The 100,535-nt window shown below is 50.3% G+C and carries 82 protein-coding genes, 1 other RNA gene and 4 pseudogenes; 36 read left to right on the plus strand and 51 right to left on the minus strand.

Translation table 11 applies throughout. The features are described 5' to 3' along the window. Positions 1 to 281 precede the first annotated feature (281 nt). On the plus strand, positions 282 to 1,541 hold the full coding sequence (locus tag HLG76_RS10320) for an HD-GYP domain-containing protein (RefSeq protein WP_077669140.1): 1,260 nt from the start codon (positions 282 to 284) through the stop codon (positions 1,539 to 1,541). On the opposite strand, the gene panC is transcribed toward HLG76_RS10320, so the two are convergent. From panC to thpR, 8 genes are all read right to left on the minus strand, one after another. Continuing rightward, positions 1,538 to 2,431: a pantoate--beta-alanine ligase gene (gene panC / locus HLG76_RS10325; RefSeq protein WP_077773689.1), complete on the minus strand. Its 894-nt coding sequence runs from the start codon at positions 2,429 to 2,431 to the stop codon at positions 1,538 to 1,540. The genes HLG76_RS10320 and panC overlap by 4 nt on opposite strands. 11 nt (positions 2,432 to 2,442) lie before the next feature. Then, positions 2,443 to 3,237, minus strand: coding sequence for a 3-methyl-2-oxobutanoate hydroxymethyltransferase (gene panB, locus HLG76_RS10330; protein ID WP_021024199.1), 795 nt, complete (start codon positions 3,235 to 3,237; stop codon positions 2,443 to 2,445). Between the two features lie 35 nt (positions 3,238 to 3,272). Next, a complete protein-coding gene (gene folK / locus HLG76_RS10335; protein WP_077459828.1) occupies positions 3,273 to 3,764 on the minus strand; it encodes a 2-amino-4-hydroxy-6-hydroxymethyldihydropteridine diphosphokinase in 492 nt (163 codons plus the stop codon). After that, positions 3,761 to 5,158: a polynucleotide adenylyltransferase PcnB gene (pcnB, locus tag HLG76_RS10340; protein WP_077576185.1), complete on the minus strand. Its 1,398-nt coding sequence runs from the start codon at positions 5,156 to 5,158 to the stop codon at positions 3,761 to 3,763. Before pcnB ends, folK begins: the two co-directional genes overlap by 4 nt. Before the next feature lie 79 nt (positions 5,159 to 5,237). After that, positions 5,238 to 6,122 (minus strand): tRNA glutamyl-Q(34) synthetase GluQRS, encoded by an 885-nt coding sequence (gene gluQRS, locus HLG76_RS10345; protein ID WP_077678574.1) that lies wholly within the window; start codon positions 6,120 to 6,122, stop codon positions 5,238 to 5,240. A 197-nt stretch (positions 6,123 to 6,319) separates the two neighbouring features. Continuing rightward, entirely contained in the window at positions 6,320 to 6,769 is a 450-nt protein-coding gene (gene dksA, locus HLG76_RS10350) for an RNA polymerase-binding protein DksA (RefSeq protein WP_021024195.1), read from the minus strand. Positions 6,770 to 6,892: 123 nt separating this feature from the next. After that, positions 6,893 to 7,615, minus strand: a complete 723-nt coding sequence (gene sfsA, locus HLG76_RS10355) for a DNA/RNA nuclease SfsA (RefSeq protein WP_077678573.1) — start codon at positions 7,613 to 7,615, stop codon at positions 6,893 to 6,895. A gap of 19 nt (positions 7,616 to 7,634) precedes the next feature. Continuing rightward, positions 7,635 to 8,186 (minus strand): RNA 2',3'-cyclic phosphodiesterase, encoded by a 552-nt coding sequence (gene thpR, locus HLG76_RS10360; protein WP_077678572.1) that lies wholly within the window; start codon positions 8,184 to 8,186, stop codon positions 7,635 to 7,637. A gap of 65 nt (positions 8,187 to 8,251) precedes the next feature. Between thpR and hrpB the strand changes: the two genes are divergently transcribed. Further along, positions 8,252 to 10,705: an ATP-dependent helicase HrpB gene (hrpB, locus tag HLG76_RS10365; protein ID WP_077678571.1), complete on the plus strand. Its 2,454-nt coding sequence runs from the start codon at positions 8,252 to 8,254 to the stop codon at positions 10,703 to 10,705. A gap of 8 nt (positions 10,706 to 10,713) precedes the next feature. Next, entirely contained in the window at positions 10,714 to 13,056 is a 2,343-nt protein-coding gene (gene mrcB / locus HLG76_RS10370; protein WP_077676619.1) for a penicillin-binding protein 1B, read from the plus strand. An 84-nt stretch (positions 13,057 to 13,140) separates the two neighbouring features. On the opposite strand, the gene HLG76_RS10375 is transcribed toward mrcB, so the two are convergent. The 3 genes from HLG76_RS10375 to HLG76_RS10385 all read right to left on the minus strand — a co-directional run bounded on the left by HLG76_RS10375 (position 13,141) and on the right by HLG76_RS10385 (position 16,695). Continuing rightward, positions 13,141 to 13,911: an ABC transporter permease gene (locus HLG76_RS10375; protein ID WP_021024190.1), complete on the minus strand. Its 771-nt coding sequence runs from the start codon at positions 13,909 to 13,911 to the stop codon at positions 13,141 to 13,143. Continuing rightward, positions 13,908 to 14,831 carry an ABC transporter ATP-binding protein gene (locus HLG76_RS10380; RefSeq protein WP_021024189.1) on the minus strand — a complete coding sequence of 308 codons (924 nt, stop codon included), beginning with the start codon at positions 14,829 to 14,831 and terminating at the stop codon, positions 13,908 to 13,910. Before HLG76_RS10380 ends, HLG76_RS10375 begins: the two co-directional genes overlap by 4 nt. A gap of 205 nt (positions 14,832 to 15,036) precedes the next feature. After that, positions 15,037 to 16,695, minus strand: coding sequence for a SulP family inorganic anion transporter (locus tag HLG76_RS10385; protein WP_175993610.1), 1,659 nt, complete (start codon positions 16,693 to 16,695; stop codon positions 15,037 to 15,039). 212 nt (positions 16,696 to 16,907) lie between these two features. On the opposite strand from HLG76_RS10385, the gene can reads away from it, so the two are divergent. The 4 genes from can to secF all read left to right on the plus strand — a co-directional run bounded on the left by can (position 16,908) and on the right by secF (position 20,835). Continuing rightward, positions 16,908 to 17,582, plus strand: a complete 675-nt coding sequence (can, locus tag HLG76_RS10390) for a carbonate dehydratase (protein ID WP_077459835.1) — start codon at positions 16,908 to 16,910, stop codon at positions 17,580 to 17,582. Positions 17,583 to 17,639: 57 nt separating this feature from the next. Further along, the gene (locus HLG76_RS10395) at positions 17,640 to 18,047 is read left to right on the plus strand and encodes a hypothetical protein (RefSeq protein ID WP_175993611.1); all 408 of its coding nucleotides are present in this window, start codon (positions 17,640 to 17,642) and stop codon (positions 18,045 to 18,047) included. Positions 18,048 to 18,153: 106 nt separating this feature from the next. Next, positions 18,154 to 19,932 (plus strand): protein translocase subunit SecD, encoded by a 1,779-nt coding sequence (gene secD, locus HLG76_RS10400; protein ID WP_175993612.1) that lies wholly within the window; start codon positions 18,154 to 18,156, stop codon positions 19,930 to 19,932. Between the two features lie 12 nt (positions 19,933 to 19,944). Next, positions 19,945 to 20,835 carry a protein translocase subunit SecF gene (gene secF, locus HLG76_RS10405; RefSeq protein ID WP_175993613.1) on the plus strand — a complete coding sequence of 297 codons (891 nt, stop codon included), beginning with the start codon at positions 19,945 to 19,947 and terminating at the stop codon, positions 20,833 to 20,835. Between the two features lie 141 nt (positions 20,836 to 20,976). On the opposite strand, the gene hpt is transcribed toward secF, so the two are convergent. After that, complete coding sequence (hpt, locus tag HLG76_RS10410) at positions 20,977 to 21,507, minus strand: hypoxanthine phosphoribosyltransferase (protein WP_021024183.1); 531 nt, start codon at positions 21,505 to 21,507, stop codon at positions 20,977 to 20,979. A 347-nt stretch (positions 21,508 to 21,854) separates the two neighbouring features. Here hpt and HLG76_RS10415 point away from each other — a divergent pair, with 347 nt between their 5' ends. Next, positions 21,855 to 22,460 (plus strand): TetR/AcrR family transcriptional regulator, encoded by a 606-nt coding sequence (locus HLG76_RS10415; protein ID WP_077459838.1) that lies wholly within the window; start codon positions 21,855 to 21,857, stop codon positions 22,458 to 22,460. A gap of 61 nt (positions 22,461 to 22,521) precedes the next feature. Here the strand turns inward: HLG76_RS10415 and HLG76_RS10420 are convergent, their stop codons facing one another. The 6 genes from HLG76_RS10420 to HLG76_RS10445 form a co-directional block, all read right to left on the minus strand. Continuing rightward, positions 22,522 to 23,568, minus strand: a complete 1,047-nt coding sequence (locus HLG76_RS10420) for an ABC transporter ATP-binding protein (RefSeq protein ID WP_077676614.1) — start codon at positions 23,566 to 23,568, stop codon at positions 22,522 to 22,524. Next, a complete protein-coding gene (locus tag HLG76_RS10425; RefSeq protein WP_077459840.1) occupies positions 23,565 to 25,196 on the minus strand; it encodes an iron ABC transporter permease in 1,632 nt (543 codons plus the stop codon). Before HLG76_RS10425 ends, HLG76_RS10420 begins: the two co-directional genes overlap by 4 nt. Positions 25,197 to 25,259: 63 nt before the next feature. Further along, on the minus strand, positions 25,260 to 26,276 hold the full coding sequence (locus HLG76_RS10430) for a Fe(3+) ABC transporter substrate-binding protein (RefSeq protein ID WP_021024179.1): 1,017 nt from the start codon (positions 26,274 to 26,276) through the stop codon (positions 25,260 to 25,262). Between the two features lie 164 nt (positions 26,277 to 26,440). Then, on the minus strand, positions 26,441 to 27,670 hold the full coding sequence (locus HLG76_RS10435) for an ammonium transporter (RefSeq protein ID WP_175993614.1): 1,230 nt from the start codon (positions 27,668 to 27,670) through the stop codon (positions 26,441 to 26,443). Between the two features lie 17 nt (positions 27,671 to 27,687). Then, entirely contained in the window at positions 27,688 to 28,026 is a 339-nt protein-coding gene (locus HLG76_RS10440) for a P-II family nitrogen regulator (RefSeq protein WP_025673127.1), read from the minus strand. Between the two features lie 239 nt (positions 28,027 to 28,265). After that, a complete protein-coding gene (locus HLG76_RS10445; protein ID WP_158009957.1) occupies positions 28,266 to 28,649 on the minus strand; it encodes a YacL family protein in 384 nt (127 codons plus the stop codon). A 142-nt stretch (positions 28,650 to 28,791) separates the two neighbouring features. Between HLG76_RS10445 and HLG76_RS10450 the strand changes: the two genes are divergently transcribed. After that, positions 28,792 to 29,928: a glycerate kinase gene (locus tag HLG76_RS10450; protein WP_077660106.1), complete on the plus strand. Its 1,137-nt coding sequence runs from the start codon at positions 28,792 to 28,794 to the stop codon at positions 29,926 to 29,928. A 127-nt stretch (positions 29,929 to 30,055) separates the two neighbouring features. Here HLG76_RS10450 and acnB read toward each other — a convergent pair whose 3' ends face one another. Next, positions 30,056 to 32,653, minus strand: a complete 2,598-nt coding sequence (gene acnB / locus HLG76_RS10455) for a bifunctional aconitate hydratase 2/2-methylisocitrate dehydratase (protein ID WP_175993615.1) — start codon at positions 32,651 to 32,653, stop codon at positions 30,056 to 30,058. A gap of 575 nt (positions 32,654 to 33,228) precedes the next feature. Here acnB and HLG76_RS10460 point away from each other — a divergent pair. Next, positions 33,229 to 35,142, plus strand: a complete 1,914-nt coding sequence (locus HLG76_RS10460; protein WP_025744322.1) for a methyl-accepting chemotaxis protein — start codon at positions 33,229 to 33,231, stop codon at positions 35,140 to 35,142. A 128-nt stretch (positions 35,143 to 35,270) separates the two neighbouring features. Here the strand turns inward: HLG76_RS10460 and lpdA are convergent, their stop codons facing one another. The 7 genes from lpdA to HLG76_RS10495 all read right to left on the minus strand — a co-directional run bounded on the left by lpdA (position 35,271) and on the right by HLG76_RS10495 (position 45,434). Beyond that, positions 35,271 to 36,695, minus strand: coding sequence for a dihydrolipoyl dehydrogenase (lpdA, locus tag HLG76_RS10465; RefSeq protein WP_077660109.1), 1,425 nt, complete (start codon positions 36,693 to 36,695; stop codon positions 35,271 to 35,273). A gap of 183 nt (positions 36,696 to 36,878) precedes the next feature. After that, entirely contained in the window at positions 36,879 to 38,780 is a 1,902-nt protein-coding gene (gene aceF / locus HLG76_RS10470) for a pyruvate dehydrogenase complex dihydrolipoyllysine-residue acetyltransferase (protein WP_175993616.1), read from the minus strand. Between the two features lie 12 nt (positions 38,781 to 38,792). Beyond that, entirely contained in the window at positions 38,793 to 41,459 is a 2,667-nt protein-coding gene (gene aceE / locus HLG76_RS10475; protein ID WP_077773596.1) for a pyruvate dehydrogenase (acetyl-transferring), homodimeric type, read from the minus strand. Positions 41,460 to 41,551: 92 nt separating this feature from the next. Then, positions 41,552 to 42,325, minus strand: a complete 774-nt coding sequence (gene pdhR / locus HLG76_RS10480) for a pyruvate dehydrogenase complex transcriptional repressor PdhR (protein ID WP_021022598.1) — start codon at positions 42,323 to 42,325, stop codon at positions 41,552 to 41,554. Positions 42,326 to 42,553: 228 nt separating this feature from the next. Continuing rightward, positions 42,554 to 43,111, minus strand: coding sequence for a 1,6-anhydro-N-acetylmuramyl-L-alanine amidase AmpD (gene ampD, locus HLG76_RS10485; RefSeq protein ID WP_021022599.1), 558 nt, complete (start codon positions 43,109 to 43,111; stop codon positions 42,554 to 42,556). Between the two features lie 26 nt (positions 43,112 to 43,137). After that, the gene (locus HLG76_RS10490; protein WP_175993617.1) at positions 43,138 to 44,442 is read right to left on the minus strand and encodes a diguanylate cyclase; all 1,305 of its coding nucleotides are present in this window, start codon (positions 44,440 to 44,442) and stop codon (positions 43,138 to 43,140) included. Continuing rightward, on the minus strand, positions 44,439 to 45,434 hold the full coding sequence (locus HLG76_RS10495; protein WP_021022601.1) for an ABC transporter substrate-binding protein: 996 nt from the start codon (positions 45,432 to 45,434) through the stop codon (positions 44,439 to 44,441). Before HLG76_RS10495 ends, HLG76_RS10490 begins: the two co-directional genes overlap by 4 nt. 186 nt (positions 45,435 to 45,620) lie before the next feature. Between HLG76_RS10495 and nadC the strand changes: the two genes are divergently transcribed. The 8 genes from nadC (at position 45,621) to yacG (ending at position 52,712) form a co-directional block, all read left to right on the plus strand. Beyond that, a complete protein-coding gene (gene nadC / locus HLG76_RS10500; protein ID WP_077459851.1) occupies positions 45,621 to 46,523 on the plus strand; it encodes a carboxylating nicotinate-nucleotide diphosphorylase in 903 nt (300 codons plus the stop codon). Positions 46,524 to 46,787: 264 nt separating this feature from the next. After that, positions 46,788 to 47,201, plus strand: a complete 414-nt coding sequence (locus HLG76_RS10505; protein WP_175993618.1) for a pilin — start codon at positions 46,788 to 46,790, stop codon at positions 47,199 to 47,201. Between the two features lie 70 nt (positions 47,202 to 47,271). Then, positions 47,272 to 48,954, plus strand: a complete 1,683-nt coding sequence (locus tag HLG76_RS10510) for a GspE/PulE family protein (RefSeq protein ID WP_175993619.1) — start codon at positions 47,272 to 47,274, stop codon at positions 48,952 to 48,954. Positions 48,955 to 48,963: 9 nt separating this feature from the next. Then, entirely contained in the window at positions 48,964 to 50,181 is a 1,218-nt protein-coding gene (locus HLG76_RS10515) for a type II secretion system F family protein (RefSeq protein WP_108743639.1), read from the plus strand. 72 nt (positions 50,182 to 50,253) lie between these two features. Then, on the plus strand, positions 50,254 to 51,123 hold the full coding sequence (locus HLG76_RS10520; RefSeq protein WP_175993620.1) for an A24 family peptidase: 870 nt from the start codon (positions 50,254 to 50,256) through the stop codon (positions 51,121 to 51,123). Continuing rightward, the gene (gene coaE, locus HLG76_RS10525; protein WP_175993621.1) at positions 51,123 to 51,737 is read left to right on the plus strand and encodes a dephospho-CoA kinase; all 615 of its coding nucleotides are present in this window, start codon (positions 51,123 to 51,125) and stop codon (positions 51,735 to 51,737) included. Before HLG76_RS10520 ends, coaE begins: the two co-directional genes overlap by 1 nt. Before the next feature lie 23 nt (positions 51,738 to 51,760). Further along, positions 51,761 to 52,501 (plus strand): cell division protein ZapD, encoded by a 741-nt coding sequence (zapD, locus tag HLG76_RS10530; RefSeq protein WP_021022609.1) that lies wholly within the window; start codon positions 51,761 to 51,763, stop codon positions 52,499 to 52,501. A 10-nt stretch (positions 52,502 to 52,511) separates the two neighbouring features. Next, entirely contained in the window at positions 52,512 to 52,712 is a 201-nt protein-coding gene (yacG, locus tag HLG76_RS10535; protein ID WP_021022610.1) for a DNA gyrase inhibitor YacG, read from the plus strand. 138 nt (positions 52,713 to 52,850) lie between these two features. Here the strand turns inward: yacG and mutT are convergent, their stop codons facing one another. Beyond that, positions 52,851 to 53,246 carry an 8-oxo-dGTP diphosphatase MutT gene (mutT, locus tag HLG76_RS10540; protein ID WP_021022611.1) on the minus strand — a complete coding sequence of 132 codons (396 nt, stop codon included), beginning with the start codon at positions 53,244 to 53,246 and terminating at the stop codon, positions 52,851 to 52,853. 63 nt (positions 53,247 to 53,309) lie between these two features. Further along, positions 53,310 to 56,042 (minus strand): preprotein translocase subunit SecA, encoded by a 2,733-nt coding sequence (gene secA / locus HLG76_RS10545; protein ID WP_077669158.1) that lies wholly within the window; start codon positions 56,040 to 56,042, stop codon positions 53,310 to 53,312. A gap of 482 nt (positions 56,043 to 56,524) precedes the next feature. Here secA and HLG76_RS10550 point away from each other — a divergent pair, with 482 nt between their 5' ends. Then, a complete protein-coding gene (locus HLG76_RS10550; protein WP_021022613.1) occupies positions 56,525 to 56,983 on the plus strand; it encodes a DUF721 domain-containing protein in 459 nt (152 codons plus the stop codon). Between the two features lie 150 nt (positions 56,984 to 57,133). On the opposite strand, the gene lpxC is transcribed toward HLG76_RS10550, so the two are convergent. The 15 genes and pseudogenes from lpxC to mraZ all read right to left on the minus strand — a co-directional run bounded on the left by lpxC (position 57,134) and on the right by mraZ (position 74,128). Further along, positions 57,134 to 58,051 carry a UDP-3-O-acyl-N-acetylglucosamine deacetylase gene (lpxC, locus tag HLG76_RS10555; protein ID WP_025744297.1) on the minus strand — a complete coding sequence of 306 codons (918 nt, stop codon included), beginning with the start codon at positions 58,049 to 58,051 and terminating at the stop codon, positions 57,134 to 57,136. Positions 58,052 to 58,168: 117 nt separating this feature from the next. After that, on the minus strand, positions 58,169 to 59,341 hold the full coding sequence (gene ftsZ / locus HLG76_RS10560; RefSeq protein WP_021022615.1) for a cell division protein FtsZ: 1,173 nt from the start codon (positions 59,339 to 59,341) through the stop codon (positions 58,169 to 58,171). Positions 59,342 to 59,374: 33 nt separating this feature from the next. Further along, on the minus strand, positions 59,375 to 60,631 hold the full coding sequence (gene ftsA, locus HLG76_RS10565) for a cell division protein FtsA (RefSeq protein ID WP_077459858.1): 1,257 nt from the start codon (positions 60,629 to 60,631) through the stop codon (positions 59,375 to 59,377). A 12-nt stretch (positions 60,632 to 60,643) separates the two neighbouring features. Continuing rightward, complete coding sequence (locus HLG76_RS10570) at positions 60,644 to 61,414, minus strand: cell division protein FtsQ/DivIB (RefSeq protein WP_164837537.1); 771 nt, start codon at positions 61,412 to 61,414, stop codon at positions 60,644 to 60,646. A 224-nt stretch (positions 61,415 to 61,638) separates the two neighbouring features. Next, positions 61,639 to 63,096, minus strand: coding sequence for a UDP-N-acetylmuramate--L-alanine ligase (murC, locus tag HLG76_RS10575; protein ID WP_175993622.1), 1,458 nt, complete (start codon positions 63,094 to 63,096; stop codon positions 61,639 to 61,641). A 10-nt stretch (positions 63,097 to 63,106) separates the two neighbouring features. Continuing rightward, a complete protein-coding gene (murG, locus tag HLG76_RS10580; protein WP_175993623.1) occupies positions 63,107 to 64,168 on the minus strand; it encodes an undecaprenyldiphospho-muramoylpentapeptide beta-N-acetylglucosaminyltransferase in 1,062 nt (353 codons plus the stop codon). Next, positions 64,161 to 65,369, minus strand: a complete 1,209-nt coding sequence (gene ftsW / locus HLG76_RS10585) for a cell division protein FtsW (protein ID WP_077576207.1) — start codon at positions 65,367 to 65,369, stop codon at positions 64,161 to 64,163. Before ftsW ends, murG begins: the two co-directional genes overlap by 8 nt. Further along, on the minus strand, positions 65,366 to 66,700 hold the full coding sequence (murD, locus tag HLG76_RS10590) for a UDP-N-acetylmuramoyl-L-alanine--D-glutamate ligase (protein ID WP_175993624.1): 1,335 nt from the start codon (positions 66,698 to 66,700) through the stop codon (positions 65,366 to 65,368). The genes ftsW and murD overlap by 4 nt, the downstream gene beginning before the upstream one ends. Before the next feature lie 2 nt (positions 66,701 to 66,702). After that, positions 66,703 to 67,785, minus strand: coding sequence for a phospho-N-acetylmuramoyl-pentapeptide-transferase (gene mraY, locus HLG76_RS10595; RefSeq protein ID WP_077669160.1), 1,083 nt, complete (start codon positions 67,783 to 67,785; stop codon positions 66,703 to 66,705). After that, on the minus strand, positions 67,785 to 69,152 hold the full coding sequence (gene murF, locus HLG76_RS10600) for a UDP-N-acetylmuramoyl-tripeptide--D-alanyl-D-alanine ligase (protein ID WP_175993625.1): 1,368 nt from the start codon (positions 69,150 to 69,152) through the stop codon (positions 67,785 to 67,787). The genes mraY and murF overlap by 1 nt, the downstream gene beginning before the upstream one ends. Next, positions 69,149 to 70,614 (minus strand): annotated as a pseudogene (gene murE, locus HLG76_RS10605) (UDP-N-acetylmuramoyl-L-alanyl-D-glutamate--2,6-diaminopimelate ligase). The gene murF and the pseudogene murE overlap by 4 nt, the downstream one beginning before the upstream one ends. Beyond that, complete coding sequence (locus HLG76_RS10610) at positions 70,607 to 72,373, minus strand: penicillin-binding transpeptidase domain-containing protein (RefSeq protein WP_175993626.1); 1,767 nt, start codon at positions 72,371 to 72,373, stop codon at positions 70,607 to 70,609. The pseudogene murE and the gene HLG76_RS10610 overlap by 8 nt, the downstream one beginning before the upstream one ends. Next, a complete protein-coding gene (ftsL, locus tag HLG76_RS10615) occupies positions 72,370 to 72,699 on the minus strand; it encodes a cell division protein FtsL (RefSeq protein ID WP_175993627.1) in 330 nt (109 codons plus the stop codon). Before ftsL ends, HLG76_RS10610 begins: the two co-directional genes overlap by 4 nt. A gap of 3 nt (positions 72,700 to 72,702) precedes the next feature. Beyond that, entirely contained in the window at positions 72,703 to 73,653 is a 951-nt protein-coding gene (gene rsmH / locus HLG76_RS10620; protein WP_175993628.1) for a 16S rRNA (cytosine(1402)-N(4))-methyltransferase RsmH, read from the minus strand. 16 nt (positions 73,654 to 73,669) lie between these two features. Then, positions 73,670 to 74,128 (minus strand): division/cell wall cluster transcriptional repressor MraZ, encoded by a 459-nt coding sequence (mraZ, locus tag HLG76_RS10625; RefSeq protein ID WP_021022628.1) that lies wholly within the window; start codon positions 74,126 to 74,128, stop codon positions 73,670 to 73,672. Here mraZ and HLG76_RS14815 point away from each other — a divergent pair. Further along, complete coding sequence (locus HLG76_RS14815) at positions 74,127 to 74,330, plus strand: hypothetical protein (protein WP_021022629.1); 204 nt, start codon at positions 74,127 to 74,129, stop codon at positions 74,328 to 74,330. The two genes, mraZ and HLG76_RS14815, sit on opposite strands and share 2 nt — an antisense overlap. A 49-nt stretch (positions 74,331 to 74,379) precedes the next feature. Here the strand turns inward: HLG76_RS14815 and rnpB are convergent. Continuing rightward, positions 74,380 to 74,760: RNase P RNA component class A (rnpB, locus tag HLG76_RS10630), an RNA gene on the minus strand. A 54-nt stretch (positions 74,761 to 74,814) separates the two neighbouring features. After that, the gene (gene rsmI / locus HLG76_RS10635; protein ID WP_021022630.1) at positions 74,815 to 75,672 is read right to left on the minus strand and encodes a 16S rRNA (cytidine(1402)-2'-O)-methyltransferase; all 858 of its coding nucleotides are present in this window, start codon (positions 75,670 to 75,672) and stop codon (positions 74,815 to 74,817) included. 61 nt (positions 75,673 to 75,733) lie between these two features. Here rsmI and HLG76_RS10640 point away from each other — a divergent pair, with 61 nt between their 5' ends. The 4 genes and pseudogenes from HLG76_RS10640 (at position 75,734) to HLG76_RS10655 (ending at position 79,085) form a co-directional block, all read left to right on the plus strand. Continuing rightward, positions 75,734 to 77,584 (plus strand): penicillin-binding protein activator, encoded by a 1,851-nt coding sequence (locus HLG76_RS10640; RefSeq protein ID WP_158075499.1) that lies wholly within the window; start codon positions 75,734 to 75,736, stop codon positions 77,582 to 77,584. Further along, on the plus strand, positions 77,581 to 77,946 hold the full coding sequence (locus HLG76_RS10645; protein WP_077576216.1) for a YraN family protein: 366 nt from the start codon (positions 77,581 to 77,583) through the stop codon (positions 77,944 to 77,946). The genes HLG76_RS10640 and HLG76_RS10645 overlap by 4 nt, the downstream gene beginning before the upstream one ends. Positions 77,947 to 77,949: 3 nt before the next feature. Beyond that, positions 77,950 to 78,539, plus strand: a pseudogene (locus tag HLG76_RS10650) (phosphoheptose isomerase). A 3-nt stretch (positions 78,540 to 78,542) separates the two neighbouring features. Next, positions 78,543 to 79,085: a BON domain-containing protein gene (locus HLG76_RS10655; RefSeq protein ID WP_175993629.1), complete on the plus strand. Its 543-nt coding sequence runs from the start codon at positions 78,543 to 78,545 to the stop codon at positions 79,083 to 79,085. Positions 79,086 to 79,151: 66 nt separating this feature from the next. Here the strand turns inward: HLG76_RS10655 and lptG are convergent, their stop codons facing one another. Beyond that, positions 79,152 to 80,225, minus strand: coding sequence for an LPS export ABC transporter permease LptG (gene lptG, locus HLG76_RS10660; protein ID WP_175993630.1), 1,074 nt, complete (start codon positions 80,223 to 80,225; stop codon positions 79,152 to 79,154). After that, positions 80,225 to 81,325 (minus strand): LPS export ABC transporter permease LptF, encoded by a 1,101-nt coding sequence (lptF, locus tag HLG76_RS10665; protein WP_021022636.1) that lies wholly within the window; start codon positions 81,323 to 81,325, stop codon positions 80,225 to 80,227. Before lptF ends, lptG begins: the two co-directional genes overlap by 1 nt. Positions 81,326 to 81,519: 194 nt before the next feature. Between lptF and pepA the strand changes: the two genes are divergently transcribed. The 5 genes from pepA to HLG76_RS10690 all read left to right on the plus strand — a co-directional run bounded on the left by pepA (position 81,520) and on the right by HLG76_RS10690 (position 87,838). After that, positions 81,520 to 83,031 carry a leucyl aminopeptidase gene (pepA, locus tag HLG76_RS10670; RefSeq protein ID WP_021022637.1) on the plus strand — a complete coding sequence of 504 codons (1,512 nt, stop codon included), beginning with the start codon at positions 81,520 to 81,522 and terminating at the stop codon, positions 83,029 to 83,031. 150 nt (positions 83,032 to 83,181) lie between these two features. Further along, complete coding sequence (locus HLG76_RS10675) at positions 83,182 to 83,682, plus strand: DNA polymerase III subunit chi (protein WP_021022638.1); 501 nt, start codon at positions 83,182 to 83,184, stop codon at positions 83,680 to 83,682. An 18-nt stretch (positions 83,683 to 83,700) separates the two neighbouring features. After that, on the plus strand, positions 83,701 to 86,559 hold the full coding sequence (locus HLG76_RS10680) for a valine--tRNA ligase (protein ID WP_175993631.1): 2,859 nt from the start codon (positions 83,701 to 83,703) through the stop codon (positions 86,557 to 86,559). Positions 86,560 to 86,797: 238 nt separating this feature from the next. Further along, positions 86,798 to 87,181: a DUF2061 domain-containing protein gene (locus tag HLG76_RS10685; RefSeq protein WP_021022640.1), complete on the plus strand. Its 384-nt coding sequence runs from the start codon at positions 86,798 to 86,800 to the stop codon at positions 87,179 to 87,181. 126 nt (positions 87,182 to 87,307) lie between these two features. Next, the gene (locus tag HLG76_RS10690; protein WP_077576221.1) at positions 87,308 to 87,838 is read left to right on the plus strand and encodes a GNAT family N-acetyltransferase; all 531 of its coding nucleotides are present in this window, start codon (positions 87,308 to 87,310) and stop codon (positions 87,836 to 87,838) included. Positions 87,839 to 87,903: 65 nt separating this feature from the next. Here the strand turns inward: HLG76_RS10690 and rraB are convergent, their stop codons facing one another. Continuing rightward, positions 87,904 to 88,287 carry a ribonuclease E inhibitor RraB gene (rraB, locus tag HLG76_RS10695; protein ID WP_021022642.1) on the minus strand — a complete coding sequence of 128 codons (384 nt, stop codon included), beginning with the start codon at positions 88,285 to 88,287 and terminating at the stop codon, positions 87,904 to 87,906. 327 nt (positions 88,288 to 88,614) lie between these two features. Between rraB and arcA the strand changes: the two genes are divergently transcribed. From arcA to HLG76_RS10710, 3 genes are all read left to right on the plus strand, one after another. Next, the gene (gene arcA, locus HLG76_RS10700) at positions 88,615 to 89,835 is read left to right on the plus strand and encodes an arginine deiminase (protein ID WP_021022643.1); all 1,221 of its coding nucleotides are present in this window, start codon (positions 88,615 to 88,617) and stop codon (positions 89,833 to 89,835) included. Between the two features lie 399 nt (positions 89,836 to 90,234). Next, on the plus strand, positions 90,235 to 91,383 hold the full coding sequence (locus HLG76_RS10705) for a DUF3103 family protein (RefSeq protein ID WP_175993632.1): 1,149 nt from the start codon (positions 90,235 to 90,237) through the stop codon (positions 91,381 to 91,383). Positions 91,384 to 92,739: 1,356 nt separating this feature from the next. Continuing rightward, entirely contained in the window at positions 92,740 to 93,354 is a 615-nt protein-coding gene (locus tag HLG76_RS10710; protein ID WP_175993633.1) for a Fic family protein, read from the plus strand. 340 nt (positions 93,355 to 93,694) lie between these two features. Here HLG76_RS10710 and HLG76_RS10715 read toward each other — a convergent pair whose 3' ends face one another. Then, complete coding sequence (locus tag HLG76_RS10715) at positions 93,695 to 94,171, minus strand: hypothetical protein (RefSeq protein ID WP_077674145.1); 477 nt, start codon at positions 94,169 to 94,171, stop codon at positions 93,695 to 93,697. 25 nt (positions 94,172 to 94,196) lie between these two features. On the opposite strand from HLG76_RS10715, the gene HLG76_RS10720 reads away from it, so the two are divergent. Together HLG76_RS10720 and HLG76_RS10725 are read left to right on the plus strand one after the other, a co-directional pair. Further along, positions 94,197 to 95,339, plus strand: coding sequence for a hypothetical protein (locus tag HLG76_RS10720; RefSeq protein WP_217706557.1), 1,143 nt, complete (start codon positions 94,197 to 94,199; stop codon positions 95,337 to 95,339). Positions 95,340 to 95,773: 434 nt separating this feature from the next. Continuing rightward, on the plus strand, positions 95,774 to 97,012 hold the full coding sequence (locus tag HLG76_RS10725) for an HNH endonuclease (protein WP_175993634.1): 1,239 nt from the start codon (positions 95,774 to 95,776) through the stop codon (positions 97,010 to 97,012). Between the two features lie 147 nt (positions 97,013 to 97,159). Here the strand turns inward: HLG76_RS10725 and HLG76_RS15205 are convergent. Together HLG76_RS15205 and HLG76_RS10735 are read right to left on the minus strand one after the other, a co-directional pair. Continuing rightward, a pseudogene (locus HLG76_RS15205) lies at positions 97,160 to 97,883 on the minus strand (HipA domain-containing protein); the annotation flags it as partial. A 27-nt stretch (positions 97,884 to 97,910) separates the two neighbouring features. Continuing rightward, complete coding sequence (locus HLG76_RS10735) at positions 97,911 to 98,246, minus strand: helix-turn-helix domain-containing protein (RefSeq protein WP_175993635.1); 336 nt, start codon at positions 98,244 to 98,246, stop codon at positions 97,911 to 97,913. A 578-nt stretch (positions 98,247 to 98,824) separates the two neighbouring features. Between HLG76_RS10735 and HLG76_RS10740 the strand changes: the two genes are divergently transcribed. Together HLG76_RS10740 and HLG76_RS10745 are read left to right on the plus strand one after the other, a co-directional pair. Continuing rightward, positions 98,825 to 100,123: a site-specific integrase gene (locus HLG76_RS10740; protein ID WP_175993636.1), complete on the plus strand. Its 1,299-nt coding sequence runs from the start codon at positions 98,825 to 98,827 to the stop codon at positions 100,121 to 100,123. Between the two features lie 3 nt (positions 100,124 to 100,126). Continuing rightward, positions 100,127 to 100,535, plus strand: a pseudogene (locus tag HLG76_RS10745) (hypothetical protein); the annotation flags it as partial.

Here is a 100,535-nt window from a genome sequence, read left to right on the forward strand (position 1 = left end):
CAGGGGATTGAAAATCCCCGTGTCGGTGGTTCGATTCCGCCTCCGGGCACCATATTTTAGAAATAGCCCTACTCTCTCGAGTGGGGCTTTTTTTATACGTACACCGACACCCGTGCCGGTGACCTTGCAGGCCGCACCTTGCAGGCCGCGATCTATTCCGCCTCCGGGCACCATATTAGAAATAGCCCTACTCTCTCGAGTGGGGCTTTTTTTATGCTAATCTATGTGCTAATTCTTTCTTCTCATGATTTCTCATCTCATGGAACGAGTGCCGTATCCACATGTCAGCTAGCATCAAACTGTCTACAGACAGACTTCAAGCCGGTCTTTATATCAAACTCCCCTTAAAATGGCGTGAGCACCCTTTTATGCTCAACCGCTTTCAAATCGAGAGTGACGCCCAAGCTAAGCTGATACGCTCTCTACCCACGAGCTTTGTTTATTACTATCCAGATAAAAGTACCGCCGTGCCCTTGCCTGCGCTGGCAGAAAAAAAAGAAAATCCAGATGAAATTGACCCAAACGCGGTCAGCCGAGACAAAGAGGCAATGGAGCGAGAAAAACAACAGCGCATAGAAGAACAGCGTCGCTTTCATGCTCGGATCCAAAAAGTACAGAAACACTATCAGCGTTCAATGGCACAACTACGTGCTATCAATATGAAAGCCTCAAACCGCCCTCAGGCAGCCAACGAGGATGTTCGTATGCTGGTTGATAGCATGATGCTATTTGGCAGTGAATCGAATGTCACCTTGCATCTGATGGATGATCCGACATTGGCGGAAGATATGTATGCGCACTCGCTAAACGTTGCCGTCTTAGCTTTAATGGTGGCACGCAGTCATGGCTATAACAACGATCAGATTCGCTCCCTCATGACAGGCGCGATATTGCATGACATTGGGACCAAAAAAGTCCCCTCTGCGATTGTCCGTAAAAAAGAGCGTTTAACCGACCCTGAAATGAACTACTACCGTCAGCACGTGAACTATGGCGCGGAATTAGTAGCAGACATGGACGAATGCACGCCCGAAGTCGAGGCTATCATTGCTCAACATCATGAATTTGCCGATGGTAGTGGGTTTCCAAAAGGTCTGAATGGTGATGAGATTGAGGAGCCTGCGCAGATTGTTGGCATGGTTAACTTTTTCGATCGCTTATGCCGCCCACAGTTTGGTGCGCCAGCTCGTATGCCCTTTGCGGCTTTGTCTCACTTGTTTAAAGAGAATAAAGCGAAGTTTAACCCGCGTCTGCTAGCGTTATTCGTCAAGATGATGGGCGTCTACCCACCCGGTACAGTGGTTAAACTCTCTAATGAGGAAGTCGGTATTATTATTTCGGTTAACAGCACCGCACTGCTCAAACCAAATGTGATGATTTATGATCCCGACATTCCGTCGGATCAAGCGACCATTATTGACATGCGTGATAGTGAACTAGAGATAGACACGGCCGTGCCTATCTCTAAACTCCCTGAGGAGGTGAAAGCGTACTTAAAACCAAGGACACGTATTTCGTACTTTATGGATGCAGACAGTTAGTGATTCGCGGTCTCTGTCTTGTCCGCTTTTTCCGTCGCACGCTGTAAATCGACCATGAAGTTATCAATCAAGCGTGTGGTACCGAGGTAGGCCGCCACCAAAATAACCGCTTGGCGGCTATTATCAGTGATCGTCCCTAGCGAGTCAGAATCGCGGATGTAGAACTCGTCGGGCTGAAGACCCGCAGCACGCAGCTGATCGTGCGCATCCTCAATCAGATCATCCAGATCACGCCGTCCATTACGCATTTGCGCACTCATCCAACGCATCGTTTTTGCGAGCACAGGGGCACGCTGGCGCTCATCCACGGTTAAATTGTTATTGCGAGAGCTCATGGCTAAGCCATCGCTTTCACGCACGGTTGGCACACCAATAATATCAATCGGCATCGCCATATCTGTAACCATTTTGCGGATGACAGCAAGCTGCTGGAAATCTTTTTCCCCAAAACACGCTACATTAGGCTGCACGAGGTTGAATAACTTAGTCACCACGGTCGCGACACCACGAAAATGGCCCGGACGAGACGCGCCCTCTAGCATGGATGAGAGTTTTGGTACCTCAACCGCTGTATGTGCCTCAAGGCCGTGAGGATAGAGGGTATCCGCGCTTGGCGTAAAGACAAGATCGACGCCTTCTTCACGCAACTTGGTTAAGTCATCATCCAAGGTGCGCGGGTAGTTAGCCAGATCGTCAGCGCGATCAAATTGCATGGGATTAACAAATATACTAACCACCACCACATCTCCCTGCTCTCGGGCTTTGCGGACTAAGGTTAAGTGGCCTTGATGTAAGTTTCCCATGGTGGGCACAAACGCAATACGCTTGGCCGCTTTTTGCCACTGGCCGACGTGATCGCGCAGTGGCGCAACCTCAGAAATTATCTGCATACTCGGTCTCTCTATTTAAACGTGTGGGCGGGACCGGGAAATTCGCCGCTCGCCACTTCTTGCACGTACTTGGCCACCGCTTCGCGGGCATCACCTGTTTCTGCCAAATAGTTTTTCGAGAATTTGGGCATATAGTTAGCCGATACGCCAAGCATATCGTGCATGACCAAAATCTGACCATCGGTGTCACTGCCGGCTCCAATACCGATGACAGGTACCGAGACGGTGTCGGTAATCCGCTTGGCGAGTGACGCTGGTACGCACTCAAGTAGGATGATTTGTGCACCTGCCTGCTCTAGTGCAACGGCGTCGGCCACCATCTGTTCGGCTTTTTCATCGTCACGCCCTTGCACGCGAAAGCCGCCGAAGATATTCACCGATTGCGGTGTCAGGCCCAGGTGCGCGCAAACCGGCACCGCACGTTCAGTCAACATTTTTACGGTTGGTGCTAACCAGGCACCGCCCTCAATTTTGACCATGTTGGCGCCCGCTTTCATCAATTCAGCGGCATTCGTACACGCCTGCTCGGGGGTTGTACAGCTCATAAATGGCATATCGGCCATTAACAAGCTATTCGGGCTGCCTGCACGCACGCAACGCGTATGATAGGCCAAATCGGCAACGGATACGGATAAGGTATCGCTTTTCCCTTGTAGCACCATACCTAAGGAGTCGCCCACCAGCAAAACAGGGACATCCTGTTGCTCGAACAGCTGAGCAAAGCTCGCATCATAGGCGGTAAGGGATGCAAACTTTTGTCCTTGTTGCTTCCATGTGATCAGATCAGTAATTGTGATTTTTTTCATTGTGTCTCCCAAAGCCTGAAACTGGGGCCCACCGATTAAGCGTGATCGCAGATACGGGTTAAACCGTTACGATCCACGCGCGTCAGGCACGCGGCGAGCGTACTGCCATCCGGCAAGCACAAGTCGGGGGCGATGTCGGCAAGTGGATAAAGCACGAACTCACGTACTTTCATGCCGTAATGTGGCACCGTCAGTCGTGGATGCTCGATAACACGGTCACCATAAAGCAAAATGTCGAGATCTAAGGTTCTTGGGCCCCAACGTTCTGCTTTGCGTTCCCTGCCATAATCAAGCTCAATCGCTTGCGTGGCATCCAATAGTGTCAGAGGGTCAAGGTAGGTGTCCAGCGCAGCCACTGCATTGACATAATCAGGCTGATCCGCTGGCCCCATTGGCCGACTGGTATAAAGAGAAGACACGGCCACCCAAGAACTTTGCGGCAGTGTTTTTAGTGCCGCAATCGCCTGTTGTGCTTTTTTTATCGGCTCACCTAGGTTGCTGCCAATCGCTATATACACTCGGTTCATGCGTCTGAGTTCGACTGCGGTTTGCGCCGACGCGGCGGCCCTTTACGACGGCGTGATTTAGGAGAGCGCGTGTTGCTAACCTTATTGATCGCACGCACCATTTTTTGACGCCCACCCTGATCGGCGCGTTGAAAGTCTCGCCACCACGCACACAATGCTTCCGTGTCATCACCTTCTACCGCACCGCGCATTTCTAGCAAATCAAACGCCGCGCGGAATTTTTTCTCTTCCAACGTTTTGAATGCGCGCGCTCCCGTACGACGGGTCATGCGCATTTGTAATTGCCAGACTTCTCGCACCATCGCGGTAAAACGGCGAGGGATGGCAACGGTTTTTACTTGTTCGTCAACAATATCACTCGCCGCTACCATAAAAGCATCGTAGTAACTTAAACCACTTTCAAACGCCATTTCTTCAGCACGTGTCACCAAGGGATACCAAAGCATCGCCGCAAATAAGAAAGCGGGATTGATGCGCTGATCGTTAGCAACGCGTTTATCCGTTGAACGTAACACCTGCTCAAGCATTTGTTCAGTTTGACTGGTTTGCGCTTCAGTAAAGTGGGCCGCGACCGCAGGGAAAAGCTGCTGAAATAAGTTGTACTCACGCAGCATTTGGTAGGTTGCAAGCCCCTGCCCCGCTTGCAGCAGCTTTAAGCTTTCTTCAAACATACGTGCCGCGGGAATGTCTTGTAATAAGGGCGCCAACTCAACCATCGGTGCCGCGGTTGCATCATTAATGGTCATGTCCAGCTTCACCGCAAAACGCACGGCTCGAAGCATACGTACCGGATCTTCTCGATAGCGCGTTTCTGGGTCCCCGATCAGGCGAACAATGCGATTGTTTAGATCGTCCAGTCCACCGGCATAATCACGAATAGAGAAGTCAGCAATGTTGTAATACAGTCCATTAATGGTGAAGTCGCGGCGCTGCGCATCTTCATCAATGGTGCCGTAGACATTATCGCGCAGCAGCATACCGTCTTCAGAACGTGCTGTTTGCTTGTCTTTTTTGTCTGGCTCGCTTTTACCGTGATGACCTCGAAAGGTTGCCACTTCAATCACATCTCGTCCAAACAAAATATGGGCAAGGCGAAAACGGCGGCCAATCAGACGACAATTACGGAATAACTTTCGCACCTCATCCGGTGTGGCATTGGTGGCGATATCAAAGTCTTTGGGTTCGCGATCCAATAGCAGATCGCGCACCCCTCCGCCAACGAGGTACGCTTCATAGCCCGCTTTATGCAGGCGATAGAGCACTTTCAGCGCATTTTCGCTGATACCTTTGCGCGAAATGCCGTGTGCTTTGCGGGGGATAACTTCCAACTTAAGATCCTCAATTGCTCGTGTTTTACCATCACGATTCAGAACCTTACGGCAAAAGCTGGTCACTCGATTAAAGATAGCTCACCTCATATTTGATTGTTCGGGCCATGAAACAGCGGCATATAATATATCAGGGTGGGCCATTTTAGAATGCTGTCGTCACTTCCGTTTGTTTGGGTAAGTGCGTCAACGACCACGTATTGACCGCAAGATTTAGTAATTCAGTAGGCGTTGCCACCTTTTCCTCTGCGACTGCGTGTAAACCAAGAAACCGCATCGCTGCACGTAACGCAGGCAGCGGGGCTTGATTATCAATAGCTGGCGCACGATTTTGTTTCGATAGTTTTTGCCCCTCCGCATTTAATGCCAACGGGAGGTGCAGGTAGTACGGCAGTCGCGCGCCTAACAGACGATATAATCCAATATGGCGTCCCGTTGGAACAATTAAATCCGCCCCTCGGACAATGTCTGTGACCCCTTGGTCAATATCGTCTAACACGACGGCAAGATTATACGCATAGAGCCCATCTCGGCGCTTAATGATAAAGTCTTCGTTAGCCAATTGCTGATCAAGAGGCAACGAACCATGCAGTCGATCGTTAAACGCTAACACTTCAACCGGACTTTTTAGCCTCACCGCAGCGTGTTCAGCCGCTTTGTTTTTATCTCGGCACCAACCTGGATAGACGCCACCTGCCTGTTTAATTTGACGCCGTGTACACGTGCAATAATACGCGCGCCCTGACGCGAGCCAAGCATCAATTTGCGCCTGATAGTCACCTAGATGCTGGCTTTGATAACGAACCGCACCATCCCAATATAGGCCGTACGCCTCAAGCGTGCGCAGAATCTCACTGGCCGCGCCCGGCTTTTCTCGTGGCGGATCGATATCTTCAATCCGTACCAGCCATCGGCCATGATGGGCACGAGCATCTAAATAAGAGCCCAGCGCAGCCACCAATGAGCCAAAGTGTAAAGGTCCTGATGGCGACGGCGCAAAACGACCGATATAAGCAGCGTGCGATGTCATGATAAACGAATGAACTCGGGTCTCAGCGCCATGGGCGGATAATGAATAGCGCAAATTGTACGGGGATCTTGCATGAACACAAGCGTCTACAAACACAAAAAGGGAGCCGAAGCTCCCTTTTGTTTTATGGGGTGATTACTATTTTGTGGGATGATAGCCGCCCGCGATATTTTTGCGCGCGACTCCCTCAGTGATGATTATCCCGCCATTTGCTTTTCTTTCAGCTCAGCGAGTGTTTTACAATCAATACATAGCTCGGCGGTTGGACGCGCTTCTAAGCGACGAACGCCAATCTCGATGCCACATGAGTCGCAAAAGCCAAAATCATCGTCTTCGATACGCTGGAGTGTCTTATCAATTTTCTTGATCAGCTTACGCTCACGATCTCGGTTACGTAACTCTAGGTTAAATTCCTCTTCCTGCGCTGCACGATCGACAGGATCGGGGAAATTTGCCGCCTCATCTTTCATATGATTCATGGTGCGGTCGACTTCTTCCCTGAGCTGATTACGCCATGCATTGAGGATTTTACGGAAATGCTCGAGCTGTGGCTCGCCCATATATTCCTCTCCAGGTTTCTCCTGGTATGGCTCTAATCCAGCTAAGGCCAGGATGCCCAGCGATTTCTTTTCTTTGCTTTCTGGCATTCAGCTTCTCCTAAAAAACCTTGACATGACACGTGTCTGTCAAATGAGGGCGCTATCTATAGCAGAAAGCCTTTAGGGTGGCAATCTTTGATTTACGCCCCGCAACGCCCAATGTGAACATGCTTACACTTTTGTTGTGTGAGCAACAAAAGGTACGGAATTAACCAGATTTAGCTCACTCGCTGACACCTGAGCTTGATAGCAAATGACTTCAACCCCCGAGGCCAGCGCATGATTGAGCAGCTGGTTATAATCCGGGTCGATATGGGGGGCTCCTGTGACTTTTTCAATCCCCGAGTGCAAAACAACAAACAATAAAACCGCGCGGTGTCCTTGTTCGACCATCGCAATAAGCTCACGGAGGTGTTTTTGTCCTCGCGTCGATACAGCATCAGGGAATGCGCCCCAACCATCACCCTCTAATAAAGTGACACTCTTCACTTCTATATAGCAGTCGGATTTGTCATCGTCACGTAACAGCAAATCAATACGGCTATTTTCGCTGCCATAGCGTACTTCTGTCTGTAATTGTGCATAACCGGCTAGTTCAGGAATACGGTCAGCTTGCACCGCTTCAACGGCCAAGGTATTGGCACGCGTGGTGTTCACGCAAATCCAATCTCCCTGCTGAGTATGATTGAGCTCCCAACTGTGTGGATACTTACGCTTCGGATTATTTGACGTCGAGTACCACACAGTATCTCCGGGCGTTGCACACCCGGTCATTGCGCCAGTATTGGCACAATGGATGGTCAGGCGCTCGCCATTGTCTAAGGTCACATCGGTCAAAAACCGTTTATAACGACGTACTAAGGTTGCCGACGCTAGTGGTGGGGAAAACTGCATCTGCCGTTCCTGCTGATGATTAACAAAGGCTGAATTGATGCAGGCATTGGTATAACGCCCGCCCCTCATTGTCTCGCGGTATCGATTCATCCGACGCGGAGGAAGACGAAGCATATAAGCCAAAGCGTTGACAGGCAAATATCTGTGTTGGCAAAGGTGGCAGGTGTAAGGCTTGTTGATGCTTAACGCCACGACGCAAGGTAATATGCGGAGTAAACGCATGACTGTCCGCTTTAGCGTGCCAAACAGGCAAGGTTTGTAAGTGATGGGCTAGATCAAACAATTCCGGCGGGGGTTGGTTGAACGTCACACACGCAATTTTCGGCTGCTCCCATACTTCAACATCTGAGGTAGTGAGAGAAAACGCAGGCAGAGCCAGGTTACTTGCCGCGGTTTGGAGCGCAGGGAGCTTAGTATCAGGGACCTCACCCAAAAACGCCAAGGTGAGATGTAAGTTCTGATCGGGCACCGCGCGCGCCTCACCACAAAGATGATGGTTGTAGCGAACAAGTTGCTCCCGAGCGGCTTGATTGGTTTTCTCGTCCAAACCTAATGCGAAAAATAGTCGCATGGGCTCTCCTTTTACACTCAGTCCGTTAAAATAGCGGCTTTGATTCTGACACAAAGGGCAAATTCTTGTCTCAGCTTCCGATTGATACCGTGATTCCTGACCTTATCGCCGGGCTATCAACGCATCCACAGATCATCGTCTCCGCGCCACCGGGGGCCGGGAAGTCAACACGCTTGCCACTCGCGCTGCTTGAGCAGACAACGCGAGAGGGAAAAATCGTGTTGCTGGAGCCGCGTCGGCTTGCGGCGCGCAATATTGCCCGCTTCCTCGCCCATCATTTGAATGAGCCTATCGGCCAAACGGTCGGGTTAAGAATGCGTGGCGAGACAAAAGTCAGTGCTAACACACGATTAGAAGTCGTGACCGAGGGGGTGATGACCCGCTTACTGCAAACTGACCCCATGCTCGACGGTGTGAACCTGATTTTATTCGACGAGTTTCACGAACGCAGTTTACATGCTGATCTTGCCCTCGCATTAAGCTTAGATTGCCAAGCAGGATTACGTGACGATCTGCGCTTGGTCGTCATGTCCGCCACCTTAGATAATCAAGCCTTATGTCAGTATTTGCCCAACGCACTCACACTCGCCACTGAGGGGCGCAGTTTCCCGATTCATTATCAATATCACCCGCTTTCACGGCACACATCGTGGGCAAGTGCTGTTGCCAGTGCGAGCTTGGATTTTATGGCTCAGCACAGCGGCTCGGCACTGCTTTTTCTTCCCGGTATGAGCGCAATTCGACAGGTTCATGAGGCCATTAAAGGGCGCCTTGCTAATGACATGGATCTCCACTTACTCCACGGCAGCCTTGATATTTCAGCCCAGCAAGCGGCTATTTATCCCGCACCGGCTGGCATGCGCAAGTTAGTACTCACCACCAACATTGCTGAGACCAGCTTAACCATTGAAGGGATCCAGCTGGTGATTGATGCGGGGCTTGAGCGCATGATCATGCATCAAGCGCAAACAGGTCTTGATAAGCTGGTGACAAGACAAGTCACGCGCAGTGCTGCGATCCAACGAGCGGGCCGCGCAGGTCGCCTCGCACATGGACACTGCTTACGGCTTTATAGTGAAGAGCAATTTCAGCGCTTACCAGTTGCACCGACTGCACCTATTTTGCGTGAAGATTTAACCGATCTTGCCCTCAATGTGATCCAGTGGGGCTGCGACGTCAAAGATTTACATTGGCTTGACGTACCGCCCACCAAACATTGGCAAGCCGCCTGTCTAAGACTGACACAATTAGGGCTGATTGATGCACGCCACGGATTAACCACCTTGGGGCAACGCGCAAGCCACTTGGCAGCCAGCCCTCGTACTGCCGCCATGTTGGCACGCGTTGAAAAAGCCGATACCTCGACGCTATCCACCGCGTGCTGGCTGGCGGCGTGGGCCGAAAAACCCATGACCTCGCGGGCCTCACTGGCACTTATCGACCAATTGCGCGTAGCGATGTCCTACAAAGACTATCAGCACCGCGCACAGTCACTAGCCCGTAGTGTTGGCATTGCCTTGCAACCTCAGTTCGATGATACCCTGCTGCCGCTACTGGCCGCTAACATTTGGCCAGATAGAATCGCACTGGCACGCGGAAAATCGGGCCGCTTTATGATGGCCAATGGCCACGGCGTCATCTTGGACAGCCAAGACCCACTCAGCCGCGCCGACGCCATCGTCATCTGTGATGTAATGGCCGGTGATCAGGGGGACAGTCGGGCCTATAGTGCGATTGCTATCTCACTGACTGCGCTTCAAGATGCGCGTCCCGATTTATTTAGCCATCGCGATGTGGTCGCATGGGATGATAAACGTGGCACGCTGAAAGCAGAAAAGCAGCAATGTTTGGGCGAATTAGTCCTCGCTTGCGAACCGCTCGACACGCTGAGTGCCGAGCAGCAAACGCAAGGGCTATTGGATGCCGTTCGCCAAAAAGGCATTGATGCATTGAATTGGCAAAGCGCCAGCCAGTCCTTGCTGACGCGTGCACGCTGCGCCCAAGCATGGGGATTGGATATTGCGCTGCCGTCACTCAGCGATGCAGACTTACTCGCTTCGCTCGATACCTGGCTGGCCCCTTTTATTCATGACATGTCACGCTGGCAAGCGCTCCAGCAATTGGATCTCAAACCCGTGTTGGAAGCCTGGTTCGGCTTTGCGGTGACCAAGCAATTAAATGCGGCACTGCCCACACATATAACAGTGCCAACCGGGTCGCGTTATCCACTGCGTTATACCCCGGACAGTGCACCGGTACTGGCCGTGAAAATGCAAGAAATGTATGGACAGGCACAAACTCCAATGCTCGCCAACGGCCACGTTGCCGTGCAAGTTGAGCTGCTCTCACCCGCCGGACGTCCATTACAAATTACCCAAGATCTCGCCGGCTTTTGGCAAGGGAGTTATAAAGAGGTGCAAAAGGAAATGAAAGGGCGCTACCCTAAGCACCTTTGGCCAGATGATCCGGCTAACCATGCGCCAACTCGTCAAACCAAACGCCGTTTTAACCAGAGTTAATCGATTGTATGGCCGATAAAAAAACACGTTCACACGCGAGCAATAAAAAACGTTCATCACCGAAGCGTCAGCCGAACAAAGCCGCCGCTAAACCGAGCTGGAGCAAACGCTTGTTAAGCTTCGGATTGAAGTGCAGCCTGGTGGGGATCGCTGCCGTTGTCATGCTCGGTATTTATCTGGATGGTAAGATACAAGACCGTTTTAGTAGCGGCCAAATTTGGCAGCTTCCGGGCGTGGTATATGGCCGAGTGATTAACCTCTCACCAGGTAGCGATGTATCACTCCTTCAACTGCGTCAGCAATTGGATGCACTGAATTACCAAAAAGTACGCACGCCGAAGCGCCCTGGTGAGTATTCGGCCTCACAAACACGGCTTGAAATCATTCGTCGTCCGTTTGATTTTGAAGATGGCCCGGCGCCCGCACGACATGCGATGCTGAGCTTTGGCGATAATCAAGTCAACCAGATTACTGACGTTAACGCTAACCAATCGCTAGGGCTTTTACGCATCGAGCCGAAATTACTGGGCATGATGGAGTCTGGCATCAATGAGCAACGCCTATTTTTACCCCGAGAGCGTTTCCCAGAGTTTTTAGTCGAGGCGTTACTCACCACAGAAGATCGAGATTTTTATCACCATGAAGGCGTTTCACCCACGGGGATCTTACGCGCACTCGTGGCTAACATTCGCGCCGGTCGTACCGTACAAGGCGGCTCTACCTTAACGCAACAGCTGGCTAAAAACCTCTTTCTCACCCGCGATCGCACCTTGTGGCGAAAAGCGCAAGAAGCCTACATGGCATTGATCCTCGATTTTCGCTACAGCAAGGATAAACTGTTAGAAGCCTACTTTAACGAAGTCTATCTGGGACAAAATCGCGGCGAACCCGTACATGGTTTTCCGTTAGGCGCGCGACTCTATTTTGGACGTCCAATTAGCGAGTTACGGGTAGACCAACTGGCGCTGCTCGTGGGGATGGTAAAAGGGCCTTCCTACTACAACCCGTTCCGCCACCCTGAACGCGCGAAAAGTCGTCGCGATCTGGTGCTACGACTGATGCTAGAGCAAAATCGACTGTCAAGCGCCGATTACCAAGCGGCAGCCAGCCGTCCGCTTGATATTCAAAAAACGCCTACCCTATCGCGTCCTCAACCGGCTTACTTTGATCAACTCAAAGAAGAAATCCGTCATAAAGTCGGTGATAAATATGCCGCTGGCGCTGGGTTACGTATTTTCACCACCCTTGATCCTGTGTCACAGCAAGCGATTGAGCGTGCGGTGACCGAGAAGGTGAAGGCGCTTAAACATCGCGCAGGAAATCAACTAGAAGCCGCCGCCGTGATCGCAGACAGACGAAGTGGCGAGGTCCGTGCCATGGTGGGTGGCGCTCGCCCGGGCTTTGCAGGCTTTAACCGTGCCTTAAATGCGAAACGCGCTATCGGTTCACTCGCCAAACCTGCGGTTTATTTGACTGCATTAAATCAGCCTGAACGCTTTCAGCTCACCAGTAATATTGACGATAAGCCCATTCGTTTAGAAGGCAGTCAAGGGAGCAGTTGGCAACCTCGCAACTATGATCGCCAATACCGCGGCACCGTGTCGTTACTGACCGCCTTGGCAAAATCCTATAACGTGCCAACGGTCAACCTCGGCATGCAACTGGGGTTAGAAAGTGTGGTTAACACCTTTGGTCAATTGGGGGCAAAAACTGACACCATTCCACGCGTTCCCTCTCTGCTTCTGGGGGCATTTAGCATGAGTCCATTTGAGGTCACTCAAGTCTACCAAACACTGGGCAATGCAGGGCAAAGGGCCCCATTAACGGCTCTGAGGGCCGTTACTACCAAAGAAGGTCAAGGTTTGTATCAAAACTGGCCCAAAGCGGAACGTGTTGTGCCTGAGCAAGCCGGTTGGCTGACCTTGTATGCGATGAAGCAGGTGGTGAAACAGGGAACTGGGCGTTTCTTACAGCAACGTCATCGCCATGCAGCACTCGCAGGCAAAACGGGGACAACAGATGATAACCGTGATAGCTGGTTCGTCGGTATCGACGACAAAGAAGTTACCACGGTGTGGTTGGGCCGCGATGATAATCAATCGACAGGGCTCACCGGGGCCTCTGGTGCTTTACGTGTTTATGATGATTATTTAAACCGTCGAGGCGCGACACCCTTGGCACTCCCTTGGCCTGCCGACATCACCACCGTGGCGGTCAGCCAACAAGGTAGCCAATACGCGCTAAATTGTCGCGGTGAGACGTCGCTCCCCGTATGGGACATAAATGGCCAGTTTGCCAAGCGATGTCGCCAGCCGGATCCCGTCGGTTGGCTTAAAGGTTTATTTAATTGACACCTTGTCCACTCGATACGCGTTTGTATACCAAACAGCGAGCAAAAAAACGCCCCAGCCATACTGACTGGGGCGGTGTGGTATTTAGCTACGCAAGCCGGTGCCTTTAGAAATCAAGCGCCAAGCCAGCGCGTATAAGCCGATAATAAACAGTAACAGCACCCCAAATGATGTCATGATCCCCACATCGGATACCCCTAAAAAGCCATAGCGAAACGCGTTAACCATATACACGATAGGGTTCAGCTTAGACACCCCTTGCCAAAACTCAGGCAACAGCGACAGCGAATAAAACACGCCACCGAGATACGTTAGCGGGGTCAGTATAAAGGTCGGGATCAGGCTGATATCGTCAAACGTTTTGGCAAAAATGGCGTTAATCAGGCCACCTAACGCAAACACGGCAGAGGTCAGCGTCACCGTGGTGACCACGATAAATGGATGCGCGATTTGCAAATCCACGAAGAACAAGGACGTCATCGTCACTAAAGCCCCCACCGCTAAGCCACGGCACATGCCTCCGCCAATATAACCGGCAATAATCACATAGTTAGGGATAGGCGCGACTAACAGCTCCTCGATATTATGCTGAAACTTGGCACTAAAAAAAGAAGACGCCACATTGGAGTAGGAGTTAGTGATCACTGACATCATGATTAAGCCAGGAACGATATACTCCATGTAACTGAAGCCTTCCATCTGGCCGATACGCGACCCAATCAAATTACCGAAAATGACAAAGTACAAGCTCATGGTAATCGCGGGCGGGACCAAGGTTTGCACCCAGATCCGAGTAAAACGCGCCACTTCTTTGTGAATGAGGGTACGAAATGCAATCCAATACAAGGCATTCATGCGTGCTCCTCCCCATTTTTCTGAATTAAGGTGACAAACAACTCTTCTAAACGGTTGGCCTTATTACGCATGGATAATACTTGCACTCCCTGTTGTGACAACTGCTCAAAGACCGGGGTTAATCCCATTGACTTGCTGACTTCCACCTCCAAGGTATTGGTGTCAGTGGTCTGCCAGTTCACGCCCTCAAGCGCATTGAGCTGATGCCCAGGTTGGAGGTCGAGAATAAAGGTCTCAGCATCTAACTTCGATAACAACGCCTTCATCGAGGTATCTTCGACCAGCTGCCCCCGATTGATAATGCCAATATTACGGCACAGGGTTTCGGCTTCTTCCAGATAATGGGTGGTGAGAATAATGGTGATCCCTTGACGATTAATCTGGCTTAAAAAGTCCCACATAGAACGGCGCAGCTCAATATCGACGCCTGCGGTTGGCTCGTCCAGAATCAGCAAACGCGGCTCGTGCATCAAGGCACGGGCTATCATCAACCGCCGTTTCATTCCACCCGATAAATTACGCGCGGGCTCATGGCGCTTGTCCCACAAATCCAGTTGTGAGAGATATTTCTTCGCACGCTCTTTGGCTTGCGCTCGCGGCACCCCATAGTAGCCAGCTTGGTTCACCACAATCTGCTGCACTTTCTCAAACTGATTAAAGTTGAACTCTTGTGGCACCAGACCAATTTGCTTTTTCGCCTCCACCTTTTGGGTGTCTAAGTCATAGCCAAAAATACTGACCTGCCCTTGGGTTTTATTGACCAGCGAACTCAGTATGCCAATAGTCGTGGATTTCCCCGCGCCATTTGGCCCGAGTAGCGCATAAAAATCGCCCTCCTCGACCGAGAGCGATACGCCTTTCAATGCCTTCACATTGGACCCGTACGTTTTGACGAGATCCTTGATTTCAATTGCTTTCATAAGCTCCCGTTAAGATAAAATCAGCATCATGCTGTCTGACGCATCAATGTTGCTATGGTAACCGGTATTGGTCTGAGAAACACCGCCACAAAAAAAGGGTTAATCGCACCGAGGGCGGCGATTAACCACGATCCATGCTATCGCGACTTTGCCTTTTGGAAATAAATGCGCGTTGAGAATAAATACGCTTTGGCAGTCGATACGCTTACGCAGGCATGACTTCGACTAATCGATTGGCCGCTTCGAGTGCAGGCTTACGCGAAGCGAAGATGTGCGCGTCACGCACCCAATCGCCAATATGCAGGCGCTGAAGTTGCTCTCGCGTTTCATCATGCGGGCAAAGTAAAAATACCGTGCAATTCGCTTCACGCGCATCTTTGATTGCGTTTTCCAATGCCAGCCCTACCGTCATGTCCAGCATAGGCACATCACTTAAGTCGAGGATCATCACCCGAAACTCACGGATATGAGCGTGCTGACGGGCAATGGCCTTTGAGACACTGAAAATCATCGGGCCAGACAAGTAGAAAAAGAGTACGTGGCCATTACTGGCATCTAAAAGCGAACGCTCTTCATCATTTAACGGCACCTCATCGTCTTCCGCATCACTGATGGCCCGTACCTGTTTTGCCTGCTCGCGACTTAATCGCTCGATCACCAGTAAGTTAGCAATAAAGACACCCAGGCCCACCGCGACAATCAGATCAACAAATACAGTCAACGCCATCACACCGTACATGATACCGGTTTGCTGCAAGCTGATTTTGTGCGCGCGATGTAGAAAGCTCCAATCGAGAATATTAAAACCGACATAAAGCGCAATACCGGCTAGCACAGCCATTGGGATCGGCGCCGTTAATGCCCCCGCCACTAACACGACTGCGGCTAAAATAGCGGCACGGAATATCCCCGATAACGGTGAACGCGCCCCGACTTGCACATTGACCACAGTGCCCATGGTAGCACCGGCCCCCGGCAGTGCGCCAAACAGGCCTGCAATCATATTGGCGACGCCCTGGCCGCGCAATTCACGGTCGGAATTATGTTCTTGGCGAGTCAGCGAGTCGGCAATCACTGCGGTCAGTAAGGTGTCTATGCATCCTAACGTCCCCAGCACCAAAGCATCAATGACCATGGTGGTAAAATGCTCTGCGGTGATATGAGGCACTACTAGCGAGGGTAAACCGGTCGGGATCTCACCAATACGGCGGATGCTCTCGGCATCAAAAAGCAGTACCGACACCAAGGTAATACTGACTAAGGCGACAAGCTGAGCTGGGATAAAACGACGATATTTGGCCGGAAAGTAAAACAAAATACCCAAGGTGAGCGCACCAAGAAAAACTTCTTTAATATCGGCATTGATCACTAAATCCGGTATCGCTGTCAGGGTGCCTAAGACGCCGCCGGACGGTGCCGCTTGCCCTAATAATGGCGCGAGTTGGAGCAAAATCAAGATCACGCCAATCCCCGACATAAAACCGGACACCACGCTATACGGCATCAAGGTTACGTATTTGCCCAGCCGCAAACTGCCAATCAGCACTTGAAACGCGCCCGCCATCATCACCACAGTAAAGCCCATGGCAAGGCCACCTTCGGGATAACGCGACATCATGGCGGTGAGTACCGCGGTCATAATGACTGTCATCGGCCCCGTGGGCTCTGATATCAGCGTCGAAGAGCCACCAAATAGCGACGCGAACAGCCCCACCAAAATCGCTCCCCATAACCCGGCCTCAGCGCCAGCACCGGAGGCAACACCAAAGGCGAGCGCCAGTGGTAATGAGATAATCGCGGTGGTCACCCCGCCGAATAAATCCCCCTTTAATGACAACTGCGCAAATCGTCCTTTATCAAACACGCACTACCTCGACTGCCGTTAAGATTATGATAGAGCGAACAGTATACGAATTTTCTCGTATTAACCTATCCGAGCAGTGGTTGAAAGCGTCACAGCGTGATCCGCTGGACGCGACCGATGTAAAAAAATGTGAATATTGATCTCAGTATATTTCACACCTCAAGAGTGCGGTATAGTGACGATTGATAACTTTGCCAACAGACTGAGTGAGCATGGCCCAGATAAAAGCGTTATTTGCCAACAATAAAGCCTGGTCAAAAGACATTCGTGATACGGATCCCCAGTTTTTTGCCGACCTAGCGAAAGAGCAGCATCCGGAATATTTGTGGATTGGTTGTGCCGATAGCCGTGTGCCTGCTGAGCGACTAACAGGATTAGACTCTGGCGAGCTGTTTGTGCATCGCAATGTCGCCAACCAAGTGATCCACACGGATTTAAACTGCTTGTCGGTAGTGCAATATGCCGTTGATGTGCTGCAAATCAAGCATATTATTGTCTGTGGTCATTACGGATGTGGCGGGGTGCATGCCGCGATTGAAAATCCCGAGCTGGGTCTTATCAATAATTGGCTATTACATATTCGCGACCTTTACCTTAAGCATAAAAGCTATCTGAGCCAATTGCCGCCCCAAGCGCGTGGTAATCGTTTATGTGAAATCAATGTCGCTGAGCAGGTTTATCATTTAGGCAACTCCACCATTTTACGCGCCGCCTGGGAACGAGGCCAAGATGTCAATATCCATGGCTGGTTTTACGACACTACTGACGGGATCTTACGCGATCTCGGTATGACAGCGAACAGCCGTGAATCGTTAGAGATACACTATCAAGCGGCGATGAGCCATTTGGTCCCCGGCGCCGCCACACATCCTCTCTATGAAAATTGACACAATGCTGACGCTATAATGCTTGTGCGCGGTGGTGAATCGTCGTACAACACGACCATGACTCCGATCACGTCTTCATCCCACGCTACGCATCGCTCTCTGCTCCTCTTGTGGCTGATGGCGAGCCTGATGCTGTTTGCGGTGATCGCTAATGCCGTGGCGAAATCTCATGTTTCACCGTGGCAGCCAAATCAGCAAATTCATGCGCTGCAACACACACCGGCCCTACTGTCGACCGCAAGAGCCAGCGTTGCACTGCCAGCCCCTTTATTGGATGAGGATCCCCAACCGCCACATTTAGCCACCCTTTTTCCTCCCACGCACGTTAGCCTTGCTTGGCACCTCATCGCCTTTTTGTGCGTGCTTGGGGTGTATCTCTCCCGCCAATATCTTGCATTTTCGTTCCCCCGCCTCGGAGGCTGGCGAGAACACAATCTGCAATATCGCTTTATTCATTCGCGTTAATCGTTCGCTTTCCTGAAGGCCTGTGCGCCTTAATCCCCCAGTAGCGACATCGAGTTCACACTCGATGTGAGGTTTGCTGTGCACGATGCACAGCCAAGGAGAAAAAATGAATAAAGCAACTCCCGTTAATCGGTATGCGTTGTGGCACTATGCTGTATTGGTGCTGATGCTAATCGTACTCTCCATGCAGGCATTACCGAGCTTTTTTGGCGATCATCCTGTAGTGAGCGTGTCTCATCACTCTCACCACGCGCTGCAAGGCTGGCTAAACGCCCATCCAGAGGCCGTCAGTGAGGTACGTTATGACTCGCAAGGGAATGTCACCTTAATCACGCCCGATATTAGCCAGCAACAGAACGTACAACAGCAATTAAAAGGCGCCCTAGGTGCCGATGCGGAGATCACTCTCGATTATTTATCCGCAGCGCCCGCGTGGCTATCACGCCTAGGCGCCGAGCCGGTTAAGCTAGGGCTAGATCTGCGCGGTGGCGTCCAATTATTACTGTGGGTCGACACCGACCAAGCACTGACCCATCAAGCAGACGCCTTGCTCCAAAGCCTCAATCTTTGGTTAGACAGTCAGCGCTTGCCGCCGACCGCGAGCCTCAACCAGCAGGATAAAACCACGGTGCAATTGCCGATGTTAAATGCCGCTGATCGTACCAAAGTGAGCGGTTGGTTTACTGAGCATTATCCGCAATGGCGCTTTAGCAGTGCCACCCATCGCTGGCAAATGACAGATACCGAGCGTGAGGCCATGCGTCATCAAGCCGTACGTCAGAATATCGATATTCTGCGCAAGCGTATCGACGCGTTAGGCGTGGCCGAAGCCAGTGTGCAGCGTCAAGGCAAAGACTATATTCGTATCGAACTACCTGGCGTGCATGATCCTAAGCAAGCCAAAAGCGTGATTGGTGCCACCGCCTCACTCGCATTCTATGCCCTCGATCCTACCAGCCCTAAACCACTATACGATGCGCAGCACAATGCCGTCCCGCTCGCGCGCCACGCCATTTTAGGCGGTGAACATATTATTGATGCGCGCACCAGTGTCGATGAGATGCGGCGTCCTCAAGTCGACATTCGCCTGGATAAACAAGGTGGCGAGACCATGCTTGCGTTTACTCGTCGGCACTTGGGCGATCCAATGGCGACCATTTATCGCGAGTACCAAACCAATGCGCAGGGCGATCTGGTGGCTCACGAGCGCGTGATCAACGTAGCGACCATCCAAAGTGCGCTCAGTGATCGCTTTCGGATCACGGGGCTATCGAGCCCAGAAGAAGCGCGTAACCTCTCGATGCTATTGCGTGCCGGCGCATTAACCGCCCCCATTAAAATCGTCGAAGAGCGCGCGATTGGTCCCACCTTAGGTGCTGAGAATATTAAAGCAGGCTTTTCCGCACTGGCTGTCGGCATGATCGGCATGGCTATCTTTATGGTGCTTTGGTATCGCCGTTTTGGCTGGGTGGCGATTGTGTCGCTTACTGCCAACCTCATGATGCAAGTCGGTCTTCTCGCGCTACTGCCCGGTGCTGTGCTGACGTTGCCAGGCATCGCGGGCCTTGTACTCACGGTAGGCATGGCGGTCGATACCAATGTGCTTATCTTTGAGCGTATTCGCGATCGCTTGCGAGCGGGCGCAAGCCTAGCCAATGCCATTGATACCGGCTATCGCGCGGCGTTTAGCACAATTTTTGACGCCAATATCACCACCTTGATTTCTGCGGCCTGTTTGTACGCCGTCGGCTCTGGCCCCTTACAAGGGTTTGCCACCACTCTGATTCTGGGGCTGTGCGCCAGCATGATAACCGGCATTATTGGCACCCGAGCCATCATCAATCCGATTTGGGGGCGTGATCGCCGCCGCGCGGTGACCATTTAAGGAATGAATACCATGAACTTAACCCAAGCCCGCTATACCAGCTTCGCTCTCTCCGCGCTGCTAATGACCATGAGCATCTGGGCGATTACTTATTATGGCCTGAACCTAGGCATCGACTTTACCGGCGGTATCGTGATTGACTTCGCGCTACCAAGCTTGGCTGGCAGTGATAAGCTGATCCCAGCCCTGCACAGTCAGTTTGGCGATCTGGCCACGCTCAAGGCAAGTACCACGCAGGGACAGTGGCAGTTAGTGTTGCCCCACACCTCTCAATGGCAAGATCCTCAGCAGGTGATGGTACAAATCAGTACTGCGTTATCGATGCCAGTGAGTTTGATTCAAGCTGACGTAGTCGGCCCTCAGGTCGGTCAGGTCCTGTTTGAACAAGGTGGCTTAGCCCTGCTAGTTGCCTCGTTGGCGATCATGCTTTATTTGGCGATTCGCTTTGAGTGGCGACTCGCCCTAGCAGCCATAGGCGCGCTGGTACACGATGTCACCCTCACCTTGGGGCTACTCGCCATTCTCGCCGTGCCCATGGATCTCAATGTGATTGCCGGGTTGCTAGCTGTAATCGGTTACTCGCTCAATGACTCGATTGTGATCGGTGACCGGCTGCGCGATGTCCTAAGGGCCAAACCGAACCAATGTGTTTATATCAGCACCAATATTGCGGTCTGCGAGACCTTCTCGCGTACCTTGATCACTGCCGGGACGACGCTGTTTACCATCGGATGCTTGTTGATACTGGGTGGCGATGCGCTATATGGCTTTGCCCTAACGCTGTTTGTGGGGGTGCTCACTGGAACTTGGTCATCGGTCGCCGTCGCATCTTGCCTACAAGAAATACTGGGGCTATCGGCTTCGCATTATCAGCGTGCGCCAGAGCATGAGGGGACGTGCTAACCCACCGAACCCGCTATGTTTCCTACAAAAGTCGCTACAAAAAGTGCCTACAAAAAAACCGAGCAAGCGCTCGGTTTTTTCATTTATCGTAATAACCACCGGCCACTCTGTGATGACAGGCGTTACGCGTCGCTGCGGAGATTAATCCAATGGGATCACTTTACCGATATACGGCAAATGGCGATATTTCTGAGCGTAATCAATCCCAACCCCGACAACAAATTCATCCGGGATGGTAAAGCCAAGCCAATCGACTGTCACATTCACTTCGCGGCGCTCGGGTTTATCGAGCAGGGTACAAATACGTACCGAGTTTGGCTCACGCAGCGATAAGATTTCGCAGACTTTACTGAGCGTGTTGCCAGTATCAATGATGTCTTCAACCAAAAGAATGTCTTTTCCTTTGATGTCATCATCCAAATCTTTAAGAATGCGCACGTCACGCGTGCTTTCCATGCTATTGCCATAGCTTGATGCGGTCATAAAGTCGACCGAATGTGGCAAGTCAATCGCGCGACATAAATCAGCCATAAAGACGAACGAGCCACGCAGCAACCCGACCAAAACAAGGTCGTTTGAGTCTTTATAATGCTCATTGATCTCGGCGCCCAGGGCTTTTACTCGCGCCTGTACGTCCTGTTCTGAAATCATCACTTCAACGGTGTGTTTCATATCTGCCCCGATGGTTTGTCCCCACGATCGCGGGGGTCACTAACAAAGGTGGCATAGTCTAGCACTAAATCGATTGCGGATCCCAGTCACGCCGGTTGTCAGCCATTTGCACCCGCACACTAGTTAACTATCACACTGATTGATAAGAAAAAATAATCCATGCCTGTCTTTTTAATAATGAATGACTTTTTTTGCAGACAAAATTACCGTTTTACGGCCCAGATCAGCTTTACGCCCGTTGTCAGACGATAAATAGCTGGTATAAACTCAATATCGCTAATAAGAAAATTGTTAGCACAAACAATAATTAATTTGTACAAACCAAAAATAAGTTGGCAGGTTTTAGGATGGCTCAATCAAATGAAAGAACAAGGACGCGACTGTCGCCGGAAAGACGTAAAGAGCAGTTATTAACTTGTGGTTTAGATGTTTTTGCGAAACGCGGTATTGGCCGCGCTGGGCACGCGGATATCGCAGACATGGCGGACGTTTCCGTCGCGACCGTCTTTAACTACTTTCCCACGCGCGAAGACCTTGTGGAAGAAATCCTTGCACAAACCGAAAAGCACTTTATTGCGTTGATTAATGAGTGTACCGAGCAAGATCAATCGATGCGCGGCGCATTAAACTGTATCACATCACAGATAATTGATACCGCACTCGCCGATAAAGCGTGGATGAAAGTCTGGTTTGAGTGGAGTACGTCGATTCGCGAGGATATTTGGCCACGTTTTGTCAAAGGCAGTCGAGATGCGGTTGATCAGTTCGAGAACGTATTTAAACGTGGCATCGAAAAAGGCGAAATGACAGATCGTCATCAACCCAGAGAGCTCGCCAGCATGCTAGCAGGGGTCTGCTATGTGCTATTTTTACAAGCCCACCAACAGCCCGATAAAGCGGCGCTTAACGCCATGGCCCAGCATTACATTGATGTATTATGCCAGCATGGCTAAACGACATGGCACGATAGAAAGCCAACGTCACGTTGGCTTTTTAATGCGTCATCCATGCGCGTTAGGGATCGATAAAGCTCGGTCCATCATTGAACAAAACGGGCTCATGAGAACGAATATTTAAACGCACTTTTTCTCCGACCGACAGCGGCTCTCGAGCGTGAACCGACAACTTCTGCCCATGAATATCAATGGTGTAGCGGCTGCTATCTCCCATAAACTGCTGTGACAAGACCTGTCCCTCGCCCTGATCGTCTGCCCGAATACTTAAAAATTGTGGCCGGAGTAACCACCAATGCGGGCCGGGATGACAATGTACAGGACGCGGCCAAGGGCCAAGTGGCGTCTGCATTTGCTCTTGCTCAGACACGGTTACAGGAACATAAGACCCTTGACCAAGAAAATCTGCCACAAAGCGGCTTGCAGGCTGATAATAGACCTCTGTGGTATCACCGAACTGTTCAATAAGACCTTGATTCATTACGGCCAATTTATCGGCAAAGGCAAAGGCTTCTTCGCGACTGTGGGTCACCAAAATCGCTGTCACACCCTGTGATTTAAAAATACGCCGGATCTCTTCAATCAAGTCGTGGCGTACCTGGGTGTCAATGTTAGAAAAAGGCTCATCCAGTAATAACAGATCGGGTTCATAGGCAAGCGCACGGGCAATCGCTACCCGTTGCTGTTGACCACCGGATAATTGATGCGGATAACGATCCCCAAGGTCAGTTAAATGGACCAATTTAAGCATGTCAGCCACTTTGCCCGCTCGCGCTTGAGCGGCCAACTGTGAAAGTCCAAACCCGATATTCTCTGCAACGGTTAGGTGCGGAAAAAGCGCATAATCTTGAAAGATCATACCGATATTACGCTGCTCAGGTGGCACAGAGTGATGCTCATTATCCATGACTTTACAGCCAATCGATAGCGTCCCTGCCGATAGCGGCATTAAACCTGCCATTGCTTTTAACAAGGTGGTTTTTCCGCAGCCACTGGCACCGAGTAGGCAAACAATCTCTCCAGGTGCCACTTGCAGCGATAAATCTTTTAAGACAGGCGTGCCGTTATAGCTGCAGGTCAGGTTTTTAATCGACAAGGCGCACTTCATTGATATTTCTGCTCCAATGACCGGTTAATCAAGATAAGCGGAATTAAGCCAACCACTACCAGTAAAATTGCCGGTAATGCGGCGTACTCTAAGTGTTCATCAGAGGTAAAGTTGTACACATAGGTGGCCAGTGTTTCAAAGTTAAATGGACGCAGTAAAATAGCCGCATTAAGCTCTTTCATCGACTCAATAAACACCAGCAACATCGCAATAAGCGTACCACGACGAATTAAAGGCAGGTGCACGCGGCGAATGACCCCTGTGGTTGTGCAGCCCATGGTTCGCGCCGCCATATCGAGCGAAGGGGGGATTTTGGCCATGCTTGATTCGATACTACCAATGGCAACGGCACTAAAGCGCACTACAAATGCTGCCAGCAAAGCGACCATGGTCCCTGACAGTACCAGCCCTGGCCGGCCCCATCCATAGGCGGTGGCAACATCATTAATGACATGATCACCGCGCGTAAGCACCAGCATTACCCCGATAGCGAGCACGGTGCCGGGTACCGCATAGCCCATAGATGCCAGACGCATTGGCGCAACACTAATACCATCACCACGTAAGCGACGATAGACATTCACCGTCCACGCAATAGCCACCGCAATAACAGCTGCCAACGTCGAGGTATAAAAGCTGTTATAGCTAAACGCGGCGAAATCACTGATGGCATTTTTTTCATAGTAGTGCCATGCGTACATCACCAACTGTAAAAGCGGTAAGATAAAAGCCAATGATAATAGGCTCCAGCACCAGACTACTACGCCTACTTTACGCCAGCCTCGCAAAGGCGTTTTCTCGATTGCGTCACTGCTTGAGCTTGGACTAAATTGGGCTTGTTTACGTCGTCCATAACGCTCGGCACTGATTAAAAGAAAAATCGCCACCAGCATTATCGCGGATATTTTAGCTGCTGCCGTTAAGCTTGAATAACTCAACCAAGTATCATAGACCGCCGTGGTCAGTGTGCTAACGGCAAAATAATTGACCGTACCAAAGTCGCCCAACGCCTCCATCGCCACCAGCGACGCGCCAACGGCAATAGCGGGCCGGGCTAGCGGCAAAGAAATTCGGCGAAAACTCTGAAGTGGCGAGCAACCCAACAGGCGGGCAGAATGGGTCAAGGTCACACTTTGCTCCATAAAAGCAGCGCGTGTTAATAAGTAAATATAAGGGTACAGCACCAGCGCTAAGACAAAGCAAGCCCCCGTTAGCGTGCGCATATCGGGGAACCAATAATCGGTCACGCTTTGCCATTCAAAGGCATACCGTAAAGCGCGCTGCAACGGCCCAGCATAATCAAACCAGTCCGTATAGATATAACCGATAATATACCCGGGCATCGCCAGCGGTAGGACCATCGCCCATTGCAATTGTCGGCTGCCAGGTACCTGATACATCGCCAGCATCCACGCTGTCGGGACACCCAGTATCATCGCAATCGCGACCACACCAACCACTAACAGACTGGTATTTAGGGTATAGGTAGGGAGCACGGTCTGGAACAGGTGAGGAAAAATATCACCTGTATCACCAACCGCGGTGTAAAAGATCGCTAAGATCGGCAAAACCAGCAACAGGGCTAGGCCCCAGCTGCTGGTTTTTATAATGGGTAATCTATCTCGCATGGCCTACTACATTAAGGCGTCAGAGAAAGACAACAGGGGCGGTCGTCGCCCCTATGCGATGGTTTACAGGTCGAACTGAACTTCATCCAACAGCTTCACTGATTGGGCATAGTTATCAGCAATCGCCTCTAACGGCATTGGGTCGTGCTTATAATCCCCCCAAGATGCCACTAGCTCAGACTTCTCGACACCCGCTTTCACCGGCTCTTCGAAGTTAACCTCAGCATACATATGCTGCGCTTTGTCTGACGTTAAAAATTCCATAAGTTTAAGCGCGTTTTCTTGGTTCGGTGCGTACTTCGCCATCGCCATACCACTCACATTGACATGTGTCCCATGAGTATTCTGGCCCGGATAATTTAGATAAACCGCTTCCGCCCACGCTGTTTGCTCTTCATCGTTTAGCATCTTACCTAGGTAATAGCTATTCCCTAGCGACACATCACAGAGCCCTTCTTTAATCGCTTTTACTTGCGCGCGATCGTTACCTTGTGGTTTACGCGCGAGGTTGTCTTTAACCCCTTCTAGCCATTCTTTGGCTTTCGCTTCACCATGGTTTTCAATGATAGCGGACACAAGAGAGACATTATAAGGGTGTTTGCCTGAACGGGTACAAATCTTGCCTTTCCATTCGGGTTTTGCCAAGTCAAGATAGTCAAAATCGTCACCTAACTCGCCAACTCGCTCCCGAGAAGAGTATACCGCACGTGCACGCGTTGTCAGCGCTACCCACTTATCTTCACTATCACGAAACTGTTCAGGCACATTGCTATCAATCACATCGCTTTGAACCGCTTGCACCACATCTTGGTTTAACAGCTCTTTAAGGCGTGAAATATCAACCGTAAGAAGGACATCTGCTGGGCTATATTCGCCTTCCTGCTTGACCTTTTCTGCCATGCCTTTTTTAGCAAACTTAACGTTTACCTTGATGCCAGTCTCTTCAGTAAACGCATCAAACATGGGTTCAATCAAAAACGGTTGGCGATACGAGTAGACATTCACTTCTTCAGCCGCGAACGCAGTACTTGTTCCTAGCAGGCTAGCCGTCACAGCCGAGGCAATCAGCAGTTTTTTCATCGTAACAGTCCTTAAATATGATGATAAATGATAACGAATCTCACTTTCGTTAGTATACAGAGAATGACTGAATGCTCAATATCGATAGGATCAAAAAAAAACGAAACCCTACTGTAAAAATGTAAGGTTTCGTTTCAGAGTTTAACGATGTCTTATACGCGTGGCTATTTTACGCTGACAAATTCGGGATACGCATCAATACCGCAATCGTGTAAGTCCATACCCGACATCTCTTCTTCTTCGGTCACGCGAATACCCATGGTTTTCTTCAATATCCACCAAACCACGCAGCTTGCACCGAATACCCAGGCAAAAATAACGGCCGCTCCCAGAAGCTGGGCACCAAAGGTCGCTGCTGTGTTACTTAAAGGCACAACCATGAGGCCAAAGAAACCACACACACCGTGGACGGAAATCGCACCGACAGGATCGTCAATTTTTATCTTGTCGAGACCGATAATACTGAACACGACGATGGCCCCAGATACCACACCAATGATCAGTGCCGCCACTGGTGAGGGTGACAGCGGATCGGCGGTAATTGCCACCAAGCCAGCCAACGCGCCATTTAAGACCATGGTCAAATCCGCTTTCCCCCATAGGGTTTTGCATACCAGTAAGGCTGCAATGGCACCGGCCGCCGCCGCCGCATTCGTGTTGAGGAAGATTTGTCCCACCGCTGTCGCATTCTCAAAATCTGAGACCATCAACTGCGAGCCGCCATTGAAACCAAACCAGCCGAACCAAAGGATAAACGTTCCCAAGGTCGCTAACGGCAAGTTAGAACCAGGAATCGGGTTGATTTTACCGTTTTTGCTGTACTTGCCTTTACGCGCACCTAACAAGAGCACACCGGCTAATGCCGCGGAAGCACCGGCCATGTGAACAATTCCTGAGCCGGCAAAGTCACTGAAACCGGCCTCAGATAGGAAGCCGCCGCCCCAAGTCCAATATCCTTCAACTGGATAGATCACCGCCGTCAAGATGACAGAGAAAACCAGGAACGCCCACAGCTTCATTCGTTCCGCGACGGCACCAGACACCACTGACATAGCGGTAGCAACAAACACGACTTGGAAGAAGAAGTCTGATTCCAATGAATGATCAGCCTCTGCGCCCTGTGTGCCAATCAAGGTGTCAAATGAAGGTATAAAACCCCCACCCGCATTGTCGACATACATGATGTTGTAACCGACCAGTAAATACATGGTGCACGCAATGGCATATAAGCAGATATTTTTGGTCAGGATCTCCGTGGTATTTTTAGATCGCACCAAGCCGGCTTCTAACATCGCAAAGCCCGCGGCCATCCACATCACCAACGCGCCGGATAAAAGAAAGAAAAAGGTGTCGAGCGCGTAGCGCAATTCTGTCACCGTATTAACCAGTTCCATTGTCTATACTCCCTGTATTAAATTGCTTCCAAATCCATTTCACCGGTACGAATACGCACCGCCTGCTGAAGATCGAAGACAAAGATTTTGCCATCGCCGATTTTTCCGGTCTGTGCAGCATTAGAAATCGCTTCAACGACAGAATCCACATTCTCGCTCTGTACCGCGATTTCAAGTTTCACTTTGGGTAAAAAATCGACTTGGTATTCGGCGCCACGATATAATTCTGTGTGCCCTTTTTGGCGGCCAAAGCCTTTGACTTCCGAGACCGTCATGCCATCAATACCGGCATCCGCCAACGCTTCACGAACGTCATCAAGCTTAAATGGCTTGATAATGGCGCTAATCAGTTTCATATCCTTCTCCTGAGTCCTTGTGTTTGCTTCACACTGTAGGTATCAAGAGCCGTGCCAATATTTGATGTCTTTAAAATCATGTAGTTAGAAAACAAGGAGGGGTAATTCGAGGAGTTTGCACTATAAAAGTGCGAGGTATTCACCAAGACAGCGCATCGGCAATGTGTTATTGCTTAACTGCACCATCAGCGATCATCGAAAAAACGCGGGCCGATTCCCCGCTCCGCGTTTATCTCGAGTTATCGTCGACCATAACGGATAATAAAGTCGCGATAGGCCGATAACATTTCCATAAAGTCATCATAGCCACACGCGGCACAGCTTTCTTGATCATAAAACGTCAATGCCTGCGCACTGAGGGTTGCTTGCGCCTCATCCGATGGTGTTTGTAGCATGGCATTCGCCATCACCACCACTTCATCTTTATTGGCTGTTAAGGTAAAAGTATGCCCGCGCCATTGCTGTTCGTTTTCCAGCTGAGCGAGGGCCTCGACATATTGCTCAACGTGGCTAAGCTCAGTGCCTACTTCATCGAACAACCAGCGACCAATCGCTTCATGGCCCATTGAGAACACAATGCGATAACTGTCATCAAAACTATTGCGAGAAAATTCGTAATCCACATCCACCTCCAATCTTCGCGCGGCATTGTCCGGCTTTTGCCACGAATTGCCAAGCCCAAGCTGTTATCAAGGTAGCACTTCGCTCATACTGTTTACTTCAGTTCGACTTAATGGACGACCGTCATATCGCCAAGGACAAGCCATGCATATTGTGATCGCACCGGACTCATTCAAAGAAAGCCTCAGCGCCCCACAAGTCGCTAACGCTATTCAAACAGGCATGGCAGCCGCACTGCCTAATGCCACGTTTTCACTGTTGCCCATGGCAGATGGTGGTGAGGGGTTTGCACAAAGTATGCTCGAACGACTCGGTGGAGAACGTTTTCACTGTGACGTCACGGGGCCAGATTTTCGCCCGGTGACGGCCAGTTTTGTGATTAATCGTGAGCAACGACTGGCCGTGTTGGATGTCGCCAGTGCCTCAGGTTTGCCATTAATGCCAAGCACCGCAAAAAATCCGCTCCATACCACCAGCTTAGGCACCGGTGAGCTGATCCGTGCAGCTCTTGATCATGACATCGATGAAATCATTATTGGTTTAGGTGGCAGTGCCACCAATGACGCGGGTGCCGGGATCCTGACCGCCTTAGGCGCGCGCCTGCTTGACGGTGCAGGCAAACCAATTATTCCGACTGGACACGGATTAGGTGCATTGATGACACTGGATCTCAGCACGCTCGATTCACGCTTGCGCGCTGTCACACTCACCGCGGCCTGTGATGTCGATAACCCGCTATGTGGACCCGATGGCGCTGCTACCGTATTTGGTCCGCAAAAAGGCGCCACGGTCAGCCACATTCGCAGTTTAGAGCAACACCTTCACCGTTTTGCCCGTATTTGTCACTATCAACTTGGCCATGCCATTGCGCACTTTCCAGGCGCAGGCGCAGCAGGCGGAATCGGTGCCGCTTTAGGCGGTTTACTCAATGCCCAGCTCGTACCCGGGGTGGAGTTGCTACTAACACGGACCCACGCGTATTCGACCCTGGCACAAGCAGATTGGATTATTACCGGTGAGGGACGGGTCGATGGTCAAACTCAGCACGGAAAAGTCCCCATGGCGCTCGCCCGGATTGGCCAATCACATCACATTCCCGTGGTGGTGATCGCCGGCAGTGTCGGTGACAACTGTGATACGCTTTATCAACACGGCGTCAAAGCGATTTTCCCCATTCAGCCAGGGCCCTGCTCATTGTCTGAGGCGCTGGTCAACACGGCAAGCAACGTCACGCGCACGGCTGAGAATATTGCGCGATTAATGGATAACCCGATTAATTAATCAACCATAACACGAAGCCAGTTGGCGCTCTCTCACTCGGTCACGCACACGAAAAAAAGCGCCTCCCATAAAGATGGAAGGCGCTTTTCTTGGCGCCATGCCGAACGCTATCGGCCATCAGCGCGTCCTACACTGCGGTTTTAACAATCACATCATTCGCGATGCTGGTGTAGGCATCCATTTGATGGAAGTTAAGATAACGATAAGTATCACTTGCCGTCGCATTGATTTGCTCAGCGTACTCTAGATATTCCTTTTGAGTCGGGATCCGGCCGAGAATCGCACCGACTGCCGACAGCTCAGCCGACGCCAGATACACATTCGCGCCCGTACCGAGACGGTTTGGGAAATTACGTGTCGAGGTCGACAACACAGTCGATTTTTCCGCCACACGCGCTTGGTTACCCATGCACAAGGAACATCCCGGCGTTTCGATCCGTACCCCAGCACGACCGTAGATACCGTAATAACCTTCAGCGGTCAGCTGATCTCTATCCATCTTCGTCGGTGGTGCCACCCACATCCGAGTCGATAAGCTGCCACCGAATTTATCCAGCAATTTACCGGCTGCTCGGAAGTGACCAATGTTGGTCATACAGCTTCCGATAAAGACTTCATCGACACTGTCGCCTGCCACGTCCGACAAGGTACGCGCATCATCCGGATCGTTCGGTGCACACAAGATAGGCTCTTTGATCTCGGCCAGATCGATTTCAAGTACGTGGGCATACTCGGCATCTTTGTCCGCTTCCATCAAACTTGGGCTGTCTAGCCATTGCTGCATCGCTTGAATGCGGCGCTCAATGGTACGGCGGTCGCCATAACCTTCGGCAATCATCCACTTGAGCATCACAATATTCGACTCAAGGTATTCGGCCACTGAGTCTTGTGACAGCTTCACGGTACAACCAGCCGCAGAGCGCTCTGCGGATGCATCTGATAACTCAAACGCCTGTTCAACCGTGAGGTGTTCAACCCCTTCGATTTCGAGAACACGACCGGAAAATTCGTTGATTTTTCCTGATTTCTCAACCGTTAACAGACCTTGTTTGATGCCGAAATACGGAATGGCATGGACTAAGTCACGCAAGGTAACACCGGGCTGCATTTCGCCTTTAAAGCGCACCAAGACCGACTCAGGCATATCCAGCGGCATCACCCCGGTTGCTGCAGCAAAGGCCACCAGACCCGAGCCGGCAGGGAAAGAAATCCCCAGCGGGAAACGCGTATGTGAGTCGCCACCGGTACCCACGGTATCAGGCAGCAGCATACGATTGAGCCAAGAGTGAATCACCCCATCGCCTGGACGCAGTGCCACACCACCACGATTCATGATGAAATCGGGCAAGGTATGGTGTGTTTCCACGTCAACCGGCTTTGGATATGCTGACGTATGACAGAAAGACTGCATGGTCAAATCGGCGGTAAAACCAAGACACGCCAAGTCTTTAAGCTCATCACGGGTCATGGGTCCGGTGGTGTCTTGTGACCCTACCGTGGTCATCTTAGGCTCACAATAGGTATTCGGACGCACACCTTCGACGCCACAGGCTTTACCGACCATTTTTTGTGCCAGCGTAAAGCCTTTGGTGGATTCAGCCACTGGACGGGGACGGCGGAAGACGTCAGATGGCTCAAGGCCGAGACATTCACGGGCTCGATCGGTCAAGCCGCGACCGATAATCAATGGGATGCGGCCACCGGCACGTACTTCATCATACAAAATGTCGGTTTTGAGCTGGAAGGTCGACAGCACGTCATCGGTGCCATGCTTGCACACTTTACCGTCAGCGGGGTACAGGTCAATCACATCGCCCATATTGAGCGAAGTCACATCGAGCTCAATCGGCAATGCGCCCGCGTCTTCCATGGTATTAAAGAAAATAGGGGCAATTTTTCCGCCTAAACAGAAACCGCCGAAGCGCTTATTAGGCACATTCGGAATGTCTTGGCCCATAAACCACAACACCGAGTTGGTCGCTGATTTACGTGACGAGCCAGTGCCAACCACATCACCGACATAAACCAGTGGGTGGCCTTTTTCTTCCAGCGCCTTCATTTGCTCAATGGGGCCAATGTCACCGGGTTTATCCGGTTGAATACCTTCGCGCTCGTTTTTAAGCATCGCAAGGGCATGTAAGGGAATATCTGGACGTGACCATGCATCAGGGGCGGGAGACAAGTCATCGGTGTTGGTTTCACCCGATACTTTGAACACTGTCAGTGTCACTTTTTCAGGAATCTGCGGTTTTTCCAGGTACCAATCTGCGTTGGCCCACGATTCCATCACTTGTTTAGCGTAAGCATTCCCTGCTTTCATTTTGTCTTCCACGTCATAGAAAGCATCAAACATGAGCAGGGTATGTGACAGGGCTTTGGCTGCAATTGGCGCCAGTTTTTCATCCTCTAACAACGCGATCAGAGGCTGGATGTTATAACCGCCTTGCATGGTACCGAGTAGCTCTGTGGCGCGCTCAGGGCTGATTAACGGCGATTGCGCCTCACCATTTGCCAACGCAGCTAAAAAGCCTGCTTTTACATAGGCGGCTTCATCCACGCCGGGTGGAATTCGGTTTTCCAGCAAATAAACAAGGGTTTCTTCTTCGCCAGCGGGCGGGTTTTTCAACAGTTCTATCAGACTGGCGGTTTGCTCAGCGTTCAGCGGTTTAGGCACAATACCCTGAGCGGCACGTTCTTCGACGTGTTTACGGTAGGCTTCAAGCACGACTATTTCCTCTTATCTCGGTCAGGCCCTGTGGCCCAACATCCTTGGAAAGTGTTAGTACTCGTATCACGCTTATCCGGCGAAGTTTATTAAAATTTTCCAGCAAGACGAGGGTTCGAGCACGTAACCGCTGCGTGAGGATAGCATTTTTAACTTAAAATTAAAATCTACCCGTTTTATGAAACATACGACCAAGGTCTTAGTGACGCAGCCCTCTATTTCCTCATTCTCACGATCCAATTAACCGTGATTGTCGCGTTCTGTTTGATTCTATACTGTTTTTTATCACGATACAGTTAGCCATAAAAGATAACGCGATATCGATCAGGCGGTGCGCTCTCCGCCCCTTTTTATCGGTTTGTGTTGAAAGCGCGAGCTAAGTGTCATTTTCATCAATAATTATGGGCAAGGGCTTCAATTTTATCATTTCATCGCCGATACATTAGGAACGGTAAATGTAATTCTGCTAACTTAGACGTTGGTGCCATACACATCGTCACTTTTTTGTCACGCTAACTTGTCAACTTATCGATGATTACAAAATAGCGCGTGATAGACCACATAGAGAGAAAGGCATGAAGCTAAAACAACTCACGATTAAGCAAAAGCTCGTGTTGGCATTTGTCTCAGCCGTGATCGCATCGACCGCGATCGTCAGCTATATGAGCTTAAGCCAAGCGCGCGATATTATGGAAAAGCGCCTGTTAGAGAATGAGCTTCCGACCACCCTCACTCAGTTTAGAGATACCATTGATAGTGAAGTTAACCAGCTGCAATCTGCTGCGCGTCAGCTCGCGTCAAATCCGGTGACACTCGATATTCTCAACCAAGGGATCACCCCGAGCGAAGAAGCCCGCGTGGTCAAGCAGCTTAACGTGTTACGTGACCAATACGATCTCAATGATGCCTCTATCGCTAACCGAGAGACCGGCCAATATTGGAATCAAAACGGATTTTTACGGGTGTTAACGCGTGAAAAAGACAGTTGGTTTTATAACTTTCTCGACAGTGGCAATGCCACCATGGCACAGGTATTCCAAGAGGATAATGGCGAGCTCAAGCTGTTCGTCAACTTTCAACAGCTTAACGGCAAAGGCTTGGCTGGGTTTTCGCGTTCACTCGAAGACATGACCCGCTTTTTGAATCAATTCAAAATCGAACAGTCGGGCTTTGTTTTCTTAGTCAATGCCGATGGTATGGTCCAATTGCACCGTGACACCGATCTCATGGGCGAAAAAACATTGAGTGATGTGTATGGAGCACAGGCACGGAGCTTGCTCCAAAAAGGTGACTTTAACCTCCTCGATACACACATTAATGGCAAGGAAGTCCTGCTCGCCTCAAGTTATGTTCCCTCCATGGACTGGTATGTCATCGCAGATGTTCCAGCAGAAGAAGTCTTTGCACCACTCAATCAAACCCGCAATCAGATCCTAATGGTGTCTGTGGTCGTTGGGTTAGTGTTTATTGTGGTGGCCGTTTGGCTTGCGACGACCATTACCAAACCGATTCAATACGTGGCGAATGTGTTCCGTGAGATCGGCGAGGGTGAAGGCGATTTACGCCAACGAGTCGACATCGATAGCCAAGACGAAATTGGTCAGTTAGCGTCTGGGTTTAATAGCTTTGTCGACAAGATTCATCGCTTAGTCTCAGACGTTGCCAGTACCGGTGGTGAGCTTCGTCATGCTGCAGAGCAAGTCTCGTCACAAGCTAGCGCCACGCAATCTCAGAGTGAGTATCAGCGTGATCGCACCGTACAAGTGGTGACGGCGATTAATGAAATGGGCGCGACGGTGAATGAAATTGCCGGCAATGCCGCTAATGCCGCCAGTGCCGCTAACCAAGCGTCCGATGATGCAGCCAATGGCCAAGGTGTGGTCACCCAAGCGCGAGACACCATCGCCAGCCTTGCCGACGATATGGAGAATATGTCGAAAGTGATCAGTGCGCTGGCTGAAAACACCGACGCAATTGGCGGCATTTTGGATGTAATTCGTGGTATTTCAGAGCAAACCAACCTGCTCGCCTTGAACGCCGCCATTGAAGCGGCACGTGCGGGCGAACAAGGGCGAGGCTTTGCGGTCGTTGCCGACGAGGTGCGTAACCTGGCTAGCCGTACCTCCGATTCAACCGATGAAATCCAGACTATGATCAACCGCCTGCAGCAAGAGGCCCATAATGCTGTCAACGCAATGGAGCAAAGCCGCACCATGACAGCCGAAGGGGTCAACGCATCGGATGAGGCGTCGCTGTCACTGAACGCGATTAATGAGCAGATTATCCAAATCTCAGACATGAATACACAAGTAGCGACCGCGACAGAAGAGCAATCAACGGTGGTCAATGACATCAATCAGAATATTGAAGAGATTAATCACAGCTCGCAACAGACCGCGGATACCGCCAATACCATGGCTGAAGCCAGCGAGTCACTGCGTGATCTGTCTAAACGTCTCGATACCTTGGTGGGCAGCTTTAAGCTTTAAGCGTTAACGCTTGACCATCATACTGACTAAGCGGGCCGAGGCCCGCTTTTTTCTTCTCAATCGATATATCACCGATATAAAAAAGCCCCGCAATGCAGGGCTTAAGAAGAAACATATAAACGCGCAGTTTATTTCTTTTTCTTCGCTTTTGGATTCGGCATATCCGTGATTGAGCCTTCAAACACTTCAGCGGCCAAGCCAACAGACTCATGGAGTGTTGGGTGAGCGTGAACAGTCAACGCGATGTCTTCGGCATCACAGCCCATTTCAATCGCAAGACCGATTTCGCCCAACAGCTCACCACCGTTGGTACCGACAACGGCACCCCCGATGACACGGTGCGTATCTTTATCGAAGATAAGCTTGGTCATACCGTCAGCGCAGTCAGACGCAATCGCACGACCAGAAGCCGCCCATGGGAAGGTAGAGGCTTCGTAGTTGATGCCCTCTTCCTTACATTCTTTCTCGGTTTTACCGACCCATGCTACTTCTGGCTCAGTATAAGCAATCGATGGGATCACTTTCGGATCAAAGTAATGTTTCTTACCAGAAATGACTTCCGCAGCCACATGGCCTTCATGCACACCTTTATGCGCAAGCATTGGCTGACCAACAATATCGCCGATCGCATAGATGTGTGGCACGTTAGTGCGCATTTGCTTATCAACATTGATGAAGCCGCGATCGTCAACTTCAACCCCGGCTTGGCCGGCGTCAAGCAGTTTGCCATTCGGGCTACGGCCAATCGCAACCAATACAGCATCATAACGTACTGGCTCTGCTGGCGCTTTTTTGCCTTCCATCGTCACGTAAATACCATCTTCTTTGGCTTCTACTGCGGTGACTTTGGTTTCCAGCATCAGGTTCATTTTCTTGCTGATACGCTTGGTAAAGACTTTAATCACGTCTTTATCGGCCGCCGGGATCACCTGATCACACATTTCGACCACATCGACCTGTGAGCCCAATGCGTGATAGACAGTACCCATTTCTAGACCAATGATACCACCGCCCATCAGCAGCATTTTCTCTGGTACTTCTTTGAGCTCGAGCGCGTCAGTAGAGTCCCAGATACGTGGATCATCATGCGGGATAAATGGCAGCTCGATAGGACGAGAGCCGGCCGCGATGATCGCGTTGTCAAAATTAATGGTGGTGCTTTCTTCACCCTCGACCAACAGGGTGTTGGCGCCAGTGAAACGGCCGGTACCGTTAACCACGGTCACTTTACGCTGCTTGGCCATGCCACCTAAGCCACCGGTCAACTGACCGATCACCTTGTCTTTCCAAGAGCGAATTTTATCGATATCGGTTTGTGGCTCGCCGAAAACCACGCCATGATCGGCCATCGCTTTGGCTTCTTCGATCACTTTGGCAACGTGTAGTAGGGCTTTAGAAGGAATACAGCCAACGTTTAGACACACACCCCCTAGGGTGTTGTAACGTTCAACCAGCACTGTTTCCAAACCTAGGTCGGCACAGCGGAAAGCGGCGGAGTATCCAGCAGGACCAGCGCCAAGAACGACGACTTGCGCTTTGATTTCTTTACTCATTCTGACCTCGTTGTAGTCTTATTCCCTGACAGGCTAAGAGCGGTAGTTTTTATTGTTGTGGGTGTTTGGTGCCACAGTTTACAGCCATGTTAATGGGCTGAAAAATAAAAACCCATAGCCTGTGAGCTGCACAACAATTCCCAACCGACCCTTCACGGACCGGTTGGGTTGTCGATGTTGCGATTACAGTACCAAACGGCGGATATCGGACATTAGACCGTTGAGGTAGCTGATAAAGCGCGCACCCTCAGCACCGTCAATCACACGGTGGTCATAAGACAGAGACAGTGGCAGCATCAGGCGAGGTTCAAAGTCCTTACCGTTCCATACTGGCTTCATTTCTGACTTAGAGACACCCAAGATTGAGACTTCTGGTGCATTAACGATTGGCGTAAACGCGGTACCGCCCAAACCACCTAGGCTTGAGATGGTAAAGCAACCGCCCTGCATATCAGAAGCAGTGAGCTTGCCCGCACGCGCTTTCTTCGAGACTGCCATCAGCTCTTCAGATAACTCGTAGATGCCTTTTTTGTTCACGTCCTTAAAGACAGGCACAACCAGACCATTTGGCGTATCAACCGCAATGCCGATGTTGACATATTTTTTCATGATCAGGCTTTCACCGTCTTCCGACAGTGATGCGTTGAATGAAGGGAAAGCTTCCAGCGCTTTAGCAGCGGCTTTCATGATGAACACCAATGGGGTGATCTTCATGCCAGACTCTTTCTTCTTCTCAATCGCGTTTTGCTCTTTACGGAACGCTTCCACTTCAGTGATATCAGCGTTATCCCACTGCGTCACGTGCGGGATCATCACCCAGTTACGTGCCAGGTTCGCACCCGAGATCTTCTTAATGCGTGACAGTGGTTTGACTTCAGTTTCACCGAATTTGCTGAAGTCCACTTTAGGCCAAGGGAGCAAGCCAAGTGCACTGCCGTCGCCTGAGCCAGATGCTGCACCCGATTCAAGGCGTTTTAGCGCGTCTTTGACAAAGCTCTGAACGTCTTCTTTCAGTACACGTCCTTTACGACCCGTTCCTTTCACCTTCGCAAGGTTCACGCCAAATTCGCGGGCAAGACGACGAACAACAGGCGACGCATGCGCGTATTCTTTGTTCTCTACAAACTCGTCTTTGCCGGCGTCAGCTTTAGCCGCTGGGGCGTCGGCCTTAGCCGCAGGTGCGGGTGCCGCCTTTTCAGCAGCAGGTGCCGCTGCAGGTGCAGGCGCTGCTGGTGCAGGCGCTGCTGGTGCGCTACCAGCAACCTCGAACACCATGATGTGCGAGCCGGTGGACACTTTATCGCCCGCCGCAATTTTGATCTCTTTGACCGTACCCGCAAACGGTGCCGGTACTTCCATTGACGCTTTGTCGCCTTCAACGGTGATCAGTGACTGCTCTTCTTCAATGGTATCGCCAACGGCAACCATAATGTCAGTCACTTCAACTTCATCGCCACCGATATCAGGGACGTGAACGTCTTTGGCTTGTTCTGCTGCCGGCGCCGCTGGTGCCTCGGCTGCTGCTGGGGCGTCTGCAGCTGGAGCACTGCCACCCACTTCGAACATCATGATCAGTGAGCCAGTTGACACCTTGTCACCCGCCGCGATCTTGATTTCTTTAACGGTACCCGCAAACGGTGCAGGCACTTCCATTGAGGCTTTATCGCCTTCAACAGTGATCAGTGACTGCTCTTCTTCAATGGTATCGCCAACCGCAACCATGATCTCAGTGACTTCAACTTCGTCACCACCGATATCAGGGACGTGCACTTCTTTGGTTTCTGATGCGGCCGCTGGTGCTGTAGCAGGGGCGGCTGGCGCCGCCTCTTGAGCTGGGGCGCTTTGCGCTGGCGCATCGGCTTCGAAGATCATAATCAAAGAGCCAGTGGTGACTTTATCACCCTCGGCAATTTTGATTTCCTTGACCACACCCGCTTGTGACGCAGGGACTTCCATGGATGCTTTATCACCTTCAACGGTGATTAACGACTGTTCTTCTTCTACCTTGTCGCCAACGCTAACAAGGATCTCAGTCACTTCTACTTCATCCGCACCGATGTCAGGTACATTAATCTCGATTGACATTGTTTCAGCCTCTTACGCGAACAGCGGGTTTACTTTGTTGGTATCGATGTCGAATTTCTTAATCGCTTCTGACACGACTTTCTTATCAACATCACCACGCTTAGCCAGCTCGTTCAGTGCCGCAACCACCACATAGCCTGCGTTCACTTCAAAGTGACGACGTAGGTTTTCGCGGCTGTCAGAACGACCAAAGCCGTCTGTACCCAGCACTTTATAAGACTCAGCTGGGATAAACGCACGAACTTGGTCAGCGTAGTTTTTCATGTAATCAGTCGCAGCAATCGCAGGCTCAGATCCCATGACTGTTTGGATATAAGGCACTTTGCTTTCTGCATCTGGGTTCAGCATGTTGAAACGATCCACATCCTGACCGTCACGTGCCAGTTCGTTGAACGAGGTCACGCTGTAAACGTCAGACGCCACGCCGAATTCATCGCTGAGCAGTTTCGCTGCCTTGCGCACTTCGGTCATGATAGTGCCCGAGCCCATTAACTGAACTTTGGCTTTGTCGCCCGTGTAGGTTTCTAGTTTATAGATACCTTTACGGATACCGTCTTCCGCGCCCTCAGGCATGGCTGGCTGATGATAGTTTTCGTTCATCAGCGTCAGGTAGTAGTAGATATTTTCTTGGTCAGGACCGTACATACGACGGATACCGTCTTGCATGATCACCGCCACTTCGTACGCGAAGGTTGGGTCGTAAGACACACAGTTAGGTACAGTGCTTGCCAGAATATGGCTGTGACCGTCTTCGTGTTGCAGACCTTCACCGTTCAGGGTAGTACGACCTGCGGTGGCACCCAATAGGAAACCACGTGCTTGTTGGTCACCCGCCATCCACGCCATGTCGCCAACACGTTGGAAGCCGAACATGGAGTAGTAGATGTAGAATGGGATCATTGGCAGATCATTGGTGCTGTAAGAGGTCGCCGCCGCTACCCACGATGACATCGCGCCTAGCTCGTTGATCCCTTCTTGCAGTACTTGGCCGCCTTGGTCTTCTTTGTAGTAAGACACCACGCCACGATCTTCTGGGGTATAGGTTTGTCCTTGCGGGTTATAGATACCCACCTGACGGAACAGACCTTCCATACCGAAAGTACGGGCTTCGTCAGCAATGATTGGCACTACGTTCTTGCCAATGCTCTTGTCTTTCAGCAATACGTTCAATGAGCGTACAAACGCCATGGTGGTAGAGATATCACGCTTCTGCTCAGACAGCAGAGCAGAGAAATCATCCAGTTTTGGCAGCGTCAGTTCTTCAGTGAACTTAGGTAAGCGCTGCGGAGTGTAACCGTGCAGGGCTTTACGGCGCGCATGCAGGTATTCGTGTTCCGCAGATCCTTCTTCCAGTTTTAGGTAAGTCAGGTTTTGCACATCATCGTCAGACAGCAAGTCTTGTAGGCCAAGACGATCACGCATAGCGTGAACATGGGTCATGTCCATTTTCTTCACTTGGTGCGCGATGTTTTTACCTTCAGCCGCTTCACCCATGCCGTAACCTTTAACGGTTTTCGCCAGGATCACGGTTGGACGGTCGTTGCACTCTTGTGCCGCTTTGAACGCAGCAAACAGTTTTGATGGTTCATGACCACCACGTTTGAGCGCAAAGATTTCTTCGTCGGTCATATCGGCAACCAGGGCTGCAGTTTCAGGATATTTACCGAAGAAGTGTTCACGCACGTAGGCGCCGTCTTTTGATTTGAAGGTTTGGTAATCGCCGTCGATGGTTTCGTTCATCAACTGCAGCAGTTTACCCGTGGTGTCTTTGGCCAGCAGTTTATCCCAGCCAGAGCCCCAAACCACTTTGATCACGTTCCAGCCAGCGCCTTTAAATAGGCCTTCTAGCTCTTGAACGATTTTACCGTTACCCATTACAGGACCATCAAGGCGCTGCAGGTTACAGTTGATCAAAAAGCACAGGTTATCCAGTTTTTCACGAGCGGCAAACGACAGCGCACCACGTGATTCTGGCTCATCCATCTCACCGTCGCCTAAGAACGCGTAAACACGTTGCTCTGAGGTGTCTTTCAAGCCACGACCGTTCAGATACTTAAGGAAACGCGCTTGGTAGATAGACGCAATAGGCCCCAGACCCATAGAAACGGTTGGGAACTGCCAGAACTCAGGCATCAGTTTTGGGTGCGGGTAAGAGGAAATACCGTTACCGTCAACTTCTTGGCGGAAGTTGTCGAGCTGCTCAGCAGTGAGACGACCTTCCACAAACGCACGCGCGTAGATGCCTGGAGAGATATGACCTTGATAATAAACCAGATCGCCACCATCTTTCTCGTTTGGCGCACGGAAGAAGTGGTTAAAGCAAGTTTCATAGAACGCAGCCGATGACTGGAATGAAGCCATGTGGCCACCCAGCTCTAAATCTTTCTTGGACGCGCGCAACACGATCATGATTGCGTTCCAACGAATGATAGAACGGATACGACGCTCCAAGTTCACATCACCTGGATAAGCAGGTTCTTGATCTGCAGGGATGGTATTTACATAGTTGGTGGTCACGCCAGTTGGCATGTCAACACCGTCTAAACGTGCTTGCCCTAAGACTTGCTCCAGAAGGAACTGGGCACGTTCTACACCTTCTTCACGAACGACTGACTCAAGAGCTTGCAACCACTCTTGGGTCTCAAGTGCGTCCACGTCATTTTTCATGACTTCAGACATGGCGATCTATCCTTTCGTTGATTGACTCGTACAAAACAAACGTTGTCGCAGCTGCAGTGGCCCCTCGCCTTTATTTTGGCGGCGAATAGGGATTACTCCAGCTCGTCCTTGCGTTGTTGAATTCGACGTAGAGACCGTTCTCGACGGCTTTCTTCTCGGCCAAGATCCAACAGAGTTTCCTCAATGTAAGCTAAGTGTGCATGCGACGCCTGTCTCGCTTTTTCTGGCTCGCCAGCGGTGATTGCATCCACGATCTCAGCTCGGTGTCGGCTGACATTTTCCACCGTCTCTTGACGGCGATAAAGTAGCTCAAAGTTTTGATAAATATTCTGTTCCAGTAACGGTGCGAGGCTACGCATGATATGCAGTAGTACCACATTGTGCGCCGCTTCCGTTACGGCAACGAGATATTGCATGACGGCGGAAGCTTCTGCCTTTAAGTCCCCATCTTTCTGCGCTTGTCGAATCGCATCATGGCAATCTTCAATCCGAGAAAAATCCTCTTCCGTGCCCCGTAAAGCGGCGAAATAAGAAGAAATACCTTCGAGCGCATGCCGTGATTCCAACAAATCAAGCTGGGTTTCCGGATGGTCCGCCAATAACTCTAGCAGGGGTTCAGAAAATCGCTGCCACAGTCGTTGACTGACAAAGGTGCCGCCACCTTGTTTGCGAGTGAGCAGCTTTTTTACTTCAAGTCGCTGAATCGCCTCACGGACTGATGGACGAGACACATCAAACTGGACCGCTAACTCTCGCTCAGGCGGTAGCTTCTGGCCTGGAGACAAGGTCCCTTCCAGAATTAAACCTTCGAGCTCTTTCTCGATAACATCTGAGAGTTTGGGTTGACGAATTCGCTGATATGCCATTGTATTTATTGACCATCTGCCCCCCAAGCTTGGCGCTTAGCTGCAGAAACTGACTGATTGTAAATTGGTAAGACCAATTACTTTATTATTCTCTAAAGTTACCAGACAGCGGATATTCTGTCCACCTGAACTTTGATTGACATCATGGAAACCCCTGTATTCGTCACCTGACAGTTGTTTTTTCACGGCGCTCTAAAATTGGTCAGACCAAAAAGAATGACGGCTTTGTCAGGCAGTATAGAGCAGTAGGTGTAATCTTTCCCAGTCAAACACATGGCCAGGATCGGTCTTCCGTCCGGGCGCAATATGTTGATGTCCTGTGATCCGATCACGAGTGATGGCTGGATAGTACTGCATCAGCGTCTGCGTGATCGCCGCTAACGATTGATACTGCTGGTCGGTGTATGGAAGTGTGTCCGTGCCCTCAAGCTCAATACCGATAGAAAAATCGTTACATTGCTGCCGACCGTCAAAACACGAGATGCCAGCATGCCATGCGCGTTCGTTGAATGGTACAAACTGGATCACACTTCCATCTCGTCGGATCAGTAGGTGAGCGGACACGCGAAGATCACGGATCTGGGCAAAATAAGGGTGCGCGTCAGCGTCGAGGTTGCCCTGAAAAAATTGCTCAATATAGGGACCGTCGAACTGGCCGGGGGGCAGGCTGATATTGTGAACCACCAGCAAGGAAATATCCTCGCTATCCGGGCGTGAGTTATAATGGGGAGAAGGACAGGCGCGCGCGCCCGCTAGCCAATGATCGTCGATGCGGGAAAAAGACATGCAAGCTACTCGTGTCGCAAAATTCGTTACTGTATCCGCTCGGCAGGCAGATTGGAATATAAGCAGTGCCGCTCGTTAGCATGTGTTTTCGCGTAATACATGGCCGCATCGGCTTGATTCATCATTTGTTGCAACTCCAATCCGTCGGTAGGAAAGCAACTGACGCCAATACTACTCACCAGTGATAACTCTGCTTTCTCGGTTAATATAGGTGCATGGACATCATCTTGAATACGGCGAATAACTTCATTCAATGCATCTTTATCTGTCAAAAGATCCAACCACACGATAAATTCGTCACCGCCTAAACGCCCGACTAAATCAGAACGACGGACGGCGTGCTTTAGACGTTGGCTCACAACCCTGAGCAACTCATCCCCGACCCCGTGGCCATAGGTGTCATTGACTTGTTTAAAGTTATTCAAGTCGATAAACAGTAACGCAGCATTCGTTTGTGCTCGGTTGGCCCGCATCAAAGCCACATCGACATGCGATTCAAACGCACGTCGGTTAAATAAACCTGTTAATTCATCATGCTCCGCTAAAAATTTAAGCTGGTGTTGCTGCTCGCGAAGCTGTTGTGTTTGCCGTGCGACTTCTTCACTCAGTTGGTTTTTATCCACCATGGTATGGCTAAGCGCATGCTTCATTTCATTGACATGATCCGCCAGTTCGGTCAGTTCATCTTTATCGGTCATGATTAATTCAGTGGTTAAATCACCTTTTTTAATCTGAGTAACCGTGCTGTGTAATGTTTTTAAGCGTTGTCTTAAACGTCGTCGTAAACGGGTCGCAAAAATCGTTACTAATAAGGCCAACAGCACCAAAATACCACCATGGACAACAAGCAACATTTTCTGCTGTTTAGATGCATCATGCATCGCTTGCTGACGCACAGAAAATGCCACCTCGCTCATGGCTTGTAGTAAAATATTAAATCGTGAAAAAAGCATCAGCCGCCCTTCATCAACGCTCTGCTCCCGACCAAATTGGCCTGTTGTGGTATCCAGCAAACGGTCAATACTGTCCGCCGCTTGCGTCATAGACTGCACTGACTGGGGAGGAATCGCATGCTGGTCACTGGATAGCTGAGCCCGCAACGCATTGGTTGATTGGTATACATCTTGGCGGGTTTGCGCACTGGGGTATTGACGATATAGCCACAAACGACCGCGTAAACTGTCGATTTGAGAATGCACCGCAACAATTCTATCTAAGCGTACTTGCGTCTGACTTTGTTTCTGAAAAAGCTCTACCGTGATCAATAGTGTTACCAGCGTCAATGCCGCACATGCGTAAACAACGATGTTTAACTGCTGACCGATTTTCATTCTAATAGACTCACTTTTTGAGTTGCTTCAACCAAGGGGCCAGGGTTAAGTAAATGACGATACGATGGTGTTGGTCCCGTAACCAATCCCGCGCGTTGCGCCCACCGAGCTTGGTTTTTTAAACGCAACAGTAAAGAGTCGTTTAACGACAGGCGAAATAAATAGTCCTGCCAAAGCCAGCCGAGCTTGTCGTCGGACATTGAAAGATACGCAGCGACCTGGGCTTTCGCTTGCTCAGGCCGTTGATGAATAACATCTACCGCTTCATCCAAGGCTCGAATGACGCGACGCATATCTTGGTGCTGCTTTTTCGCAACTAAACGATCACTTACCAATAAAAAAGATAAGCTATGTAAGCCTTTACTATCGAGTGCTTGTACTGACTCATGGGCTCGTTTTACTAGTTGATAGCCGTAAGGTTCCCAAATAGCAATCGCATCAACTTCATTGTCGAGCAGTGCCGACGGCAACGCCTCAGGCGAGTAATAAACCTTCTCTATTGTCTCAGTTGGCATATCATACAGCTGGAGCAATGAGTCGAAGAAGTACTCACTCGCGCTTGACGCGACCACTCCAACACGTGCGCTCCGAAGCGCATCAGGGAGCGAGTGACCAATTGCACGATGGATAGACCACAGTTTCACATCATTGTCTGACTCAACAAAGCTAGTCAGAATGTTAAAATCCTCTCTTTCAAAGCTATTAAACATCGCCACTGTTTCTGACGTCGTGGCTAAGTCCGCCTCTCCCGCAACCAGTGCTTGAAAACTTTTCACTCCGCCATGAACCGGTTTTAGCGTCATGTCTATGCCATGTTTTTTAAATAAACCTTGTTCTTTGGCAACGATGATAGGCGCTGACAACGGCGTTAATGAAACCGCAATCGTCAATGGTGACAATGAGGTAGACGCGGGTAAACGTAGGTGCTGCCAGACACTAAAACCTGCCAGTGCAGCGAATATCATCGTCATCAGTGCCAATCCGCGTTTCATGACGCTACCTCTTTACTAGAACTGATCAAAGTGTAGACAAATGAGCAGGCAATGCATGGGTAATTTTCTAGTCAGGGTGTCGATAATAAAATGGACGCCGACGCGGAAACCGGAGAGAAAAGCTGCATTTCCCCCCAACCAGCGTTATCATTTCGCCACGTTTTTTCATCACCGCGGTAAGCCATAATGACATCGACTCCTTTTCATGCTGTTCATGACAGCAAAAGCCGTCTTGCCTATCTCACCTCTCATCTAAAAACGGATGTGCCCCGTGCCGTCAGCGACGCATTGCGTGAAGATTTAGGGGGCGATCTTGACGCGCGTAAAGATATTACCGCCAGCCTGATTCCGGCCGATTCGGTGTCGACCGCGGTACTGATTACGCGTGAAGATGGCGTATTTTGTGGCCAAGATTATGCTAACGAAGTATTCAAACAACTGGGTGGCGAGGTCTCCTTAACCTGGCATGTGACCGATGGCGACGCGATCACTGCCAATCAAACCTTGTGCACCTTAAAAGGACCGTCACGCGTGTTATTAACGGGTGAGCGCAATGCGATGAACTTTATCCAGACCTTGTCAGGCTGCGCCAGTAAAACGGCAACTTATGTGGCACAGTTACAAGGGACGGAGACCAAGCTATTGGACACCCGCAAAACCGTGCCAGGCCTGCGTAGTGCACTCAAATATGCAGTCGCTTGTGGCGGCGGACACAATCACCGTATTGGTGTGTTCGATGCGTATCTCATTAAAGAAAACCACATTCTTGCCTGCGACGGGATTGCCAATGCGGTGCAAGAGGCTCGTCGTCTGAATCCAGATAAACCGGTGGAAGTAGAGACAGAAAATCTGGATGAGCTAAAACAAGCCATTGAGGCCGGCGCCGACATTGTGATGTTAGATAATTTTAGCGTGCCGATGATGCGCGAAGCGGTTGCACTCAACCAAGGCCGTGTGGCGCTTGAAGTCTCGGGCAATGTCACCTTGGATACTCTGTCTGAATACGCGTCCACAGGCGTAGATTATATTTCCGTGGGCGCGCTTACCAAGCACGTGACCGCGCTCGATTTATCCATGCGTTTTCAATAACACGTACTTTCAATAACACGTACGCTCACCCAGAGTCGACCAGGCCGCCCACGATGGGCGGCCTTTTTATCGCGCTTTCGTGACAAAAAATTTGTGGTGAGTCGAACACTACAACAGAAAAAACAAAATCTTACATCCAGCTTTTACCCTTCACTCTCAAACTCATGTTGCCCCTCTTTTTTGTGCCACGCTCACAAGCGTAAAGTCGCTGCACTCGCGGCCACCGAGTTGGCGGCCGACCATCATTGAGAGGAGAGACATAGGATGCAAAAGCAACAAGGGTTTAGTTTGATTGAGTTACTCGTGGTCATTGGCATTATTGGCGCCCTGACTGCCATCGCCATTCCGCAATACCAAAAGTATCAAGATAAAGCCAAAGTTACTGCCGCAATTGCCACGCTGACCAATATGCGTGCCCCAGTAGAAGCTCATATATTAGAAAAAGGATCATTTCCTGAGGATTTGGAGGATTTGGCGAATTTAGGGATCCCAGAAGACGTAAAGACAGAAGAAAAAGGACTGTTCATTACGGTGACAGAACTCCCCGACACATTCACGGATAAGAAAGTCACCTTGACTCGCAGTGATGCTGGTCTATGGAGCTGTACACAACCTCTTGAAGAAAAGGTTAGCAACTGCGAGGGTTCGGGCACAGGCAGTGATACAGGCAAAGGCTAAGTCTAACTAATCAATCCGCAACCTAGCACACGCTTGTGCTAGGTTTTATAAGTATTGAAAAGCGTTATTTATGATCCCAACCGCTCAGTTGTATCAAGCCGGTTTATTGACCGATGCTCAGCGCGATGCGTTGGGCATCGGCGATGGCACACTGCTTAGCGTCTCCCGTTTACTCGATGCCGGGGTTGACCCCACCGCGCTCGCCCACACCCTCGCGAGTCAGCATCACCTACCTTTTTCGGAAAGCCATCAGTATCCGTTTAAAGCTACCTGCTATGCCCTCGACCGGCGCGATTTGATTCAGCGCCATCAAGTGTTGCCGCTTGCCCAGCAAGGCAAAGAGCTGTTGCTCGGCGTCAGTGACCCAGATAACACAGAGGCGGTGGCTGATTTTCGCTTTTCAACCGGACTCAATGTTCGTTTGGTGGTGTTAAGCCAGCCGGATTTAGACGCAGCGCTGCGCCATTTATACGGCGCAGATATTGAGGGCACCGGCGATGGCATCACCATCAGTGATCAGGATTTAGCGGCCCTGACCGTCACCGATAGTCCGCAAGAAGATAGCGCGGAACTGCAAAGCGATCAGGCACCCATTAGCCGCTATATCCAGCAAATATTAGTTGATGCGGTACGAAAAAAAGCGTCCGACGTGCATTTTGAACCGTTTGAGGATCACTTCCAAATACGGTTTCGCCAAGACGGTTTACTGCAAACCTATGCCCATCCACCCGCGGGCGTCTCGCGGCGCTTATCCACGCGACTCAAAATCTTGGCCCAACTCAATATTGCCGAACGACGCTTACCGCAAGATGGGCGAATCAAATTGACCCTTACTGCCGAGCATACGGTCGATATGCGGGTATCGACCTTACCAACGGTCTGGGGTGAAAAAGTGGTGGTTCGCTTATTGAATAATGGTCAGCAGCAACTGACGCTGCATGATTTAGGCTTAACCGAGTGGCAGCGCCAGCACTATCAAGCAGCGCTCGATCAACCACAAGGAATGATTTTATTCACCGGGCCAACCGGGAGCGGTAAAACTGTCTCATTATACAGCGGTTTGCACTATCTCAATCAGCCGCAGCGAAACATTGCCACCGTTGAAGATCCGGTCGAGATCCAGCTTAATGGGATCAACCAAGTTAATGTCAATACGCGGATCGGACTCGATTTTGCGACCGCCCTCCGCGCCTTTTTACGCCAAGATCCCGACGTAGTCATGGTGGGAGAAGTACGCGATACCGACACCGCAGAGATCAGTATTAAAGCCGCACAAACTGGCCATTTGGTGCTCTCAACCTTACATACCAACTCTGCCGCAGAGAGCATCACGCGTTTAGCACATATGGGGATCGCGCCATACAACCTCGCCAGCTCATTGACCTTGGTGGTGGCGCAAAGGCTGGTGCGCCGGCTCTGTCCCGTCTGTAAGCAGCCTCACCCGCGTGATGACCCAAGCTTGACCCAGCTGATGCGCCTTTATCCGCGCTGCGACCCCACTCAAATCTATCAAGCCAATCCTCGCGGCTGTTACCGCTGTGACCAAGGTTATCAAGGTCGAACTGGCATTTATGAGGTGCTGCCTATCGACGACACCATTACTGACGCGATTTATCGCCATGCCAGTGCTAGCGAGCTCACCCAACTCGCTTGCCAACAAGGCATGTGGCGGCTGGCAGAGTCCGGCATTGCCAAACTCAATCAAGGGATCACCAGTGTGCAAGAACTCAGTCGCGTGATCCAACTGGCATAAGGAATGATCATGGCCAAGCAAACGTTATTCGTCTTTCATTGGCGTCAAGCCGTGCCGTTTGGGCGACACCAGAAAGGCCAAGTATTTGCGTATTCTGAGCACGATGCCCGCCAGCAACTCGCCGGCCAAGCTATCTTGCCAACACGCTTAATACGTCGACGCCTTTCTAGCTGGCAACAACGCCAGCACAAAGCCAAAGCGGCCGATATTACCCAGTTTTCACGCGAACTCACTACCTTATTAGAGTCTGGCATCCCGATTGTTCAGGCACTCAACCTGATAGAAGAGAATCAAGTCAAAGCAGAAATGCGCTTAGTGGTTCGCTACCTTCGTCAACAACTAGAAGCTGGCACCAGCTTAAGCACGGCCTTGGCGCAAGCCAGCCCCCTATTTGATCGCTTTTACTGTGATCTGGTCGCTACCGGCGAACAAACCGGTCAACTTCCTTTGGTATTTGCTCGCCTTGCACTATATCGGGAAAAACAAGCCTTGCTGCGCAGTAAGGTGATGAAAGCCATGATTTATCCCACCATCGTCGTCAGTGTTGCGCTCGGTGTTAGCACTTACTTACTTTTGTTCGTGATCCCAAAATTTAAGCAGATTTTTGACTCTTTTGGGGCGCCCCTACCATGGCTCACACGGCAAGTGCTGGCATTGTCTGATTGGATGACCACCCATGCGCCAACCATTGCCGCTATCTTGATTGTCCTGATGTTATCGCATAAATGGCTACAACGGCATCGCCCGCGCTATCGGTACCACTATCACCACTGGCTACTTAAACTGCCTATCATCGGTGAGGTGCTGAGCAAAGCCTGTATCGCGAAGTTTTCCCGCACACTGGCCACAACCTTTAGCGCTGGGATCCCACTGATCTCCGGACTTAAATCGGCAACCAATATTCTCACCAACGACTATTATGCACACGGACTCATTCGAGTGTCTGCACACACAGCTACCGGGATCCCGCTCTATCAAGCGTTACGTGAAAGTGGCCGTTTTCCCAATATGATGACGCAAATGATCATGATTGGTGAAGAGTCTGGCGCATTAGACACCATGCTTAATCGGGTGGCAGTGATTTACGAGGAAGAGGTTGATAACACCGTCGATAATCTGGGTAAGATCATTGAGCCACTGCTGATTTTAGTACTCGGATTACTCATTGGTGGCTTGGTGGTTGCCATGTACCTTCCTATTTTTAATCTGATGTCCGTTCTCGGCTAAGCCAAGATAGAGTCTCGATACGTAACGCGCTATGATTCGCGCACAACAAGCAACAAGTAATAAGCAGGTGTCATGTTGGTGTTCTCCTCCCCGTTTTTTATCGTGATAGCCGGCCTGCTGGGTCTGGTTTTTGGCAGCTTTTTAAACGTGGTGATCGCCCGTTTGCCGACAATGATGGAACGCCAGTGGCGCCAAGAATGCCGGCTTAGCTTTCCTGACGCCAATATCGATGCGCCAGACGACACGCGCTTTGATTTAAGCTTACCCGCTTCGCATTGCCCACATTGCCACACAGCGATTGCTTGGTACGACAATATCCCGCTGATTAGCTGGCTCGCATTAAAAGGCCACTGCCGGCATTGTCAAACCCCGATCAGTAAGCGGTATCCGTTAATTGAGCTGATGGGCGCCCTCGTCTGCATACTGCCCGCTTGGCTGATCACCTCACCTGGGTGGGCCATCGCAGTGATGGGCGCAAGCCTAACATTACTTGCGCTGACGATGATCGACTGGGACACCATGCTGCTCCCCGACCAAATCACGTTGCCGCTTCTTTGGGCCGGGATCGCACTCGCACTCATCGGCGTTAGCCCAGTATCATTGGCAGACAGCGTAACAGGCGCCATGATTGGCTACCTCAGCCTTTGGAGCTTATTTTGGACATTCAAACTGATCACTGGCAAAGAAGGCATGGGCTACGGTGATTTTAAGCTCTTTGCTGCCTTGGGCGCTTGGGTGGGCTGGCAAGCGTTACCCCTGTTAATTTTAATGGCCTCCATGAGCGGGGCCGTTGTCGGCGCGCTATGGCTTCGCTCTCAGCGTCAAGGTATGCAACATGCGTTTGCCTTTGGCCCTTTCATTGCCATGGCTGGCTGGCTAAGTCTGCTTTGGGGCGATAGCCTGTTACACTGGTATCTGTCACACATTTTAGGAGTCATCTAATGGCATGGGTAGTCGGATTAACCGGCGGGATTGGTAGCGGTAAAACCACAGTAGCGGACCGGTTTGCCGCAAAAGGGATCGATATTGTCGATGCTGACGTGATTGCACGTGAGGTAGTAAAACCTGGCAGCCAAGTACTGGATGCGATTGTGGCGCGCTTTGGTGCGTTGGCATTAAATCATGATGGTAGCCTGGCGCGGGCGTGGCTTCGTGAGCGTGTATTTAGCCAACCAGACGACAAGCAATGGCTTGACGATTTACTCCACCCGTTGATTCGTACCCGCATGATTCAAGCTTGCGCCGACGCGCAATCTCAGTATTGTTTGCTTGTCGTGCCCTTATTAGTAGAAAATAACCTGATGACATTAGCCGATCGCATCCTTGTGGTGGATGTTGACCCGGCCACCCAGATAACCCGAACCTTGGCGCGCGATCAGGTCAGCCAACAACAAGTTCAGGCAATCTTGGCCGCGCAAGCCAGTCGTCAACAACGCCTCGACGTGGCTGATGACGTGATCGACAATACCCACACGGAGGCGGAACTTGATCGACAAGTTGATGCCTTACACCACACGTATTTAACCTTGGCAACCCAGGCAAACGCCGGTGTATAGCCGGACAGGATAGCTCAACGCTTATGACCAGCCTCACTGTGTATGAACACCCACTCAATGAACAGGTGCGTATTTATTTGCGCCTGGAGTACCTGCTCGACCAACTGGACGAAGTGAGCGGCCTTTCAGCACCCTGCCACCATATTCAATTTTTCCGCAGTTTATTCGATTTATTGGAAATTTTAGAGCAGGTGCAAGTAAAAGCAGACTTAGCCAAGGATTTGGATAAACTGAAGAAAAAGCTCAACGCATGGGCAAACGTACCGCAAGTGGATCAAACCCAGCTGAATCAGCTACTCGATCAGGTGGCCGCGCACCAACGTTCGGTGCTCCAGGCCAAACGCTTTGGTCAGCCACTGCGGGAAGATCGCTTCTTAACCAGCATCAAGCAACGCTTCTCGATTCCCGGAGGCAGTTGCAGTTTTGATTTGCCCGTTTTCCATTATTGGTTGCATCAGCCGCTCGCGGCCCGGCAAAATGCGATTCAAACTTGGATGGCTACCCTATCGCCGCTGCGTGATGCACTCGCTTTTTGGCTGCAACTAACACGCGAAAGCGCACACGGCGGCACCGCAACAGTAAAACAAGGGTTTTATCAACAAGAAGCCGATGGCGCTTGTTTAATTCGGCTAAAACTGGCACCGGATCTGGGCGTGTATCCTTTGGTATCAGGCCATAAAAACCGCTTCGCCATCCGGTTTATGCCATTTGACGATGATCATGAGGTCGCCGACAATATGCCTGTTCATATCAGTGTCTGTTAAGGAGAAGTACGTGAGTAATACCCCCACTGTGGTGAAATGCCCGACCTGTCAACAGCCTGTGGTTTGGGGAGAGGTGAGTCCACACCGTCCATTTTGTAGTAAACGCTGTCAACTGATCGATTTAGGCGAGTGGGCCAGTGAAGAAAAAGCCATCCCCGGTGCACCTGATATCTCGGATGATGACTTGTGGTCAGAAGAGCAGCCCGACTGAGCAGGCTGCATTCACTTCACTGAGCAGGCTGCGCTCACTTCGCGTAGCAAACTGTATTAACACAATATCGAGCGTCCTTCGCCCCGCTCGCGTGTTAGTCTTGGTGTTAGTGCTAGTGCTAGTGCTAGTGCAACCGAGTCAAAATCGGGCGTGAATTTTCTCAAGTACGGCGTCATTCGCGTCTGGAAACGTATAGTTATCCAGCTCAGCGATAGGCGCCCAAACCCCCTCTTGGCCTTCACAACCAGCCGGCTCACCATCAAAACGACACACTAAGAAAAAATCTAAGCTCAAGGCTTTGTCTGGAAAATCAAAGTCTAACGAAATAAACGGACTGACCTCGGTGGCATCAATACCCACTTCTTCTTTGAGTTCACGGAGCAGAGCGCGTTTAGGCGTTTCACTGCCTTCAATTTTCCCGCCCGGAAACTCCCACTTTCCTCCTTGGTGGGCCTGATCGTGACGACGTGTAATAAACACCTGATCTTGTGCCGAATTGACAATAATGCCCGCGGCAATACTTACCCGTTTCATGCACTCTCCTAATAATAAAAAAAGGCCGCGAAAACGGCCTTTTTGCTAACACAGGGTCAGGGGCTAGATTCTACCGTGACACTGTTTAAATTTCTTCCCTGATCCGCAAGGACAAGGCTCGTTTCGGCCAACTTTTCGCCCATCACGTACCACGGTTTCGTTGCCGCTGTCGTCACGTTCAGCGCTTTCACCATCATCAAACTGGTTTTCAGCCTGTGCATGATTAACCTGTTGCTGACGCGCCGCTTTCTCAGCACGTGCTTGACGTTCAGCTTCCATGCGCTCAACGTCGTCAGGCTGTTGAACCCGAACACGACTCAAAGCAGTCACGACATCGGTTTTTAATGCATCTAACATGCCTTCAAACAGCTCAAACGACTCGCGCTTATACTCTTGTTTCGGGTTTTTCTGGGCATAGCCACGCAAATGAATGCCTTGACGCAGATGATCCATCGCCGCCAAGTGCTCTTTCCAAAGGGTGTCGAGCGTTTGTAGCATGACCGCCTTTTCAAAGTTACGCAGCGTTTCCGCACCAACGGCTTCTTCTTTACCTTTGTACACCTCAATTAAGGCAGTCAGAATACGTTCACGCAGCAACTCTTCGTAGAGCTTGTCATCTTCATCCAACCATTGTTGAATCGGCAGCTCGATATCAAAATCGGCTTTTAAGCGCTTCTCAAGCCCAGCAATATCCCACATTTCTTCTAACGACTGTGGCGGGATATATTGGTTAACAATGGTATTAACCACGTCTTCGCGGTTGTGCTCAATCATCTCACTGATGTCATTTGAGACGAGCAATGCATCACGCAATTCATAAACCACTTTACGCTGATCGTTGGCGACGTCATCGAACTCAAGCAGCTGCTTACGAATATCAAAGTTACGGCCTTCAACTTTGCGCTGCGCATTCTCAATCGCTTTGTTAACCCAGGGGTGTTCAATCGCTTCCCCTTCAGCCATCCCGAGGCGCTTCATCATATTGGACACCTTCTCTGATGCAAAAATGCGCATCAGTGAGTCGTCCATGGATAGATAAAAACGGGTTGAGCCCGGATCACCTTGACGTCCGGCACGACCACGTAATTGGTTATCAATACGACGCGATTCGTGACGTTCGGTACCAATGATGTGTAAGCCGCCGGCTTCGACCACTTGGTCGTGCAGCTGTTGCCATTTTTCTTTCGCCGCTTCCACTTGGGCATCGGTGGGGTTTTCGACATCACCGAGAACCTGTTTCCAGCTTCCGCCCAGAACAATATCCGTACCACGGCCCGCCATGTTGGTCGCAATGGTGACTGCGCCTGGATAACCGGCTTGCTCCACAATATCCGCTTCGTGCGCGTGGAACTTCGCATTCAGTACCTGGTGCTTAATGCCATCTTTGTTAAGCGCATCAGACAACAGCTCAGACTTTTCAATCGATACCGTGCCCACCAATACAGGCTGACCGGCTTTTGCACGTGCTTTGATGTCTTCAGCAATCGCGACAAACTTTTCTTTCTCGGTCATATAAACCTGATCCGCATGGTCTTTTCGCACCATCGGACGGTTGGTGGGGATCACAACGGTATCGAGTCCATAAATCGACTGGAACTCGAACGCTTCGGTATCAGCGGTCCCGGTCATGCCTGAGAGTTTGTCATACAAACGGAAGAAGTTTTGGAAGGTAATCGAGGCCAGCGTTTGGTTCTCGTTTTGGATTTTCACCCCTTCCTTGGCTTCTACGGCTTGGTGTAAGCCTTCAGACCAGCGACGACCTGGCATAGTACGCCCAGTGTGCTCATCAACAATAATGATCTCGTCGTCTTTAATGATGTAGTCAACATCACGCTCAAACAAAACATGCGCGCGCAGGGCGGCATTAATGTGATGGATAAGGCTGATGTTGGCGGGCGAATAAAGGGTATCATCCTCTCCCATCAAGCCGTTTTTCTTCAGCAAGTCTTCAACAAACTCTTGACCGTTTTCGGTCATGTAAACCTGCTTCGCCTTTTCATCGACCGTGAAATGGCCATCACCTTGATAATCTTCGGTGTCTTCTTCTGCTTGCTGCTTTAAGCTCGGAATCAAGGCATTAATGCGCTGATACATTTCGGAGCTATCTTCTGCCGGCCCCGAGATAATTAATGGCGTTCGCGCTTCATCAATTAAGATGGAATCGACCTCATCGACGATAGAGAAGTAGCGATCACGCTGAACGCGGTCTTCGGCGCGAAACGCCATATTGTCACGCAAATAATCAAAACCGAATTCGTTATTGGTGCCGTACAGCACATCGCACGCATAGGCGGCTTTTTTCGCTTCCGGCGGCATATTCGGTACATTGACGCCAACCGTCATCCCTAGAAACTCAAACAAAGGACGGTTGGTTTCAGCATCACGCTCGGCCAAGTAATCATTGACGGTGATAATGTGAACCGACTTGCCGGTTAACGCGTTCAGGTAGGAAGGCAGGGTCGCCGTGAGCGTTTTACCCTCACCGGTACGCATCTCGGCAATTTTGCCGTTATGCAGCACAATGCCACCAATCATCTGCACATCAAAATGGCGCAGACCGAAGACACGCTTCGAGGCTTCTCGTACTGTTGCAAAGGCTTCTGGAATAAGCTCATCCAGTTCAGCGCCTTGATCTAGGCGCTCGCGGAACTCAACGGTTTTAGCTTTTAGCGCATCGTCGTTCAACGCTTCAAATTGGGGTTCGAGTTTGTTGATTTCATCAACAACTTTTCGCAGCCGACGCAAGGTGCGGTCATTTCGGCTTCCGATAACTTTAGTCAGGACTTTCGATAACATGGCGTTGCCGGTACTCTTTTTAATGGTCTTCCCACATGGGCGGCCGCTACACTGCCACTCTGTTGGCGTGTTTCAGTTCAACGCGGGTTGGCTTAAGCTCATCGATTCAACATGAGATAACAAGGCTTATCTCTTTTAAGTGGAGCCAAATCGGACAGAATTCAAGGGCGATCACGCCGCTTCACAACAATTTCCACGTAACTGATAATGTGATAGACGGAAGGGGAAAAGGTTCTCCCTTATCGCCGTACCCATGCGACACTTACCTGTGAATGATTCGCGCACTGTATATTGTACTCCCCCAGCAATCCCTAATTGATCAAATGGGTTAGCTTACATGCTGGGGTCACGCATGTATGATAAGGTAAAATAGTCTCACATCCTATGACAAATCTAGGACTCAAGGGATCAATTAGCGAAAATTAGACGCTGTGCGCCCGTTCCCACACCGAATTGATGACAAAAAAGGCAGTTATTGTGCTATGAGAGACCATCGTCCTCGCTCAACGCTACACCTGCTAGAGAGCGACTCCAACAACATTGCCCAACGGGCGGTCGAGCTTGCCAAGCTAAACAAGCTGATCTTAGCATTGTTGCCCGGTGAAACCTCAAAGGCATGTCGCGTTGCCAATTATCGTGATGGCGTATTAGTGATTGAAGTAGGTAGCGCCGCTTGGGCCATGCGGCTTAACTATGAGCGTCAGCACCTGCTCTCGGTGTTACGCACCAAAGGCCTCGCGAGCTTGACGACCATTGAGGTGAATATTAATCCAGCATTAGCCGCCGCGGACAGAACAGACCACGAGAAGGCCCCTTCTCGTCATCTTAGCCAAGCCTCTGGCGAGTTGCTTCGCGCGTTAGGGGAAGGCGCTTCCCCAACATTAAAAGCACGATTTGAAGCATTAGCTAACCTGGCCCATGATCAAAAAAAGCCAGAGTAAACTCCGGCTTTTTTATCTTAATCTCGTATTTGGTTACGATGCCTAGCGGTTAGGCTTCATATCGCTTTCTGTCAGCGGTCACACCACCTGGTGGCGTATACGCAAGTAGTAGCGTATACGCAAGTAGTAGCTTATGCGCAAGGATATCGCTTAGGCCAATACCATTCCCGGTTCAGCAAATGCCACAGGAGAGGTTTCAGTCTCTTCAAATGTGACCCACTCCCACGCTTCTTGATCGGCCAACACCGCGCGTAACAGCTTGTTGTTTAAGGCATGGCCTGATTTGTAGGCGCGCATTTCACCAAGAATACTGTGTCCACACATGTACAAGTCACCAATGGCATCCAAGACTTTGTGCTTAACCAGTTCATTGTCAAAACGTAGGCCGTCTTCGTTCAAGATGCGATAATCATCCAGAACAATCGCGCAGTCAAAGCTGCCACCCAGACACAAGTTTTGTGACTGCAAATATTCGATATCACGCATAAAACCGAAGGTTCGCGCGCGGCTCAAGTCTTTAATAAAAGATTGACTTGAGAAGTCGAGCACCAAGTTTTGTTGCTCCGATTCAATCGCCGGATGGTCGAATTCGATGGCAAAGTCGAGACGGAAGCCATTATAAGGCAACAGTTCCGCCCACTTATCATCGTCTTCAATGCGAACAGGCTTTTTGATACGAATGAATCGTTTTGGCGCATTTTGGACATCGATACCCGCAGACTGCAGCAAGAAAATAAACGGGCTTGAACTGCCATCCATAATCGGGATTTCTGGCGCATTCACTTCGATAATGATGTTATCGATACCCATTCCTGCTATTGCAGCACTGAGATGCTCAACGGTTGAGATGCGAACACCCGCGTCATTCACTAAGGCGGTGCACAGCATGGTATCGCGCACATCCTCAGGGTTGGCCGGAAAATCAACCGGCGGCTCCATGTCAGTGCGACGATAAATCACACCGGTGTTGGCAGGAGCCGGACGCAGAGTAAGCGTAACCTTACGCCCAGAGTGGAGACCCACACCAGTCGTTTGGACCATACTTTTCAATGTTCGCTGTCTAATCATCGGCTTATCTCAACTTTTTCTCAAAAAAGTGTGCTCTGCGTCACTCATTACCCTGTCACCTTAGACAAGGGGAGCGAGATGGTAGCACATCACTGGCTACAAACCAAGCAATTGCGATCAGTCAGCTTGTTTACGCAAAAACGCAGGAATATCGAGATAATCATGCTCAGTCTGCGATTTTGGTGCTGCATTCGATGAAGCAGCTGGCTGCTCTTTCGCCGCTGGGTTTGAACTTGCCGCCTGAGGTTTATCCTGCAAAGGCTGTGCCTTTTTAGGCTCGGCTTTTGCTTGCCCAGACTGTGCATTGGTGACCAAGGTAATGTCTGGCTTACGTTCGTTGCCAATCCCGGTCGCCACCACAGTCACTCGCAGCTCATCGCTCATTTCTGGATCCATCGACGTTCCGATCACCACAGTGGCATTGTCTGATGCAAATGCTTTGACGGTGTTACCCACGGTCTCGAACTCATCAAGACGCATATCAAAGCCTGCTGTAATGTTGACTAGCACACCACGCGCACCCGCCAAGTCGATGTCTTCAAGAAGTGGGCTAGAAATTGCCATCTCTGCCGCTTCTTCAGCACGATCTTCGCCCGTTGCAACACCACTGCCCATCATTGCGTGTCCCATTTCTGACATCACAGTGCGTACGTCAGCAAAGTCGACGTTAATATGGCCAGGGCGTGTGATCAGTTCTGCAATCCCTTGTACGGCATTGCGTAACACATCGTTCGCCTTCGCAAAGGCATCCAGCAAGGTAATGCCGCGACCTAGCACCTTAAGCAATTTTTCGTTGGGAATCGTAATCAGCGAGTCAACTTGCTTTGACAGCTCTTCGATTCCTTGCTCGGCAAACGCCAGTCGCTTTTTACCTTCGAAGCTGAAAGGTTTGGTGACCACAGCAACGGTCAGAATCCCCATTTCTTTCGCGATTTCCGCGATAACAGGCGCTCCCCCGGTGCCGGTACCACCGCCCATTCCGGCTGCGATAAATACCATATCGGCACCTTCGAGCTCAGCTTTAATCGCATCGCGATCTTCGAGTGCGGAATCACGCCCAACTTGCGGATTTGCCCCCGCGCCAAGTCCTTTGGTGATATCACCGCCAATTTGAATGACCGTGCCGACACTGCTTTTCCGTAGTGCTTGGGCATCCGTATTAATGCTAATAAAGTCAACCCCTTCGATTGACTCACGCACCATATGTTCAACGGCGTTACCACCGCCACCGCCAATGCCGACGACCTTAATCACCGCATCGTCAGACATTTCCATCATCGGTTCAAACATGAGTTCTCTCCGTCCTTCCTGTTCGCATCAGGGTTAAAATTCTTTCTTAAACCAGCTACTCAGCGTCTTAATCCAGCTAGCCACAGCCCGCTTTTGTTCTGGTTCACTCGTTTCTGTCAGCAAGCTTTCTTTACCGTAGTGTAAAAGCCCAACCGCGGTTGCATAGCAAGGCGCTTGTACATAATCAGTCAGTCCCGTGACATTGGCTGGCTGTCCAACACGCACTTGGTTTTGGAACACGCGTTCCGCGCATTCAACCAGCCCGTGCATTTGTGATGCCCCGCCAGTAAGCACTATTCCAGCTGCCATTTGATGTTTCACACCATCGCTACGCAGTTTTTCTTGAATGGCGACTAATTTTTGATTCACCAGTCCCAACAATTCTGAACAACGCGGCTCAATCACTTCAGACAAGGTTTGTCGCTGTAACGTCCGCGACGGGCGTCCACCCACGCTCGGCACATTGACTTTTGCATCCTTATTCACCAACTCACTCAATGCACAGCCATATTTCACTTTAATGTCTTCTGCATCCGCCAGTGGGGTGCCAAAGGCATAGGCTATATCGCTGGTGATCACATTGCCCGCGTAAGGAATGACCTCGGCATGCCGAAGTGCGCCGCCAGTCCAAACTGCAAGATCCATGGTGCCGCCGCCAATATCGACCACGCACACGCCGAGCTCTCGTTCATCTGGCGTGATCACCGCATGGCTCGCTGATAGCCCGGAGAAAATCAGTTGATCCACTCTAAGACCACAACGCTCCACGGCTTTCTCAATATTTTTCGCGGTATCATTGTGACATGTGATGAGGTGCACACTGGCTTCCATCCTTACGCCAGATAGGCCGAGCGGATTTTTGATCCCTTCTTGGTAATCGATTTTGTATTCTTGCGGGATCACATGCAGCACGCGCTGCTCATCACTGATTTTGACCGACTTTGCGGTATGAATCACGTTGTCTATATCGTCTTGGGTAACCTCTTCATCCGAAATTGTCCCCATGCCTCTCTCAGTTTGGCAGTGAATGTGCTTTCCTGACAAAGAAAGATAGACAGAACTGATTTGGCAATCGGCCATCATCTCTGCTTCATTCACCGCACGCTGAACAGATTTAACCACAGATTCTAAGTCGTTAACGCCACCCTTATCCATGCCGCGTGATGGGCTGCTGCCCACACCCAGTACGTTGATGGTGCCGTCTGGCAGTACTTCACTGACCAGAGTAGACACTTTGGACGTCCCAATATCGAGCCCAACTATCAGTGACTTATCTGTCGTTTTATTCATTCACACCATCTCTTAATCTTGGCTATTCGCGGGGCCTGTTTCGCTTTTCCAGCCAACGGCCGCGCCCGTGTCATAACGCAAATCTACATAGGCAATTGTTTTATCTTGCGCACTGATCCGCGGGTATAACGCGACCAAGCGAGCAAGCCGTTCTTGCCGGGCTGTCCGCCCTAACTCAATCCGTACGCCATCTCGTGTCACGATACGCCAAGACCGACGTTTATTCAGTGACAGCGCTTGTATCGATAAACCAATTTTCCGCAGTTTCTTTTCCAGTTCACGACTCGTCGCCAGCACTTCTTCAGCTGAGCCGGGTGTGCCGTGTAGCGAAATTAACGATTTGTCAGCCACATCACTGGGTGAACCATCAAAAACCTCACCGCTTGGTGTGAGCAACTTTTGCCCGTTCCAAATCGCACTCGCGCGATATTCAGTGATGTGCACCTTCAAGGTATCCGGCCATTGCTTTCTCACGGCCACATGCTTCACCCAAGGCAGAGCCTCAATGCTGCTCTGGATGCTATCCACATCCTGCAGCATAAAGCTCTTTAACTCGCCCACTGACAACACCGCCTCTCGGACTTGCGTCGCTGTCACGTAAGTCTGGTCGCCTTCGAGCATCAGTTGCGATAAGGGGAGCTGCTGCTCATCACTCATCCAATCAATCACACGAGCTAGACCAAAGAGCATCAGGATAATAACCCCAATTAAAAACGCGAGTGATGCGCTTTTTTGGCGATCCAGCTGCACCATTCCTTGCACTCGTGTAAGGGCATTAACCATGCTCATACCTATCTTATCGCCTTGTGTCGATGCTACTTGACACTCATCGCGAAAAAACCGACTGATTATAGCGATCCCGCGCCAAGCACTCCAACACAGATATGCATTTTCATACATAAGCTGGGATCTATTGCGCGCATTTTGGCTCCTGAACGCGATAAAAATCTATTTTTTGGTCACCAAGAGCGCAATTGCGCGCCGTTTTTACGTTGCCAACTTGTGTTTTATTGTGCCATTTCAGCCTTGTCTAGCTGTTTTGCCGCTAAGTTTTTCGCTACTTTACCAATATCTCCCGCCCCTTGTGTTAAAACCAAGTCATTCGCTTGAATAACATTGGCGAGCGCGGAGGGTAAGGCGTCGGCATTCGGCACAAAAATCGGGTCCAGCTTGCCGCGAGCGCGAATGCTACGACAAAGACTTCTCCCATCGGCTCCCGCAATCGGGGTTTCACCAGCCGCATACACATCTAGCATCAGCAACACGTCGACTTTTTCCAACACATTGGCAAAATCATCATAAAGATCGCGCGTACGACTATAACGATGTGGCTGAAAAATCATAACCAAGCGATGGTTTTGCCAGCCACCGCGTGCGGCTTTAATCGTAACATCCACTTCGCTAGGGTGATGGCCGTAATCGTCCACCAGCAAGGCAGTACCGTCATCGACCGGAAACTCGCCAAGTTGATCGAAACGGCGTCCCGTCCCGGCAAAATTAGCGAGGGCATGTAAAATAGCGTCGTCGTCCACCCCGTCTTCGGTTGCTACCGCAATCGCTGCTGCCGCATTCAGGGCGTTGTGCTGGCCTGGCGTATTCAAGCGAATGGTCAAGGTTTCGCGGCCAGGGCGTGTCACTTTAAAAATGCCACATTGCCCATGTTGCTGGTAATCATGTAAACATACATCCGCATCCTGCGAGAACCCATAGGTGATCACTTGACGACCAATCGACGGAATTAACTCGCGAACCACGGGATCATCAATGCACACCACCGCTAAACCATAGAACGGCAGATTATGGAGAAAGTCGATAAACGTCTGTTGCAGTTTTGCGAAACTACCGCCATAGGTATCCATGTGATCCGCTTCAATATTGGTCACAATGGCGACCATAGGCTGCAAGTGTAAAAACGACGCGTCGCTCTCATCCGCCTCTGCAATCAAATAACGACTGCTTCCCAAACGTGCATTGGTGCCCGCACTTTTTACTAACCCGCCATTCACGAAAGTGGGATCCAGGCCTGCCTCAGAAAAGATCTGCGTTACCATCGCGGTCGTGGTGGTTTTGCCGTGGGTGCCGGCAACGGCAATACCATGCCGGTAGCGCATTAATTCGGCAAGCATTTCTGCCCGTCTGACCACCGGGATCCGTAAAGCTTTTGCCGCTTCAACTTCCGGGTTGTCAGCTTTAATCGCTGTTGATACCACCACCACACTGGCTTGTTCTATATGGCTCGCTTGATGACCGATAAAGATCTGCGCCCCCATGGATGCCAATCGCTCCGTGACGATATTCTGTGCAAGATCCGAGCCGGTTATTTGGTAACCTTCATTAATCAGCACCTCAGCAATACCGCACATGCCTGCACCGCCAATCCCGACAAAATGGATCCGCTTGACCCGGCGCATTTCCGGGATCATGGCGCGAAGTTTTTCCAGCTGCTGATTATCCAATTTACCCATTATCTATTCTCTATGTGTTTGCGTGTGCGGTAATAGCATCCGCAACGCGGGCATCTGCATCCATAATGGCAGCGTCACGCGCCGCCGTCGCCATCGCTAACAGGCGGTGGCGGTCTAACCGATTGATTGTTTCCGCCAGTGACTGGGCGGTCAGTGATGGCTGCTCAATCATTAAAGCCGCACCACGGGAGACTAAGTAATCACCGTTGAGTGCTTGTTGCCTATCTGCATGCATAAAGGGGACAAAAATCGCCCCAACGCCAGCCGCCGCTAATTCAGACACGGTAAGCGCGCCGCTTCGACAAATTACCACATCGGCCCAAGCGTAAGCCTCGGCTACGTCATCAATAAATTCGCTCACATCAACATCGACCATTCCGGCGTGTTGATAAGCGGAAAGCGTCTTTTCCGCATTATTTTTTCCGGCTTGATGACGCACCGTCACCGACTGTTCTAGCCGTGGCATTGCCTCAGGCACCGTTTGATTGAGGATACGTGCGCCTTGACTGCCCCCCATCACCAAAATACGTAGTGCACCTTGACGGTCTGCGAATCGTTGCGCGGGATCCGGGAGGTCACACACGTCTCGACGTACGGGATTCCCAACCACCGGCTGCCCATCAAACGCGCCCGGGAAAGCTTGCAACACTTGCTTGGCAACTTTGGCTAACCACTGATTGGTCAGCCCCGCCACGGCATTTTGCTCATGGAGGATCACTGGCACACCACTTAACCAAGCGGCGATTCCGCCTGGGCCACTGACATAACCGCCCATGCCCAACACCGCATCGGGTTTGACACGTTTAATCACTTGGCGTGCCTGCCAAATGGCACTGACAATCATCCAAGGGGCTCGTAGCTTGCGCATCAGTCCGGATCCAATCAAGCCTTTGACACGAATAAATGCGATCTCGATACCATATTTGGGAACGAGTTCGGCTTCCATGCGATCAGCGGTACCGAGCCAACAGATATCCCATCCCTGCTTTTCTAAAAACTTGGCGACCGCAAGGCCGGGAAATACATGACCACCGGTCCCGCCTGCCATCACTAATAATCGTTTTTTAGTCATGTTTATGATCTTTACCTTGATAAGGGGTTTTTTGGTGCGCTTGAGACGTCGCTAAGCGGTATTCGTGATCAATGCGCAGTAACAAGGCCACCGCGACTGCCATAATCACCAAGCTCGATCCCCCGTAGCTGATCAGTGGCAAGGTTAACCCTTTGGTCGGCAACATGCCCGCCGCCGCACCGACATTCACCAGGGTTTGAAAGGCAAACCAAATGCCAATGCCAAAGGCTAAAAAACCACCGAATAACTGGTTTTGCGCCAGACAGTGCTTTCCAATGAAAAGCGCTTTGAATACGAGGAAAAAAATAAGACACAGAATCACACTTACACCCACGAGTCCGAGTTCCTCGGCAATGACCGCAAAGACAAAGTCAGTGTGCGCCTCCGGTAAATACTCTAACTTTTGAATCGAATTCCCTAGTCCTTGGCCAAACCAGCCGCCACGTCCAAATGCCATCAGAGATTGCGTCAGCTGGTAGCCGCTGCCAAACGGGTCTTGCCAAGGATCTAAAAACGCAGTGACTCGCCGCACTCGATAGGGTTCAGCAATGATTAAGCCCGCGACCAAGGTCAGGCCCGTCATCAACAAGGCGATAAACTGCCACAATTTTGCCCCAGCCATAAACAACATGCCCACGGTGGTCACAAACATCACCACCACTGAGCCTAAATCTGGTTGAATCAGCAACAACCCCGCAAACAGCAGCAACACAGCCAGCGGCTTGGCAAAACCACGGAAATGTTCACGGACTTCACCATGGCGGCGCACCAGATACCCGGCTAAAAAGACAAATAAAGATAACTTGGCAATCTCCGCCGGTTGGATATTGATCCCCGCGATAGAAATCCATCGTACCGCGCCATTGACCGAACGACCCACCACCAACACCGCCAGCAAGAGAATCGATGAGATCAATAACATGTAGCCACTGTAGCGCTGCCAAAGTTTGACAGGGATATACATCACCGCCACCGCCGCCAACATGGCAACCAGCAAATAAAAGGCATGGCGTTTGGCAAACAAAAAGGGGGCATCCGCCAGTCGTAATCCAACCGGGAGCGAGGCTGAGGTGACCATGACAAGGCCAATAACCATTAGGAGCAGAGACGTCCACACCAATTGGCGATCGTACAGTACCCCCGGCGATGGCGTTCGGAGCCACTGCCAACAATATTTGGGGAATGCACGCACTGCTGTCATAACGGCCTCGCGATAACAGATTCTACGCCGGCAACAAACGCCTGACCACGAGCGGCAAAGTTAGTAAATTGATCCAAACTTGCACACGCTGGCGACAGCAATACCATGTCGCCTTTCGTTGCAGCCGTTGCCGCGGCATCGATGGCTTGTTGCAGGGTATCAAAGCACTGTGCCGACGCGTCCAGTGCGGCCAATTGGGCTTGATCTTTACCAAAACAGTAAAGCCTGACAGGTAACTTGGCGAGTGCAGGCTGCAACACACTAAAGTCGGCGCCTTTACCCTCTCCGCCTACTAACAAGTGTAAGTAACCGCTCACTTCAAGACCATCAAGCGCCGCTAACGTACTGGCAACATTGGTCGCTTTGGAGTCATTCACCCAGATCACACCTTGGTGCTCAGCGACTTTTTGACAACGATGTGCCAGTCCAGTGTATGTGCGCAGCGCGGTGATTTGAGCGGGCTGGCTCATCCCGACACTATCAGCCAATGCCATGGCCGCGAGGCTGTTTGCTACATTATGGCGACCAACAAGGCTCAGTGAGGACACCGGTAGCACGGGCTTTCCTTGCGCCGATAACCACGTTTGCCCATCGTCAGTGCACAAACAGTAATCGCCCTGGCTAAAGCCAAACAAACACATGTCGGCATCAATCTGTGTCTGTGCATCATCTGCATTGCCGATCAAGGTAGTTGCATGGGTAAAAATACGACATTTCGCCGCCCGATAATCCGCCAAGCTTTGATACCTGTCCATGTGATCTTCTGAGAAGTTCAAGAAGGCGGCGCCTTGAAGGGTCAATGACTCAGTGGTTTCCAATTGAAAGCTGGACAGCTCTAACACATAGAGGTCGTGGCCTTTGTCGAGCAAATCCAGTGCCGCCACGCCGATATTACCGCCCACGCCCACATTAATGCCGTCAGCTTTCGCCATTTCTCCCACCAGCGCCGTGACCGTACTTTTGCCATTTGAACCGGTAATCGCCACTGCGGGCTTATCGCAGTACCAAGCGAAGAGTTCAATATCACCAACAATGGGCGTGCCCGCGGCATGAACAGGCGCCAAGACGGGGGTGGCAAGCGAGATACCAGGATTAATCACCACCAAGTCAGCTGACGCCAGCCATGCCGAATGCCAACTTCCCGTATGTCGTGCGACCGTCTCTGGCAGCTGCGCCTCTCCAGGAGGGGATTGGCGCGAGTCCATCACGCGGATCATGGCGTCAGGATGATGGCGAGCAATAAAGTTCACCACTGAGAGGCCGGTGATCCCCAGCCCCATCACCACGATATGCTTAAACTCGGTTAATGTGCGGTGGCCTGGTTGCGTCATGGTTAACGGACCTTCAAGGTGGCGAGGGCAATCAACACCAGCATCAACGAAATAATCCAAAACCGTACGATCACCCGAGGCTCTGGCCAGCCTTTCAATTCATAATGGTGATGAATCGGCGCCATACGGAAAATCCGTTGTCCCCGCAGTTTGTACGAGCCTACCTGCAAGATCACTGAGATGGTTTCCATCACGAACACCCCGCCCATGATGATCAATAGCAATTCTTGACGGACCAGCACGGCGATTGTGCCCAATGCACCGCCCAACGCCAGTGAGCCCACATCGCCCATAAAAACTTGCGCCGGATAGGTGTTGAACCACAAAAAGCCCAGCCCCGCGCCAACAATGGCCGCGCAAACCACAACCAGTTCACTGCTGTATTCGATATACGGAATATGCAGGTAGCTGGCGAAATTGACGTTACCGGTCGCCCAAGCAATAAAGGCGAAGCCGCCGGCAACCATCACGGTTGGCAAAATAGCCAAGCCATCTAAGCCATCAGTGAGGTTCACCGCATTGCTGGTTCCCACGATGACAAAGTAAGTGAAGACAATATAAAACAGACCAAGCTGGGGCATCACGTCTTTAAAGAAAGGCACCACCAGTTGTGTCGCCGCGGTGTCATGGCCATGGGCGTAGAGCGCGAACGCCACCCCGAGTGCGATCGCAGATTGCCAAAAGTACTTCCAGCGGGCGACTAATCCATCGGTATTTTTACGCACTACCTTGCGGTAGTCATCAACAAAACCAATCGCACCGTATCCCAGTAGCACGACCATCACAGCCCATACATAGGGGTTGGATAAATCGGCCCACAACAAAACGGTTAAACTAATGGCAGCAACAATTAAGACCCCGCCCATCGTCGGCGTACCGCGTTTGCTAAAGTGAGATTCGGGGCCCTCCTCGCGAACAACTTGACCAATCTGCATCGACTGTAAACGTCGAATCAGACGTGGGCCGGCCCAAAGCGAGAAAACTAATGCCGTCAGTGCACTAACAATGGCGCGAAATGTCAGGTATTCAAACAAGCGCATTGAGGGTAAAAGGTTTTGTAGTACTTCCGCTAGCCATAAAAGCATTAGCAAGCCTCCTTGATTGCGGTGACAACCGCTTCCATCGCCATCCCTCGGGCGCCTTTAATCAGTATCGTGTCAGGTGTTTGTGTTTTTATCATGGCTACTACGTGCGCAATCAGCGCCTCTTTACTGTCAAAATGATCGCCGCCACAGCGTTCGCTGATCACACGGCTATCGCGTCCGGTCGTGAAGACACGGTTAACGGCAGCTTGCGCCGCATGCTCTCCAACTTCACGGTGCATTTGCTCACTGTATTCACCCAGCTCTGCCATATCACCGACGATCAACCAACGCTCACCTGGATAGCTGGCTAAAACATCAATGGCAGACTTCATCGCTGGGACACTGGCGTTATAGGTATCATCAATCAGCCGTAACCCTGGGCGAGGCTCACTCACTTGTGTGCGTCCTGCGACGTTTTCTACCGACTCAAGCCCAGTCACGACATCCACCAGACTCACGTCAGGTAACTGCATCGCCGCACAACCGGCCATTAACGCATTAATAATATTGTGCTTGCCCGGTAGCGGCAGCATCACCGACTGTTGGCTCTGTCCGTCACTCAGCGTGAGCTGATAACCGCCCGCGGTTGTCAGGGCACTATCAATCAAGGTCAGGGGGGCGGCTTGCGTGTCTGTTACCGCAATCACCTGCTTATCTGCCAGGACGTCACCCCATGTATCACCACCGTGGCTACCCTGATTCACCAACGCTATCCCGCCTTCGGGCAGCCCTTGATAAATTTCGCCTTTGGCAACAGCCACGCCCTCTAATGAGCCGAACCCTTCGAGATGGGCCGCGGCTAAGTTAGTGACCATGGCAATATCAGGCTTGACCAATGATGTGGTATAGGCAATTTCACCAATATGGTTAGCGCCGAGTTCAATCACCGCATAGTGGTGTGCAGGAGTGAGTCGAAACAACGTCAGCGGGACACCAATATCATTATTGAAGTTGCCGGCAGTCGATAACGTGGGTCCTTTCTGTGCCAAGATCGTCGCCAGCATTTGTTTGACTGTGGTCTTACCGCAGCTCCCCGTGATCGCAATGGTCGGCACCTGGCATTGCTGTTTGACCCAAGCGCCTAACTGACCCAGGGCAAGGCGTGTATCGTCCACCAGCAATTGGGGAATATCAATGTCCAACTCGCGCGAAACCACCATCGCGGCGGCGCCTGATGCTTTTGCCTGCTCAGCAAAATCGTGGCCATCAAAACGGTCACCTTTCAGCGCGACAAACAGTGCCCCCGCGCGCAGCTCACGCGTATCGGTGGTAATGGCATCGATCGGCGGCGTACCCGACGCGTGATCGGCATAATACACAGTGGCCCCTATCGCATTCGCCAATGTGCTGAGGGTTGTCCGAATCATGATAACTCCTTGAGTCGCGCCGCGACCGTCTCGCGGTCAGAGTAATGCACCTTGCCATGCGCGAGCACTTGATAGTCTTCATGGCCCTTGCCCGCCACCAAGACAATGTCGTCGGCTTGCGCTTGCTCGATGACCTGCGTCACCGCTTGAGCGCGGTCATGCTCTACCCGTACACGTTCGGGGTTTTGCAGCCCCGCGAGCATATCTTGCGTGATCGACTCAGGGGCCTCACCGCGAGGGTTATCATTGGTCAACACCACCTTGTCAGCATGCTGTTCAGCCACTCTGGCCATCACCGGGCGTTTACGCGTATCACGATCGCCGCCACAGCCAAATACACACCAAAGTGCGCCGTGGCAATGACGTCGTAAGGCCAGTAGTGCTTTCTCAAGCGCATCGGGCGTGTGAGCATAGTCAACCACCACGGTCGGTTTGTCAGGCGCAAGAAAAACCTCCATGCGCCCCACAACCGCTTGTAGCTGCTGACTACTCGCCAACAAGGTTGATAACGAATAACCCAGCCCCAGCAAGGTCGCCAGGCTCACGAGGAGGTTGCTGACATTAAAATCACCCACTAACTCTGCATACATGTCACCCTGGCCCCACGAGGAGTCAATACGAACACAGACCCCCTCGGTGGTGTAGGTCACCGACTGTGCCAGTACATACCGGCCGGCGTGAGCACTTAATGCGTCGGGCTGCATGGCGACGGCAATCGCGTCAGGCCATTGCTGGAGCCAAGTGCGCCCCACGGCATCGTCAGCGTTTATCACTTTGAGCGGAGAGCCCAAATCAAACAATTGTTTTTCGCCGCCGCATAAGCGTCTAAGGTGCCGTGATAGTCGAGATGATCATGGCTTAAATTAGTAAACACAGCCGCATCCAATGCCAGGCTCGCGACTCGTCCTTGGACTAAACCATGTGAAGACACTTCCATCGCGACATGGCGTGCACCTTGCTGCGCAAACGCCGCAAGCTGGGCTTGAATACCAATGGCATCGCCCGTGGTGTTTTCCGCCGCTTCTAATTGGCCAATAAAGCCATTGCCAGTGGTGCCCATCACCGCGGTCCGCTCACCTAAGGCATCTAACCACTGTGCAATCAATTGGGAGACTGTGGTTTTACCATTGGTGCCGGTCACGCCAATCATGCCTATGTGCTGTTGCGGGTGCTGATAAAAACGCGCGGCCAATGCCGATAAGGAAGCAGGTAAAATGCATAAACTGATGAGCGGCACATTCTGATGCCACTGCACAGCATTTTGCTCCGCTTGCTGCACCACAGCCACAGCACCGGCCTGAATCGCGGTATCGATAAACTGGCGACCATCAACTTGGTGGCCTTTTATCGCCACGAATACATCACCTTGACGGATTTTGCGGCTATCCAAGGATAGGTGCCGTACCGGCATCGAGGGCACATCCGCCAGCCAAGGGCTCAGCCATTGGTTTAAATCATTCATCGCCATTCACTTCATTTGCATGCTTTGCCACTTGCAACGCCGGACCCGTACCGGCATCCGGTGCAATGTTTAAAATCTGGAGTGCGCTTTTCATCACGCTCGAAAACACAGGTGCCGCGACCTGCCCGCCATAATATTTGTCGCCTTGCGGCTCGTTGATCACCACCACCATGGCCAGCTTAGGATTGCTAATGGGGGCCAGCCCCGCGGTGTAACCAATATATTCGTCGCCATAGCCACCGGCGACAGCGACTTTCGCGGTCCCGGTTTTGGCGCCAACGCGATAGCCATCAACCGCGGCACGACGCGCACTGCCGCCTTCTTGGGTCACCCCTTCCAACATTTGCAGGACTTTATAGGCATTTTCGCGCGAGGCAACTTGCTTACCTTCTGTGACGCCTTCACGCTTTAAAATGCTCAGTGGTCGATTAATGCCCAGCGACCCTAGCGTGGCATAAGCACGCACAAGCTGAGTCGGTGTCACCGATAATCCATAGCCAAAGGCTAGCGTGGCACGTTCAAAATCTGACCAACGACGCCGAGAGGGGAAATGGCCCACTGATTCACCAACCAGCTCAACGCCCGTACCGGTGCCGAGCCCAAAGCTGCCATATTGACCTAATAAGGTCTCTACAGGCATGGCTAATGAGAGTTTACTCACACCGATATTACTGGATTTTTTGAGAATACGCGCAAGGTTAGCTTTGCCGACTTTAGAAACATCACGCACTCGACTGCCACCGATTTGCATAATGCCGTTGCCGGTATCTATTACGGTGTCCATATCGGCAACACCGTTTTCTAACGCAGTGAGTACCACAAAAGGCTTCATGGTTGAGCCCGGTTCAAACACATCAGTAATCGCGCGATTACGCATGTTAAAGCTTTTGAGTGAGCTACGATTATTGGGGTTATAGGAGGGGGCGTTGACCATGGCCATCACTTCACCGGTCTTCACGTCCACCATCACCAAAGAGCCCGAGGTGGCGCGGTAATCGGCGACGGCTTGTTTGATAGCACGATACGCAATGGCTTGAAGACGCTGATCGATGCTCAGCGTCAGCGACTGGCCTTCTTTTTTATCTTCGGTGGCAATATGCTCCACGACACGGCCTAATCGGTCTTTACGCACCGTGCGTTTACCATGCTCACCCGCCAGCCAATCATCAAATCGGCGTTCGATCCCTTCTAAGCCATGGCCGTCAATACCTGTCACACCCACTATATGGGCGCTGATTTCAGCACTGGGATAAAAGCGGCGTGACTCAGCTTTTAACCCTACGCCAGGTAAATCAAGCTTATCAACGTACGCTGCCATGGCTGGGCGCACCTGACGCTGCAGATAAATAAAACGCTGCTGCCGGTTAGCCTGAATTTTATCAATCAAAGCTTGCCGGTCTAACCCCAAGACATCCGCAAGCGCATGCCAGCGATCGACGTTTTTTAACCCTTGGTGTTTGAATACCGTCACCGGATCCGCCCACACGGCTTGAACAGGCACACTGATCGCGAGTGCCTCACCTTGACGGTCCGTGATCATGCCTCGCGCGGAAGGAACCTGCTCTGTTCGTATCGAACGCAGATCCCCTTCGTGGCGTAACCGATCGGGCTCAATTACTTGGATGTAAGCGGCGCGCGCCACCAAGGCAGCCAAGGCTAAGCCAATAAATACACAGACAAGACCAAAGCGCCACTGAATCAATACCGGTGGCGCTTTGGGTGTACGGCGATTAGTTGACTTGGTAGAACGTTTTTTCACCGGTCGTTACTCAAAGGTCGCGTTACAATCACTTCGTTCTCACTGGTGGGACGAATCATGTCAAAAGAATGACGCGCCACGGATTCCACATGACTATGTTCAGACAACGCATTTTCCTCTAACAATTGATTGCGCCACTCCACTTCAAGGGTTTCACGTTGCTCTAATAGCACGTTCTGTTTGGCAATCAAATTACGCGTTGATTGGGTCATAGATACCACGGCAATCGCCGAAACCAATACCGCCAGCAGTAACCCTAATGGCAACTTCCCGATTGCCAATACATCCTGGCCTATCTGCTTAGCGAGGCTTGGGCGCGGTTTCATGCGTTATCCTAACTTTTCCGCCACGCGTAACACCGAGCTTCGCGCCCGGGCGTTATGCGCCACTTCTTCCGCGGACGGTTTAATCGCCTTGCCAATCGGCTTCATTGCCGCCGAACCGAGCTCGGCAATCTGTGCTTCGGTCAAAGGCACCCCTTTGGGCACATCCGGTCCTTTACTTTGCTTACGGATAAAGCGCTTGACCATGCGATCTTCTAACGAGTGAAAGCTAATCACTGATAAGCGTCCACCCGGGGCTAAACTGGCGAGCGCACCTTGCAGTGCTTGCTCGATTTCATCCAGCTCACTGTTGATGTAAATCCGAATCGCTTGAAAGCTACGTGTCGCAGGATGCTTTTTCTTCTCTCTAAACGGCACCGCGTGATCAATCAGCTTGGCAAGCTGATTGGTCGTAGTCAGCGCAGGTGCTTCTTCATCTTCACGGTGACGAACAATGGCATTGGCAATCCGGCGCGCAAAACGCTCTTCGCCAAACACTTTTAATACCCAAACAATATCATCGACACTGGCGGTTTCTAACCACTGTGCGGCCGACTGGCCGGTGCTCGGATCCATACGCATATCAAGCGGGCCATCATGCATAAAACTGAAGCCACGGCTAGGGTCGTCAAGCTGGGGCGAAGACACGCCCAAATCAAGGAGGATCCCATCGACCTTTTCAGCTAGCCCACGCTCACTGAGGTACGACGCTATCTCAGAAAACGGGCCATGAATAATCTGGAAACGCGGATCATCGATGGAATTTGCCTCTTCGATCGCGCGTGGATCGCGATCGATCGCATACAGGCGACCGTTATCACCCAATTGCGACAAGATATGGCGCGAGTGACCGCCGCGACCAAAAGTACCATCGACATAGATGCCATCGGGTTTAATCGCAAGGCCGTCCACTGATTCATTTAATAGGACGGAAACATGGGTATATTGTTCTGACATACATTCACTTCATTATTTACAATGAGAGGTCTGCTAACCGCTCACTGAGCATCGGGGTTGATTCCGCCTGTGTGTCCATATCCTGGCGAATTTGTGCCTGCCACGTCTGCTCGTCCCAAATCTCAAATTTGTTGAGTTGGCCAACCAGCATCGCTTTGCCGTCTAACCCGGCATATTGGCGCAAGGTCGCAGGCAGTAATAAGCGACCTTGTCCGTCCATTTCACAGTCAAACGCATGGCCAAGTAATAAGCGCTGCAGGCGTCGCTCTGCAGGTTGAAAGCTGGATAACTGCGATAACTTCGCCTCAATCACTTCCCATTCCGGGACCGGGTACAACGCCAAGCAAGGAAGTTGGTGATCGATCGTGCACACAAACTGGCCATCACAATGGTGAATTAACCCATCGCGATAGCGCGTTGGCAGAGCAAGTCGCCCTTTTTTATCGACCGAAATGGCGCTGACGCCACGTAACATGACGTTATTTTCCCTTTTTCACCAAGATTATCCACTTTACACCACATTTTCCCACCCAGAAGTGTACGTAGCAGGTAAAAAGAAAGTCAAGCAAGCCATGACAGTGAGCAAGATCACACCTGGGAAGATTAAAGAAGGTTTTCAGCGGCTTAATCAATATACAAAAAAGCCGATGACATTCGGTTATAACCAAATCGTCTGACTCAAACGCTGAAAAAGAGAGGGCGAGCCAAAAAGGCTCGCCCTAAAAGGAGGTGAGTTGGCCTGTAAGCCGGGTTCTGTACCGTAAAAACGGTGGTAACCATTCGTCTAGGCCTGCAATCGCTCACAGGCTCCAGCAACCTACCCGTCCCCAAACGCGGGCCGCGCCAATAGGGACCTATTTGGTCTTGCTCCGGGTGGAGTTTACCGTGCCACGAACTGTTGCCAGTCGCGCGGTGCGCTCTTACCGCACCCTTTCACCCTTACCTGTGCTCCGAAGAGCCATCGGCGGTATACTCTCTGCTGCACTGGTCGTAGGCTCGCGCCTCCCAGGCGTTACCTGGCACCCTGCCCTGAGGAGCCCGGACTTTCCTCCCCTTTATCAGTCTCCCAAAGGACATCAATAAAGCAGCGATTACCCGGCCAACTCGAGCGGGGGAGTATATAGAAGAATATTCACGCAAGCCAGCGTAAATCGCGCTCAGCTATAAATTCTCTAGGCCCCATTTATAGAGTGCGTTTTTTTTCACCGCATATAATTCCGCGACTAACGCGGCTGCTTTTTTTAACGGTAACTCGGCCGCCAATAGACCCAGCGCATGACACGCCGCGGTTGGCAAAGCCGTTTTATCCGCGCGATGGCCGGCGACCAATAACACCATTTCTCCACGTAAGCGGTTAGGATCCTCACTCAACCACTCAATGAGTTCACCCAACGGTGCCCCATGGATGGTTTCAAAGGTTTTCGTTAGTTCGCGCGCCAACACCACGCGACGCGCGTCGCCCAGTACCTCGCGCATATCCGCCAAGCTGTCACGAATACGGTGCGGTGACTCATAGAAAATCAAGGTACGCGGATCATCGGCCAATTCACGGAACGTATCTTGTCGCGCTTTTGTCTTAGGAGGCAGGAACCCTTCAAAACTAAAACGGTCTGAAGGCAAACCCGATGCACTTAATGCGGTGACTACCGCGCAGGCGCCAGGCAATGGGACCACTCTGACACCCGCCTCACGGCATTGAGTGACCAGGTGATATCCCGGATCGCTAATCAAGGGGGTGCCAGCATCAGAGACTAATGCAATCGACTGGCCTTGTTGCAGGCGCGTTAACAATGCAGCGGCTTTCTGCTGTTCATTGTGCTCATGCAACGCAAAAGTTTTCGCACTAATCGAAAAATGCGATAGCAACCGAGCCGTATGACGCGTATCTTCGGCCGCGACCACGTCGACACTGGCTAAAACATCAAGAGCACGCTGGGTAATATCAGCCAAATTGCCAATCGGTGTTGGCACAATATACAGCGTGGGGTGAGCATGGTCGGATAGATTTGCATCAGTCATTTGTTTAACAACCCTTCGGCGATTAAGATAGGGGCAACGTTGTCACGGTTGAAATATGTTCATGGTTAAACTTACCCAGAAGCGTCAAAGTGTAACACGACTTATTACCCCTGTAGCCTTAGCATTGGCTTTAGCGGCTTGTAGTGCGCCGTCCACCACGCCAACTGCGCGTGATGTCATCAGTCAACCGGCAACGGAAAATTCGACATTTTATTTGTTGCAGGCCGAAACCAGCCAAGGTGATAAGCAAAATGACTGGTTTTTACTGGCGATAAAAGCGCTGATTAACGAGCAACAATTGAACCAAGCGGATGTGCTGCTGCAGCGCTTGGCTGAGCGCAATCTTAATACGGACCAGCGTATTGAATGGACACTCGCGCGTGGGCGCTTTTTGGCACAAACCGGCAAGCTAACCCAAGCCGATCAAGCGTTGGCCTTATCCCCTGATTGGCAGCTCACCGAGGGACAATATGTCCGCTTCTATCAGCAAAAAGCCAAAATTGCGCGTCAGCAAGGCAATGCCCTGGACGCGGTCAACAATCAGCATCGGTTAGCCAGCTATATTGAATCCGACCAAGCTCAGCAAGCATGGAACACGCTGTGGCAAGATTTACAATCTCTCAACCAGCGCGAGATCAAACAGCTTCAATCCAGTGATGATGACATCCTTGCCGGTTGGGTCACCTTGTTGGACATCGCGCGCCGCTACACCCGCGATCTGGCCGAGATGCAAAGCCAATTAGATGCCTACTTGGCGTCGCACCCTACGCACCCCGCGAACCAGTATTTACCGGATAATTTGGCCGATATCCAAGCACTGACCATCACACAACCCACTAATGTAGGGGTCATGCTACCACTGACGGATAAATTTGCTGATCAAGGGGATGCCATTCGTGATGGCTTTATTGAAGCCATGCTTGATGCGAAAACAGATCAACGCCCTCGTGTGCGCTTTTACGATACCAACGCCATGGATGTCGATGCGCTCACGCAACGTATCCGTGATGACGGCATCGACTTCGTGGTGGGGCCACTGCAGAAACATAAAGTCGCCGCAGTCAGTGACGCGCTCGCCGGCCAAGTGCCTTTATTGGCGCTTAACCAGCCCACGGATGAAAATTATACGCAAGGTGTGTGCTACTTCACCTTGTCACCCGAACAAGAAGCCGCGCAAGCCGCCGACCGTCTTCACCAGCAGGGGTATCAGTTCCCCTTAGTGCTCTACCCTGACTCCGCCTTTGGTCAACGGATCCGTGATGCATTTTCCGCCCGCTGGCAGTCACTCACCGATACAGACGTTGAGCAAGCGCCTCTCGGTGATCGTGATAAAATGCAAGCACGCATTCGTGATATCTTTGGTTTAGACGCCAGTCAGCGCCGCATTTCACAACTGAAAAAACTCACCGACTTACCCTTACAATCGCAAGCCCGTAGCCGTCGCGATATCGACGCCGTTTATATGGTGGCCGGTGCCGCTGAGCTGACCTTATTAAAACCCTTTATTGAGGTCGCGATTAATCCCGATGTCTTGCCGCCGAAACTCTATGCAAGCTCGCGTAGCAATAACCGCGCCGATGGCATGGGCCAATTAGCCGAGCTTGAAGGCATCGAATTCAGTGATATTCCTCTATTAGTGCACGCCCAAAGCGATGCGTATAAAAGCTATCAACAGCGTCATCCATCGCCAAGTAACAACACCACGCGCTTACATGCCTTGGGGATGGATGCTTACCAGCTGCTGAAGGGGCTACCACAAATGCAAGCCCAGCCGGGTTATCAGCTAAATGGTCAAACGGGGCAACTCTCACTCGCCGATCAGTGTATTATCCACCGTCAGCTAGACTGGGCGCGATTTGGTCAAACCGCCATTGAGCCTGTTGAGACGGAATCTCGCGGAGAGGCGCAGTGAAACAGCCTCAGTCCAGAGCAACAGGACAGGCTTACGAAGCACACGCTTGCCAATACCTAATGCGCCACGGGCTGAGTCTGCTCGATAAAAACGCCCATAGTCGTCGCGGCGAGATTGATCTTGTGATGCGCGATGGCAGTTGCTTGGTGTTTGTCGAGGTGCGTTTCCGGCGCGGGCACGGCTTTGGTGGCGCGGCGGCGAGCATTACCGCCACCAAACAACGTCGTTTAATTCTCGCCGCTGAGCGTTGGATGCAATGCCGCGGCATCAAAAGTATGCAAACCGAATTTCGCTTTGACGCTGTCACCTTTGATGGCAGCGTTGAGGCGGTCAACTGGATTCAAAACATTGTTCAAGGGTAAGTCATGCTAGAGAGCATTAAAGAGAGCTTTACCGAAAGTATTCAAACCCAAATCGCGGCCGCAGAAGCGATTCCCGAGTATCTATCACAATCGCACAAGTAATGGTGCAAAGCCTACTTAACGGCAACAAAATCTTGTGTTGTGGTAATGGCGGTTCCGCCGCGAATGCCCAGCATTTTGCGTCTTGCCTGTTAAATCGCTTTGAGACTGAGCGTCCCAGCTTACCGGCTTTGGCACTCACTACAGACACTACCACCTTAACCGCAGTGGCCAACGACTACAGCCACGATGAAGTCTTCTCCAAGCAAGTACGAGCGCTAGGGCAAGCGGGCGATGTGCTTCTGGCCATATCCACCAGCGGCAACAGTAAAGACATCATCAAAGCGATGGAAGCTGCCGTGACCCGTGATATGACCATTATTGCGTTAACCGGGAAAGACGGCGGCGAAATGGCCGGGTTGCTTGGCCAGCGTGATGTCGAAGTCCGTATTCCCTCGCAACGTACCGCGCGCATTCAAGAAGGACACCTGCTCACTGTCCATTGCTTGTGTGACCTGATTGACCAAGTCCTCTTTCCTTCTCACGGAGAATAATTCATGCGCGTTATCATGACCTTGATATTGGCACTGACGCTGCAAGCGTGTTCCGCCATTTATTCCTCCGATCCTCGTACGACCGGAGAAGAGTGGCACGATACCCAAATTGGTCTCAATACCGCCGGGATCGTGAACAAAGCCCCGTTCAAAAATAAGCTTCGCGTTAAGGCGGCATCGTTTCAAGGGCAAGTTCTGTTAGTCGGGCAAAGCACCGACCAGGCCCTCACCCAGCAACTGGTTGAACGGGTCCGAGCCCTGGATAACGTCGATGTTGTCTATAACGAAGTCCGTGAAACGCCAATGGTTGGCTTGGCCGATATCAGTACGGATAGCTGGCTAACGACCCGAGTCAAAGCAGCCTTTGTCGCCGATGACCAGTTACGCGCGGTAAATATCAAGGTGGTCACTGAAGCCCGCGAAGTGTTTTTAATGGGCGCCGTCACCCAATCACAAGCGGACCAAGCGGTTGAGATAGCGCGCAATATTCGCGGTGTAGAAGGCGTGGTTAAGGCGTTTGAATATAAAGATACAGATACAGAATGACGCTCATCATCGCGTCACCAAAAAAGCCAACGCATAATCGTTGGCTTTTTTGTTTAATTCAAAGCGCTACAGCTTGCGTCTCAGTAACAGCAAGGTGATCACCAGAAAAATGACACTTGGGGTGATAGCACCAATGGCCGGAGGGAGATGATACACCAAACTCATCGGCCCAAAGACTTCGTTGGCGATATAAAAGCCAAAGCCAAAAATCACCCCTGATAGCACCCGCGCACCCATGGTGACACTTCGCAAAGGGCCAAAGACAAAACTCAGCGCCAACAGCATCATCACCGCGATCGACAGCGGCTGTACCGCTTTGCGCCACAGGGCCAGCTCATAACGTGACGCATCTTGCTGTGACGCTTTAAGGTACGACACATAACTATACAAACCCGATAGCGGTAGCTCTTCCGGTTTCACCGTCACCACCGCTAATTTGTCAGGCGTCAGTGTGGTACTCCAAACCAATTCATCCTGCTCTACATTGCTCAGCGCGGTTTGATTTTGCATGCGCGTAATGGTCACATCTTTAAGCATCCAACTGTCTTTATTGAGATAATCAGCACGCTCAGCAAACACCACATTGGTCATGGTTTGCTGGTCATCAAACTTCCAAATGCTCACACCGGTCAGCGTATCTTGCTCATCCGCGCGGGCGATATAAATAAAATCGTCGCCATCTTTCGCCCAAACCCCACGCCGCACCGACATCACGTTTCCACCTGATTTGGCAATGGCACGCAGCTCACGAGCGGCTTTTTGCGCATCCGGTGCGCCCCACTGGCCCAGCACCATCACAATCAACATTAACGGAATGGCCGTTTTAAGCACTGATAGGCCAATTTGGAGTTTCGACACTCCAGCGGCCTGCATCACCACCAGCTCTGAGCTTGAGGCCAGCATTCCCAAACCAATCAATGCCCCCAGCAAAACCGCCATGGGGAAGAACATTTCAATATCGCGCGGCATGCTGAGCAACACATACAAAATCGCTTTGCCCATGGTGTAGGTACCATCACCGACCGAGCGTAACTGCTCGACAAACTTGATGATCGCAGACAATCCCACCAAGGTCGCCAAACACAGTGACGAGGTGCCTATCAGAGTCCGGCCAATATACCAATCAAGAATGCGAAACATCAGGCAGATCCTTTTAAGCTAGCTTTGAGTTTTCTCACCGGTAGCGAATCCCAGCTGGCGAGGATCACGGCCAGTAATAAAGCGGCCACATTGATACTCCACAGACCAATTTGTGCGGGCAGATCGCCATCTTCTACCGCGGATTTCGCCGCGCTGATCGATAAAAAATAGGCCAGATAAATCATTATCGCGGGGAAGAGTTTGGCAAAGCGTCCCTGACGCGGGTTCACCGCCGATAACGGCACCACAATCATGGTCATCAAGGGGATACACAACACCAAGGAAATACGCCACTGCAGTTCGGCGCGCGCTTTCAAACTTGATTCACCAACCAATTGCAAGGTTGGCATCGCATCCCAGTCACGACTTTTTTCACGCACTTCGCGCTGACCAATCAATACCTGATAGTTTTTATAGGTCGTTACACCATAGTTAAGCTGAGTCGGTACGCCCTCGGTACGGGTTCCCTCTAACAAATCCAAGACTTGTCGACCGTCAGGCAGCTCAGACACATAGCCTTTATCGGCCACCACCACATTCGGCAGTAAAGAGCCTTGGGGGACGGGCTGAGCGACAAATACCTGTTTGAGCGTTTTACCATCATCTTCGATATTATCAACGAAAATCACCGCCTCACCCGATGGCGCACTTTGAAACTGCCCTTGCACCAACAATTCTAAACCGGATTTGGCCTCTAATTGCTCCATCACCTCGAGCTCTTGGTTATTGGCCCATGGCGTTAGCCAAAGCGAGTTAAACGCCGCCACGGATCCGGTGATAATCGCGAGATACAGCGCAGCGCGGATCAGAAACTCATTGCCAATCCCAGTGGCGTTCATGACCGTGATCTCACTCTCAGCATAGAGCCGCCCGAATGTAATCAAAATGCCGATATACAAGCTCAAAGGTAACATCAGCATTGCCATCGACGGCATATATAAACCGACTAAGGTAATGATCTGATTCCCCGGGATCGATCCTTCCGTGGCACTGGCGAGTACACGGATAAATTTTTGGCTGAAAAAGACCAGAAACAACACAAATAAAACGGCAACTTGTGTTTTAACTGTCTCCCGGATCAAATATCGAACAATTATCAAAGCGAAGGCACCTATGGAAAACTTGTTTTTTTACTCGAATAACTATAGTTTCTGGGTTAATTAGTTGTTTTCTAATCTTTCGGCCATTTGTTGACCGCCGGCTGATCTGGACGCATCAAAGCGCGTTCAACAACATATAGTGGCGGCATTATCCAACATTTGGTCTCAATTGTCTTTAGGATCTAGGAGTACAAATGGAGTTCAGTGTAAAGAGCGGTAGCCCCGAAAAGCAACGCAGTGCCTGTATTGTCGTTGGCGTGTTTGAGCCTCGCCGCCTGTCCCCCGTGGCCGAGCAACTCGACAAAATCAGCGACGGCTACATCAGCGCCCTGCTGCGCCGCGGTGATCTTGAAGGTAAACCCGGCCAAGTGCTCCTGCTACACCATGTTCCGAACGTGTTATCTGAGCGCGTATTACTGGTGGGTTGTGGTAAAGAGCGCGAGCTCGGCGAGCGCCAATACAAAGAAATCATCAAAAAAACCATCAACACCCTCAATGAAACCGGCTCGATGGAAGCGGTCTGTTTTTTAACCGAGCTACACGTTAAAGGCCGCGATACATACTGGAAGGTACGTCAAGCGGTTGAGAGCACCAAAGACAGCTTGTACACCTTTAACCAGTTTAAAAGTGTTAAGCCAGAAATTCGTCGCCCATTACGCAAAATGGTGTTCAACGTCCCAACGCGTCGTGAATTGAATCTGGGTGAGCGTGCCATCGCGCATGGCTTAGCGATCGCTTCTGGTGTGAATGCCTGTAAAGATTTGGGTAATATGCCACCGAACGTGGCGAACCCTGCCTATCTTGCCTCGCAAGCGCGCCGTTTAGCCGATGACTATGATGCGGTCACCACCCGTATTATCGGTGAAGAAGAAATGGACAAGCTGGGCATGCATTCCTATCTTGCGGTTGGCCGTGGCTCAAAAAATGAATCGATGATGTCGATCATGGAGTACAAGGGCAGCCCTGATCCAGAGGCAAAACCGATTGTGCTCGTCGGCAAAGGCCTCACCTTTGACTCGGGCGGTATTTCCATTAAGCCCGGTGCCGGTATGGATGAGATGAAGTACGACATGGGCGGTGCCGCATCGGTATTTGGGGTGATGCGTGCCTTGGCCGAGCTTAACCTACCTATCAATGTCGTGGGTGTGCTCGCCGGTTGTGAAAACATGCCAGACGGCCAAGCCTATCGTCCAGGTGACATCCTGACGACCATGTCAGGGCAAACGGTCGAGGTGCTTAATACCGACGCCGAAGGTCGCTTAGTACTTTGTGATGCCCTCACCTATGTAGAGCGTTATGAGCCAGAGTGTGTGATTGATGTGGCAACCCTCACCGGCGCGTGCATCATGGCCCTTAGCCATCACATCAGCGCCCTAATTGCTAACCAGAACCCCTTGGCGCACGATATTATCAGTGCCTCAGAGCAAGCCGGTGACCGTGCGTGGCGCCTGCCAATGACTGACGAGTTCCAAGAGCAACTCGATAGCCCGTTTGCCGATATGGCCAATATTGGTGGTAAAGGCGGTGGCACTATCACCGCGGGCTGCTTCTTGTCTCGGTTTGCCAAAAAGTACAACTGGGCACACTTAGACATCGCCGGGACTGCTTGGAAAAGCGGCGGCAAAGAAAAAGGTTCCACCGGCCGTCCCGTTCCTCTGCTGGTGCAATTTTTACTCAACCGCTCCGGGCTTGAATTGGAAGAGTAACCACGAACAGGAGGCCCACCGGCCTCCTTTTTTGTTGAAACTTTATCCGGCACTGGTGTCTGCACGCACAATCGGCTATGTTGATGGCTCCGCGCTACCCGGACACCCCGCTTTTGGGACGGAGGCCGTTTCTCACATTTAGGAGCGTATATGCCCACCGCCACCTTTTATCTTTTGTCGCCGCCCGAGCCGGCAGACGACAGCAACAGCCTGGGGCTGACACCTGAGCAGCAAGCGCGTGAACAACAAATACTGATAGACACGGCCATTGATTTGGCTTTTTACTACTATCAACAAGGGCAACGCATTTATCTGGCCGCACAGGACCAAGCCCAAGCGCATCAATTGGATGACGCTTTATGGCAACGTGACCCAGATACCTTCGTGCCCCATAATCTGGTCGGTGAAGGGCCGCGAGGCGGCGCACCGGTGGAAATAGGCTGGCCAGGTGTGCGCCATACCGGTCATCGCAGTGTGTTAATCAATTTGGCGACAGAGGCATCAAATTTTGCGCCTTCGTTTGCACAAGTGGTAGACTTCGTCCCTTGCGATGAGACGCTTAAACAGCACGCGCGTCACCGATATAAAGCATACCGACTGGCAGGCCTGCAACTTCATACCTTGGCCATCGACCAATCGCCCAACCCTTGACGATCTTTCAAGAGCGCTATGGAAAAGACATATAATCCACAATCAATTGAAAAAGCGCTGTATCAGCGCTGGGAAGAGGCGGGCTATTTCCGACCTCATGGTGATACCAGCAAAGATGCCTTTAGCATCATGATCCCACCTCCGAATGTAACCGGTAGCCTGCATATGGGCCACGCGTTTCAGGATACCATCATGGATACCCTGACCCGTGCCGCGCGCATGAAAGGTAAAAATACCCTTTGGCAAGTGGGGACCGACCACGCCGGTATTGCCACGCAGATGGTGGTGGAACGTAAGATCGCAGCCGAAGAAAACAAAACCAAGCACGACTACGGCCGTGACGCGTTTATTGACAAAATTTGGCAATGGAAAGGCGAATCCGGTGGCACCATTACCCAACAGCTGCGCCGCTTGGGAGCCTCTGTCGACTGGGATCGCGAACGTTTCACCATGGACGAAGGATTCTCCAATGCGGTAAAAGAAGTGTTTGTGCGCCTGCACAAAGAAGACTTGATTTATCGCGGCAAACGCTTGGTGAACTGGGATCCGAAACTGCACACGGCGATTTCGGACTTGGAAGTGGAAAACAAAGACAAGAAAGGCCACATGTGGCATTTCCGTTATCCACTGGCTGATGGTGCCAAAACCGCAGACGGTAAAGATTACATTGTCGTTGCCACCACCCGTCCAGAAACCATGCTGGGCGATACCGGTGTTGCGGTAAACCCAGACGATCCGCGTTACAAAGATCTGATTGGTCAGCACGTGTTGCTGCCAGTGGTGAATCGTCGTATCCCGATCGTGGGCGACGAACACGCCGACATGGAAAAAGGCACCGGGTGTGTAAAAATCACTCCCGCACACGACTTTAATGACTACGAAGTCGGCCAGCGCCACCAGCTGCCAATGATCAACATTTTGACCCTGAACGCGGATATCCGCGAGCACGCAGAAGTGTTTGATCACAAAGGCCAGCCAAGCACCGCCTACGCGAGCGACATTCCAGCCGCCTACCAGGGTTTGGAACGTTTTGCTGCGCGTAAAGCGATCGTCGCCGAGTTTGACGCGCTCGGCTTGCTGGGTGAAATCAAAGATCACGATCTGACCGTCCCTTATGGCGACCGCGGTGGCGTGGTCATTGAGCCGATGCTGACCGACCAATGGTACGTGCGCACCGCGCCGCTCGCCGAGCCGGCAGTCAAAGCGGTAGAAGATGGCGACATTCAGTTTGTGCCCAAGCAATACGAAAACATGTACTTTGCCTGGATGCGCGATGTACAAGACTGGTGTATTTCGCGTCAGCTTTGGTGGGGTCACCGCATTCCTGCCTGGTATGACGATCACGGCAATGTCTATGTGGGCCGCGATGAAGACGAAGTCCGTCGTGACAACCAGATTGGCGACGACGTCGCGCTGCGCCAAGACGAAGACGTGCTCGATACCTGGTTCTCATCGGCGCTTTGGACATTCGGCACCCTCGGCTGGCCAGAAAATACTGATGCACTGAAAACCTTCCATCCTACCGATGTATTGGTGTCAGGCTTCGATATTATCTTCTTCTGGGTGGCGCGCATGATCATGATGACCATGCACTTCATTAAAGATGAAAACGGCAAGCCACAAGTCCCGTTCAAAACCATCTACATGACCGGCCTGATTCGCGATGAAAGTGGCGCCAAGATGTCGAAGTCGAAAGGCAACGTGCTTGACCCACTCGACATGATTGACGGCATTGGTATTGATGATCTGGTTGCCAAGCGCACCGGTAACATGATGCAGCCTAAGCTGGCTGAAAAAATCGAGAAGGCGACCCGCAAAACCTTCGAAAACGGCATCGACGCCCACGGCACCGATGCCTTGCGCTTTACCTTGGCGGCACTGGCCTCTACCGGCCGTGACATCAACTGGGACATGAAGCGTCTGGAAGGTTACCGCAACTTCTGTAACAAACTTTGGAACGCCAGCCGTTACGTGCTGATGAACACCGAAGCGCAAGATTGCGGCATGAACGGCGGCGAGATGACCTTCTCAAATGCCGATCAGTGGATCGAGTCTCAGTTCCAACAAGCGGCCAAAGACTTTAACACACACCTCGACAACTACCGTCTCGATATGGCGGCGGGCGTCTTGTATGAGTTTATCTGGCATCAATTCTGCGATTGGTACTTGGAGCTGACCAAGCCGGTGCTGTGGAAAGGTGACGACGCACAACAGCGTGCCACCCGTTATACCTTGATCACCGTGCTGGAGAAAACCTTGCGTCTGGCGCACCCTGTGATCCCTTACATCACCGAAGCGATCTGGCAGAGCGTTAAACCGCTGGTAAACGGCGTGGAAGGCGACACCATTATGCAGCAGCCTCTGCCGCAATTTGATCAAAGCCACGTGAACACCCAAGCGTCAGAAGATATTGAGTGGGTGAAGCAGTTTATCGTCAGCATCCGTAACCTACGTGCTGAGTACGATATTGCGCCAAGCCAACCGCTTGACGTAATGCTAAAAGCCGCCGATTCACGTGATGCTGATCGTGCGAGCAGCAACAGCACCACCTTAAACGCACTGGCCAAACTGGGCAGTTTCAAGGTACTGGACGGCAGCGAAACGCTACCGGCCTGTGCGTCTGCCTTGGTTGGCAGCGCTGAGATCTTGATCCCAATGGCGGGCTTGATTGATAAAGATGCCGAACTGGCGCGTCTGGACAAAGAGATCGCCAAAATCGAAGGTGAGATCAAGCGTGTTGAAGGTAAGCTTGGCAATGACGGCTTTGTCGCTAAAGCGCCCGAAGCCGTGGTAGCGAAAGAGCGTGAAAAGCTCGATGGCTATCGTGACACCTTAACCAAGCTCGGTGAGCAAAAGGTCACCATCGCTGCGTTATAGTTCATCGGTCTTACCGATACCCTGTGATAAGCCACGCCAATCGGCGTGGCTTTTTTATGCCCAACACCAGCACACAATTGGCTTGGTCACTTTCTCAACGGATGTTGTACCCAGCACTGATCGCCTTTGATAGCCCTTCTCTATCTAAAAGATAGTGAGAACCGTTTTTATTTATCGACATGAGCCGTACATACTGTCATTGTTGATTAAACGCGTGTTGCCGCGAAGGAGCTACACCATGAAAAAGACACTCAGTTTTGCCGCTATCCACTTTTCGATCGCCTTTACGGTCGCGTATGTGCTCACCGGCGATATCATTTTAGGTAGCTTAATTGCCATGACCGAGCCAACGGTCAACACGGGTGCCTTTTATCTGCACGAAAAAATCTGGAAACTAAGCCGTCAAGCGCGTCCGGTGATTAAAACCGCCAGCTTTGCGGTGATCCACTTTAACGTCGCTTTCTTGGTCGGCTATTTGATCAGCGGTGATTGGTTAGTCGGTGGTGCATTAGCGCTGGTTGAGCCAAGCATCAATACATTGGCTTACTTTTTCCATGAAAAAATCTGGCAGCGCCGTCATGGGGTAAAACCCGCGCCGGTGCACCTTGGCCACCACCACTAAAACCACACCGGGGATAGTGACGCCGAACAACGCGCAATGATCGCCGCCTGCCTGTATCGCGATTGAGTTGTGAAAGCCATCTCAGTGAGATAGATTGTCGATAAATCTATTATCCGGAGTGTTTTAATGGCTAAGGATTGCCCCCAAAATTTACGCAAGGCTGACTCACACGCCCCTGCGTCCCTCGACGTGCGCTTAATTGCGCCGAGCGATAACCCTGCCATTGCCGATGTCATTCGTCGCGTCTCTGCCGAGCATGGTCTTAGTGCCGATGCCGGATTTAGCGTGGCCGATCCCACCCTCGATTATCTCAGCGAACAATATACGCACCCGCATGCCGCCTATTGGGTGATTGAAGCAGATAGAGTGATCCTCGGCGGTGGTGGTGTCGCCCCTTTGCCTGGGCACGATGGTGTGTGTGAACTACAGAAGATGTACTTTCTGCCAGCATTACGCGGCAAAGGCATCGCAAAGCGGTTAGCCGTCAAGGCGATGGATACGGCGCGAGAATGGGGCTATCAGCGCTGCTACCTCGAGACCACCGCCAACCTCACCGCCGCCATTGCCTTGTATCAGTCACTCGGTTTTGTGCCGTGTCCTAGGATGGGAAACACCGGTCACGACAGCTGTGAAGTCACCATGATAAAGGTGCTGTAAACAAGTTCAGGCAAATAAAAAGCCACGCTAACGTGGCTTTTTGAGGCTTACTGGTGCGAGTAAATTTACTCGCTTTCTGGGCTTTCTTCGTCTTCATCCGACTCGAAATAGGTACCCCAGCCGTCGTAATCAATGTTGTGCTTGTCGGCCAACGCCACCAACTTTTCTACCTGCTCATCAATACGTTCGGCATTCAAGGCGGTTTCCATGACCGCATCAAAGCAAACAATCGTGCCGCCCTCTTCCAGCTCGAGCTCTTCAGCCTCTGCTACCTCAAAGCCCATTTTAAAGGCCTCGACCGCCGCATCTTCCAGCGCCGCAAAGGTATCGGCGCATAAATGGTGCTCAATGGTATATAACGCATCCGGATCACTGCCGTCGGCGAGAAGCTCCTCGATAATCATGCGCGTTTCTTGGTGTTGTTGTTCAATCAGTTCAGCCTGTGACATAAGCGCGACTCCAGAAAATGAATACGGGCGCAATATGGCACGGTTTCGGCAAAAATGCCACGTTCGCTCACCGCGAAGCTGACGATAAAACCGCCAAGTTGATGAATTTTCTGTGACCTTGCTAGTTTGGCGAGATTGTTAGTGATTTGTAACATTGACCTCCCCTCGGAAGGTTGTCATTATTCGACCATCCAAGGAGGACATGAGACACGCCCACCCTGTGCAAACGGCCCGCATTCCCACCTTATCGGTGAGCACACATCCCGGGTGTGCAAGGCGCTGTTTGTCTCATTGCCTGGCCCGTATTAAGGAAAAAGAGGACCTACCATGAGTGAGTTTTACGTTGGATCCGAAGTTGGGCAACTGAAGCGCGTTCTGCTTCATCGCCCTGAACGAGCGTTAAACCACCTAACGCCATCTAACTGCCACGATTTGTTGTTTGATGATGTTCTGGCGGTAGAGCGTGCCGGCGAAGAGCATGATATGTTCGCCCGCACACTCACGGATCAAGGCGTGCAGGTGCACCTACTGCACGACTTACTGGTTGAGACATTAGCCGAACCTGATGCCAAGCAATGGCTGCTCGACACCCAGCTCAACCAATACCGTCTTGGCTATCAATTTGCCAACGATGTGCGCGCCTACATGGCCGATATCGACCACAACACGCTCGCGGACATTCTGCTCGGTGGCTTAAGCTATATCGATTTACCCGTGCAATCATCCTCGATGATGCAAGCGATGCACGACAAAACCGACTTCGTGATTGAGCCGCTGCCCAACCATCTGTTTACCCGCGATACCTCCTGCTGGGTGTATGGCGGCGTCTCACTCAACCCAATGGCGAAATCCGCCCGCCAGCGAGAGACCAATCACTTGCGCGCCATTTACCGCTGGCATCCTGAGTTCGCGCAAAGCCAATTTGTCAATTACCTCGGTGATGAGGTCCGCGATTACGACAACGCCGCGATTGAAGGTGGCGACGTGCTGGTCATTGGCCGCGGCGCGGTCTTGATTGGCATGTCCGAGCGCACCACGCCTCAAGGGGTTGAACAGCTAGCGCGTAGCCTACTGTTTAGCGGTCAAGCCAAAGAAGTGATTGCGGTGCAATTACCGAAAAACCGCTCATGCATGCACCTGGATACCGTGATGACCCACATGGATATCCATACTTTCTCAGTCTACCCCACGGTGATGCGCCCTGATTTGCCTTGCTGGCGCTTAACCCGTAAAGGGGAAGACAGCCTTAACGTGGAAGCACAGTCTTGCTACCTCACCGCGATTGAAAAAGCGCTGGATGTCGGCCCGTTAAACATCATTACTACCGGCGGCGACAGCTATGCCGCCGAGCGTGAGCAATGGAACGATGCCAACAACGTGCTGACCGTGCGTCCAGGCGTCGTGATTGGCTACGAAGGCAATACCTACACTAATGAAAAATATGATAAAGCCGGCATTAAAGTGCTCTCTATTCCCGGCGACCAACTCGGTCGAGGCCGAGGCGGTGCACGCTGCATGAGCTGTCCGCTAGAACGCGACGGCATTTAAGCACTCAACACCGCCAGTGCAATGCTGGCGGTTCTCTCCCCACGCTCTTCTCTCCCACCTTTTACCGTCTGCTATCGTGTTTATGGCTTACCCGCACGGCCTACAACATTGATGGTTCTTTTCCCACTCCCTCTCATCGCTTCATTTCACCAATCAATCAGTTACGGTTAAAACTGCCAACATTCATACCGACTGATTACTGGAAATCTCATTCTTTTTCATTAGTGAGTATTTACTCCAATTCCAAAAATGACTAATTTCGCATTAGAGTTTCAGTTTTTTTGTGAACTGTACTCACAGCTCTTTTTATTTGAGATAGCGTGTTTAAAGACAAGCATCGCAAGATACAAAGCGTTAGCCCTAGCTAACGTCAGTTGGACATAACGAAAAGGAAATGCGATGAATAAAAAAATACTGATCTCGCTGCTATTCGCCGGCCTTTCTCAGGTTTTCACCCCCGCTTTTGCCGGTAGCGCAGATAACAACGTGGTAGAGATAAAACGCGACACCGCCAAACAGCTCAGCCAAGACTATGCGCAAATTGCCCCAACGCTACAGCGCAATATTAATAGTTATGGCTTAAATGCCCCCTTATCGGCACTGACACAGCCTCAAGCGCACAGCTCACGCAGTAAACGCAGCCTGGATACTCAGCTGCACAGCGCTGACCGTGCATTGCGTGAGGCGCAAGGGGTCGAAGACGTCGCCGACCAACTGCTCGAAGTACGCTTAGCCGACCCAAGCATGCTCGCGCGTTGGCAAGCCGGCCAAGCGCCTTTGTTTGCCTTTGAGCCGGCCGGTGATGAAAAAAGCTGGACCCAGATTGAGGCCTTTGACACTGAGGGCAACACCCACTGGCTCGACGTCTATCAAATGCCTGACCGCCCCGTGTTAGTGATTGATACGGACGGCAAAGCGGCATTAAAAGCCGGATTGGAAGTGATGCGTCGCACCTTGGCGGAGCAGAACCCAGCACCACGGATGCGTCGTAGTGCACGCATGATGGCACAAGCCCCAGCCCAACCCATTGACACCACAGTGCTAAAAACCATCCGTCTGGCCGACGATAAAGAACCGTGGATCTCAGGCGCGGCGGAAGTGTATGCCATTGTCACCGGCGTGAACCCCAGCCGCGATGAACCGACGCTCGACATTGTCGATATGCCGTATTTGGATTACGACAAAACTACCTATTACCCCAACCAAGTGATGATCCATTGGGAGCGTTATCGCTGGGGCGCGGCAGACGTGATCTTAATGGAGCAAGACGACGGCACCAACTACAAAGAGCTGGCGCTGAAACTTAACGAGGTGGCGAGTGATATCCTAGCCGCGATCCCCGACTTGGAAGCGCAAGCCTATGGCGTGGTCACGCAAATCACCGGCAAAATCATCGAAGCCATCCCCGACGGCTGGCTGACCAACGATGATGACTTTGTTGATGTGTACTACACCCTGCTTAAAGGCCGTGCATACCCAGACCAATACGGCGCCGGCGGCAATGCCATGGCAACCTGGGAGCCACTGACCATTGAGCCGACTCAATAACACAGGCTTGGTTTCATTGAGTGAGATAAACAAAACGCAGCCTCAGGGCTGCGTTTTTTCACTGTGACTTTACTGCCCTGGATCTCTATTACTCGTTCCCACGCTCCTGCGTGGGAATGCATACGAGATTTGAACCATGAACTGAAATCGTGACAAAATCATCAAGCCGCACTTGTCGAGTTTGGTTACTCTGATTCTGCTGAACGGATCTCTGTTCTTACACGCTTGGACCCCGTCATACTTGGAAAGCCCTATAAAAGAAGTGATCGTTTCATCTAGCTACCCTAATTTAAGTGCCTATCTAACTGACTTTTTATTACACAGAAATGCGCAAAAAAATGCGGCTTTCAACATTTTTACGCGCATAAAAGTGTATAAATTAACACTTTTATGCGCGTTAAAGTGTTATCCGTGACAGTTATTCGTGCTTACGGCAAGACGAGGAAAACAGGCTGCACAGTGTAAGCTTGCTCATGGTCCCGACCCCCTCCGTTCTACTGTGCCGACCTTATCAGACCGATCGGCCACTGTAATTGTTGCTCAATAAAGTTCACTATAAATCACTTTTGAAGTGGTTATGTAAGAGACGATCTATAAGTGCAATTTAAGTTACTTTTACTCGTTCCCTCGCTCCTGCGTGGGAATGCATACGGAACTTAAACCATGACCAGAGATCGTGACAAAATCATCAAGCCGCACTTGTCGAGTTTGGTTACTCTGATTCTGCTGAACGGATCTCTGTTCTCACACGATCTAACACCGTGGCCAATTTTAGTTAGCCACTACAGTATGAGTCCGAACCTGGCAGAGGAAAAATACTGGATTAAATATAAATTGGTGGCCAGTTTTTCTTGATCACTGCAGAGACTCACACGCCAAAGCCGAGATCATCTACTGGCTCTCGTATCTCGCTAAAGTACGTGGCAAAACCAATGGAAAAGGAAAACGCTATAGGCCCAGCCAAACTAAACGCTACGGCGTCAGTAGGGTTAAAATGAAAGCGAAAAATTGCGCCCTTGTAGACAAAAAAGAAAAACCGCACATCGATGACATCTTTACGTCGCTAGCCTTTGTGGGGCGCGGGTCTTGAGTCAAAAAGTGCGCAAAACACTGCGTAGTTTTGAAGGTGAAAGTTACCGGCGCAAAATGGCGATGAGCAACGGTAGTTAAAAATCGGTATCAACCGGCCAGGATAATTGTCGGAAAACCGGCCAAGATAATTGACGCTACATACGATGCTCAGAGACGGCGCGATGTGGGATAAAAATCTCGCTAAAATTTAGGATTGACGACATACTCGTTTGTTATGTGCTTTTACACTACACTACGCTAAATTTCCTTTTTTAGTCACTTTTTATGTCCAGATATGACGTAGACACCGCTGAAACTCAATATCAACCAGGCTCCAACGATCAGGTGCTCTTAAACAAGCTTAACATTACTGATGTCGGTGAAATCAATGATGTAGAGGCAATACTTTTGGTTAAGCTATATGAAAAGGTATTTTCATGTAATAACCAAGCATTTAGCTTGAGTTTTCAAACCGTTATCGACTGGCATCGCCAATGGCTTGGCAACGTTTACCCTTGGGCGGGAAGCATTAGAAATGTTAGAATGTGGAAAAGTGATTTTGAGTTTACTGCCCCACTTCAAATTGAACGTCAAATATGTAAATTTGAAGCAGACTACTTATCACAACAACTGAACTTAGCTAACTTCACTAAAGAGGAACTTGTCTCTTTTTTGGCTAGAAGTCATGTGGAATTTATTTTGATCCATCCTTTTCGTGAAGGAAACGGAAGAGTTAGCAGACTTTTGATGGACTATATGAGTCAGGAAGCTGGATATGGACCACTAGATTATTCCTTGTGGGATAAGCACAAGGAGTTCTACATCCGCTCTATACACGCTGGTGTTGGCGGTGACTATCAGCACATGGAGCGTCTTGTACGTGATATCTTAGACAGCTAATGATAAAGAATCGTACTTACGCTGATCCGATTTCAACTTGCGTTCTATTGACTTTACAGGCTTCCCTGTCTCAATCGCCGTCGAACTTGCAACAGAGCGAAGAATCATAGCTTTAGTTACTTTTTTCTTTTCAACTCTCATTTAGAATCCCGATGCTTTCGTTATACTTGTCTATAGATCCTATATCAACACTACAATATTATCAATGATCGGGTGATAAATAGGGCACATAACGCCTTGCTAACAAGCGACAACGCGATGCCACTTAACTTAAATATTGTGCCATAATGAAATTGCGACTTAAGTCGCCAAGCGGTAGGAGTCTTTGTTAAGCAATTTGTTATATTTTTTCACGCACTAAGTTAGCTACATCAACTGCAGCGCCACCTGATTTGAAACTACGACCTAGATCGTATGCCATGTTCTCTAATGGCGCATTGTCATAGCCGTGTTCATTGATTTCTTGAACGTACCGCTTCAAAAAGCCTTCTCCACCTAGCTGCTCCCATTGAATTGTATGCATGAGTTCGTGAATATGAATTTCTAAGTCTTCTTGATGCTGGGGTTTCATAAAGTACATGTGTTTGTAGGTGATTGCTCCACAATCCATATCAAGAAAATCACCTAAACCAATATGGCGTAGTTCGGGGATGTCAGGCTTCGGGATTACGTCCGTTACAACAAACTTGCATTTAGCTAAGTATTCTGGAGAGTAGTAGCCTGAGAAAACATCTGAAAACTTACTGCAACATTGAGCTTCAATTTCGTATTTAGAAACGATGCTATCAATCCACTTATCAAACTGCTTGATTGGCATACTGACCTCCTCAGGTCGTCGATGCGTGTCCAGTAAAACGGATCAAGTCCAAATTGACAAAGATTACGTTGTTATTGTGCTTGGAAGAGATGAAGCAGGAGTTTTTAGATTTATAGATCAAGAGCATAGCATTCCAAAAATTGTTGATGCTAGAGCTATTTTGTTGGGAAAGATGGAACATCACTCTAAAGATGGTACTGAAGAATTTCCGCAAGGTGTGATTACCCGAAAAAAACATCTTATTTTCGAATACATCGAAAAAAGAGAACCGATGCCTGATGACTATAAGTTATTGACCGAATGTGACCTTTTTAGTCCAGCGAAAGAGCTTATCGCAGAAATAGCTTATTCATTCGAAGATCCTGATGGCAACTATATCGAGCAATTCCAAAGTTCTGGATTTAATTCTAGAATGTGGGAATTATACCTGTACGCTTTTTTTCATGAAGCAGACTTCATGATAAACCGAGAGTTTAATGCTCCAGATTATGTTGTAGAAAAAATGGGACAACGCATCTGTGTAGAAGCCGTCACAGTTAATCCAAGTCAACATGCTGACAATGAACCTGAGCCTAAAAGTCATGAAGAAATTGAAAGGATTTTAAAAGATTACATGCCGATAAAGTATGGCAGCCCTTTATTTTCTAAATTAAACAAAAGGTACTGGGAGAAAGAGCACGTAGCGGGTAACCCATTACTTATTGCTATCCATGATTTTCATCAAATAGATTCAATGATGTGGTCAAGGAGTGCATTGGAAAGGTATTTATATGGTGCAGAGAGGCAGCATCGATTTGAAAACGGTGAAGTGATACAAGAGGTAACTAAAATAGCTGAGCATAGGTGGAATGACAAAGTGATTCCATCGAACTATTTTGCACTAGACGATGCCAATAATATCAGTGCGATTATACACTCAAATCAAGCTACAATCGGTAAGTTTTTGCGAATGGGTTATTTGGCTGAATTTGGAAGAAGAGATCTAGATATCAAATTTGTTGGTCAATGCATACATTTTAACAATCAGATCCCCATAGATTTTGAGTTTGAAGTTACTAATGGAGAGTATGCAGAGTATTGGAGCGACTCTATAACAATTTATCATAATCCGAATGCTCTAAATCCTTTAGATCCTGATTTATTTCCAAACGTCGCACATTTTTTTTGATGGTGGACAGTTCAGATCAATTAAGCCTGCCTATTATCCGATATACGGAAGAACTCAGTATCGTATAAAAGAAACTTAACAACGTTTAAGGTTTCAAGTTGTTTTTTATAATCTGGTCGAAACGGTTTAGAGCAACATATCTAAAACGTTTTTTGTCCAGAACCGTTTTTCGGAGCTATCGGCTAAATGAAAAGTAAGCGCGTCATAAACCCCACATTCTAATCAATCTCGGCACGACATAAGATTAGCCCCGAACCTCAAGGGGATCTGAAATGGCGTGTAAATCGATTTAGGTTGCTTGCAGACACCTAAACTCTTAAAATTAGATCTAAGTTATTGATTTAGTTTTGAAGTGTGTTAAGAAAGACGGCATCATAGAGGTACAAAAGACCATTATTAGTTTTTATTTAATGATCATAAAAAGGAGTATTTAAATGCTTTGTATTATTTGCAGAGAACCTCAAGAAAAAATGAGTGATGAACACGTAATACCTGATTCTATCGGTGGTTTCTATCATATTTATAATGTGTGTGTTGTCTGCAACTCAAAGCTGGGAGAGTTGGTGGATTCGCCTTTAGTAAATCACAAGCTTACAGATTTATATAGATTTTTCCAAAATATTAAAGGTAAAAGTGGAAAAGTGCCAAATCCATTTTATGGAATAACATTTTATAGTAAAGAAGAGCCTGAAATTAAGGCTAGAATTGATGTGGGAAATGAAGGGGATATTAAGATAAAATATCACCCAATAGTAAAAGTGAAAGAAAGCAATGGTTTTGTAGAGTCAATTGAAATAGAGGTTGACACAGAAAATGAAAGAGAAATAGATACTTTAATCAATAAGATCATTAAACGAAAAGGTATTCCTGAATCAGACATCGTAAAGTCAGAATTTCGGAGAGAAATTCGAACAGGTGGGGTTGGTGGTAAGTGGGAGATGGACACACTAAAGTTCAAAATCGGGCTTCTCAAAATAGCGTATGAGTTTGCGGTTGATTCTATTCCTGAATATTATAGTGACAAAAATGCAGTAGAAATATCCAAAGTGCTGAAAGGTGCCAACTACGAAGAAGTTAACAAGTATGCGATAATTGGTAATGGATTAGATGCAAAAATTATTGAGCCATTTAAAGACTACTTAGATTTTGAAAGTAAAAATCACTATTTGATATTAACCGAGTCAAACTATGGTTTGTTATGTCTAGTTAAGCTTCATAATCTATTTTATGTTGGTATAGTATTGTCAGATAAAAAATATTTAAATTTTCACGATACAATAGTCGGACTAAATGATATTGAAAATAGAGAATTTAACAAGTATAAGTTTAGTGACGTCGTCAACAAATGCCTTGCCTCTCAGCACAGCTTTCGATTCGCTTACAATTTAAGAAGCGAGGATGAAGCCAAAGAGTTGGGCGATCCTAACTATAGATACGAAGGAAACGAAAAAGGTGAAATTCCGCTATATAGATATAATGGTGAAAGATATCCATTTCTAGTTCATGAGCTATTAGAAAGAAGTCATGTTGAATTTTCCAGGTGTGAGGATTTGGTTATTTCAAGGTATTATTTTGATAATGATAGTGAATATTTTGTAAAAACCATGGGTACAGGAAAACTGTATCAAGTTGTGGCGGCCGAAATCACCCAGAAACAAGTTAGAAAATTTTGAACGGTAGTTTATCTGATAACCTAACAAGCATATAAGGTTTCAAGATACGTTTACTTATCCTACTAGAGTGCGTTTGAGCTGACACCCTAACGCACTTTTGTCCAAAAATAATTTATAAATTGATTACTATAGCCCCTGGGTTTACCATTAAAGAAACTCACTCATCTCTGGCACACCGTCGGCCTGCTTTAGCAAGTATTCACACTCCGTTTGGATTAGTGACACACATAGCTCTATGTGTTCACGCTCTCCATCATCGGTTCCTTGAGCATCGGTAAGGCCAACCGCTTCCTTCAGGGCATTTTTTATAGCACCAACGGTTTCTACCATTATGGAAGCCATCTTGGTACCTGAACAATCGCGCAGAGCGCCGATAACCTGGAGGTAAGTCAGTTGCCTGACAGCCATCAATCACATGTTTTCGTTGAAAGACATCACGAGTCGCGATATAGGCTCGATCGAACCGCTCTATGCTCAGTGTCCTCGTCTTCCCAATGCGAGTTAACTCAACATTAGCAACATCCAAACCAGCTAGCTTGGCTAGTGTCATGCAGAAGAACTCATAAACAGCAATACACGGTGCTTTACCGCTTTCATACTTCAGAATGTAGTTTGAACTTAATTTTCCTTCACCAATCCCCCATTCATCACCGCGCTTAAGTACGTTTAACTTGTTTTACACACCAGCAACCGAAAGGTGAACCTTACCGTCCCAATAAACTAAAGGTGTAAAGTTACGCTTTAGTCAGTCTACCAACTCCTCATTAGGTACAGGCCTAAAGCGGGTTTCTTGAGGCTCCGAACCTGACACTCGAAAAGATAATGCGCCAGATATTTCCGCACCAAGCTTACGAATCAGCCCGAACATGTGCCAATAAACACGTCTAGCTGTTGCAACTTACTCATACCAACCGTCCTCACTGCTTATCACGCTGTTTTCAGCGTGGGAGGTTATTTGGCTATGTGGACGAGCAAATAGGTTTAGGTCGATAAGGCGTAACGACAGCCCTAAGATGTCCATGAGGATGAGTACATTGGCAAAGGTGACACTGGTATCGCCTTTTTCTACTTTCATGACTGTTCTGCGAGATAAGTTGGCTTTTGAAGCGAGATCATCAATACGCCAGCCTCTATCGGTGCGTTTTGAGCGAATGGCGCTCCCCAGCGTTTCCATACTGAACTCGGTATTCAAATCAGGCATAGGTTGTGCCTTTACACTCTTACCTTTTTTCATAAGTGCCTTTTAATGTACTTTTGTCACTATTGGGTTCGTCTTAATATATAAGTTCACTATAATTCACTTTTGTCGTGACTGTATAAGAAATTAGCTATAAGTGCAATTTAAGTTACTTATGGCTGGTTTGCGAGTTTAATACCTCTCTTTGTTCTCTATGAGAGAGTTTTATCAGCCAGAAGGACGCATTTGGCAACAGCGTAGTATTCGGATTAATATTGGGAGAAGACAGAGAAGAGTGCGTGATCGGGGCTTACCTGACCCATTACCTGACCCAAAATCGGCAGATACAAAAAAGGCGTAGTAGGTACTAACCTGCTACGCCTTGCTATGACTGGTGGCCCCTCCCAGACTTGAACTGGGGACCAATCGATTATGAGTCGTGATATGACTGTTTTCGATAAAATCTCACATTATCTCATATTAGTTTATTTGTGACTTAATTCAACGAGTTACAAGCACCTCTTCAGTTTATCTTTTCTCGCATAGTCTCATTCAGGTACGCTCTTGTTTGACTAATTGTTTGACTAAAAATCGCCGTAGTCAAACAAGGGAATCTTTGAGTGAGGGAGTGTGCCATGTTAACGGTAAGTGCTATTCGGGGGCTAAAACCCAAAGCTAAACCCTACTATGAATGGGACAGTAATAGTGAACGCGGAACGGGCAAGCTGGCAGTGCAAGTCACGCCAAAAGGCGGAAAGCGTTTTGTGTTTCGTTACTTTATGGATCGTAAAGCGAAGTTCATTCCGTTAGGGCAGTTTCCTGCGCTGTCGCTTACTGAGGCAAGGGCAAAACAGAAAGAGCTGGGGGAGTTGCTTTTACAAGGGGTTGATCCGAAAGAGCAAATCGAAACGCAAAAGCGTGAGCAGGAGAGCGCAAAGCGTGAAGAAGCAAGGAAGGGTTCAATACAGCAATTGTTTGAAGCCTATGTCGCACAAATGGTGCGAGACGGTAAGCGTACCCACAAAGCCGTTCTCGCGTCTCTTGAGAAGGAAGTGTATCCGGTTATACCTCCTGAAACGAAGGCCAAGAATGTCACCCCACACGAGTTAAAACTGGTGTTGGCGGAAATGATAAGACGCGGGGCGAAAACGCAGTCAAACCGTGTACGCAGCTATCTGATGGCCGCGTTTAACTACGGGCTAAGGCACGATAACGACCCTGCTAATTTCATTGATGAGGCCAAGTTTGGCTTGGTGTTTAACCCAATGACGGCTATCCCCAAACAAAAAGATGCAGAACGTGTGGGTAACCATTACCTGAAAATAGGTGAAGTGATCCAGCTAATCGCCGATCTGAACGGGGAATATGAACGATTTAGAATGGGCGATACTATCCGGTGCCTCATTTTGCTTTGCCTCTATACCGGGGGCCAGCGACCTTATGAGCTGGCGGCTTCGAAGTGGGAGGCGGTAGATTGGCAACAAAAGTCGCTATTGGTAAGTCGTGATCTATCTAAAAATAAGCGAGAGCACATCATTCCCCTGACTGAATCCGCGCTGGTGGTTCTTCACCAACTGCGCGAGGTAAACCAAGATTCTGACTTCATTTTTCCGCACCGTTTAAACCGTAATGAGCATATCCGAATGGATTCGCTTTCTCAGGCCGTTACCCGATACCGTGAGGCAACACCTTTTGTTTCGTCATTCACTCCCCGCGACATTCGCCGCACCTGTAAAACTCTGATGGGCGAGATTGGCATTTCTAAATCACTGCGGGACCGCATTCAGAACCATGCGCTAAATGACGTATCCAGCAAACACTATGACCGCTATGAATACCTGCCCGAGAAACGAAGGGCTTTGGAATCATGGGAACAACGACTGAACGAAAACATCACTGTCACCAATGTAGTGGCATTTGCAGGGAGAGATTAAGCCATGTCATCACAGAAGGAACTGGGTATTCAGTTGCCACCCTTATTGCCTCTTGAGTATTGCACTGTTGAGCGAGCGACGCGGCTTCTCGGATGTGAGGTAGAGGATATCTACCATTGGAATGAGATCGGGGCTGTTAAGCTGTATGCATACTTTCAAAAGCGGGTACCAGGGAAGATTGAAATTTCGATGCTGAATATCCGAGGTAAAGAGGAGCAGCACCCAAGAGAGTATTTGAAGGAAGTTGCAGAAAAAACTTCAGATCAGTATAAAAAAGTTCGAGATTCTATCCTATCTCTAAACGAAGAGAACACTTTGATTGCAAAAGTTTTCGAATACTACTTAGTTGGCGATAGAGTATTGAGCGACAATTACGGTGGCCGGTCTAGCGACAATTATCTTGGCCGGTTGA

Origin of the sequence: Salinivibrio sp. EAGSL, from assembly GCF_013366455.1 — a bacterium.
Lineage (GTDB): Bacteria > Pseudomonadota > Gammaproteobacteria > Enterobacterales > Vibrionaceae > Salinivibrio > Salinivibrio costicola.

Coding starts and splice junctions, on each gene's coding strand:
- lpdA (WP_077660109.1), bottom strand. CDS start 36,695: ATGAGTAAAGAAATCAAAGCGCAAGTCGTCGTTCTTGGCGCTGGTCCT.
- zapD (WP_021022609.1), top strand. CDS start 51,761: ATGACCAGCCTCACTGTGTATGAACACCCACTCAATGAACAGGTGCGT.
- HLG76_RS10430 (WP_021024179.1), bottom strand. CDS start 26,276: ATGAAAAAACTGCTGATTGCCTCGGCTGTGACGGCTAGCCTGCTAGGA.
- murF (WP_175993625.1), bottom strand. CDS start 69,152: ATGATTCGGACAACCCTCAGCACATTGGCGAATGCGATAGGGGCCACT.
- HLG76_RS10690 (WP_077576221.1), top strand. CDS start 87,308: ATGGCTAAGGATTGCCCCCAAAATTTACGCAAGGCTGACTCACACGCC.
- coaE (WP_175993621.1), top strand. CDS start 51,123: ATGGCATGGGTAGTCGGATTAACCGGCGGGATTGGTAGCGGTAAAACC.
- sfsA (WP_077678573.1), bottom strand. CDS start 7,615: ATGCAGTTTTCCCCACCACTAGCGTCGGCAACCTTAGTACGTCGTTAT.
- rsmH (WP_175993628.1), bottom strand. CDS start 73,653: ATGTCAGAACAATATACCCATGTTTCCGTCCTATTAAATGAATCAGTG.
- lptG (WP_175993630.1), bottom strand. CDS start 80,225: ATGTTTCGCATTCTTGATTGGTATATTGGCCGGACTCTGATAGGCACC.
- HLG76_RS10710 (WP_175993633.1), top strand. CDS start 92,740: ATGTCCAGATATGACGTAGACACCGCTGAAACTCAATATCAACCAGGC.
- dksA (WP_021024195.1), bottom strand. CDS start 6,769: ATGCCAGAAAGCAAAGAAAAGAAATCGCTGGGCATCCTGGCCTTAGCT.
- ampD (WP_021022599.1), bottom strand. CDS start 43,111: ATGTCTTTTTCCCGCATCGACGATCATTGGCTAGCGGGCGCGCGCGCC.
- HLG76_RS10510 (WP_175993619.1), top strand. CDS start 47,272: ATGATCCCAACCGCTCAGTTGTATCAAGCCGGTTTATTGACCGATGCT.
- HLG76_RS10725 (WP_175993634.1), top strand. CDS start 95,774: ATGCTTTGTATTATTTGCAGAGAACCTCAAGAAAAAATGAGTGATGAA.
- mraY (WP_077669160.1), bottom strand. CDS start 67,785: ATGCTTTTATGGCTAGCGGAAGTACTACAAAACCTTTTACCCTCAATG.
- nadC (WP_077459851.1), top strand. CDS start 45,621: ATGACATCGACTCCTTTTCATGCTGTTCATGACAGCAAAAGCCGTCTT.
- mutT (WP_021022611.1), bottom strand. CDS start 53,246: ATGAAACGGGTAAGTATTGCCGCGGGCATTATTGTCAATTCGGCACAA.
- can (WP_077459835.1), top strand. CDS start 16,908: ATGGCCCAGATAAAAGCGTTATTTGCCAACAATAAAGCCTGGTCAAAA.
- HLG76_RS10505 (WP_175993618.1), top strand. CDS start 46,788: ATGCAAAAGCAACAAGGGTTTAGTTTGATTGAGTTACTCGTGGTCATT.
- rsmI (WP_021022630.1), bottom strand. CDS start 75,672: ATGACTGATGCAAATCTATCCGACCATGCTCACCCCACGCTGTATATT.
- HLG76_RS10640 (WP_158075499.1), top strand. CDS start 75,734: ATGGTTAAACTTACCCAGAAGCGTCAAAGTGTAACACGACTTATTACC.
- folK (WP_077459828.1), bottom strand. CDS start 3,764: ATGAACCGAGTGTATATAGCGATTGGCAGCAACCTAGGTGAGCCGATA.
- lpxC (WP_025744297.1), bottom strand. CDS start 58,051: ATGATTAGACAGCGAACATTGAAAAGTATGGTCCAAACGACTGGTGTG.
- murC (WP_175993622.1), bottom strand. CDS start 63,096: ATGGGTAAATTGGATAATCAGCAGCTGGAAAAACTTCGCGCCATGATC.
- HLG76_RS10415 (WP_077459838.1), top strand. CDS start 21,855: ATGGCTCAATCAAATGAAAGAACAAGGACGCGACTGTCGCCGGAAAGA.
- pepA (WP_021022637.1), top strand. CDS start 81,520: ATGGAGTTCAGTGTAAAGAGCGGTAGCCCCGAAAAGCAACGCAGTGCC.
- gluQRS (WP_077678574.1), bottom strand. CDS start 6,122: ATGACATCGCACGCTGCTTATATCGGTCGTTTTGCGCCGTCGCCATCA.
- aceF (WP_175993616.1), bottom strand. CDS start 38,780: ATGTCAATCGAGATTAATGTACCTGACATCGGTGCGGATGAAGTAGAA.
- HLG76_RS10735 (WP_175993635.1), bottom strand. CDS start 98,246: ATGAAAAAAGGTAAGAGTGTAAAGGCACAACCTATGCCTGATTTGAAT.
- arcA (WP_021022643.1), top strand. CDS start 88,615: ATGAGTGAGTTTTACGTTGGATCCGAAGTTGGGCAACTGAAGCGCGTT.
- secA (WP_077669158.1), bottom strand. CDS start 56,042: ATGTTATCGAAAGTCCTGACTAAAGTTATCGGAAGCCGAAATGACCGC.
- ftsA (WP_077459858.1), bottom strand. CDS start 60,631: ATGAATAAAACGACAGATAAGTCACTGATAGTTGGGCTCGATATTGGG.
- thpR (WP_077678572.1), bottom strand. CDS start 8,186: ATGCGACTATTTTTCGCATTAGGTTTGGACGAGAAAACCAATCAAGCC.
- HLG76_RS10460 (WP_025744322.1), top strand. CDS start 33,229: ATGAAGCTAAAACAACTCACGATTAAGCAAAAGCTCGTGTTGGCATTT.
- HLG76_RS10375 (WP_021024190.1), bottom strand. CDS start 13,911: ATGAATGCCTTGTATTGGATTGCATTTCGTACCCTCATTCACAAAGAA.
- HLG76_RS10550 (WP_021022613.1), top strand. CDS start 56,525: ATGAGAGACCATCGTCCTCGCTCAACGCTACACCTGCTAGAGAGCGAC.
- HLG76_RS10440 (WP_025673127.1), bottom strand. CDS start 28,026: ATGAAACTGATTAGCGCCATTATCAAGCCATTTAAGCTTGATGACGTT.
- HLG76_RS10520 (WP_175993620.1), top strand. CDS start 50,254: ATGTTGGTGTTCTCCTCCCCGTTTTTTATCGTGATAGCCGGCCTGCTG.
- HLG76_RS10435 (WP_175993614.1), bottom strand. CDS start 27,670: ATGGAACTGGTTAATACGGTGACAGAATTGCGCTACGCGCTCGACACC.
- HLG76_RS10705 (WP_175993632.1), top strand. CDS start 90,235: ATGAATAAAAAAATACTGATCTCGCTGCTATTCGCCGGCCTTTCTCAG.
- ftsW (WP_077576207.1), bottom strand. CDS start 65,369: ATGACAGCAGTGCGTGCATTCCCCAAATATTGTTGGCAGTGGCTCCGA.
- pdhR (WP_021022598.1), bottom strand. CDS start 42,325: ATGGCATATCAGCGAATTCGTCAACCCAAACTCTCAGATGTTATCGAG.
- HLG76_RS10495 (WP_021022601.1), bottom strand. CDS start 45,434: ATGAAACGCGGATTGGCACTGATGACGATGATATTCGCTGCACTGGCA.
- HLG76_RS10420 (WP_077676614.1), bottom strand. CDS start 23,568: ATGAAGTGCGCCTTGTCGATTAAAAACCTGACCTGCAGCTATAACGGC.
- murG (WP_175993623.1), bottom strand. CDS start 64,168: ATGACTAAAAAACGATTATTAGTGATGGCAGGCGGGACCGGTGGTCAT.
- hpt (WP_021024183.1), bottom strand. CDS start 21,507: ATGAAACACACCGTTGAAGTGATGATTTCAGAACAGGACGTACAGGCG.
- secF (WP_175993613.1), top strand. CDS start 19,945: ATGAACTTAACCCAAGCCCGCTATACCAGCTTCGCTCTCTCCGCGCTG.
- HLG76_RS10395 (WP_175993611.1), top strand. CDS start 17,640: ATGACTCCGATCACGTCTTCATCCCACGCTACGCATCGCTCTCTGCTC.
- rraB (WP_021022642.1), bottom strand. CDS start 88,287: ATGTCACAGGCTGAACTGATTGAACAACAACACCAAGAAACGCGCATG.
- HLG76_RS10740 (WP_175993636.1), top strand. CDS start 98,825: ATGTTAACGGTAAGTGCTATTCGGGGGCTAAAACCCAAAGCTAAACCC.
- HLG76_RS10680 (WP_175993631.1), top strand. CDS start 83,701: ATGGAAAAGACATATAATCCACAATCAATTGAAAAAGCGCTGTATCAG.
- panB (WP_021024199.1), bottom strand. CDS start 3,237: ATGAAAAAAATCACAATTACTGATCTGATCACATGGAAGCAACAAGGA.
- secD (WP_175993612.1), top strand. CDS start 18,154: ATGAATAAAGCAACTCCCGTTAATCGGTATGCGTTGTGGCACTATGCT.
- HLG76_RS10380 (WP_021024189.1), bottom strand. CDS start 14,831: ATGAAAGCAATTGAAATCAAGGATCTCGTCAAAACGTACGGGTCCAAT.
- HLG76_RS10655 (WP_175993629.1), top strand. CDS start 78,543: ATGCGCGTTATCATGACCTTGATATTGGCACTGACGCTGCAAGCGTGT.
- panC (WP_077773689.1), bottom strand. CDS start 2,431: ATGCAGATAATTTCTGAGGTTGCGCCACTGCGCGATCACGTCGGCCAG.
- ftsZ (WP_021022615.1), bottom strand. CDS start 59,341: ATGTTTGAACCGATGATGGAAATGTCTGACGATGCGGTGATTAAGGTC.
- HLG76_RS10320 (WP_077669140.1), top strand. CDS start 282: ATGTCAGCTAGCATCAAACTGTCTACAGACAGACTTCAAGCCGGTCTT.
- HLG76_RS10490 (WP_175993617.1), bottom strand. CDS start 44,442: ATGAAAATCGGTCAGCAGTTAAACATCGTTGTTTACGCATGTGCGGCA.
- HLG76_RS10715 (WP_077674145.1), bottom strand. CDS start 94,171: ATGCCAATCAAGCAGTTTGATAAGTGGATTGATAGCATCGTTTCTAAA.
- mraZ (WP_021022628.1), bottom strand. CDS start 74,128: ATGTTACGTGGCGTCAGCGCCATTTCGGTCGATAAAAAAGGGCGACTT.
- HLG76_RS10570 (WP_164837537.1), bottom strand. CDS start 61,414: ATGGTTAATGCCCTTACACGAGTGCAAGGAATGGTGCAGCTGGATCGC.
- HLG76_RS14815 (WP_021022629.1), top strand. CDS start 74,127: ATGACGTTATTTTCCCTTTTTCACCAAGATTATCCACTTTACACCACA.
- murD (WP_175993624.1), bottom strand. CDS start 66,700: ATGACGCAACCAGGCCACCGCACATTAACCGAGTTTAAGCATATCGTG.
- aceE (WP_077773596.1), bottom strand. CDS start 41,459: ATGTCTGAAGTCATGAAAAATGACGTGGACGCACTTGAGACCCAAGAG.
- HLG76_RS10515 (WP_108743639.1), top strand. CDS start 48,964: ATGGCCAAGCAAACGTTATTCGTCTTTCATTGGCGTCAAGCCGTGCCG.
- ftsL (WP_175993627.1), bottom strand. CDS start 72,699: ATGAAACCGCGCCCAAGCCTCGCTAAGCAGATAGGCCAGGATGTATTG.
- HLG76_RS10685 (WP_021022640.1), top strand. CDS start 86,798: ATGAAAAAGACACTCAGTTTTGCCGCTATCCACTTTTCGATCGCCTTT.
- mrcB (WP_077676619.1), top strand. CDS start 10,714: ATGGCCGATAAAAAAACACGTTCACACGCGAGCAATAAAAAACGTTCA.
- HLG76_RS10450 (WP_077660106.1), top strand. CDS start 28,792: ATGCATATTGTGATCGCACCGGACTCATTCAAAGAAAGCCTCAGCGCC.
- HLG76_RS10425 (WP_077459840.1), bottom strand. CDS start 25,196: ATGCGAGATAGATTACCCATTATAAAAACCAGCAGCTGGGGCCTAGCC.
- HLG76_RS10675 (WP_021022638.1), top strand. CDS start 83,182: ATGCCCACCGCCACCTTTTATCTTTTGTCGCCGCCCGAGCCGGCAGAC.